Below are 110,978 nucleotides of genomic sequence, written 5' to 3' on the forward strand. Positions count from 1 at the left end.
ATTTAGTGATGTGCGGGTTTTGGCGCTTGGGACTGGGCTTTATTTGATCGCCGGAAATATCTTCCTAGCCTATGTCGGCGCAAATCCGATTGACCTTGTTGAGGGTGTCGGGGTCGCCTTTGAGACATTCTTTCAACTGGTCAAAGTGCTTTTGCCATGGTGGGCGTTGCTAATTATCATCGCGCCGATCACCTTGATCGGCCCCATACGGCGTCGTCTCTGGCAGCAAAGAGCGTCGGTGCTGTTGTCCATCATGATGTGTTCGCTCTTCACCTTCATGTTCGCTCTGGTGAAGAACCGGATGTCGCTTGTCGAGCCTTTCTGGGCCGATAACGCGCTGACGAAACTTGATGTTATGCTGCATTTCGGACATACGCCGCGCGATCTTCTGCTTTGGCTCTCGCCCGAGCATACCAGCCGTCTGCTTGGGCTCTATTTCAACACATGGGTATTTCTCGCAAGCTTCTTGCCGGTGCTGCTGGTGGCCTTTGACGGCGATAAGACGCGTCGGCGGACCTTTACCATTTTGTGGATGCTGTGCTGGGTCGGGCTTGGGAATGTCCTTGCCTTAATGGTTATGTCTTACGGGCCGATCTTCACGGATCTGTTCCCCGGTGGCCCGGCCGATGCGCATCGCGGGGCGTTGGCGCTGGTGCAGCGCGATGATGCGAGCAGCCTGCTTGCGACGAAGATGTCCTTGTGGCGTGCCTATACTGGCGAAAGTGAAATGCTAGGCTCGGGAATTTCGGCCTTTCCATCGGTCCATGTCGGCATGGCGACGGTCATCGGGCTTTACATTGCCCGGCTTGGCCGTGATCTTTCGCAACGGCTGACGCTCAAGCCGATGCTCGCAGCTGTGCTTCTTTGGGGCGCGCGGGCATTCAGTGTGTTGTACGTCACTTTCTATGCCGTGCTGTCGGTCTATCTTGGCTGGCATTACGCGGTGGACGGCTATGTGTCGATTATTGTGATCTCGGGGCTGTATATGTACCTCACCGCGCGCGCCAAGGTTCCTGCGCGCAGGGGGTGGTTTGGTCTGCCAGTTAAACCCGTGTGACGAGGGCAGCATAGGGTCCGTCGCAGCGAGTTGCGCTTGACTTCCGGGCGCTCTCGCGGTGTATCGGCGCGACGGAAAAGCCCATGACGCCGAGGAAAACTAGACATGAACGCCTTTCGCAGCCAGACCTGTGCCGATCTGAGCGCCGCCAATGCCGGTGAAACCGTGCGACTTGCCGGGTGGGTTCACCGGGTGCGCGACCACGGGGGCGTGTTGTTTATCGACCTGCGCGACCATTACGGCATGACGCAGGTGCTGTGCGATGGTGACTCGCCCGCGTTCAAAGCGCTGGAAAAAGTGCGCTCGGAATGGGTGATCCGCATCGACGGCACGGTCAAGCTGCGCGATGAAAGCCTGATTAACACCAAAATCCCGACCGGCGAGATCGAGGTTTACGTGCGCGACATCGAAGTGCTGGGCGAATCTGACGAACTGCCGCTGCCCGTCTTTGGCGAGCAGGACTATCCCGAGGAAACCCGTCTGGCCTATCGCTTTCTCGATCTGCGCCGCGAGAACCTGCATGACAGCATGGTCTTGCGCTCCAACGTGGTGCGCTCAATGCGTCAGCGGATGTGGGATCAGGGTTTTAACGAATTCCAGACGCCGATCATCACCGCGAGTTCGCCCGAAGGCGCGCGCGATTTCCTCGTGCCCTCGCGCCTGCATCCGGGCAAATTCTACGCGCTCCCGCAAGCGCCCCAGCAGTTCAAACAGCTGATCATGGTCGCGGGGTTTGATAAATATTTCCAGATCGCACCGTGTTTCCGCGATGAAGACCCGCGCGCTGACCGCTCACCCACCGATTTCTACCAGCTCGACGTGGAAATGAGCTTTGTCGAGCAGGAAGACATTTTCGCCGTGATCCAGCCGGTGCTGGAGGGAGTGTTCGAAGAATTCGATCCCGAGCGGAAAGTCGATCCGAATTGGCCGCGCATCCCTTACGCGGAATCGCTGCTGAAATACGGCTCGGATAAGCCCGACCTGCGCAACCCGATTGAGATGCAGATCGTGTCTGACCATTTCGCAGGCTCGGGTTTTGCGATCTTCGCCAAGCTGCTGGAACAAGACGGCACCCAGATTCGCGCCATTCCCGCGCCCACGGGCGGCTCGCGTAAGTTCTGCGACCGGATGAACAAATTCGCGCAGGAACAGGGCCTGCCGGGCATGGGCTATATCTTTTGGCGCAAAGCCGAGGATGGATCGCTTGAAGGCGCTGGCCCTCTGGCAAAAAATATCGGCCCCGAGCGCACCGAAGCGATCCGTCAGCAACTGGGTCTGGGCGAGGGCGATGCGGCCTTCTTCTTGGGTGGCAACCCGTCCAGCTTTGAAGGCGTCGCGGGGCGTGCGCGCAACGTGATCGGCGAGGAACTCGGGCTGACCGACAAATCGGTGCATAAATTCGCCTGGATCGTCGATTTCCCGATGTATGAGGCCGATGACGAGGGCAAGATCGACTTCAGCCATAACCCGTTCTCGATGCCCCAAGGCGGGATTGAGGCGCTCAACGGCAACCCGCTCGACGTGCTGGGCTATCAGTATGACTTGGCCTGCAACGGCTACGAAATTCTCTCGGGCGCGATCCGCAACCACAAACTTGAGACGATGTATAAGGCGTTCGAGATCGCGGGCTATCCGGCCTCGGAAGTCGAGAAGCGCTTTGGCGGGATGGTTAAGGCGTTCAAATACGGCGCGCCGCCCCACGGCGGTTGCGCCGCTGGTATCGACCGGATCGTGATGATCCTCGCAGATACCGCTAATATCCGCGAAGTCATCATGTTCCCAATGAACCAACGCGCCGAAGACCTGATGATGGGCGCGCCGAGCGAGCCGATGAACGAACAGCTTCGCGAATTGCGCCTGCGGGTCTTGCCAAAAGAAGACTAATCCGCGCGTTCCCCGAACAAGAAAGGCCCCGCTCCAACTCGTGCGGGGCCTTTTTATATGCTTTCATCTAGCCGAAAATACTCCGGGGGGGCTGGCGCAGCCAGCGGGGGCCGCGCCCCCTCGACGCATTCAGTCAAAGACCCGGCTCAATCCTCAAGCTGTTCTTCGCGCTTCTTGTCCACAATCTCGCGCTCTTTCTTTTTGCGCGCATGGAATTTCTCGCCATAGCCGTCGATTTCGGACGCGTCGATCACCTCTTTGGCACGGGTGAAGATCTCGTCTTCTTCCTCGTCCATGTGGTGATTGTAGTCATGCTGCAACTTGTGAAATTTATTGAGCCAGCCGGGTGAGGCCATCTCCATCTCGTTCAGCTCATCCAGCAAGTCATCCAACTGGGCATGCTCTTCGACCGAATGACGCGCCGAATCCTGGCCCCAGGTTTTGCTCATCAGCTTGGAATAAAACGTCTCTTCTTCGGCGGCGGCGTGGGATTTGATGTCGTAATAGAACGCATCCCACGCTTTCTTGCGATCCTCACTCGCGCCTTCGGTCTTGGCGATTTGCGCCATCAGGTCACGGTGATGATCGTGGTCAGCTTTGATTGCGTCATAGATCGAGGTCATCGGGTTTCCTCCGTCATTCGATGTCAGTTCGATTGACGAGGCAACGCGATGATGCGAGCGATGGTTCCTAAAACCGGGGTTCCTACAAAACTGCGTGGCAAATTACACGCAGATCAGGAGAACACCGCGTTCAAGGCCGTTGCTGTGATCGAGGCTGCCAGCGCGAGGGCGCCAAGCGAAAATGCCGTCCAATGCGCGGCCTGCACGACGCGTTGGTTTTCAATCAGTTTAATCATCCGTTTGCTCATTACCGCTTTCCCTTGGCAGTGGGTCTGATGTCCTTTCTTGCGCGCAACTAAGGCAGAAATGGGAAAGCGGTGGTGCGATTGCGTGGCAATGCGCTCAGATCGGACGGGACGTCAGGCCGATCAAAACGCATCCCCCGAGGCAAGCCGCGCCGCGACCAGCCCGCTCACATGCGAAAAATCTTCATGGGACGGGCCACCGATGCGTGCCAAACGTGCCGCCGCATCGCCAAGCGCCCGATCATGAGCCGACAGCGCGACACCGGCCAGAAAATGCGCCGCATAGGGCATGACCTGACTTTTGCGACCCTCACGCAGAACCTCGGAAATATGTTGCAGATCGTCGCGCAGCGCGAGCGGGTCAGGTTCAACCACGCTATCGCTGAGCGCGCGCAACCCCTTCGGGCGCTCATCCATTGGCAAGGCATTCAGGATAGCCTGCTGAAACTGCGCGAGGCTTTCGACCGGTTTGTCTAAGAACCCATCCGCGCCCGCCGCAATCGCATCCGCGCGCAGCCCGCTATCGCCGGAAATCCCTAGAACAACCGGCACCGCAGGTACCATTTGGCGAATTTCTGCGATCAGCTCACCGCCAGAGCCATCGGGCAGGCCCATATCGACGATCACGACGCTGGGGCGATAGCATTGCAAATGACGGTGCGCCGAGGCCAAACAATCGGCGCGCCGAATACGCGCGCCTGATCGCAAACACAAAAGCCGCACCGCCTCAGATGCAAAGCGGCTGTCTTCGACAAGCAAAACCGTCAGCCCCATCAAGGGCCGCTCTGGTGTTGCGCTGCGCGGAACAAGGAATGTCGTAAGATCGTCTGCCATTTTATCACCCAATCAGATTCGCTGGTTCCCTTACAGTAAGCGGGTAAACTGCCTAACAGCGGGTTAACGACGGCGCGCCAAGCTTGCACACAGGCGCGCGCGCCTTTACCCCTAAGGCCGATCCGCTTGCCAGGGAGGCCCAAATGATCGGACGTTTGAACCATGTTGCCATTGCCGTGCCTGATCTCGAGGCCGCCTCGGCGCAATATCGTGACACGTTGGGGGCGCAGGTCGGCGCGCCTCAGGATGAGCCCGATCACGGCGTGACGGTGGTCTTTATCGAGCTGCCCAATACCAAGATCGAGCTGCTTTATCCGCTGGGGGAAAATTCGCCGATCCAAGGGTTTCTTGATAAAAACCCCGCCGGTGGCATCCATCACATCTGCTATGAGGTCGACGATATTCTGGCCGCGCGCGACAAGCTGAGCGCGCAGGGCGCACGCGTGCTGGGCACCGGCGAGCCCAAGATCGGCGCGCATGGTAAACCGGTGCTGTTCCTGCATCCCAAAGATTTCAACGGCTGCCTCGTCGAGCTGGAGCAGGTCTGATGAACCTTACGGGGGGAATCATCCTGTTCGCCGTGCTCTGGTTTTTGGTGTTTTTCGTCGTGTTGCCGATCCGGCTGAAGACGCAAGGCGATGTCGATCAGATCGTGCCGGGCACGCAGGCGGGCGCGCCTCATGAGGCGCATCTTGGGGCCAAGGTGAAAATCACCACGGCGGTCACGGTGGTGTTATGGGCGGTACTTGCGACGGTGTTGCTATCGGGCGTGATCACGCTTGAAGATATCGACTTTTTCAATCGCTTGCGCCGCTAAAGGGCGGCGGAAACGGTTGAGAAACTTACGCTTTACCCGCTTTTCGACCCGGTTGGGCGGCGAAAAAGGTTGAAAAATGTCAACCTCGCCGCCCGGTGACGGCATGAAACAAATGCGTAAACCCGGCAGCACCCAGCACTGGCACGAAGAGATTGAGGATCGGAATGGACAGCGGCACAGCCATCAGCGCGCCCGCCATCCAGACTGTCACTTTGTGGCGCTGATAAAGCGCGCGGGCCTCGTCGCGTTCCATCCGGCGCTGCGCGGCCATCTGGAAGTATTCACGCCCAAGCAGATAGCCGTTGAGAGCGAAAAACAAAAACGGCGCGAGCGGGATCACGAAGGGATAGATCACCAGCGCGATCAGGTTGGCCCCCACGATCACTCCGAAAAAGCGCAGCGTGTCTCCAAAGCTTTCGCTCAAGCTGAGTTTGCGCACGGGGGGGAGGGTTGGATAGTGCTCGTTCTCGACCAGTTCCGCCACATCTTCGAGGAAAAATCCGGTAAAGGCCGAGGCGACCGGCACCATCAGGAACATCGACGCAAACAGCATGATTCCGGCCGAGACAATCGAGAGCGCGGTGTCGATATGGCCGATTTCCCCGATGAAGGGCAGCGAGAAGCTATCGGGCACCAGCCAGCCGATCAGCCAAACCATTGCGACGTAAATAGCGATCAAAAGCCCCAAGGACAGGGCGACGCCGATGCCGACGATCTTCATCGCGCCGGGGCGCAGCAGGTCGCCCCAGGCTTTGACGTAACTTGCAATAATCATGCAGAAATCCAGCGAGTGATGGCGTCGATGTCGGGGCGCGGACGATCCGGTGGGGTCACGCCTTCCGTGCCAAGATGGATGAAACCCGCGACGAGTTCGCCCGGCGCCAAGCCCAACAGATCTTGGCCAAAAGCGCTGTCATGCGCGGCCCAGCCGCTAAGCCAATTGGCCCCCCAACCCGCAGCCAATGCCCCGTTCAACAGTGATAGACATACCGCGCCGGCTGACAAGAGTTGCTCAATTTCGGGCACTTTCTCGCTGGCTTTGGGCGAGAAAATCACCGCCACGCAAAGCTGGGTGTCAAAGAACTGCTTGCTCGCCTTGGCGACCTTGTCTTCGGGCAGGCCCTGGGCGGTGGCGCGCGCCTCGGCCTCGGTGCCCAGACGTTGCGCGGCATCGCGCGTGATCACGATGAACCGCCACGGCTCCAGCTTGCCGTGATCGGGCGTGCGCGCCCCGGCTTGTAGGATTTCGTGCAGTTGCGCAGCATCGGGGGCAGGGGCCACAAGCGTTTTGGCCGGTCGCGAGCGGCGCGACAGCAGGAAATCGAGCGCGGCTTGATCGCGCTTGGCGGGGGTCACTCTTTGCGTCTCGGTCATCGAAGTCTCCACTGATCTGGCTTGATATCGGACGGGGCGGGCAAAATTGCAACAGCGCCAGCGTGGCTTTCTTGTGCAGCGGTGCGCGATGGCTATGGTGTTGAGCCTATGAGTGATTTGTCCCACCTTGCCATTCCCGGCACCGAAATTGCGCTGCGGGTGACGCCGAAAGCGTCGCGCAATGAAATTCGCGTCGGCGAAGGGGGCTTGCGCGCCTATGTCACCGTGGTTCCCGAAGATGGTAAGGCCAATGCGGCCGTGCAAAAGCTGCTGGCCAAAGCGCTGGGCGTGGCCAAGACGCGCCTGACCTTGATTCGCGGACAAACCGCGCGCGACAAGGTGTTTCGACTTGATTAAGCGCGCCTAGTCTTTCGCGGGTTCGGGCGTTTCGCTGCTTTGACGCACGCGATACACCCCTTCGGGCAGGTTCAGGGCCGCCGCCAATTCGCGCAGTTGCGCATGCGAAAATGTGATGGTTTGCACCTGATCGGTTTGCTCGTCGAGCTGCTCGACCACGACGCAATCTTCAAAGGATGAGATGGTAACATCCTCTTGCAGATAGTCGCGCGGGTCCGTTCCCTCATCAACAAGGGTGATCACGGTGGCGTCGAATTCGTGTTCAATGGTAAACATGCCCCATGCTATCGCGCCGCGTGCCGGGCCGGAAGCGAAAAACACGCGCACGGTGTGTAGGGGATGGCGCCCACCGCTTAAGGTTCTAAACTGCGCCAAACGATTAAAGTCTTAGCGTGATGTGTTCCCCATGGTCTTGCCGTCCTTTGCTCGCCTGATCCCGTTGCTGCTTTTGGCGGTGCTGTCGGGCTGCGTGGCGAGCGGGCCGATCCCGCAAACCGCGCCCGAACCCCCGATTCCCGCGCAGGTGCAGGCCAAGGCAGAGCGCGCGGTGGATCAGCTTGTCACGGTGGCGCGCCGGATGGAGCCGGTGATCGAGGCCGAGTGTCGCGCGCGCTCGGACTTGCGCAATTGCGACTATCGGCTGGTGATTGATGATCGCCTTGATTCGCCCGCCAACGCCTTTCAGACCGAGGATCGCCGTGGTCGTCCGGTCATCGGCGTGACGCTGGCGATGATTGCCGAGGTGCGCAACCCTGATGAGCTGGCCTTTGTGTTGGGTCATGAGGCGGCCCATCATATCGCGGGCCATATCTCGGCGCGCCAGCGTGATGCGAATAAGGGCGCACAGCTTTTGGGGATGATGGTGCAATCGCAAGGGGCGGATGCGCGCACCGTCGCCAATGCGCGCAAGGCGGGCGCTGAGATGGGCAGCCGGTTGTTTGCCAAGGATTACGAGCTGGAGGCCGACAGGCTGGGCACGATCATAACGTGGGATGCGGGCTATGATCCGCTGAGAGGCGCGGCATTCTTTCGTCGTTTGCCAGATCCCGAAGAAACGGTTTTGGGCACGCACCCGGCCAATGCGCTGCGCCTTGATATTGTGAAAAAGACTGTGAAAGAGCTGCGCGCGGGAACAATCCATGGCGTTACGGGCTTGCGTCCTCAGGGCGGGGGATGACGGCGTTGATAAAGGGGAACGGATGCTGAGCTTATCCAATTTGCGTTGGCGGTTGCGGACCATGTTGCGCGAGATTTGGGTGCGCGTGACCGCCTTTGGGGTGCTCGGTATTTTGACGGCCCTCGGTTCGGCGTGGTTTGGTCACATGATCCCGGACGAGGTCGGTCTCAAGATGGGGGCGGATTCGGTCGAGCCGATCCTGACGATCATGGCCACCGCCATGCTGACGGCCACGACGTTTTCGCTGCAAATTATGATCACCGCCTTTGGGTCGGCCCAAACCAGTGCCACCCCGCGCGCGATCAAGCTGATGCAAACCGACCGGATCACGCAAAACGTGCTGGCCAGTTTTATCGGCTCGTTTGTGTTTGCATTGGTGGGGATTATCGCGCTGCAGACGCAGATTTACGGGGCCTCGGGGCGGTTTTTGCTGCTGGTGGTGACGATCGGTGTGGTCGCGATCGTGGTGGTCTCGCTGTTGCGCTGGGTGCAACATCTCAGCGAATTCGGGCGGCTTGGCGATGTGATTTCGCGCGTTGAGGACTCGGCTGCAAACGCGCTGGAGAACCGTTGCGCGGATCCGTATCTGGGTGCTCGGCCTTGGGAGGCGCCGCCCTCCGGTGTTTGGCCCGTGAAATCGCGGCGCACCGGAAATGTTCAGCATGTTGATATTTCGCAGTTGCAAGAGATTGCGCAAGCTCATGATTGCCGGATCTGGCTGTGTGCGCCGCCGGGCAATTTCGTGCATCCCGCGGCTGATCTGGTTGTGTGTGACGGGCTGCCTGTGGATGCACAGATGCGCGCCCAGATGGAGGACGCAATTCTTGATGGCTTTGCCGTTGATCATGCGCGCGACTTTGAACAGGACCCGCAATTTGGCCTGATCGCCTTGGCCGAGATCGCGTCGCGCGCGCTCTCGCCTGCCGTGAATGATCCGGGCACGGGTATTGATATTTTGGGCCGTCTGACGCGCGTGTTGGCCAGTTGGGATCCGGCATCCGAGTTTGAGCTGCGCCATGATCGCATTTATGCGCACAGTATTCCGCCAGAGCAGTTAATCGAAGATGCGTTTTCCGCGATTTCGCGCGATGGGGCGGGGCTGTTTGAGGTGGCGTTGCGCCTGCAAGTGGTGCTGGGGGCGCTGGCGCAGATGTCGCCTGAACAGTTCGCCAAACCCGCTGCCAGGCAGGCCCTTCGCGCTGCGCTGCAATCGGAAGAGGCATTGCCCTTGGCTGAAAACCGCGCGCGCATCACTGCCGCCGCCGCAACCTTGGCGAAAGAGGTCGGCGTGTCGCAGCCGATATAGGCTGGCGCACAGGTCAGCATTTCTCGCCTAGGTTGTCAGTTTGATCTGAATCATAGCTGAAACGAGTCGAAAAGGGCAAAACACCCCCCCAAATCTTGGGAGATGTGTCATGTCCAAAGCTCGAAATCTGAACCACCATGCCGCGATGATGAATAGAATGGCACAGGTGATGCGCATCGATCTGACTGCCGAGATGGCGCAGGGCCGGATGTCGGGCGAGGATTGGAAAGACGCGCTGGTGCGCTGCACCGGCTGCACCCAGCCGGAGGCCTGCACGCTATGGCTGTCCGAACATGATCCTGAAGATGAGGTTTCGGTGAACGAGCCTCCGAAATATTGCGAAAACCGTCTGATGATAAAGCGGCTGCGCGCTGAGGTTGCTGCCGAAAGGGCGTCGAAATCCATATCATAAGGAGAGATCCGATGACTATTGCAAGCGATCTTGATCTGCATTTCTGGATCACGCGCGGGATGGCGCGACGGATGGGGGTGAACCTTGGCAAAGCGGTGCAGGAGGGTCGTCTGACGCGAGCCGATGTTGCCACGATGATCACCGCCTGTCGCACCTGCGGGCGCAGCGAATTCTGTCTGGCCCTGCTGTCAGAGCGCGGATCTGCCCCTGATGCACTGCCCGCTGACTGCCCCAATAAGCCTGCGTTGGACTCGCTGCGCGTGGTGCACTGATTGCAGGCCGTTTTTGGGCGGGGTCTTGCGCAGGCGCAAACGGTCATGAAAGTTTCATTTCCTAAACTTGCGCCCTATGTGTAAAGAAAAGCTGAAAGTCAGTTTCAGGATTCCTTGCCATGCCGCGTGACGGACAGACCGCTCCCAATTGTTACGATGCCGAAGCGATCCCCGATGCCGCGCGCGTCGAGATTGAACGGTTGCTGAGCAGCGGGGATTTGTTTCGCTACACCTCGCAAGACGCCCCGGTCGCGATGCTTGAGGCTGAATTCGCTGAAATGATGGGTGTGAAATACGCTTTGGCGGTATCGTCGTGCAGTCAGGCTTTGTTCCTGTCACTCAAGGCGTTGGATCTGCCGCGCGGGGCGCGCGTGCTGGTGCCCGCTTTTACGTTTGCCGCCGTGCCTTCGGCGATTGTGCATGCCGATTGCGTGCCGGTTCTGGTCGAGGTGGGCAGCAATTACCGCATTGATCTGGACGATTTCCGCGCCAAGTTTGACGACAGTATCGACGCAGTGATGATCAGCCATATGCGCGGTCACACCTCGGATATGGATGTGATCATGGAGCTGGCCGAGGCGCGCCATATTCCGGTGATCGAGGATGCGGCGCATTCGCTTGGCACGCTTTGGCATGGCCGCAAGATCGGCACGATTGGCCAGATCGGCTGCCTGTCGTTTCAATCCTACAAGCTGGTGAATGCGGGCGAGGGCGGTATTTTGCTGACCGATGATCCCGAACTGGCGGCGCGTGCAGTGATCATGTCGGGTGCTTACGAACATAACTGGAAAAAGCACCCCGGTCTGCAAAACAGCTTTGTGCAGTGGCAAAACAAGCTGCCGCTGTACAATTGCCGGATGCAGAACCTGTCGGCGGCGGTGATCCGTCCGCAGCTGGCCGAGGTCGAGCGGCGTATCAATGACGGGCGCGCGAACCACGATTATGTCGCCGAGCAGCTCAATGGCAGCGACTGGCTGGATGTGCCGCCAGCGCTGGCCCCCGAAACCCGCGCACCGGATTCGTTGCAATTCAACCTTGTTGGGGAGTGGAGCGACGACGAGGCGCGCAAGCTGCAGGCCGAGGCCAAGACGCGCGGCGTGGGGGTGCAGGTCTTTGGGCTAAGCGAAGATAATGCGCGCGCCTTTTGGAATTGGCAGTTTCTGGGCGAACAGCCCGACTTGCCCCAAACCCGCGCGATGTTGATGCGGGCTTGCGACACGCGTCTGCCTGCGCGTCTGGCCCGCCCCGATCTTGATTATATTGCTGCGGCCATTCTTGAGGCGGTTGCGGCGGTCAAAGGTTAGCCCCCCCCGATCCCCGCTTAGTGCGCGGGCTTGATAAAGGTGTTGTTGCGTAGCTCGGCCATGGCCGTGCGCAATTCGGCGCGGGTGTTCATCACGATCGGCCCGTGCCAGGCCACCGGCTCGCGGATCGGCGCGCCCGAGATCAGCAGAAACCGCACGCCTTGTTCGCCCGCCTGCACCAGAATCTCATCGCCCGTGCCAAAGCGCACCAGGGTCCGATTGCCCGACATGTCGCGAATGTTCACCTCTTGACCGCCGACCTCTTTTTCCAACAACACGCCTTGGGGGGCGGAGGCCTCGGCAAACGCCGCCGCGCCTTCGAACACATAGGCGAAGGTCTGGCGATAGGTATCAACACGCAGGCGCTTTTTCACGCCCGGCGGGATGGTGATATCAAGATATTGCGGATCGGCGGCGATGCCATCGACCGGGCCACGCTGGCCCCAGAATTGTCCGGTGATGATGCGGGCAACCGTGCCGTCATCATCGGTCACCTCGGGGATGTCGCTGCCGGAAATATCCTGATAACGCGGCGCGGTCATCTTGAGATCCGAGGGCAGGTTGGCCCATAGCTGAAAGCCATGCATCTGTCCCGCCGCGTTCCCGCGCGGCATCTCCTGATGCAAAATCCCCGAGCCAGCGGTCATCCATTGCACCGAGCCCGCGCCCAGCGTGCCACGATTGCCAAGGCTGTCACCGTGATCGACCTCACCGGCCAGCACATAGGTGATCGTTTCGATGCCGCGATGGGGATGCCACGGGAAGCCGGCCTGATAGTCCGCCGGGTCATCGCCGCGGAAATCGTCAAACAGCAGGAACGGGTCGGCCTCGGTCGGGTCGGTGAAGCCAAATGCGCGGTGCAGATGCACACCGGCCCCCTCAACGAAGGGTTGCGATTGGCGGGTTTCCAAAACGGGTCTGATCGACATAAGCGCTCTCCCTGATCCGGGCGACCCGCAAGATGCAGGTCGCGAACACCGTATCAGATAGGGGCGCGTGACAGGGCCGCAATTCCGCGTCTTGGCACAGATCCTATGGACGGGCGCACAGACGAGGGCGCGCGTTCAGTCATCCGTATTCCAAACGAGGCGCGTTTCGCGCGGTCGCGTCACAACGAAGGTCGCGAAGGGGAGGCCCGTATACAGCCCCTGCTTTTGCACCAACGTGCCGACATGCGTGTTGCCATTTTTGTCGGTTGTCGTTTGAGTCAAGCTTGTGTCGCTGATATTCAGAAAGGGTTTAAAGCGATAGATCGTCTCGGTGATCACAGCCATGTCGCCCGCAGCCATAACGGGAAGACGATCCGCGACCGCGTCCAATCCCGCTTGGGTGTAAGGCTGTGCCAAGGTGATGTCATTGGCACCCGGTGTCGCATAGGACGCCGTTACCTTATCGGTCGTATCTTTGACCAGCGTGAATTTCCTATTCACGCCATCGCAATAGGCGCCCGGCTGATCGTCATCTTCAGCCTTGCATTTAAAAAGGGTGACGCGCAGCCAGGTTTGATTGTCGGTATCGGCATTCGTGAGATAATTGAACACCTTTTTCAGCCCGTTCACATATTTCGGCCCGATTTCTGTTTGCTGACGCGAAATCATATCAGCAATCATATAGGTAGAACGTGTGGCGTCGGAGCGGAGGTTGAAAGCCTGGTAGATTTGAAACGACGCCAGCATCCAGCCGAACAACAAGAGCGTACTGAAGATGCCTTCAACCACGACTGAACCGGTTTCGTCGCGACGAAACGTTCTGAACCCTTTACGTTTTGATCGAACGAATTTTTTGATGATATGACTCATGAGTCATCTCCTGAACGCGGTTCGTTAACATACGCGGTGGTGGTAACCAATGCGTACTGGTCCCCCCAAGGCCAGGCTGCGGTCATTGCTTTCGCGAAAGGAGTATCCGGAATGATCGGTTTTACGCGTAAGCAGACACGCATAATCATTATCTGGTCCCCCGTCCCGTATTCGATGTTCTTCGGCGGTAGAGGGTCAGTGCTGTCTTTGCTGATTTCACAATTGACAGCTTTGCCGTCCAGCGTCGAACTCCAGTCGGTTTGATCAACCGAGAAGGTTTCGACGGCAATGTTATTTCTGCAATCCTGTAGGAATGTGAGATTGCTACAGATCGAATTTTTCAGGGTTTCTTCGTCCGGTTTACCATCTAACCCAAGCTGCATCACGCGCGATGTCAACGCGACGCGTTGGTCAAGCAGCGTCTTCTTCATGAACATCACCGACATCTCGATCGTGCTGAGAAGAATGAAGAACAAAAAGACGATCCAGAGCAACGAGGGGATGGTGACCGCACCACTTTCGTCGTGGCGAAACCGCGCGAGCGCGCCAGAGCGGGCACGGTGTTTCTTGACTGGTGTGGAGCTGGTCATTGTCGGTGTCCGCATTGGATTTGGAAGGAGGGGCTGGGCCGGTTGCGCGGCCCAGTCAGGTGTTAGTTGGTCAAGCGCAGCGAACTGATTGCAGAGCTGATCGAGGCAAATGTATCGGTAAGATCGCTGGTGCCTGCCACATAGGCGTAAGTCGGGCCCGAGCTACAGCTTGCCAGCAGGTTTTTACTTCTGGTCGGGGCGCTCAATGCGATGGTGAAGATCTTGATCCCCTTGGCCTTTGCTGCTGTGCAGGCTTTGGCTAGGTTCGCATCTTGCAACGAACTGGTATCCTTAACCGCCATCTCATCAACGAGTTTTGAATACCAACTATATTCCGACCTACTACTGTTGAGTTTGTAGTTTGCAGGCGCGAGGAATTTTCTGGCGATCCATTTCAGGTTTCTTTTGCCTCCCCAGACAGTTTGCCATGTGAGGTGGTGAAGCGTGGTGTTGTTTTTTGAGCCGACAATGTCATTTTCTGACACCCATTTTTTCGTTTTGAACCTGTAGTATATATTGCTACGACCCTCATCTTCGCGTTGCTTGGAGCGCCAGTAGAGTTTCTCCCACGCGTCTCCGTATAACGAAATCGCGTTTGAGCTGCCGCTATAGGTTGAGAAGAAATCCGAGTAACCCGTGCGATACGCCATTTTTGTCGAATAGGTGCTGGTGTTTTCGCCATCCGTCATCAGGATCATCACCTTGAGCGAGGTATCTTTCACCGGGGTATCTGGTGTGGGATAATCAAACGGGCGGTTATCGACCGAGCTATCGATCAAATCATCTTTTGCCAGTTGTTCGGCGACAGGCTGAGCAGATGGATCAAGCAAGGCTAGGCCCCATTTTGCACCAATATCGATTGATGTATTTCCGCTCGCACCCAAGCTGTTGATTTTGTTTTTAAGTTCCGTTTTGTCGTTTTGGAACGCCATCACCGAAGAATAGCTTCTTTTCCAACAGTTCTGGGACGAACTGTAGGAACTTGTGGTTTCATTTGAAGACCGGCCGCTTCCAAACATGGTGCGCGGCAAAGTGTCGGTTGTGGAAATCGCGAGGTCATTGAAGTCGAGCGTTTCAACGTCGACACAGGTGTTTTGCGTGTGATCGTCTGACAGTTTGTATATTTTGGCTAAATCGTCGCCTATCGACACCTGCTGGTTATAGGGCACGATTGAAATTGAAAGCCGTCCCTCGGGGGCCGAGGGCGGTTGAACTTTTTCGAACAGATCATCGACAAAGCTGTCCGCCGCACTACGAAGGCTTTGAATTTTGCTTTTGTTGCTCGATGAATTGTTATCTCTCTGGCCCATCGAGCCCGAGACATCAAGCACCATCGACACTTCGACATTGCCGATGGACTCCACAGCCTGAGATTTGCTGTTGGACGGCACCGAGTCGATATGCGTGAGCGCGCCAAACATTGTGGGCATATGGTCGGTCACCTGCGCGGTCACGCGACGATATTCGCCATGCTCGCCCTCTTCCACGACCGGAACGACGTCAAGATAGGATAGCCCGGCCTTTTTCATGTAATCTTTGACCACCTCTGCGGGGGGCATGGATTGGTCGAGGTCGGCCGCAGCCAGCGTGGCGCGGTCAAGAGTGGCCTGGATCACGGTGCGACGCTCTTCCCCACGTTCAAGATCAATCGCGATCCCTGTAAAGATCATCATCGCGACAAGCAGGAACAAACTCATAACGATGAGCGAGCCATCCTCTTCACGATAGAACCGGCGCAGCCGAGACTTTCGTCCGGCCACTTCTTTCGCAAACACTTCAGACATACGCATCTTCATCATTTTTACTCCTTGCCCAATAATGGGCGCGTCGCCCGATCTCGTAAGACGGACGTATTCAAGGGACTAAACTGACTAACGCTTCGGGCGGAAATAAGGCGAGGATGAGGCAAAGGTGTAGCGATTGTCGCGAGTTACGGGGGAAACCGGCAGCGCGCGGCGTCATGGTTTCTCAAATACATACAATCGAGGCAAATTCTTTTACCTCTTGGAAAGGTTTCGTTGGGTAAGCTCCCGAAATGTGGCGCGAATTGACGCTCTGGTGCCCCCAATTTGCGAATCGGGGGCGGGTTTGATGAAACCCCCTCTCGACTCCGCGCACGCGTCGCCCAATATAGGGGGTATGAGCCTGCCACCCGGATTTCTCGACGAATTGCGCACGCGCACCTCGATCTCTCAGGTCGTGGGGCGTAAAGTCATTTGGGACATGCGCAAGTCCAATCAGGGCAAGGGCGACATGTGGGCGCCATGCCCGTTCCATCAGGAAAAATCCGCCAGCTTCCATGTCGATGATCGCAAGGGCTATTACTATTGCTTTGGCTGTCATGCGAAGGGCGACGCGCTGTCTTTCATTCGCGAGACCGAAAATGTCGGCTTTATGGAGGCGGTGGAGATTCTCGCGCGCGAGGCCGGAATGACGATGCCCGCGCGCGACCCCAAGGCGCAGGAAAAATCCGACCGCCGCGCACAACTCGCCGAGGTGATGGAGGCGACGGTGCAGCATTACCGGCTGATGCTGTCCACCGCCGCGGGGCAGGGCGCGCGCGATTATCTGGCGGGGCGCAAGCTGGACGAACATGCGCAAAATCGCTTTGAGATCGGCTTTGCCCCCGATCAACGCCAAGGTCTGTTTCAGGCGCTCACGGCCAAGGGGTTCACGCCTGATCTGATCGTTGAGGCCGGGGTTTGCGCCAAGCCAGATGATGGCGGCGCGCCCTATGACCGGTTTCGCGGGCGCATTATCTTTCCGATCCGCGACGGGCGGGGGCGCGCGATTAGCCTTGGCGGGCGTGCGATGGATCCTAATGCACGCGCGAAATATCTTAACGGCCCAGAAACACCTTTGTTCGATAAGGGACGCTCGCTGTATAACCACGGCCCCGCGCGTGAGGCGTGCGGCAAGGATGCGCCGCTCGTGGTGTGCGAGGGCTATATGGATGTGATCGCGATGGTCGAGGCGGGCTTTGGCGGTGCGGTGGCCCCCCTTGGCACCGCCGTGACCGAAGATCAGTTGCGCCTGATGTGGCGCATCCATGACGAGCCGATCATCGCGCTCGATGGCGACACGGCGGGGACGCGGGCGGCGCTGCGGGTGATCGATCTGGCGCTGCCGCTGCTGGAGGCGGGCAAGGCGCTGCGCTTTGCGGTGATGCCAGCGGGGCTGGATCCCGACGATCTGATCAAAGCGCAGGGTCGGGAGGCGATGGAAAAGCTGCTATCCGAGGCCAAGCCGATGGTCTCGCTGCTGTGGCAGCGTGAGATCGAGGGCAAGGTGTTTGACAGCCCCGAGCGGCGCGCGGCACTGGATAAATCACTGCGCGCAGCAATCAAGCGCATCGCCGACCCCTCGATCCGGTCCCATTACGGCGAGGAAATAAAACGCCTGCGCTGGGATTTGTTTGGCACTGGCCAGCGCGGTAGCGCGGGTGGAGGGCAGGGCGGTCAGCGGCGCTCTGATTTCAAGCCCGGCGCGCGCGGCAAGGGGCGCTTTACGCCCCCGGCCAATGCCCTGCCCGAGACGCGCGCCTCGTTGCTCGGGGCGACAGGGGATGATGTGTCAGAACATCTGCGCGCGGCGATGATCCTTGGCATCTGCGCCATCCATCCCGCCCTGATCGCCCCGTTCGAGGCCCAGCTTGAAGCGGTTGATCTGCGCGATCCTACGCATGACCGGTTGCGGCACCTCATCCTGGCCCATGCCGTGACCCCGCCCGAACAGATTGCCGAAAAACTGCGCGCGCAGGCGGGGGATGACCTTGAAAAGCTGCTTGCGCTGCCCCACTTGCGGTCTGCCCCCCCGATCGTCAAAGCCGACGATATCGAATTGGCGCGGATGTGTCTGGCCGAAGAACTGGCAAAACTGGCAACCGCGCGCGCGATGCGCGATGAGATCGCCGATGCTATGGAGGATTTGGAGGGTCTGGCCGATGAGGGCGTAACGTGGCGACTTGCACAAGCTGCAACGCTGCGCCATCAGGCTGAGAGATCGAAACTGGAGGATAACTCGGATACTGGCGAAGACCGCGCCGCCCTTTCGGCGCAGTTACAAGCCATGATTGACGGGCAAATCTGGCGCAAGAAACACTGAACGGTCAGGGGTTTGCACGCTTTGACCACATAAAACCGAATCATTGCTGTCACAGCGGCCATCAACTTTCCGTCCGGATGTCTCGCGCCCCTGTGATTCGCCTCAATGATTCGCTACATAGATGAAATATGATTCGCTTTCGTCATAGCTTGAGTGCACGCAAGCCTGACCGAGGAGCCCAAATGGCCGCCAAAGACACCGACGACACCAAATCCGACGCGCAAAGCGACGACGCCACCTCTTTCGACATGAGCCAAGCCGCCGTGAAACGGATGATTGCCGAGGCGCGCGAACGTGGTTTCATCACTTACGACCAACTCAACAAGGTGATGCCGCCCGAACACGTTTCGGGCGATCAGATTGAAGATGTGATGTCGATGCTCTCCGAAATGGGGATCAACGTGATTGAGGCCGACGAGGCCGAGGAAGAAGAAAACCAATCGGGCGGCAGCGGCGGTGAAGTTGCGACGACCGATGCAGGCTCGCGCGAAGTCGCGGTTTCCACCACCAGCAGCGAGGCGCTGGATCGCACCGATGATCCGGTGCGGATGTATCTGCGCGAGATGGGCTCGGTCGAGCTGCTGTCGCGTGAGGGTGAAATCGCGATTGCCAAGCGCATTGAGGCGGGTCGCAACACGATGATCGCGGGCCTGTGCGAAAGTCCGCTGACCTTTCAGGCTATCACGATCTGGCGCGATGAACTTCTGAATGAAGAAATTCTGCTGCGCGACGTGATCGACCTTGAAACTACCTTCGGCAATTCGCTTGACGAGGAAGAAGAGGAACCCGTCGCCGCCCCAGTGGTGGATGGCGCCGCTCCCGCGCAAGAGGAAAAATCGTCGGAGCAGGAACTGGACGCCGATGGCAACCCGATCCAGGCTGATGATGACGATGAGGATGAGGGCGCAAACCTGTCGCTTGCCGCGATGGAAGCCGCGCTGAAGCCGAGTGTTCTTGAGACGCTTGAAATCATCGCAAATCACTATGGCGAGCTGGCCGAGATGCAGGATCTGCGGATGTCGGCAACGCTGAATGAGGATGGCTCCTTCTCGGTGAACGCCGAGGCTGCGTATCAAAAGCTGCGCTCGGAAATCGTTGAGCTGGTGAACGCGATGCACCTGCACAACAACCGTATCGAGGCGCTGATCGACCAGCTTTACGGCATCAACCGCAAGATCATGTCGATTGACTCCGGCATGGTTAAGATTGCTGACCAGGCCCGCATCAACCGTCGCGAATTCATCGAAGAATATCGCGGCTACGAACTTGATCCGACTTGGGTCGAGCGGATGCAGGAAAAATCCGGTCGTGGCTGGCAGATGCTGTTCGAGCGCTCACCTGAAAAGGTAGAGGAGCTGCGCGCTGAAATGGCGCAGGTCGGGCAATATGTCGGCGTCGATATTTCCGAATTCCGCCGCATCGTGAACCAAGTGCAAAAGGGCGAGAAAGAGGCCCGTCAGGCCAAGAAGGAAATGGTCGAGGCCAACCTGCGCCTCGTGATTTCGATCGCCAAGAAATACACCAACCGCGGCCTGCAATTCCTTGATCTTATTCAAGAAGGTAACATCGGTCTGATGAAAGCCGTCGATAAGTTCGAATATCGCCGCGGCTATAAATTCTCCACCTATGCAACGTGGTGGATTCGTCAGGCGATCACGCGTTCTATCGCCGATCAGGCGCGCACGATCCGCATTCCGGTCCACATGATCGAGACGATCAACAAGCTGGTGCGCACCGGGCGTCAAATGCTGCATGAGATCGGGCGCGAACCCACCCCCGAAGAATTGGCCGAAAAGCTGCAAATGCCGCTTGAGAAGGTGCGCAAGGTGATGAAAATCGCCAAAGAGCCGATCTCTCTTGAAACGCCCATCGGCGACGAGGAAGACAGCCAGCTTGGCGATTTCATCGAGGATAAGAACGCCGTTCTGCCGCTGGATTCCGCAATTCAGGAGAACCTGAAAGAAACCACGACCCGCGTTCTGGCCAGCCTGACTCCGCGCGAGGAACGTGTCTTACGGATGCGCTTTGGCATCGGGATGAACACCGATCACACGCTCGAGGAGGTCGGTCAGCAGTTCAGCGTGACCCGTGAACGTATCCGCCAGATCGAGGCGAAAGCCCTGCGCAAGCTCAAGCATCCCAGTCGGAGCCGCAAACTGCGCTCGTTCTTGGATCAATAAGAATTGCGCCCCCGCGAGGGGGCGTTTTCAATTCTCGAGGGTGAAATGAAAGCTCTGATGATTGCCGTTTCGCTGGCATGCGCATCGTTCGCAGGCATGGCGCAAGCGGATGCAAAAAAGCAGTTTTACATCCCCGATAAACCGGCAGGGTTAATTTACCTCTTTACCTGCAAGGCTGCCTCGAAAGATGAGGTCGCCGCCAGCTGGGCGCAGGCTCGCATGGTTTTTGAAAGCAAATATCGCGCCACAGCCGCCAAGCTTGAGCTTGAAACCAAGGCGCAGCGGGCCACGGGGAAACTGCCAAGTCAAGAAGAGATGGCAGATCACGATGCGCGGTTTAAGGCGCATAAACACGATCTTGACGCTGATCTTGCGCGGTTCGGCTGCCACATGGACGGGCTGATGCACATGCCCTAAGCGGCGTGGCATGATCCGACTTTCGCAATGCCCATGCGGCTGCTACCCTTGCCAAAATCCAGACGGAGCCTGCAAATGACCCGCTTCTTTCTCGTTGCCCCCCTTCTTCTCGCTGCATGCCAGATGGACGGCATGTCCTCGCCCGGCGCGCCGCGCATGGATCAAGAGGGCACCTGTTTTCTCTATGTGATGGACGAGGGGAATGAGCGTTATACGCTAGTATCAGGCGTCGGTGATGGCACCTCTACACCCAAGGCGATGGTCAAGAAGGGGCTAACGGCGAGTGCGCTTGACGCCGCTTGGGCGCGCGAGCGCAAGACGATGGATATCAATCCCGAATGTCTCGCGACCGTTGCGACGGATCGCACACAGGCCCGCCCTGCGCCCAAGGCTGAAACCAAACCTAAGATCTAATGCACCGCGTTTTTGAGATCGCAACGCGTGGCCCGGGCCTGTATGAGTTCACCCGCGAGGTCTCCGCTTGGGTTGCGCAGTCCAATTGTGACGAGGCATTGCTGACCTTAATAGTGCGACACACCTCGGCAAGCTTGCTCATTCAGGAAAATGCCGACCCAGAAGTGCGCAGCGATTTAACGGAATTTTTCCATCGCCTCGTTCCGCCTACCAGCGATCCAGCGATGGCCTATCTGACCCACACCTACGAGGGGCCAGACGATATGCCAGCCCATATCAAGGCGGCGCTGTTGCCGGTGAACTTGCAGATTCCCGTCATTTCTGGTCGCTTAACGCTTGGAATATGGCAGGGAATTTACCTTTTCGAACATCGCACCGCACCCCATCGTCGCGAGGTAGTGGCGCTATTGCGCTGAGTCCGTCCGGCCACATCTTGCCGCCATATCTAGCGGGATCACATTTTTTCTACCCAAACCTTTGGGGCTGGGCTAAGGTCTTGTGGATAAGCGGGGCGTAAAGACCCTAGATAGAGGCGGGACAAGGAAAAAGGGGGATGCCATGCGCTGCCCATTTTGCGGAAATGCTGATACTCAGGTGAAGGACTCGCGTCCTGCTGAGGACTATGTTGCCATTCGTCGGCGCCGGTTTTGTCCGGCTTGCGGCGGCCGATTTACAACCTATGAACGTGTGCAACTACGCGATCTGGTGGTCATCAAGAGCTCTGGCAAGCGCGAAGATTTCGATCGCGACAAGCTGGAACGCTCGATCCGGATCGCGATGCAAAAACGTCCGGTTGATCCCGAGCGCATCGATCAGATGATCTCGGGGATCGTGCGCCGTCTGGAAAGCATGGGCGAAACCGATATCTCCTCCAAGGTCATCGGTGAGATCGTGATGGAAACGCTGGCTCGGATCGACACCGTCGCTTACGTACGTTTTGCCAGCGTTTACAAGAACTTCCAAGAAGCAGACGATTTCGATAAATTCGTCTCTGAGCTGCGCCCGCCGATTGGTGGTGACGGCGAGTGAGCGAGGCCGACAGTCGGTTCATGCGCCTCGCGCTTGGGCTTGCGGCGCGGGGCTTGGGCAATGTGTGGCCAAACCCGGCGGTGGGCTGTGTGATCGTGAAAGACGGTCGTATTGTCGGGCGCGGATGGACGCAGCCCGGCGGTCGCCCCCATGCCGAAATTCGCGCGCTGGCGCAGGCGGGCGCTGCGGCGCAAGGCGCCACCGTCTATGTCACGCTGGAACCCTGCGCCCATCACGGCAAGACCCCGCCCTGCGCCGAGGCCTTGGTCGCGGCGAACGTTGCCCGCGTCGTCACGGCGCTTGAAGATCCTGATCCGCGCGTCAAAGGGGCGGGTCACGCCAAGCTGCGCGCGGCGGGTATCGCCGTTAGCGAGGGTGTTCTTGAGGGGCAAGCCCGCGCCGCACAAGCCGGGTTTTTGACGCGGATCACCAAGGCGCGTCCTTGGATTGCGCTAAAACTGGCCACAAGTTTTGATGGTCGGATCGCGACGGCCAGCGGTGAAAGCCAGTGGATCACCAGCCCGCAAGCGCGCGCTCATGTGCATGCTCTGCGGGCGCAGTTTGATGCGGTCATGGTGGGCGGAGGCACGGCGCGTGCCGATGATCCGCTGCTGACCGTGCGCCATTTCCACCCCAAGCGCGCGCCGGTGCGTGTGGTCGCGAGCAAGGCGCTTGATCTGCCGCGCAAGGTGTTGGCGGGCTCAGTTGATCAAGCGCCTCTTTGGGTGTTGCACGGGCCGGATGCACCGGTTGAGGCGCGCGGTTTTTGGTGTGGAGTCGGGGCAGAGTTAATTGAGGTTCCCGTTGATAAACAAAACCTTGATCTCAAATCAGCGATGGAGGCTCTCGGGGCGCGCGGCCTTACGCGGGTGTTTTGTGAAGGCGGCGGGGCCTTTGGTGCGGCGTTGCTGCGTCAGGGGGTGGTGGACGAGTTGATCGGCTACACCGCCGGACTTGCGCTGGGATCAGAGGGGCGGGCGGGCTTAGGCGCGCTCGGTCTTGATCGCCTCGGCGATGCGCCACGTTTCGATCTTGTGGAAAGCCGCGCGATCGGTGGCGATCTGTATCACCGTTGGTTGCGCCACACCCAAGCGTAAGAGGCAAATACTCCTTGCAGTTTTGCGAGGCTCCGGTTGAACATTCCGGGGCGCGGCAATGATCCGGCTGCCAAGCGTTCGACCGCCACCTCAACCGAGCAGGGCAGACCACTGACCGGGTCGCGATAGCGCGGATAGGCGATCAGCGCGGCATAGGCCATTTGCACCAAGTCGGGGCGCGCCGTGCGGCGCGCAGGGACGTCCCCAAGATCGCGCGTTAGCCCCCAGCCTGCATAGAATGGTGCGCCCGTCGTGGTGACGACCTTGCCGCGCAGCAGTGCCTCAAAGCCCAAAAGCGACGTCATCGTCCAAACCTCATCCACCGCATCAATCAAGGCGACGGGATCGCATTTGTGCAAGACGACATCGGCATGTTTAAGCGCGTCTTCGTCACTCAGAAGGCCGGGACGGAGTCCTGCCTCAACATCGGGGTGAGGTTTGAAAAGGATAATCGCATTGGGGTTTTCTGCCCGTGCTTTCGCCAGCAACATCGCATTTGTGCAAATTGTGCCCGCTCCAAGGCGAATAGAGGCATCGTCTTCGACCTGTCCCGACACCAAAACCAGATGCCCTTCAGGGAGATCCGGGATATCGCCGCCAAGGTTGTATTTAGACAATCTCGTCTCGCGTAGCCGCGCGATCAGCCGCTCGGCGCGCGCCCGCCCGCCGGGGGGCGGTTCTCGCGCGATGAGGGCTTCAAGGTCGCTTGGCTGTGTTGGATCATAGTAAATCCCGCTGTGATCCCGGATCAGTGAAATCGGCGCGATAAGATCGGCACCCAGCCCGCGTGAGCGCAAGAAACCGTCTTCCAGCTTGACTGCGCCCTCAGCTTGCGCGTCGCTTAACCGCGAGGCCCAGCAGAGATAGGGGCGGAACGGATCTGCGGATGTGCCAAAGCGCACCGGGCCGTGACGTCCAAAGAACTGGCGCAAATGCGCGCGCTTCCACAAAGACATCTCGCCCATGTCATAGCCCGCGCGGTCTTCGCGCCAGGCGCGCACCTCGGCCTCAAGGTGGTCTACAGCCTCCTCAAAACTGCAGATACGTCCCTCGCAGGGGCTGAACCATGTTGGTGCAAGGATATGGGACACCGCGAAAATCTGCGCCCGCGTCAGTTTGCGCTCACGGCGTGCGATCGGGTTTTCATCCTGGGTTAGGCCCCAGCCGGCATAGAATGGCTGCCCGAAGACTCGCGGTTTATGCCCGGCCAAAATCGCCTCATAGCCCATCAAGGACGACACGGTGTAAACCGCGATTGCACCTTCAAGCAGCGCCCAAGGAGAAATGGGAGCGTCGCAAATCTGAGTATTGGCGTCGCCGCTTTCCCCGTCATAATGACCCGCTCTATGCCCGTCGCGTGTTTCGGGATGGGTCTTGATAAGGATCGGGGCACCCGGATTTTCGATCCGCGCCACGGCCAGCATTTCGCGAAACATCGCCTCGGAACCGCCCCCATGGATGATCGAGGCATCGCCGCGCGTCTGATCGATCACCAACACGTAGCCGGGGGGAGGGGGGGGCAGATCAGGGTCGAAATTGTTGTATTTTGACAAGTTTGACGCCTGAAGACGGGCAATTCCATCGCGTGCACGTTGTAAAATGGCATTGTCATCAAGGGGCGCAGTCGCAAGGAGGCGCTCAATCCGCGAGGGCGTGGCGCTGTCAAAATGCACGCCTTCGGGGTCAATCAACAGCCCAAGCGGTGGTTCGCCCGAGCGACCGGGATGGATTGAGCGCAAAAACGCATCTTCAAGTCGGACCAGCCCGGCGCCGTATTTCGCGGCAATCGCTTCTCCGCGCGCGGCATAGGGTGAGCGGCCCCAGACCATGACCTGATCGTCGGGCTTGGGGAAACCAATGCGCAGTTGATAGCCTGAAGCGCGCAAAATTGCGCGTAGGCGCTTTTGGCGCAACACGCCGCCGTTATAAAAGAACAGCCGCCGGGACAGGTGTCCGGCGGCTGCTGAATCGCGGGATGCGCCCATCAGTTCCCGGCGAGGCTATTGAGCGTTGAAGCCGTGCCCAGCGGAGCCGTCAATGCAGACAACGTTTTCTGCCACTGCACGAAGGGTGCCTCGGTGACATAGACCGTATCGCCGTCGCGGATCGCGAAATCGCGCGCCATGAACATGCCATTGGGCTCGGTCAGATTGAGCACATAGATCATGCGCTGATCGCCGACCAAATCGCTACGACCCAGAACTTTCATAGCAATATCTGCGGGTTCATTGCGCAGCACAAAGACGCCGGTCGGATCGGCAAGGTTGGATTGCAAGCCGCCGACGGTCGCGATCGCCTCAAGCGCCGAGAGCGTTTGCGTCTCGAACGGAACGCGGGCCTGACTGCCTGTCGCACCAAGGGCGGTGAAGGCGCGCTGGTCTTTTTCAACCAAGATCACGTCATTGGCGCGTAGCGCGATGTCCATTTTTGGATTGTCATAGAGGTCTTTAAGCCAGACGGACTCGGCGAGCTTTCCTCGCTTGACGGTAATCCGTGCCACCTCGGCGGGGATCGACACACCACCGGCGCGCGCTAGCATGGCTGACAACGTGCGCGTGGGCCGTTCAATCGCGTAAACGCCTTGGCCGTTGATCGAGCCCATCACCGAAACGGTCGCACCATCGCCAGCCGTGCGGGTGACGAGCACCTGCGGGTCGGGTGTTTGCGCGTCAAGTTTCGAAGTGATGATGCGGCGCAGCGCATCGGGCGTATTGCCCGAGGCCTTGATGCGACCAGCATAGGGCACAAAAATATAGCCCGCGCCATCGACCTGCACCTCTTGCAACTGCGTCGCGTTCGTCCCTTGACCCGCCAGCAGGCCATCATCGACGTTCTCCCAAATCGTCAGGCTAAGCGTGTCGCCCGGACGGATTGTGTCAGACCCGATCGGCCCGGCATTGATGAAGTTCGACGAGAATCCAAGGGCGGGTTGCACAGCCGTTTCGCGGGTCACGAAATCATTTACCTTAACGACAAAGGCATCGCCTTTGCGCATCACGGATCCGGCAAAAATTTCACGCTTGTTGGGGCCGGGACGCGGCAAACCACAAGATGCTGTAAAAAGCGTCGCGGAAAGGCCCGCCAAAACGGTCCTTCTGGTTGTATGTCCTGTCACTGCTCGAGCTCCTCTTTCGGGATGCTGCCTTGTTGTTTTGCAGCCATGCTACTCAAAAAACTGGGAAAAAACCAGATAAACTATTCAACCACGCGCAACTGTTGCCGAGCTGCCGCTTTGCCTTGTGACAGGGCGTCATAGGGGTCTTCGGCGGCGAGGATCATGTCCACAACCTGACGCAGCAACGCACGTCGTCCCCGCGCGGAATAAAAGCCACCGGGCACCTGACTGGTTTCAAGCAGGTAGTGGCGGTAATCGCGATAGGCGCGCGCATCGGGGCGGGTCGGGGCGCTAAAAAACGCCGCGATCGGTTGCGCCGAGGTAAATTCCGGCTTGTCAAACACGGCACGCCCGAAACATTTCACCGGCAGGCCGCGCCAAAGCGCCTGTTGCGCTGCGGTGGAATTCACCGTCACCGCCGAGCGCGCCTGCGAGAGCAGCCCCGCCAATTTGCCGCCGCGCACGAAATGCACCCGCTCGCCCAGGCCCAGCCGGTCTGCAGCAGCTAAAATAGCGGCGCGGATCGGGGCGCGGCCATCCTCTAACGGATGGGCCTTGAACACGAGGTGATGATGGCGCGGCGCGCCTTTGGCAAACCCCTCCATCACGGTCTCGATGAACTCGGTCTGCGAGCTGAACTGCGAATGCATCTGAAAACTGGCGTCATGTTCCAGTTGCAACAGGACCAGATGATAGGGAAAGCCGCCATATTTGACGCGCGCCGTCGCGATCTTGCGTTCCATCATGTGAACGGGCAGCAACATCAACCGATTGAGCCAAAGCCGGAATTCCGCAAAGACCGACAGGCTGCGATGGGGGCGGAATTTGCGATAGGGGCCGTTTCGCGCCATCACGAAGAAATGGTAGAGCGCGCCGTAGAAAATATGGTGGCGTGTGTCGCCCCAACGCGGCGGGGCATCGGGAAACTCGATCTCCATCTGCGCCAAAGCCGCGCGCATTTGCGCCACGCTCATCTCCATCAAGCGCGAATGACCGTTTGAACCGCCGCGTTCATAGCTGACCCAATAGGGGCGCAAATACCCCTCTTCAAAGACATGCACGGTCAGCCCCGCCGCGCGCGCCGCCGCGACCGCTTGGGCGTGGATCGGGCGCGTGTCACCATAAAGGACCAGATCAGTGATGCCCTTTTCTGCAATCAGCTTGGCGCATTGGGCTGCCCAGTCGTCAGGCGCACCCTGAAACCGGATCAACGAGTCAGGATCGAACCAGAAATTCTCGTCACCTTTGTTGAAGCTGACGCGCCAAACCGTAGCCCCGGCTGCGCGCAGCATCTTGCCCAACTGGTGAAAGAAAGGCCCGTGTGGCCCTTGCAGCAGCAGAAAGTGGCGGTCGGTCGCGGCGATCATCGTCAGTCGAGTCCTTAGCGGTCCGTAGGCAATCGCGCATTTGCGCGATGAAGTCACGCGTAATCCCCTGTTTTTCGCAGCGTGTTACGGCAATATTAGGGCATAAACGCGAAGATGCGGTTAATTGCTGCAGGGTCTATGCGTGTGCGCAACCTTGCAGCGGGGCCGTGCGCGGGCTAGGTGAAACCCGCAATCTGAGGGGAGAGACCGATGTTTACCGGGATCGTGACCGATATCGGCGAGGTTTTGGAGCTAGAGCAGCGCGGCGACTTGCGCGCGCGCATCGCCACGCAATATGACGTGGCGGGCATCGAGATCGGCGCGTCAATCGCGTGTGATGGCTGTTGCCTGACCGTGATCGCCACCGGCAGCGTGCCGCAGAACTGGTTCGACGTTGAGATTTCGGCTGAAAGTCAGGCGAAAACCAATATCGGCGGGGGCGGCAATGATCGCAGCGGCGGCTGGCAGGTTGGCAAGAAGGTCAACCTCGAACGCGCGCTGAAGGTCGGTGATGAACTCGGCGGGCATATCGTCTCGGGCCATGTCGATGGCGTGGCGCAGATCGAGGCGATGGTGGATGAGGGCGACAGCACGCGCTTTACCTTTCGCGCACCGCCCGGACTGGCAAAATATATCGCGCCCAAAGGGTCGGTTGCGCTTAATGGCACCTCGTTGACGGTGAATGAGGTTGATGGCGACACGTTTGGCGTCAATATCATTCCCCACACCAAACAGGTCACGAATTGGGGGCAGGCCAAGGCTGGCGACCGCATCAATCTCGAAATCGACACGCTCGCGCGCTACGTCGCGCGGCTGCAGGAGTGGCAGGCATGAACACGCCCAAACCAGTGGATAAATCCGGCACCCATGACGTTCCCGGCGCGGTAGAGGAGAGCCTGCGCGATGCGATCTCGCCGACCGAGGACATCATCGCCGAGGCTCGCGCGGGCCGCATGGTGATCCTGGTCGATCACGAGGATCGCGAGAATGAGGGCGACCTGTATATCCCGGCTGAGAAATGCACCCCAGAGGCGGTGAATTTCATGGCCACGTTCGGGCGCGGTTTGATCTGTTTGCCGCTGACCGCCGAGCGGGTCGATCAACTGGGACTGCCCCCGATGGTGCGCGCCAATTCGATGCGCCACGAGACCGCGTTTACCGTCACGATTGAGGCGCGCGAAGGCATCACCACCGGCATCTCGGCGCATGATCGCGCTCAGACTGTTGCTGTTGCGATTGACCCTGCAAAGGGCGCGCAGGATCTCGCGACACCGGGGCATGTGTTTCCGCTGCGCGCGCGCGAGGGCGGCGTGTTGGTGCGCGCTGGTCATACCGAGGCAGCGGTCGATGTCGCGCGTCTGGCGGGGCTGAAACCCGCCGGTGTGATCTGCGAGATCATGGGCGATGACGGCCATATGTCGCGCCTGCCTGAACTGATTGCGTTCGGCCAGAAACACGGCCTCAAAATTGGCACGATTTCCGACCTGATCGCGTATCGGCGTCGTCACGACAATCTGGTGCGCGAAGTGGCGCGTCAGCCCGTGACCTCCAGCCATGGCGGCGATTGGGAAATGCGTGTCTTTACCGATCAGGCCGAGGGCGTGGATCACATCGTTCTGGTCAAGGGCGACATCACCACGCCTGATCCGGTGCTCGTGCGCACCCATTCGCTGAATGTGCTCGATGATGTGCTGGGCATCGGCCCCGGCCCGTCTGACGAGGTGCGCCGCGCGATGGAGATCGTCGCGCGTGAGGGACGCGGGGCGGTCTGCCTGTTCCGCGACCCGTCTGCCAAGCTGCTGCGCGAGGAAGAGCAGGGGCCCCGCACGATCAAGCAGATCGGTCTTGGCTCGCAGATCCTGTCATCGATGGGGCTGCACGATCTGATTTTGCTGACCGATAACCCGCAAACAAAATATGTCGGCCTTGACGCTTACGGGCTGCGCATCGTGGGCACGCGCCCGATTACGGAGGGCTGAAATATGGCTTCTAGCGAAACCCATCACATCCTTGATTTGCCCGAGTTTGACGGCGCGCCGCGCCTGTTGATCGTCGTGGCGCCTTATTACAAGGACATCGCCGATAATCTGGTCGCAGGCGCGCGCGCCACGGCTGAAAAAGCGGGCGCGTATGTCGATCTGATCGAAGTGCCCGGCGCGCTGGAAATTCCTACCGCAATCGCAATGGCTGCGCGCATGGCCGATTATGACGGCTTCGTCGCGCTGGGCTGCGTAATCCGGGGCGAGACGACCCATTACGACACGGTCTGCAATGACAGCTCGCGCGGCTTGACGCTGCTCGGCCTTGAGGGGATTTGCGTTGGCAACGGGATCCTGACGGTCGAAAACTACGATCAGGCAGCCGTGCGTGCCGATCCCGAGGATCAGAATAAAGGCGGCGGTGCGGCGGCTGCGGCCTTGCATCTCATCTCATTGTCGCGCAAATGGGCGCGCCGGACGAAGGGCATCGGGTTCAAACCCGCTGAGTCCTTTCGCATCGCCGGCAAGCCAGACGGATCGAACCAAGCATGACTGAGCACAGCGCCCAAGACACCCCGAAACCGCGCAAACCCACGCTGGAAGAAAAGCGCCAGATGAAATCTGCGTCGCGGCTCTATGCCGTGCAGGCGCTGTTCCAGATGGAGGCCGCAGGGCAGGGCGCAGATCGCGTGCGCGCCGAGTTTGAAAACCACCGCTTTGGCGCGACCTATGAAGATCAGGGCGAGATGGCCGAGGGCGATACCAACCTGTTTCGCCGCCTGATTGACGATGCGGTGATGTGGCAGGGCAAGATCGACAAAGCGACGGATCTGGCTTTGGTGGCGAAATGGCCGATTGATCGCATTGATCCGGTGTTGCGCGCGTTGTTTCGCGCCGCCGGGGCGGAACTGGTGACCCCGGCCACGCCCCCCAAGGTCGTGATCACCGAATATGTCGATGTGGCGCGTGCTTTCTTTCCTGATGGGAAAGAGCCTAAATTCGTGAATGCGGTGCTTGATCACATGGCCCACGCCTTGCGCCCCGAGGCGTTCTAAGCCCGTTTTGCGACCACATGCCACGGGCTGTTTGTCGCCGATTCAGGGGGTTTAAACGAATCCCCTCTATCAATCGATCAAATCTGCGCTACTCTTAGGATAAGCTAAGGGGGTACTCATGCCTGAACTCGTTCGTCTTTATATCAAGAATGTCATCTTCGGCTTTTTCATTGCGCTCGCTTTCGTGGGCCTGTTGCTTTGGTTCAATGTTGGCAATCTGTGGCATCTGATTTCCACCTCGGACATCGGCTATATTGCGGTGGCGCTGTTGGTCGTGTTCAACACGGTGGTGTTCTCGGGCGTGCAATTCTCGATTGCAGTGATGCGTATGGGCTCTGATGATGAGGGATCATCGGGGGGCAAGCGCGACGCGATCCCCACGACGCAAGCGGCAGAGCGCTTGGCGATCCGTATTCCGGTCGAAGAGGGGCGCACACGGCGCCAGCTTGATCAGCAAATTAAGCGACCGCGCTAAAATCTCGCGCCCGCGTTAGACGTCACGCAAAAAGCCCCGCCGGTTTGGTCGGGGCTTTTTGCTGCGCTCAACACGCATAAGTGACGGAAACCGCAGCAACCGTGGAGACGAGAGTTCCCGGAGACCTGAAAAGTCAGGTGGGTGCCAGTTAACGAGGCCAGGGCCACGACAGAGCCAGCCCCCTCAGGAATGGTATAGGCCACTGGAAAAGGGTCTATCACGCATCGAGCAGTAACCGTCGATCTCACAGATAGGCGCGCGCGGGTGATCCGACAAGGGGCATCTCTCACGTCAGCAAAGTGCCGCCACTGCGACACCTTGGCACTTTAGCGCGATGGATGCGCCCCTTACTCTGGCGCAATTACACAGCGCAAACAGGATGATAGCATGACCGAGATTGAGACAGCGCAGGCCCGGCCTGCGCGCGCGGGCATTGGTGCGGTATTGGAACGGATCTGGCGCGTCGAAGCGCTGCGATACGAGGTTCTAGCGGCGTTTCTTTTGCTGCCCGTTCTGGTCGCAGGCCATGCGCGTGCGATTGATTATGTGCTTTATGTATTGTTGGTCGCGGCGCTTTTTGCCGCGGAAATGTTTCGCACGCTGTCTGAGGATTTGCTGCGCCTGATCCCGCCAGAAGGTTTGGCGCAGGCGGCTATCATCGCGCGCGGCACCAGCCTTGGGACGGTGATTCTGCGGGCCTGTGTTGTGGTTCTGCTGGGCTGGGTCTTGCTGTTTTAAGTGCGCACGCTGGTCGGGGGCTGGACAGATGTTCGCGTTTCGTTCATCCTGCTGGGATGATGATGCAAACGCCCCTTTCGGATCTCGCTCCCGGTCAGATTCTGGCGCGTGGCATGGCGCGCGCTTTGTCCGATCTGCGCTATGACAGCCTGCCCGAAATGAAGCTGCGCCCCCGCCTGCGCGCCGATCTGATGGCGCTGGGCCATAAGGGCGAGATTTGGATCATCGAGTGCAAATCAAGCCGCGCGGATTTTCGCGCCGACAAGAAATGGCAAGGCTATCTGGAGTGGTGTGATCGCTATTTCTGGGCGGTGGATAGCGATTTCCCGACCGATCTGCTGCCCGAGGAGACGGGGCTGTTCATCGCCGATGGCTATGGCGGCGAGATGATCCGCGAGGCCCCGTTTCACAAACTCGCCCCCGCCCGGCGACGCACGATCACGCTGGATTTTGCCCGCGCCAGCGCAAGGCGGTTGCAGCAGGTGTGCGATCCGGGGGGCGTCGGCCTTTAGCGCTTGCCGGGTTTGTTCTTCGTCTCACGTGCGGCTTGCGCGGCAGCTTGCAGTTCTTCGGCGATCTCATCGGCCTCGTCAGGGTCGAAATCGAGTGGCAATTCAATGCCATCGCCCTCGACATATAGCCGCACCATCCCCAAAGAGGTCGGCCCGATCTGGATATTGGCGGCGGTGTCGCTTTGTTTGTCGATGCCCATGCGATCTCTCCTCGTCTGCGGAACGGAAATCTCAGGTAACGCCGCGCGCGCAATCTCGCAAGCCCCGCAGGCATTTTCCTGAAAAACCGGGCTTGCAATCTCTGCGCGCTCGGTCTATCTCCCCGCCAATGCCGCCTTAGCTCAGTTGGTTAGAGCGCTGGATTGTGGATCCAGAGGTCCCCCGTTCAAGCCGGGGAGGCGGTACCATCCCCCCTCGATTTCTTGTTGCTCGACAGATCCGGCGCTTGGTTGCCTCGGCTTTGCATCGGCAAAACTGTGTCAATTTGGCATCAGATAAGGCGTTCAACCGCGCGGATGACCGAAATATGACGTTTGCAGGGAACGAAATATTCACATTCGGGTTCGACAATACGAGCATTGGAAATACATCGACATCAGGGGCAGCGCCTCTGAATTGCGAAGCGATAGGATGGGTTTTGACAGTAGCGCGCAAAATTGACATCGGCAGCGAATGCAAATGCTGCAAAGTACTGATTGCCGAAGATGAGGCGATCGTTGCTCTTGATCTGCAAATGATGATTGAGGATTTGGGCGCGCGCGTGCTTGGGCCCTGCGCCACAATGCGCGCCGCGATGACGCAAATCGCCCAAGATCTGCCCGATGCGGCAGTTCTAGATGTCATGCTTGCGGATGGCGAAGTGTATGAGCTGGCGGATCGCTTGCGCGATGCAGGCGTGGCGCTGGTGTTTCATTCGGGTCATGCCGATCCTGCGGAATTGCTTGAACGCTACCCCGAGGCCTCGGTTTGTCCCAAGCCTGCCTACCCGTCAGAGATCGAAGCCAAGCTGGAAGGCGTTTTGCACGCCCATTCCCAGACAGGCATGCAGGCGGGGTTGCCGGGCTAGCCCCTAGATTTCTTGGTTTTCCAGATGGTCACCAAAAGCGCGCATCGCCCGGCTGATGTGGTGGTCGCGATGGCGCAATGCGTAGAACGCGCGCGGTGGCAGCGTCACGCCCCAATCATGCAGCGCCCCTGTCGTAAGCGAGCGCGCGATGACATGCGCCGACAGAATCGTTAGCCCTGCACCCGCTTCAACCGCGCTCAACACCGCCTCGTTTGAGGGCAGCACCAGCGCCGCCTCGGCCACCTCGGATGGCACGCCAAGCCCGGCCATCGCGGCCTGCGCATGGGATCGCGTGCCTGATCCTGCCTCACGCAGCACCCAAGGCCGCGCCACAAGGCTCGATTGGCGCACGGGCTGCTCGGGGGCAGGGTGCGCGCAGACAAGACGCATCCGATCCGCCCCAACCTGACGGCGCACCAGTTGCGGCTCATCAATCTCTCCCTCGACAAAGGCCAGATCATAGCGCCCCGCGCGCAATTGCGCGGCGGCCTCCTCGCTATTGCCAATCGCCAGCGTGAAGGTGATCCCCGCAAAGCGGGAGCGAAACGTCGCCAGATGAGCGGGCAGCCAGTAGCCCGCGATGGTCTGGCTTGCGATCATGCGGATATGGCCGCGCGCAAGGCCCCGGGTTTCGGCCAACGCGGCCTCGGCCTCGGCAAGCTGGGCCAGCACCGCGCGCGCTTCGGGCAAAAAGGCGCGCCCTTCTTGGGTCAAGGCAATACCGCGCCCGACCCGATCAAACAGCTTTACCTCATGGCGGTTTTCCAGCGCCGCAATTGCCGCCGATGCCGTCGATTGCGTCATGTTCAAGACCTGCGCGGCGCGGGTCATATGCTCCATCTCGGCCACGGTGACGAAGACGCGCAATTGTTCAGGGGTCATCGGTGGGCTCACTCATCGTAAATTTCGATCATATTAACAAAAACCTTTTGTTTGAACAATGAGTGTATCGGCGCGATTTAAGCCCAAGCACGCAAGACCGCTGCCGATATAAGGACACCTGAGATGGCACTCGAACTTTCCATGCCCCAAATGCTGCGTCACCCCCATATCCAACTGCGCAACATCGCGCCCGGCGTGGTTTTAAGCGCGGGCGTTGGCGCGCTGGCGGTGTTGGGAGGGCACGCCGAGAACATGTTGTTTGGTGCGCAGTGGCTGGAGCCACTGGTTCTGGCGATCCTGTTTGGCGCGGTGCTGCGCACGCTTTGGAAACCGGGTGCGCAGTTCAGCGCGGGTATGCGCTTTTCTGCCAAGACGATATTGGAGGTCGCCATCGTGCTTTTGGGCGCGTCGGTGAGCGCGCAGACGTTGCTGGCGGTCGGGCCTGAGTTGCTGATCGGGATCGTCGCGGTGGTCGCTCTGGTTGTGCCCGGTTCGTATCTGCTGGGGCGCGCCCTTGGGTTGCCCGCGCGCATGTCGCTGCTGATCGCGTGCGGTAACGGGATTTGCGGCAACTCCGCGATTGCCGCCGTCGCGCCGGTGATTGAGGCCGATAGCGATGATGTCAGCGCCTCGATTGCCTTTACCGCCGTGCTGGGTGTGGCGGTTGTGCTGGGGCTGCCGTTTTTGGGAAAAGTGCTGACGTTGCCCGCCTTTCACTACGGTGTTCTTTCCGGGCTGACGGTCTATGCGGTGCCCCAAGTGCTGGCTGCTGCCGCGCCGATGGGCTCCGCGGCGATCCAGATCGGGACGCTGGTGAAACTGGTGCGCGTGCTGATGCTGGGGCCGATTACGGTGGTGCTGTCGCTGCTTGCAGCGGGACTGCCGGCCGAGGGGCGCCGGATGCGCGATACGTCGGATGTGGCACCGCCGTCTACACGGAAACACTTTATGCCGCCGCTGTTTATTCTCGGGTTTCTGGCGATGATCGCGCTGCGCTCGTTCGATGCGATCCCGCAAGTTGCACTCGCTCCGATGGAGCAAGCCGCGTCGATCTTTACCGTCATCGCGATGGCGGCACTGGGGCTGGGGGTCGATGCGCGCGCGGTGGCAGCGGCGGGGCCGCGTGTGATTGCGACGGTGACGCTGTCGCTGGTGCTGTTGGTCGTGCTGGGGCTGGGGTTGCTGATGCTGATCGGCGGCTAAAAGCAAAAAGAAAACCGCGCGCCGCAAATCGGGCGCGCGGTTTGTGTTTTAAGCGGTCTCCAAGACTTAGGCCTGCGCGGCCTCCCACATGCCCTGCGCTTGCACCTTCTCATAGGTCTCATCCAGCGCCTTGCGCGCGCGTTCGATCAACAGGTCAATCTCGGCGCGTGAAATCACCAGCGGCGGCGAGATAATCATCCGGTCCCCGACATGGCGCATCACCAAATTATTGGCAAAACAGCGCTCGCGGCAGATCAAGCCGACCGTGCCCTCCTTGGCGGCAAATTTTGCCCGGCTCGCCTTGTCCGGTGTCAGCGCGATCGAGGCCATCATGCCCACGATCTTGGCCTCGCCCACCATCGGATGCTTGGCCAGCGCCTCCCATTTCGCTTTCAGATAGGGGCCGGTATCGCTGCGCACGGTGTCGACGATCTTCTCGTCTTGCATGATGCGCAGGTTTTCCAACGCCACCGCCGCAGCGACCGGGTGGGCGGAATAGGTGTAGCCATGCGCGAATTCATCGCTATTGACCACGCGCGCGACCTCATCCGAGACCATCGAGCCGCCAATCGGAAGATAGCCCGAGGACAGGCCCTTGGCGATGGTCATGATATCGGGGCGCAGATCGAAGGTCTGGCTGCCAAACCAGTTTCCAGTGCGCCCAAAGCCGCAGATCACCTCATCGGCGATGAACAGGATGCCGTATTTATCAAGGATGCGGCGGATTTCGGGCCAGTAGCTATCGGGAGGCACGATCACGCCGCCCGCGCCTTGCACGGGTTCGGCGATAAAGGCTGCGACCTTGTCCTCACCGATTTCGAGGATCTTTTCCTCAAGCTCGCGGGCACGCATCAGCCCGAACTCTTCGGGGGTCATGTCGCCGCCCTCAGACCACCAGTCAGGCTGGTTGATATGGGCGATGCCGGGGATCGGCAGGCCACCCTGCTTGTGCATCCCCTTCATGCCGCCAAGGCTGGCCGCGCCCATCGTCGAGCCGTGATAGCCGTTCCAGCGCGAGATCACGACGCTCTTTTCCGGCTTGCCCTTGAGCGCCCAGTACACCCGCACCATGCGCAGGTTGGTGTCGTTGGAATCCGATCCCGAGCCGTTGAAAAACACATGGTTCAGGTCGCCCGGAACGATCTCGGCCAGCTTGGCGGCCAGATGGATCGCAGGCGGGTGGCTGGTTTGGAAGAAGGTGTTGTAAAACGACAGCTGGCGCATCTGACGCGCGGCCACTTCGGCCATTTCCTCGCGCCCGTAGCCGATATTGACGCACCACAGCCCGGCCATCCCGTCGAGGATTTCGATGCCATCGCTATCGGTCAGATACACGCCATGCGCGCGTGTAATAATGCGCGCACCCTTGGTGTTGAGCTCATCGCCATCGGTGAACGGATGCAAATGGTGGGCGGCGTCGAGCGCTTGCAACTCGGCGGTGGGCAGATGGTTTTCCGACATGGGAGCATCCTTTAATAAGGGAAAAGGGTGGGCAGGTCGCGGCGACTCTCGGCGCGACTGTCTGCATCCAGATAATATGATCAAATTTGCGAGGTCAAGAAACCTTCGATGTCTCAGTGGCGACATTGCCTTTGGTATCAAGTAAAACGGCGCGGATATTATCCATGCCCTGCGCGATATCCTGTGCGATCGCGAGTGCCGCCGCGTCACCATCGCCAGCACGCAACGCAGCAATCGTTTCCTGGTGTTTGTCGGGCAGATGCTGAGTGCCATAGCGGCCGCAAATCACCCGCAGCGAGGGCGAGGAGCGCAGCCAGAAACTGTCCACAGCGGGCAGTAAAATGTCCGATTGCGCCGCGCGATAGAGGGTCATGTGAAAGCGGTAATTTGATTGCAGATAGCGTTTCACATCGCCCCGCTCGATCGCCAGATCCAAGGCCGCGTCGATGGCGCAAAGATCCGAAATCAGCGCGGACGTGACGTTTTTTAAGGCCATGCGAGCCAGTTCCGGTTCCAGTGCCATGCGCGCGAACCGCAACTCATCAATCTGGGGCAGGGTGAGCACGGGAACCGAGACCCGCCGGTTGCCCTGAAAATGCAGCGCCCCTTGTGAGGTCAGCCGCCGGATCGCCTCGCGCACGGGGGTAGTGGAGCCGCCCAAAATCTCGGCCAAACCCTGAATTGTGACGGGTTGGCCGGGCGCAAGATCGCCGCAAAGAATCATATTGCGCAGCGCGTCATAGATGTTCAGATGCGCAGGTCGCTTGTCTGTTTCGATGCCTGTCACCTGCCACCCTCGCATTTGCCAACTGCCCGAAAACGCACCTGTTCCTTGAAAAATCGGGGCACCATCGGACAAGAATGGGCCTTGACGCGGAAAGATGCTTGATTTGATCAAATAATGCCGCAAGGCTGTCGTGTAAAGAACAACCAACAGGGAATGAAGATGCTTAAAACGCTCATACCAGCCGCCCTTCTTGCGATGTGTGGCACGATGGCTGCCGCCGAAGAGGTGCGCGTCTATAACTGGTCCGACTATATCGACGAGTCGCTGCTGAAGAAGTTCGAAGACGAGACCGGCATCAAACTGATCTACGACGTTTTTGACTCCAACGAGGTGCTGGAAACCAAGCTGCTGTCAGGCAATTCGGGTTATGACGTCGTTGTGCCCACCGGCTCGTTCATCGAACGTCAAATTCAGGCCGGCGTGTTCCAAAAGCTCGACTATTCCAAGCTGCCCAACTCGAAATACCTTTGGGACACGATCAAAGAGCGCACCGCGCAATATGACCCCGGTAACGAATATTCGGTCAACTACATGTGGGGCACAACGGGCCTTGGCATCAACATCGACAAGGTCAAAGAGGTCATGGGCGATGATGCGCCCGTTGACAGCCTGTCGCTGGTGTTTGACCCCAAGAACATGGAAAAGCTGCAGAAATGCGGCGTGATGATGCTGGATGCGCCGACCGAGATGATCCCGGCCGCGCTGCGCTATCTCGGTGAGGATCCGAACTCCAAAGACCCCAAGGTGATCGCCAAGGCAGAGCCAGTGCTCGCGGCTATCCGCCCCTATGTGCAGAAATTCAACAGCTCGGAATATATCAACGCTCTGGCCAATGGCGACATCTGCGTGGCCTTCGGCTGGTCGGGTGACATTCTGCAAGCGCGTGATCGCGCGGATGAGGCCGATAACGGCGTCCATATCGCGTATCACATCCCCAAAGAGGGTGCGCTGATGTGGTTTGACCAGATGGCGATCCCGGCCGATGCGCCCAATCCCGAGGGCGCGCTGAAGTTCCTCAACTTCATGATGGATCCGCAAAACGTGGCCGCCGCGTCGAACTATGTGAACTACGCCAACGGTAACAAGGAATCGCAGAAATATCTCGACAAGGCGGTTCTGGATGACCCCGCGATCTACCCGGATCAAGAGACGATGGACAATCTTTACACCGTCACGGCCTATCCGCCGAAAGTGCAGCGGATCGTGACGCGCCTGTGGACCAAGGTGAAATCGGGCACCTGAGCCACGCACTGACTTGCCGCGCCGGTTTCAGTCCGGCGCGGTTTCCGTTTCCCCCTTCTAACGCACCGAGGTCCGCATGGCGCAGGTAAAGCCGCAAATCGTTTTTGACCCCTGGAACGACCCCGAGGCCAAGCCGCTGATCGAATGTCGCTCTATCACCAAACGGTTTGGCGATTTCACTGCCATCGACAATATCAATCTCAATATCTACGAGAAGGAATTCTTCGCGCTGCTGGGGCCTTCGGGCTGTGGCAAGACCACTTTGATGCGGATGCTGGCAGGGTTTGAAACGCCGACCGAGGGAAAGATCACCATCGACGGGCAAGACGTGGCGCAGGTGCCGCCCAACAAGCGCGCAGTGAACATGATGTTTCAAAGTTACGCGCTGTTTCCCCATCTTTCGGTCTGGGAAAACATCGCCTTTGGCCTGAAACGCGAACATGCCCCCAAGGATCGCATCGAAGAGCGCGTTGCCGAAATGCTGCGTCTCACGCGGCTGGAGAAATTCGCGCGTCGCAAGCCGCACCAGATTTCGGGCGGGCAGCGACAGCGGGTGGCGCTCGCGCGAAGCCTTGCCAAGGCACCCAAACTGCTGCTGCTGGATGAGCCGCTGGGCGCGCTGGACAAAAAGCTGCGTCAGGACACCCAGTTCGAGCTGATGGATATTCAGGAACGCACGGGCACGACCTTTGTGATCGTTACCCATGATCAGGAAGAGGCGATGACCGTCGCCTCGCGCGTTGCGGTGATGGATGCGGGCGAGATCATGCAGATCGCCACGCCTGCGGATATCTATGAGCAGCCGAACTCGGTTTACGTTGCGGATTTCATTGGCGATGTGAATATCATCGAGGGCAATGCCTCCCCGATGGCCGGTGGTCCCGAAGGTGCGATCAACATCGCTTACGCCGAGGGGCAAGACCCGGTGCAGGCCGTCGCGACGACCCCGGTGGCCGAAGGGGAAAAGGTGTTTTACGCCATCCGCCCCGAGAAGATCACCGTCAGCCATCAACCCGATCCCGACCGCGCCAACCACGCTTTCGGCAAGATCATCGACATCGCCTATCTGGGCAATATCTCGACCTATCGGGTGCAATTGGCCAGCGGCAAGCTGATCTCGGCGACGATGACCAATTCGCGCAGACTAACGCGGCGCGCCTTCACTTGGGAGGATGAGGTCTGGCTCAGCTGGACGCGCACCGCCGGCGTTGTGTTGACGAAATAGGGGAAAGCACATGAACCTGCGCCGACTCGTTCTGATCTCCGTGCCCTATCTGTGGCTTGTGGCGCTGTTTCTGGTGCCCTTCCTGATCGTGGTCAAAATCTCGCTTTCGACCACGGCCATCGCGATTCCGCCCTACACGCCGACGCTGGATCTGGCGCAGGGCTGGGCGGGGTTCAAAGACTTTCTCAGCCAGCTCAGTTTTGACAATTTCACCTTTCTCACGCAGGACGATCTGTATTGGAAAGCCTATCTGTCGAGCCTGAAAATCGCGGCGCTCTCGACGCTGTTCACGCTGCTTGTCGCCTATCCGATTGCCTATGGCATGGCGCGCGTCCCCGATGAGTGGCGCCCGACGCTGCTGATGCTGATCATCTTGCCGTTCTGGACCTCGTTCCTGATCCGCGTCTACGCGTGGATGGGGATTTTGTCCGATGAGGGGCTGCTTAACCAGTTCCTGATGTGGCTGGGGGTGATTTCCTCGCCGCTGCACATCATGAACACCTCGAAGGCGGTCTATATCGGCATCGTTTATACCTATCTGCCCTTCATGGTCCTGCCGATCTATGCGGCGCTGGATAAGATGGATGAATCGCTCAATGAGGCGGCGGTCGATCTGGGGGCGTCGCGGCTGTCGTCGTTCTGGCTGGTGACGCTGCCGATGTCGCGCAATGGCGTGATTGCGGGGTGTTTTCTCGTCTTTATCCCGGCACTTGGCGAATATGTGATCCCGCAGCTTCTGGGCGGGTCGCAAACGCTGATGATCGGCAAGGTGTTGTGGGATGAGTTCTTTTCCAACCGCGACTGGCCCGTCGCCTCGGCGGTGGCAGTGGTGCTGCTGGTGATCCTGATCGTACCCATCGTGCTGTTCCAGCGTAACCAGCAAAAACAGCAGGAGGCCGAGTCATGAATAAACGCCTGAGTTGGTTCAACGTCACCTCGCTGTCGCTTGGTTTTGCGTTCCTTTATCTGCCGATGTTGATCCTGATTTTCTATAGTTTCAACGAGTCGAAACTGGTCACGGTCTGGGCCGGGTTTTCGACGAAATGGTATGTTGAGCTGATGCATGATCAGCCCTTCCTTGATGCGGCTTGGGTGACGCTGAAGGTCGCGGTCAGCTCGTCAACGCTGGCCACGGTGCTGGGCACGATGGCGGCGATCACGCTGGTGCGGATGGGCCGGTTTCCGGGGCGCACGCTGTTTTCGGGCATGATCTATGCGCCGCTTGTGATGCCCGATGTGATCACTGGTTTGTCGCTGTTATTGCTGTTCATCGCCATCGGTCTGGACCGCGGTATCTTCACGATCATGCTGGCGCATACCACGTTTTCGATGTGCTACGTTTCGGTCGTGGTGTCCTCGCGGCTGCTGACCTTTGATCGCTCGCTTGAAGAGGCGTCGATGGATCTGGGGGCCTCGGGCTTTACGACATTCCGGCTGGTGACTCTGCCGATCATCCTGCCTGCGGTCATCTCGGGCTGGCTGCTGGCCTTCACGCTGTCGCTGGATGATCTGGTGATTGCGTCATTCACCACGGGGCCGTCGTCGACCACGCTGCCAATCAAGATTTTCTCGGCTGTGCGGCTTGGCGTGTCGCCCGAGATCAACGCGCTGTCGACCCTGATGATCACGGTTGTCGCGGTGGGCGTGGTCAGCGCCTCGCTGGTGTCCAAACGCGCGATCCTCAAACAGCGCCGCGAGGAACAAGAGGGCGAACGGGTGTGAGCGCGCCGCACATCGCCGGGCGGATATATGAACCCGCAGCCTACGCCGCCAACTCGCTAGAGGGCTGTTATTGGGTGCAAACCGCGCCCGACACGGCCAGTTATCCGCATTTCGACGGTGAGGGCACGGTCGAGTTCGCCGTGATCGGCGCGGGCTTTACCGGCCTGTCAGCGGCGTTGCGGCTGGCCGAGGCGGGGGCTGATGTCGCCGTTCTGGATGCGCACCCACCGGGTTGGGGCGCGTCGGGGCGCAATGGCGGGTTTTGCTGTATCGGTGGGGCCAAGGCGAGCAGCGCGCAGATTGGCGCACGTTACGGCGCGGCGGAGGCCGCCAAGTTTCACGCCGCCGAACGGGCCGCGATTGAGTTGGTGTCCGAGCGCATCACGACGCTTGGCCTGTCTGTGGATCGCCACTCGCAAGGCGAATTGCAACTGGCTCACAGCCCCAAAATGTTTGCGCAGATGCGCGCTGAGGCCGCGAAACTCAGCGCGACCTACGGCACTCAGACCGATCTGATCGCACCCGGCGATCTGGCGAGGATGGGGCTGAACGCGCAGGGCACGCATGGAGGCTTGCGCCTTGATCTGGGCTTTGCGCTGAACCCGCGCAAATACGCGCTGGGCTTGGCGCAGGCGGTGCAGGCGCGCGGCGGGCGCATCCATAGCGATAGCGCGGTGCTCTCGATTGCGCGCGAGGGTGAGTATCATGTCCTGACCACCGCCCATGGCCGCTTGCGCGCCCGTCATCTGCTGATGGCGACCAACGGGTATTCCTCGGATACGGTGCCGCGCTGGATGCGGTCGCGCTATCTGCCGCTGCAATCCTCGGTGCTGGTGACGCGCCCGCTAAGCGACGATGAAATTGCCGCGCAGGGTTGGTCAAGCGATCTGATGGCCTATGACTCGCGCAATCTGCTGCATTATTTCCGCCTGATGCCGGATCGCCGGATGCTGTTCGGGATGCGCGGCGCGGTGCGCTGGACGGCCGCGAGCCATCACGCCCATCGCGCCGCCACGCGCGCCCACTTTGATGCGATGTTCCCCGCGTGGCGCGCTGTTGAAACACCGCATTTTTGGTCCGGTCTGGTATGTCTGGCGCGCGATCTGGTGCCGTTTGTGGGGGCACTGGGGCAGGGGGAAAACGCCTATGCCGCCTTTGCCTATCACGGCAATGGCGTGGCGATGGGGTCGTGGAGCGGCGATCAGATGGCGCGGCTTGCGATGGGCCAGCCGACCGATCTGCCGAACTTCTTTCAGCGCAGCCCGCAGCGCTTTGAGCTAGGCCCATTGCGCCGCCTTTCGCTGCCACTGGCGCTGCTGCAGTATCGCCTCAAGGACGCGCTCAGCTAACGCAGCGCCCCCGCGGCCTGTTGTCACCCATGCGTCTTGCAGCCTTGCCCGGCGCATGCTCGCCCCCTAGATCAAGGTCACGTCCTTCCTTCGCGATTGGTGATGCCCGTGACGACTGCAACCCTGACCTATCTGGCGCTTGCGCTTATCGTCTTTTTCGGCGCGCGTTGGCTGGTGCATCTGGCGCTGCTGCGCGGGTTGGCAGCACCGCGGTTGGCCCATGAGGTTACCCCAGCGGACGTGGGACTGACGTTGCAAGATACGCAGGAAATCCGCCTGCCCGGTCCCAATGGAAAATCGCTGTTTGCTTGGCTCGTTCTGCCCGACACACCCGGCCCTCATCCGGCGGTTCTGGTGATGCATGGCTGGGGGGCGAATGCGGCGATGATGTTGCAGATCGCGCCGCCGCTGCGCGCGGCGGGCTATGCGGTGCTGTTTGTCGATGCGCGCTGTCATGGCCAAAGCGAGAATGAGCGGTTTACCTCGATGCCGCGTTTTGCCGAGGATATCGGCGCAGGGCTGGCCTATCTGCGCACCCGCCCCGAAGTTGATCCCGATGATATCGCGCTATTGGGTCACTCTGTGGGGGCGGGGGCCGTGCTGCTGTATGCCGCCCATCACGATGATATCCGCGCGGTGATCAGCCTGTCGGCCTTTGCGCATCCGCGCGAGGTGATGCGTGCATGGCTGACGCAATATCACATCCCGTTTCCGGTGATCGGCAGCTATATTCTTCGCCACGTTGAACGCGTGATCGGCGCGCGCTTTGATGACATCGCGCCGATAAACACCATCACCCAAGTCAAATGCCCGGTGCTTTTGGTGCACGGGCGCGAGGATACCAGCGTGGCGTTCAATGATGCGCTGCGCCTGCAAGCCGCCCAGCCCGCAGCGCAGCTTTTGGCGGTGTCGGGCGATCACGATCTGCGCGAAACCCTGCGTCCGCATGGCGATGAGCTGGTGGCGTTTCTGGATCGTGCCTGCAAGCCCGCGATGCAGATGCGCGTGGGCTAAGGTTGCAAGATGGAAAACGGCGCGTGGCAGGGATGCCACGCGCCGCTTCGGGTTTCGATCACCTGTGCGGGTGAAGGGCCTTAGCCCGCCAGATCGAAGCGATCCGCCATCATCACCTTGTCCCAAGCGGCTACGAAATCGCGCACGAATTTCTCGGCGCTATCGTCTTGGGCATAGACCTCGGCATAAGAGCGCAGGATCGCGTTTGAGCCGAACACCAGATCAATCCGCGTCGCGGTCCATTTCACCGCGCCCGTCTTGCGGTCGCGGATCTCATAAGCGCCGTCCGCCACCGGATGCCAGCTATTGGCCATGTCGGTCAGGTTGACAAAGAAGTCACTCGTCAACTGGCCCTTGCGATCGGTGAAGACGCCATGATCGCTGCCGCCGTGATTGGTGCCAAGCGCGCGCATTCCGCCCACCAGCACCGTCATTTCCGGCGCGGTCAGCCCCATCAGTTGCGCACGATCCAGCATCATCTCTTCGGGGCTGACGATGTAATCTTTCTTGAGCCAGTTGCGAAACCCGTCGGCCAGCGGCTCCAGCACGTCGAAACTCTCGGCATCGGTCATCTCATCGGTGGAGTCGCCGCGCCCGGGCGCAAATGGCACGTCGATGTCAAAGCCTGCGGCCTTGATCGCCTGTTTCAGCCCGACATTCCCCGCCAGCACGATCACATCCGCCACCGAGGCTCCGGCCTGCGCCGCAATCGGCTCCAGCACGGAGAGAACCTTGGCGAGACGCGCGGGCTCGTTGCCCTCCCAGTCTTTTTGCGGTGCCAGACGGATGCGCGCGCCATTGGCACCGCCACGCATATCCGAGCCGCGATAGGTGCGCGCGCTGTCCCAAGCCGTCGAGACCATCTCGGCAATGCTGAGGCCACTTTGCGCGATTTTCGCCTTAACGGCGTCTACGTCCCAATCGGTGTTGCCTGCGGGAACCGGATCTTGCCAAATCAGGTCCTCGCTTGGCACCCAAGGCCCGATATAGCGCGCCTTCGGCCCCATATCGCGATGGGTCAACTTGAACCAGCCGCGCGCAAACGTGTCCTTGAAATACTCGGGATCGGCCATAAATTTATGGCAAATCTCGTTGTAGATCGGATCGACTTTCATCGCCATGTCGGCATCGGTCATCATCGGCATCCGGCGCTGTGTCGGATCGGTGGTGTCAACGGGCATATCGGCTTCGGCGATATCGACGGGCTTCCACTGATAGGCGCCGGCGGGGCTTTTGGTGACTTCCCATTCATGCCCGAACAGCATGTCGAAATAGCCCATGTCGAATTCCAGCGGGTTGGTTGTCCACGCGCCTTCCGGGCCGCCGGTGATGGCGTTGGTGGCTTTGCCCTCCATCGCGGGGTTGAACCAGCCAAGACCTTGCTGGGCCACATCGGCTGCCTCGGGTTCTGCCCCCAGCTTGGCTGCATCGCCATTGCCGTGACATTTGCCCACCGTATGCCCGCCTGCGGTCAGCGCGGCGGTTTCCTCGTCATTCATCGCCATGCGCTTAAATGTTTCGCGCACTTGGGCGGCGGTCTTCATCGGGTCGGGAGTGCCGTTCACGCCCTCGGGGTTGACGTAAATCAGCCCCATCTGCACCGCAGCCAGCGGGTTTTCCATCGTGTCGGGCTTGTCGACATCGCCATAACGCGCATCAGACGGCGCAAGCCATTCCTTCTCGGCCCCCCAATAGGTGTCGGTCTCGGGATGCCAGATATCCTTGCGCCCAAAGCCAAATCCAAAGGTTTTCAACCCCATGCTTTCATAGGCAACAGTGCCCGCCAGAACGATCAAATCTGCCCAGCTGACCTTGTTGCCGTATTTCTTCTTGAGCGGCCAAAGCAGGCGGCGCGCCTTATCCAGACTCGCATTGTCGGGCCACGAGTTGAGCGGGGCAAAGCGCTGGTTGCCTGAACCTGCGCCGCCACGCCCGTCGGCAAGGCGATACGAGCCCGCCGCATGCCACGCCAGACGGATCATCAAGCCGCCGTAATGGCCCCAATCGGCGGGCCACCAGTCCTGACTGTCGGTCAGCAGCGCGATCATGTCCGCCTTGAGCGCGTCGTAATCAAGCGTCTTGACGGTCTCGCTATAGTCGAAATCGCGCCCCATCGGGTCGGTCTTGGTGTCATGCTGGTGCAGAATGTCGAGGTTGAGCGCATTGGGCCACCAATCCATCACATTCGACCCCATCGCGGTATTGCCGCCATGCATCACTGGGCATTTGCCAGCCGTGTTCACATCATTTCCGTCCATGATCGCTCTCCCTTTGCGCGTGTCGTGGTCAGGGCGCCGAAATGCACCCTGACCGGGCGGATCGGGATTGCCTCTTGCAGTTCCAACCCAACCCGAATTTCTGCTTTCACCCTAGCAGGCTTTGTTATAATAAAAATTTTGATTTCCTAATGTATGAGATAAGGTTGGCTTATGATTCCAGTGACGCTGAAACATCTGCGCTATTTTGAGGCCCTCGCGCGTCATGCCCATTTCGGGCGCGCTGCCGAGTCTTGCGCGATTTCGCAGCCAGCACTTTCGTTTCAGATCAAAGAGCTGGAGGAGATCCTCGGCGCGCCTTTGGTGGAACGCGGGGCGCGCCAGATCCGGTTGACGGGTCTGGGCGAGGCTTTGGCAAAGCGCGCGCGTCTCATCTTGCGCTCGGTCGATGAACTGGGCGATCTGGCGCGCGCGGCGCATGGGCCACTTAGCGGGCGGTTGCGGATCGGGGTGATTCCCACCATCGCGCCCTATCTTTTGCCCGATCTGATCCGCCAGTTGGGCGCGCAGTATCCTGATCTCGACATCCGCCCGCGTGAGGCCATCACCCAGACCCTCATCGCTAGCCTCAACGAAGGGCGCATGGATATCGCTGTCGTCGCCCTGCCGGTTTCCGAGGCGAGCTTGCACGAAGAGCCCTTATTTGATGAGGAATTCGCGCTGGTGCGCCCGCGCGCAGATGCCGATAAACCCGTGCCCAGCCGTGAGGGCCTGTTGGAAATGCGGTTGCTGCTGTTGGAAGAAGGCCACTGTTTTCGCGACCAAGCGCTGTCGTTTTGCAAGACCTCACGCCTTGGCGCGCAAGACCTGATGGAGGGCAGTTCGCTTAGCACGCTTGTGCAGATGGTCGGCGCGGGAATTGGCATTACCCTGATCCCGGAAATGGCCGTGCGCACCGAGATGCGCGCCGCAGACGTCTCGGTCGCGCGTCTGCCCGCGCCACGCCCCAAACGCACCATCGGCCTTGTCTGGCGCAAATCCAGCCCGATGGCCCCCCAATACGCCGAAATCGCGCACCACTTGCGCCAGCAATTTGATGCGCTCAAAGTCGGTTGGCGCGCGGACTGACCTTGATGCAACCCCTACGGCTGAGGCGTGACGCCTCTGTCCCCCTCGGCCCCGAAAGGGCGGGACAGTGCGCCTGAAAAATGCCGGGAAAACCAGGGATGCGCTATGCCCGCCCCAAGCATTTCCCCTCGGGGCGGGTGAATGTCACGCGGGCGCATAGTTGCTTGGGAATAACGCGCGCAGCGAGGCTTCATCTCCGGGCGTTTTAAAGGTCTCGCCCTTACCGATCTGCTGGGCTGTCTCAACGGCAGGACGTGCGTTGATTGCCTTGAACCAGCGCGCGACTTCGGGAAACCGTTCCAGACCTTCGCCGCCCAGCACACGCTCGCCACGAATGGCCCAGCCCCATGCGGAAATATCGGCGATGGAATAGCTGTCACCCACGATGAATTCGCGGCCCTTCAGGTGGTCATTTAGCACCTGATAGTGACGCTCGGCTTCGCGCATGTAGCGGTTCTTGGCATAGGGCAGGTCTTCGGGCGCGCTATGGTGGAAATGTACGCATTGGCCAGAAAACGGCCCCAGACCCGAGGCAATGAACATCAACCAAGATAGCAGCGCGCCACGGTCTTCGGGCGCGACGCCCAGCTTGCCCGTCTTGTCCGAAAGATAAAGCAGGATCGCCGTGCTGTCGAACACGGTGGTGCCATTATCATCAATGGCAGGCACTTTGCCATTGGGGTTGATGGCGCGAAATTCCGGCCTGTGTTGCTGGCCCTGTGCGGTGTCGATGGGCACCAATTCATAGGGCAGCCCGGTTTCCGCCAAGAACAAGGCAATTTTCAGCGGGTTTGGCGTCGGGTGATAGTAAAATTTCAACATGTGATATCCCAAGAGCTTGCGAAAAGCGGGGCTTATTCAGTCGCGGTTGCGATCTTGTCCTGGGTTTTCGTGTCGAAATCCGAGGCATCGTGGCGCTCGTGCAGTTGCTCGTTCAGCGGACCGCGGGTGCGGTTCACGATGCGGCCCCGTTGGACGGCCGGGCGGGCAAGGATCTCTTCGGCCCAGCGACGCAGGTTGGTGTAGCTTTCCACGTCAAGGAACTCGCCCGCATCATAGGCTTCGCCCAAGACCAGATTGCCATACCAAGGCCACGTCAGCATATCTGCGATGGTGTATTCATTGCCGCCCAGATAGCGGTGCTCGGACAGTTCGCGGTCCAGCACATCCATCTGGCGTTTTACTTCCATCGTGAAACGGTTGATCGGATATTCGAACTTTTCAGGCGCATAGGCGTAGAAGTGACCGAAGCCCCCGCCCAGATAGGGCGCAGAGCCTTGCAGCCAGAACACCCAGTTCAGGGTCTCGGTGCGCTGTGCGGGATCGGTTGGCAAAAACGCCCCGAACTTCTCGGCCAGATACAGCAGGATCGCGCCGCTTTCGAACACGCGCATGCCGGTGTCGCGATCCAGAAGCGCCGGGATCTTGGAATTCGGATTGAGCGCCACAAAACCCGATGAAAACTGATCACCCTCACCAATCCGGATCAGATGGGCGTCATATTCCGCGCCCGTTTTACCAAGCGCCAGAAGCTCTTCGAGCATGATCGTGACCTTTTGGCCATTGGGTGTGCCCATCGAATAAAGCTGCAACGGGTGCTTGCCGACGGGCAGTTCCGCATCAAAGGTTGCGCCTGCGATCGGACGGTTGGTTTTGGCCCAATCACCGCCGTTTTCGTCGTCCCATGTCCAGACCTTCGGGGGGGTATAATCGGCCATAGCGTGTTTTCCTTTTCAACTGGATCAAGCGCCAGACCTTGCGCTTCCGGGGGGGGCTTAACGCAGGTCAGGCGGGTCTAGGTGGCGATGTTTTATGCTCGCAAAGGCGGTGCGAATACTTACGGGCTTCGTCGTGACCGCCTTCCAAGCTGTCAGGGGGGCGCATGGCGGCCCGTGTTTCGGTGCTCTTATCACTTCATACGTATTCTTGAGTGGTTGCTCAAGTATTTTCACACCAATCACGGGTTCGTGATGCAAGGGGCGATTGGGGCACCGTGCGGCCTGTATGATCCACTGCCAGTCTATATGCTTTCCAAAGGCCCGCAGACAGAGTAGGCATCTCAATCTTTCAGGGTTTGGGGCAAATCATGGCGCAAAATGCCACCATTTATAAAGTCGAACTTTCGGTTTCCGACATGGATCGGCACTATTATGAGACCCATAAGCTGACCGTGGCCAAGCATCCCTCGGAGACGGATGAACGGCTGATGGTGCGCATCCTCGCGTTTGCGCTCAATGCCCATGAGCATCTGGAAATGACCAAGGGGCTTTCGACCGATGACGAGCCAGACATCTGGCAAAAAAGCCTAAGCGGAGAGCTTGAAGTGTGGGTGGCGCTCGGTCTTCCGAGCGAGAAGGTGATGCGTCAATCCTGTGGCAAGGCTGATCAGGTGATCGTCTATACATATGGTGGCCGAACGGCCGAGATGTGGTGGGACAAGATCCAAAACAGCACCACCCGTTTTGACAATCTTCAGGTGATAAATCTCTCCGAGCGTGACACTGGCGCATTGGCCAAACTGGCCAGCCGTGCGATGAAGCTGCAGGTGAATATTCAGGATGGCGACGTGATGGTCAGTGTTGATGAGCAAATCGTTAATATCACCCCCGTAACGTGGAAGCGCGCGGTGTAGGCCATGCCTCGCCGTTGCGGTCTTTGGCGCGTAGCCCAACGGGATTAATTTGTGCTAAGCATGTCCTGAATGGTTTTTCAGTAACGATGTGGGGTAGCCAAGTGAAGTTGAGTAACGTGTTGACAAAGTCTTGCGCGGTTTTTGTTTTTTCCTGCTCCGTTGCTTGGGCGCAAAGCCCTGTTGAGATGCAAGATGCGAACGCCAATTACACCATGCAGCTTGGTGGCGATATCGCTTGGAGAGTTGAAAGCGACCGAACGGAACAGCAATCGTCTGTGATCGCAGCGACCCCCGAAGGATATGACCCTTTCACGATCGTGTCCGCGATGACCTATCTGAAGAAGAACCCATTGGCGATAATGGGACCGAGTATTGCAAAAAAGACGATCGACGGTTTCTTGGAAGGGGTGTGTGAAAATTACAAATGCGCCGATATTTCGACGCGTTCCTATGAAGATATCGGCGATCGCAAGGCTTGGGTCGCAATTACCAAGCTGAACCTGCAACAGTACGAAAAGCTCGGCGTGCCGGAAGCGGTGATGATCGCGACCGTCTCTCCCGAAGGCTATATGCAACTGTTTTCGCTGCATACCGCCGAGGGCAAGGCCGCCGACCTGAAGCCGCTGTTGATTGACGCGATCAAAACGATCAAATCGACCAACCCTTAAAGTCAGGTCTCATCGCCAACAGATCACGGTTGCCGCTAACCCGATGCCGAGGCGCGTGCCGTTCGAAAGTTGTTATGAGCCAGCGCGATCAGAAACATGGCCGTCAGCAAAAGCACGATTGTCGGGGCAGGGGCGCTATCAAGCCAGAAGCTTGCATAGATCCCCGACAGCCCCGCCACCAGTGCCGCGATGATCGACACCACCAGCATGCGCGCGAAGGTGCGCGTGAGCAAAAAGGCAATCGCGCCCGGTGCGATCAGGAAGGCCACCGCCAGAATGATCCCGACAGAAGACAGCATCGCCACGACCGTCGCTGACAAAATCGCCAGCAGCCCGTAATGCAGCCAGCCGACGTTCAAGCCGATCATCTGTGCCTGCACCGGATCAAAGGCATGCGCGAGGACGTCTCGCCATTTCAGCGCAAGGATCAGCGCCACGCCCCCCGCAATCAATCCCGCCGTCCACAAATCGGCTGTGCCCACGCCAAGCATGTTGCCAAACAGGATGTGATCGAGATGCACCTCGGTTTCGATCTGGGTGTAAATCACGACGCCAAGCCCGAACATGCCCGAAAACACGACGCCCATCACGGTGTCCTGCTTGACGCGCGAGTGGTCCTTGATGAACCCGGTCGCCATTGCGCAGGTCAGTCCGGCCAGAAACGCCCCGATGATCAGCGGAATCCCCGCAAGATAGGCCAGCACGACGCCCGGCAGCACCGCGTGGCTGGTGGCATCGCCCATCAGCGACCAGCCCTTGAGCACGAGAAAGCTTGATAGCATCGCGGCCGCTGGGGCGATCAAGGCGGTGATCAGCAATGCGTTCTGCATGAACGGAAATTGCAGCGGCAGAAAAAGCGTTTCAATCATGCGATCTCCTCCATTGCGTGGCGGGTGCGGCGACGCGCGGCCAAGACGCCATGGGTCGGGGCAAAGACGAAGGCCAGCAAGAACAGCGCGGTTTGCAGACACACAATGACCCCGCCCGTCGCGCCATCGAGAAAGTAGCTGAGATAGGCGCCAAACCCCGAGGTCAGCGTGCCGATGGCCACCGACAGCGCGATCAGCCTTGGAAAGCGGTCGGTCAAAAGATACGCAGTCGCGCCCGGTGTCACGACCAGCGCGATCACCAGAAACGCGCCCACGGTTTGCATTGCGGCAACCGTGCAGGCGGCGAGCAGCGTAAAGAATACCACACGTAGCAATCCGGGGTTGAGGCCAATGGTGCGGGCGTGGGCCTCGTCAAAGAACACCGCCAGAAGGTCGCGCCATTTCGCCAGCAATATCACCAGCGACACACCCCCGATGATCACCAGCTGCAGCGTATCGGCAGGCGTGATCGCAAGGATATTGCCCATCACAATCGTCTGGATCGAGACCGCCATGGGGTTGAGAGAAACCATGAACAGGCCCAGTCCGAAAAACGAGGTAAAGATCAGACCGATCACCGCATCTTCCTTAAGCCCCGAGCGTTGGCGCAAGAACAACATCGCCAGCGCCGCAAGCCCGCCCGATAGGAACGCCCCAAGCGCAAATGGCAGACCCAGCATATAAGCCCCCGCCACGCCGGGCACGATGGAATGGCTTAACGCATCGCCAATCAGCGACCAGCCCTTGAGCATCAAATAGGCTGACAGAAACGCGCAAACCGCCCCGACCAGCGCCGAGACCCAGATTGCATTGGTCATGTAGCCGTAAGAGAAGGGCTCTAGCAGCACGCTCATTTGCGCCCCTCCAGCGTGCGGGCACGCTCGTCATAGATCACCAGCGGGCGTTCGTCATCGGTGAAGACCTCTAGCTTGCGCGGGTCGGCATCATCGTGCAGTCGCTCGCCCTCCAGCATGAAGTGGCGCAGCACGCCGCCGAAGGTCTCGCGCAGATTTTCCGGGGTGAAGACGTCTTCGGTGGGGCCATGCGCCAGCACAGTGCCCTTGACCAGCACCACGCGGTCGCAAAATTCAGGCACCGACCCCAGATTGTGGGTGGCGACCAGCATCACGCGGCCTTCGGCGCGCAAATCGCCCAAGAGCGCGATGATCTGTTCTTCGGTCTTTACATCGACGCCGGTGAAGGGCTCGTCCAGCAAAATGACGCGCGCATCCTGTGCCAGCGCGCGCGCCAGAAAGACGCGCTTTCTTTGACCGCCCGACAGCTCGCCAATCTGGCGTTTGCGAAACTCGGACATGTTCACGCGGGCCAAGGCATTGCTAACCGCCTGACGATCTGCGGCACGCGGGCGGCGCAAAAAGCCCATATGCCCGTAGCGCCCCATCATCACCACATCCTCAACCAGAACAGGAAAGGTCCAGTCAACCTCTTCGGCTTGGGGCACATAGGCCACGGCCTGCGCCTTCATCGCTGCGCGTACCGGCTGGCCAAGGATTTCGACCGTTCCCTTAGAGGCCGGAATAAACCCCATGAGCGCCTTGAACAGCGTCGATTTGCCCGCTCCGTTGACGCCCACCAGCGCGGTAATCGTGCCGGTGGGAATCGCGAATGAGGCATCGCGCAGCGCGGTATGGCCATTGCGATAGGTAACGGTCAGGCCCTGCGCGACAATGCCTTTGCTCATTGAGACAACCCTTCCACGATGGTTTGTGACGTCACGCGCAGAAGATCGAGATAGGCGGGAACCGGCCCATCTGCCGCGCTGAGACTATCAACATAGAGCACCCCGCCATAGGCCGCACCGGTTTCGCGCGCAACTTGTTTGGCGGGCTTGTCCGACACTGTGGATTCCGAAAACACCACGGGAATATGATGCGCGCGCACCGTGTCGATCACCTTGCGCACCTGTTGCGGCGTGCCCTGCGCATCGGCGTTGATCGACCAGAGATAGACCTCTTGCAGCCCGAAATCGCGCGCCAGATAGGAGAATGCGCCTTCCGATGTCACCAGCCAGCGCCGATCTTCGGGCAGGGCGCGCGCTTGATCGCGCAGCGGGCCGATCACATCCGCGATTTGCTGCTTATAGGCGTCGGCGTTCGCGGTGTAGATCGCAGCATTATCCGGGTCCGCCGCACTCAGGGCATCACGGATGTTGTCCACATAGATCAGCGCCGAACTGAGCGCCATCCAGCCATGCGGGTTGGGCTTGCCGTCATACTCACCCCCCGCAATCGGCAGCGGCTCGACCCCTTCAGAGACCACCGCTGCAGGCACATCGCGCAGATTGGACAGGAACTGTTCGAACCAGCGTTCAAGGTTCAGCCCGTTCCACAAGATCAGGTCGGCGTCCTGCGCTCGCACCAGATCGCGCGGCGTGGGCTGGTAGCCGTGGATCTCGGCACCGGGCTTGATGATGCTTACGACCTCGGCGGTATCACCCGCAACGTTCTGCGCCATATCCGCAATCACGGTGAAGGTCGTGACAACCTTCAGCCGGTCGTTCTGCGCCATCGCCTGTGATCCCCACAGCGCAATCGCGGTCGCCAAGCCAATCGTAAAACGTTTCATCATCACGCGAATCTCCTGTTTACGTGACAACATGCAAATGCGAACGAGTTGCAACTGTCAACTCAATTGCGACTCATTCGCAAGAAATATCTTGAAATGCGCGCGCCGCACGGGCAGAACCGACGCATGAATGACACCCGAGAGCATATCGAAAAGCTGACAGACGCGCTGCGTAGGGCAGGGATTCGCGTCACCCGACAACGCGCTGCGATCCTTGAGGTTCTCGCAGACGCGCAAGATCATCCCGACGCGCCAGAGCTGCACAGCCGCGCCAATGCCATCGCGCCGGGGATTTCGCTTTCGACGGTCTATCGCACGCTGTCCACGCTGGAAACTCAGGGCGTTATCCAGCGCCATCAGTTCGATGGAGCCTCGGCCCGCTTTGAACCCGCAGAGACCGATCACCACGATCACATGATTGACGTCGAAACTGGCAAGGTGATCGAGTTTTGCAATGACAGGATCGAAAAGTTGCAGGCCGAGATCGCCGCAGAACTGGGCTATGAAATCGTCCATCACCGGATGGAGCTGTATGTGCGAAAGACCGGGCAGGGTTGAGCCCTTTTGTGGCTTACGATTTAGGCTCCGCGCGGTTTGCGCAGTTTATTTGCGCGTCGTTACCGCCCCTTGCGGCGCTTGACGCCGCCCCGTTGCCCTGGACGGCCCGCGGTTGAGCGACCGCTGGCTTTTACGGCAGCTTCGCTGGCGGCCTCGACCGCAGATTGGCGCGCCAGCGGATCGTCGTGAATGGCCAGATCCACCGCCTCCAGGCGCTTGACCTCATCACGCAAACGGGCGGCTTCTTCGAATTCGAGGTTCTCGGCGGCCTTGCGCATTTTCAACCTTAGATCCTGCAAATGGGCCTCAAGATTGGCGCCGACTTTCACATTATCAACTTTTGCGGTGACGCGCGACATATCCGTGTCGCCCTGATAAAGGCCCGCCAGAACATCTTCGACATTCTTCTTCACGGTTGCAGGCGTAATGCCATGTTCAAGGTTGTAGGCGACCTGCTTGGCGCGGCGGCGATCGGTTTCGTCAATCGCGCGCTGCATACTGCCGGTGATCTTGTCGGCATACATAATCACGCGCCCCTCAGAGTTACGTGCCGCCCGCCCGATCGTCTGGATCAGTGAGGTTTCCGAGCGCAGGAACCCCTCTTTATCGGCATCCAAAATCGCCACCAAACCGCATTCGGGAATGTCCAGCCCTTCGCGCAGAAGGTTGATCCCGATCAGCACGTCGAACGCCCCAAGGCGCAAGTCGCGCAAAATCTCGATACGTTCGATTGTGTCAATATCGGAGTGCATATAGCGCACCCGCACCCCCTGTTCATGTAGATATTCTGTAAGATCTTCGGCCATGCGCTTGGTCAAAGTCGTAACTAAAGTGCGAAACCCCTTGGCGGAAACCTTGCGGATTTCGTCGAGCACATCGTCGACCTGCGTCTCAACGGGACGTATCTCGATCATCGGGTCGATCAGTCCGGTCGGGCGGATCACCTGCTCGGTAAACACGCCGCCCGTTTGCTCTAGCTCCCATTTCGAGGGCGTGGCCGAAACAAACACCGATTGCGAGCGCATTGCGTCCCATTCCTCAAACTTCAGCGGGCGGTTATCCATGCAGGAGGGCAGACGGAAACCGTGCTCGGCCAGCGTGAATTTGCGCCGATAGTCGCCGCGATACATGCCTCCGATCTGAGGCACGCTGACATGGGATTCGTCTGCAAAAACAATGGCATTGTCGGGGATGAACTCGAACAGAGTGGGGGGCGGTTCGCCCGGCGCGCGCCCCGTCAGATAGCGCGAATAGTTCTCGATCCCGTTGCACACGCCGGTTGCCTCTAACATCTCGATGTCAAAATTCGTGCGCTGTTCAAGGCGCTGTGCCTCAAGCAATTTGCCTTCGTCATTGAGCTGTTTGAGGCGCTGCGTCAGTTCGATCCGGATGCTTTTGGTCGCCTGCTGCAAAGTCGGGCGCGGCGTCACATAGTGGCTGTTGGCATAGATGCGAATTTGCTCAAAACTGTTGGTTTTCTGTCCGGTTAACGGATCAAACTCTGTAATGGATTCAAGTTCTTCCCCGAAGAAACTAAAGCGCCATGCGCGATCCTCAAGGTGGGCGGGCCACAGATCGACCGTGTCGCCTTTGACGCGAAATGCCCCGCGCTGAAACGCGGCATCCAGGCGCTTGTATTGCTGGGTCACAAGCTCGGCCAAAAACTGGCGCTGCTCGATCAGATCGCCGACCTTCATGTCCTGCGTCATCGCGGAATAGGTCTCGACCGAGCCGATCCCGTAAATGCAGCTTACCGAGGCCACGATAATCACGTCATCGCGTTCCAGCAGCGCGCGGGTGGCCGAGTGGCGCATCCGGTCGATCTGCTCGTTAATCTGGCTTTCTTTCTCGATATAGGTGTCCGAGCGCGCGACATAGGCTTCGGGCTGATAGTAGTCATAAAACGACACGAAATACTCGACTGAGTTTTCGGGAAAGAAGCTTTTGAATTCGCCGTATAATTGCGCCGCCAACGTCTTGTTGGGGGCCAGAATGATGGCGGGACGCTGGGTCTGCTCGATTACCTTTGCCATTGTAAAGGTCTTGCCCGTGCCCGTCGCGCCCAGCAGCACCTGATCGCGCTCGCCTTCTTCCACGCCCTTGGAAAGTTCGGCAATCGCCGTGGGTTGGTCGCCTGCAGCTGCATATTCCGTGTGCAATATGAACCGCTTGCCGCCCTCGAGCTTGGGGCGCGTCAGCACATCGGGGCGCTGTGTTGGCTGGTCGGTGGCATTATGGGGCATTCCGGCATCCTTTGGCTGCCTCTAAAGTTGTCCTCTTTTCGTTCGCATTCAAGGGGTTGGCGAAGGTGTTAACGTGCGGTTAAAGGAATAGCTATAATTGTAATTTTAAAGCAATGGCTTAGCGGGATTTTTTCCTTGCGAATCCGGGGCTGCGTTCGCATTATGTTCAGGCAAGCAGCATAGATCTGCCGGCCGACGCACCACCCCACCCCTCGCTCCCCTAGTCGGCCGGTAGGCACTCTTTCTTATCGCGATGCCACGCTGTGGCATGATTTGCCCTGCCATCCGGGGCTTGCGATTCCGGTTTAATGTACTAAGACAAAGGGAAAGCATCGCACAGGAGTTCGCCCATGCGCGCACGCATCTATCAGCCAGCCCGCAACGCCATGCAGTCGGGTATCGGCAAGACCAAAAAATGGGTTCTTGATTACGTGCCCGCCGACGCGCGTGAGATTGATCCGTTGATGGGGTGGACCTCGTCCGATGATACGCAGGCGCAAGTGCGGTTGCGCTTTGAAACGCGCGAGGCGGCGGAAGATTACGCCAAGGAAAATGGGATCGACTATGTCGTGACCGAGCCGCATGGCCGCGCCGCCAACATCCGCGCGCGCGGATATGGCGAGAATTTCGCCTCTGATCGCCGCGCGAACTGGACGCATTGATCGCCAGCATTAAACCCGGCATGCGCCGGACAAGATCGCCAAACCATATCAGATATCGAGGGCGGCCCAGTGGTCGCCCGTTTCATTGAAAGTCCCCACATGACCGTCACCCATCTCGTAACCCATTCCGGTGGCTTTCATGCCGATGAGCTTTTGTCCTCGGTCGTACTGACGCGCCTTTTCCCTGACGCACAGCTTGTGCGCACCCGTGACAAGGGCTGGCTTACGCCGGATGACAGCCGCATCATCTACGATGTGGGCGGGCAGTTCGATGCGGCTTTGCAGATATTCGATCACCATCAACGCCCCAATCCGCTGCGCGAAGATGGTCAGCCCTATAGCTCGTTTGGCCTGATCTGGGCGCAGTATGGCCGCGATTACCTGCACGCCATGGCAGTGCCTGAGAATGATATCGACGCGATCCACGCCTCTTTCGATCGCGGTTTCGTGCTGCCGATTGATTTGCTCGACAATGGCACGGTGAATGCCTCTGAGGCGGGGCCGCTCTTTGCGGGGCTGACGCTGCCGGTGCTGTTGGAAAGCCTCAAGCCGGTGTTTGATGATCGTGAGGAGGGCGCGGATGACCGTGCTTTTGCCGCCGCGCTGACGGTGGCGCGCGCTTTCGTCGAAGCCCAGATCAAGCGCAAAGCTGCCAAGTTCCGTGCAGAATCGATGGTCATGGCGGCCATTGCTGCAGCAGGGGAAGGGCACGTTTTGGAATTGCCAATGGGTATGCCGTTTCGCTCTGGCGTAGAGCAGGCGGGCGCGGATCACTTGCTTTTCGTGATTCATCCGCGCGGCACCGATTGGGCGCTGGGTACGATCCGCACGGGCGCAGACACGTTTGACACTCGCGCCGACCTGCCAGTCGCATGGGCCGGATTGACCGACGCAGCGCTTGAGGCCGCCAGCGGCGTCCAAGGTGCAAAGTTCTGCCATAATGGCCGCTTCATCGCAGTGGCCAGCAGCCGCGACGCGATTGTGCAAATGGCGGACTTGGCGGTTCAAGAGGCCTTGGCGCAATAAAATTCGGGGCAAAAACCGGTTAGTTTGCCGTTCTGCGGCGAATTGGCTGTATACATTTGCGCCCGAAGCCTTTATTGAACCTGATCTTGCGCGGCTTCGGCGGTGCATCTGACGCGCCCTTGCCGCAATTCCACGGACCTCACCTATCATGATTTCTCCCCTTTCCGAAGCGCTCGCCGAGCGTGGCTATGACAAATTGACCCCCGTCCAAGAGGCGGTGACAGACCCGGCTCTGACGCAGTCCGACCTGCTTGTTTCGGCGCAGACCGGATCGGGGAAAACCGTGGGCTTCGGCCTTGCGATTGCGCCTACGCTGATGGGCGATGAGATGCGGATGGGCCCTGCGGCACTGCCGCTGGCGCTGGTCGTGGCACCGACGCGCGAGCTGGCCTTTCAGGTCATGCGCGAGCTGAGCTGGCTTTATGCCAAGACCGGTGCGCGGGTGACCTCCTGTGTCGGCGGTATGGATATGCGCGACGAACGCCGTGCGCTGGAACGTGGCGCGCATATCGTCGTGGGAACGCCGGGTCGTCTAAGCGATCACATCCGGCGCGGCTCTCTTGATCTGAGCGATGCACGCGCTGTGGTGCTCGATGAGGCCGATGAAATGCTGGATCTGGGCTTTCGCGAGGATCTGGAATTCATCCTCGCCGATGCGCCGGAAGAACGTCGCACGCTGCTGTTTTCCGCGACCGTTTCGCCGCCGATTGCCAAGCTGGCTGAAAAATTCCAGCGCAACGCCAAGCGGATCAACACGCTGGGCGGTGCCAGTCAGCACGCCGATATTGCCTATCAGGCGATCCGTGTTGGCCCGACCGATAGCGAACATGCGATCATCAACCTGCTACGCTATCACGACGGCGAAAGCGCGATTGTGTTCGCCAATACCCGCGCTGCCGTGAACCATCTGACCGCGCGTCTGGGCAACCGGGGCCTGGCCGTGGTGACGCTTTCGGGCGAGCTAAGCCAGACCGAGCGCACCCATGCTTTGCAGGCGATGCGTGACGGGCGTGCGCGGGTTTGTGTGGCCACCGATGTCGCTGCGCGCGGGATCGATCTGCCCAACCTGAACCTCGTGATCCATGCCGATTTGCCGGTCAATACCGAAGGCTTGCTGCACCGGTCTGGCCGCACGGGCCGCGCCGGGCGCAAAGGGATTTCGGCGCTGATCGTGCCGCCGCGCGCGACCAAAAAGGCCGAGCGTCTGCTGCAATTCGCCAAGATCAAGGCCGAGTGGACCACCGCGCCGCGCGCCGAAGATATCTTGCGCCGCGATGAGGACAATCTGCTCGCCGATCCGGCTTGGGATGCGGTGCCCTCTGCCGATCAGGCCGATTTCGCCGAGCGTTTGCTGGCTCAGCATTCGCCGATCGAGATCGCCGCGGCCTGTCTGCGTCTCTATCGTGCGCAGAAATGCGCCCCCGAAGAGCTGATGGCACCCGACGCCAAGGCTCCGGCGCGCGATCGCAAGCCCTTTGGCCCGAGCACTTGGTATGCCCTTTCGGTCGGTCATGATGACCGCGCCGAGGCGCGCTGGCTGCTGCCGCTTTTGTGCCGCGCTGGCAATATCGAAAAAGATGGCATCGGCGCGATCCGGGTTCAGAAAACCGAGACTTTCGTCGAGCTGTCGCAAGCCTATGTGGCGGGCTTCAACGCGGCTCTTGGAGGCAATGGCGAGCTGGAAGAAGGCGTGAAGGCGCGCCAATTGGATGCGCCGCCGAAACTGGCCCCCGCAGGTAAGGGTGGCCCGTCCAAAGGGCAGCGCTCTTTTGACGACGGGGATCGCCCGCGCAAGCCGCGCACCGGCCCCAAGCCCAAATTCAACGCACCCCGTGATGGTGATAGTGCGGGCAAACCCGCGCGTGAAAAGCGCGCCACCTGGCAGCCTGATACCGCGCCCGAGCCAAAGTTTGACAAGGCTGCGGGGGGTGATCCGGCGGACAAAGGTAAATTCGGCAAGCCCAAATCAGGCAAAGGGAAGCCCTTCGGTAAGCCGGCAGGAAAGCCCTCTGGCAAGCCGAAGGCGAAGTATAGCGCCAAGCCCAAGGGGAAACCCGCAGGCCCGCGCAAACCCTATCGCGGATCTGATAAATAGCATAAATGTCAAAGCATTAATGCGGGTTTCCCTGTTCTGAGCGAGGCCGCTCGGACAGGGGCCGCTGGCGGTAGGGGCAAATGGCTATGAGCGCAGGATTGATCCGGATGAAGCGCCGATCTGTCGCGTAACGCCACGCGTTACCCCGTCACCACCCCATCCGAGACCACGATCTGACGCTGGCAGGCGGCGGCGATTTTGTCGTCATGCGTTGAGATCAGAAACGTCGTGCCTTCCTCGCGGTTGATCTGCCCGATCAGCTCCATCACCTGCAAGGCCGAGGCGCGATCAAGATTGCCCGTCGGCTCATCCGCCAGCACCAGTTCGGGGCTGTTCATCAGCGCGCGCGCCACCGCGACGCGTTGCTTTTGCCCGCCCGAGAGTTTGGCCGTGGGGAAATGGATGCGCTCGGCCAGCCCCATGCGCACCAACAGATCGGCACCGCGCGCCCGCGCCGCTGGCGTTTCACGCCCATCGCGCACGGCAGTGGGAAAGATCACATTTTCCAGCGCCGTGAAGTCGGGCAGCAGATTGTGGAATTGAAAAACAAAGCCGATATGGCGATTTCGAAACTCGGTTAACTCGCGATCCTCTGCCGCGATCAGGTCATGGTCCAGCATCTGATAGCGCCCCGATGTCGGCTTCATCAAAGTGCCAAGGATCGTCAGCAAGGTGCTTTTGCCCGATCCCGAAGGACCAAGCAACGCCGCCATCTCTCCGGTGTTCAGCGTCAGATCAAGGCCGCGCAGCACACGCGTTGCGGCCTCGCCCGTGCCAAAGGTTTTCACCAGATCGTTGACCTCAAGAAGCGCGCTCATTGGCCGATCGCCGTAACCGGATCGACCTTGGCCGCCGAGCGCGCCGGTAAGATCGAGGCTAAAATCGCGCCGATCACAGTCAGGGTAATCGCCAGCCCATACGAGCCTTGCGTGATATCAAGCGGCAGGGTGCCGGGGCGAAACGCCTCGCGCGATGGAAAGGGTAGCAGTGCGAGATAGCCAAGTCCGGCCCCCATGATGCCCCCCAACAACCCCACCAGCGCGCCTTGTGTGACAAAGACAAAGACCACAAAGCCGCGTGGCGCCCCCATCGCGCGCATGATCCCGATTTCGGGGCGGCGGCGATAGGTCGACAGCAGCAGCGCCGAGGCCACGCCGATCACGATGGTCAGCAGCGCGAACCCTTTGAGGAAATAGCCGGTCTGGGATTGCGCATCCAGCGCCTCCATCAGTTGTGCCGCGCCATCGGTCCATGACACTGCATCAAGGCCCGTCAGCGCGCGGATGCGCAGCGCCGTGGCATCGGCAGCGTTCAGGTCAAACAGCTTGATCTCGATGCGCGTCACCCCTTGGGGCATCGCAAACAAAGTGCGCGCGCTTGAGAGGCTGACAAAGGCGCGCGCCTTGTCCATGCTGCCATTGCCGGTCTCGAAAATGCCGCTCAGCGTCAGCACCATCGTGATCCCGTTTGAACTTTGCAGCCGCACGCTTTGCCCCAGTGACAGTGACAGATCATCCGCCAATTCACGCCCCAAAACGATCAGCCCCGAACCCAGCCGCGCCGAGCCTTCGACCATGTAGCCATCCAGATCGAGGATCGCGGATTCGCGCCCCGGCTCGATCCCGCTTACGCTGACCTGACTGACCTGCGCGCCCCGCGTCAGAAAGCCCGCGCCGGTGATCTGAGGCGAGACCGCCTTGACGCCCGGAACGCCCGCGATCAGCGGCAGCCAGGTCGCTGCCTCGGCCAGCGTGGCGGTGCGCGTTTGCCCCGGTTCGGCGACGAATAAAACCTGCCCCTGCGGCGCGATCAGCAAGGCGGGATCGGCATCCTCGGCCTCAATCGTGATGTGGGAAATATCGCCCACGGTGCGCGCCAGGATGAATTCGGCCAAGCCCCCGATGAGGGCCGACATGAAGATAAAAATGAACACGCCCACCGCGACACCCGTCACCAGTAGCGCGGTTTGTGCGAGGTTGGCCGTCAGGTAGCGGGCCGCAATTTTCAGCGCGTAAAGCATCAGGGCTGCTCCGCAGTCACGGCTTGGCCATCTTTCAGACCTTGCGCATCGACGATCACCTCATCGCCTGCAGCCAGCCCTTTTGTCACGATCAAGCGCGCGGCGGGCCATTCCACGGTCTCGATTGGGCGCAGATGAGCGGTGCCATCCGTGACCACGAAGACGGAACTGCCCGTGGTCCCCGTCACAATTGCGCTGCGCGGAACGGTCAGCGCCGCGTCGCGCTGATCCACGATAATATTGGTCGCAACCGTCAGCCCAAGCGGGGCGGTGACGGGCGTATCAAAGGCGACCTTCACGGCCAAACCGCCGGTCGTGACATCCACGCGCGGCGCAACATAGCTGACATGGCCCGCGCGGGTCGCGGTTTCGCCCACCAGTTGCAACACGGCGGGCTGGTCCAGCGCGATCTGGCGGGCATAAGCCTCATCGACATCGGTTTCGACCACCGGATCGTTCAGATCGGCAAGGCTCAGAACAAGCGTTGCGGGATCAACGATTTGACCGGGATCGACATTCAGCACGACAACACTGCCTGCGATCGGGGCGCTGATCGTGTGGTTTTGCAAAACGATCTGCGCCTGATCGAGCAGAGCGGTCATGCGCGCGACCTCGTTTTCAGCCGATTGCAGCGCGCGGGCCTCATTTTCCAGCACGCTGCGCGCAACATTGCCGCCAAGCGCGAGCGAGCGTTCATACGACACGCGCGCCTGTTCTTTTGCGACAAGCGCTGCGTCCAGCCCTGCCATCGCCTGACGGATCACCGCGTTCTGGGTTTTGGCGTCGATCTGCGCCAAGATCTGACCCGGCTTGACCACATCGCCTTCCTCCACGAGGAGCGAGTCGATCTTGCCCCCGACAAGCGGGCGAATATCGACCGAGTGAACCGGCGCGATCCGACCGTTGACGGCAAGCACGCGCGTCACAGGCGCAAGCGTGGCGGTCTCGACGACAACGCTTGTGGTTTTGTTGGCCCAAGGTTGCAGATACCCCGCCACGCCAAGCCCGATGACCAGCGCGCCAATCCCCGCCCAAAGCCAACGCCGCTTGCGCATGGCGACAGGGTGCGGCGCGGGGGCGTCCGGGCGCAGCGCAGGCACCGCGGGTTCAGAGGGCGTCGTCAGCGAGGGCGCCCGATCGTGCGTGCTCGCATGCTTTGTCTGCTTGTCCAAGGTCACGACACTCCGCTAAATTCTTTGTGCGACAATACGATCAGCGCGCCCGAACTGGTTGCATAGGATAGGGCCGCGCGCGTTGATATGGATCAGGATCAAAGCGCAAAGAGTGATCGAAATCAATTGAGCATCGCGTCACAGGGCGTAAGGTTGCGCGGGGAGGAAGACACGAATCGTTGCGGAAAGGCAGGGTACGTATGGTTGAAACACACGACCATCTCCCAGCAAACGCGTTACCAGAGGGCCGGGTGCATGCCGTGCGCGGGGCCGTGGTGGATGTCGTCTTTGACGGCACGGACCTGCCCGCGATCAACTCTGCGCTGGTGGTGCAATGGGACCGCCCGACGCCGCTGATCCTTGAGGTGCACAGCCATCTTGATTTGCACACGCTGCGCGCCGTGGCGTTTCAATCGACTGCTGGTTTGGCGCGCGATGTGGCGGTGCGCGCGACGGGACGCGCGGTTGAGGTGCCCGTTGGCGAGGCAGTTCTGGGCCGCCTGATTGATTGCATCGGCGAGCCGCAGGATAACGGCCCGGCCTTGCCCGCAGATACGCCGCGCAGCCCGATCCATGCCCGCCCGCCACTGCTTAAGACGCAGACCGGCAGCACCGATATCTTTGAGACCGGCATCAAGGTGATCGACCTGCTCACGCCGATGGCGCAGGGCGGCAAGGCTGCGATGTTTGGCGGGGCAGGGGTTGGCAAGACCGTTCTCGTGATGGAGCTGATCCGCGCCATGGTCGAAAAATACGAAGGTATTTCGGTCTTTGCGGGCATTGGCGAGCGCTCTCGCGAGGGCCATGAAATGCTGACCGAGATGAACGGTTCGGGCGTGCTGGAACGCACCGTTCTGGTCTATGGCCAGATGAACGAACCCCCCGGTGCGCGCTGGCGTGCGCCGCTGACCGCCTTGGCCGTGTCGGAGTATTTTCGCGATCAAAACCACCGCAACGTGTTGTTGTTGATGGATAACGTGTTTCGCTTTGTGCAGGCGGGGGCCGAGGTGTCCAGCCTGCTGGGCCGCCTGCCGTCGCGGGTGGGCTATCAGCCGACGCTCGCCAGCGAAGTGGCGGGCTTGCAGGAACGCATCGCGTCCGTGGCGGGCTCTGCGGTCACAGCGATTCAGGCGGTTTATGTGCCTGCCGATGATTTTACCGACCCGGCTGTCACGACGATTTCCAGCCATATGGATTGCGTGATCGTGCTGTCGCGCGCGCAGGCCGCCGAGGGGTTTTATCCCGCGATTGATCCGCTGGGATCATCCTCGATGCTGCTGGACCCGCTGGTGGTGGGGCAGGCGCATTACGACATCGCAGAAGAGGTGCGCCGCACCCTCGCGCGGTTCCGCGAGCTTAGCGATATCATCTCGCTTCTGGGGGTTGAGGAACTGGGCGCTGCTGACCGCCAGATCGTGACGCGCGCGCGCCGTTTGCAGCGTTTCCTGACGCAGCCTTTCATGGTGACCGAGGCGTTCACCGGCACGCCGGGGGCCAGCGTTGCCCTGACCGATACGCTGGCAGGCTGTCGCGCCATTCTGGAGGGGGAAGCCGACGATTGGTCGGAAAGCTCGCTTTACATGGTGGGCACGCTTGAGGATGCGCGGCGCAAAGAGGCTGCGGCGCAAACCCCGGCACCTGCGCCAGCCGAGGCCACATCATGAGGCTGCGCATTGTCACCCCGCTATCCGTCGTCGTGGACCAAGACATCGACAGCCTGCGCGCCGAGGATGCCAGCGGCAGTTTCGGCATTCTGCAAGGCCACGCCCCGTTTCTGACCGCGCTGGCGATTTCGATTGCCAGTTGGCGCAAGGGTGAGGTTGAGGGGTTCTGCGCCTTGCGCGGCGGGGTGCTGACCGTCTCGGGCGGGGACAGCATCGCCATCGCCACACGAGAGGCCGTCATTGGCACCGATCTCGCGACGTTGGATCGCGAGGTTCTGGCCCGCTTTCGCGCCGATATTGACGTCGAGCGCACCGAACATGTCGAGGGGATGCGGCTGCAACTCAACGCCCTGCGCCACATGATCAGCCACTTGCAGCCCCGCCCCGATAGCGGAGAGTTCCGATGACCCCGCCCGATCAAAAAGACCCCAAGCCAAATGACACTGAGCCAAACGACCCCGAGCCGAACGATACTGAGCCGAACGATACTGAGAACGACCCGCTGGTCATTGAGACACGTCGGCGTCGCGACCGCCGCGACCGCTGGCTGCGCGAGGGTGATATGTCGGTGGGCCGCCGTCTGGCGCAGATCGGCGTGCTTGGCTGGATCTTTGTGCTGCCCACGCTTGCGGGGCTGTTCTTTGGGCGCTGGCTTGATGCGCGCTATGGCACCGGAATCTTCTGGAGCGCGCCATGCATGGTTCTCGGGCTGTGCGTCGGCTTCTACTCGGCTTGGAAATGGATGAATTCGAAATGAGCGATCTGACTGCGATGCCCCTGCCGATCTTGCTCGCCTTGTGTTTTCTGGGCGGGTTGGGGCTTGGCTATGCCTATTTCGCTGCGATGCGCGCAACGGCGGATATGATCGTGCGCGGTGGCAGTCCGCTGCTGGCACTGGCGCTGACGCTGGGCCGGCTGGCGCTGTTGGGGGCGGGATTTTATCTTGCCGTGTTGGCGGGCGGGCTGGCGTTACTGGCGGCGCTCGCGGGGGTGCTGGTGGCTAAATCGCTGATGGTGCGCCAAGCGAAAAGGGCCACGCCATGAACTCGCCGCTTGAATCCGCCGCCCTGTTTTATATCGGCCCCGTCGCGATCACGCAGGCGATTGTGATGACATGGGTGATCATGGCCGTGCTGGTCATCGGCGCGTATCTGCTAACGCGCAGGCTATCGCTGCACCCGAGCAAGCGGCAGGTCGCGCTGGAGTTGCTGGTGGACACGCTTGATACGCAGATTCGCGAAACGACCGGGGCCGCGCCCGCGCCCTATCGCGGCTTTATCGGCACGCTGTTTGTGTTCATCCTCGTGGCGAACTGGTCCTCGTTGATACCGGGCGTCGAGCCCCCCACCGCCAAGCTGGAAACCGATGCCGCGCTGGCGGCGCTGGTGTTTTTCTCGGTGATCTGGTTTGGCGTGCGTGGGGCTGGCGTGGGCGGATATCTTCGCTCGTTCGCGATGCCCAATCCGGTGATGATCCCGCTCAATATGCTGGAAAGCGTGACGCGGGTGTTTTCAATGTTCGTGCGCCTGTTTGGCAATGTCATGAGCGGCGTGTTCGTCATCGGTATTGTCGCCTCGCTGGCGGGGCTGTTGGTGCCGATCCCGCTGATGGCGCTCGATCTGCTGACGGGGCTGGTGCAGGCCTATATCTTTGCCGTGCTGGCGATGGTGTTCATTGCCGCCACGGTCGAGGAAGGCGCACATGGCCCCGCAGACCCCGACCCCGAAACCTCCCTTCAGAAAAAGGATAGCTGATGGATTATCTTTCTATTGCCAGTATCGTCTGCGCGGCCTTTGCCGTGTCGTTTGGCGCGATTGGTCCAGCATTGGCCGAGGGCCGTGCCGTGGCGGCTGCGATGGATGCGATCGCGCGCCAGCCCGAGGCGGCCAACACGATCTCGCGCACGCTGTTTGTCGGGCTTGCGATGATTGAAACAACGGCGATTTACTGCCTTGTGATCTCGTTGTTGCTGCTCTTTGCCAACCCGCTGCTGGCGTGATCCGATGAATTTCGACTTTTGGGGTTTGGGGCTTCAGGCGCTCAATGCGGTGATCTTGATCTGGCTGCTCTCGCGGGTGTTCTGGCGCCCGGTTGCAGCGGCGATCACGCGACGCCAAGCGGCGGCGCAAACGCTGCTGGGGGATGCCAAAGCCACGCAGGACAAGGCGGATGCCGCGCTGGCAGAGCTGACGGCGGCGCGTGCCGGGATCGCGGCAGAGCGTGACAAGGTTCTGGCCGAGGCCAAGGATGCCGCCCTTGCCATCAAGGCCGACGCCCAAAGCGAGGCGCATGCCCAAGCCGAGACGATCATGGCAGCGGCGCGCAGTGATATGGCACGCGAGGCAGACACCGCGCGCGAGACAATGAACGCGCAGGCCGGTGAATTGGCGGTCGATATTGCGCGCAAGCTGCTGGGCGAGTTGCCGGGTGAGGCTGTGCAAGCGGCGTTTTTGCAAAAGCTGACCGATGCGATTGGCGATTTGCCAGCACAAGACCGCGCTGCGCTGGTTGCGGCGAAGCGCGTTGACCTGATGTGTCCCGCCGATCCAAGCGCCGATGCCAAGACCGAAATCACCAGCGCCGTGCAGCAGGCATTGGGCGAGGCGGTGGTTTTGAATTTCGTCACGGATCCCGCGCTGATCGCGGGCTACGAGCTGCGCAGTGATCATTTCGTGCTGCACAATAGCTGGCAAGCGGATCTGGCGGCGATCCTTAAGGAGATGCGCCATGCCGACTGACGCACCCAACTGGATAGACGCCGCGCGCACCAAGGTCGCGCGTGCCAAGCTTGGTCCGCACGCCGAGCATCAAGGCGTTGTCGAAGAAATCGGCGACGGTGTGGCACTGGTCTCGGGGCTGCGCGATGTGCGCCTTGATGAGGTGCTGCATTTTGGCGGCGGTCAGGTCGGGTTCGCGCGGGTCCTTGATGCGGATCGGATCGGCTGCGTCTTGCTGGATGGCACGAGTGATGTCGAGGCCGGCGATACTGTGCGCGGCACGGGCGAGGTGGTCAACGTGCCGGTGGGTGAGGCGCTGCTGGGCCGCATCGTCGACCCGCTGGGCCGCCCGCTGGATGGCAAAGACCCGATCGCGGCGCAGGATCGCTGGCCGATCGAGCGCCCCGCACCCTCGATCATCGAGCGCGATCTGGTCACCGAACCGGTGCAGACGGGCATCGTGGTGGTGGATACGCTATTTGCGCTGGGGCGTGGGCAACGCGAGCTGATCGTGGGCGATCACTCTACCGGCAAGACCACGCTGGGGATCGACGCGCTGATCGCACAGCGCGACAGCGACATGATCTGTGTTTATGTCGCGGTGGGGCAGAAAACCTCTAGCGTGCGCCGCGCCATCGACGCCTTGCGGGCGCAGGGCAATTTCGCGCGCTGCATCGTGATGGTCGCGGGATCGTCCGACGCGCCGGGGCTGCAATGGATCGCGCCCTATGCGGGCATGACGATGGCGGAATATTTCCGCGACAAGGGCCAGCACGCGCTGATCGTGATTGACGACCTGTCCAAACATGCCGCCACCCATCGTGAAATCGCGCTGCTCACGCGCCAATCTCCGGGGCGCGAGGCCTATCCGGGCGATGTGTTTTATATCCATGCGCGGTTGCTGGAGCGGGCTGCGAAACTCTCGCCTGAACGGGGCGGCGGATCGCTGACCGCGCTGCCGATTGCGGAAACCGATCAGGGCAACCTGTCTGCCTATATCCCGACCAACCTGATCTCGATCACCGACGGGCAGATTGTGCTGGATCAGGCGCTGTTTCATCAGGGCCAGAAACCCGCCGTGGATGTCGGCCTTAGCGTCAGCCGGGTCGGGGGCAAGACGCAGGCCCCGGTGCTGCGCAAGGCGGCGGGCACGCTACGCCTTGATTATGCGCAGTTCTTGGAGCTTGAGGTCTTTACCCGCTTTGGCGGCATGCCCGATGGCCGGGTGCGCCAGCAACTTACCCGAGGCGGGCGCATCCGCGAGGCCCTGCGCCAGCCCCAGCACCTGCCGTTCCGCCTTGTCGACGAGGTGGCGCTGATGCTGGCGGTGCAAACGGGGCTGCTTGATGCGCTGCCCGCACCGCTTGTAGCCGCGTTTCGCTCGGGGCTGCCCGCCGCGCTGGATCACGATGCGGCCCAAGCCGTGCAGGCGATTGCGGGCGGCAGCACGCTGGATGACGCGACAAAAACCGCTTTGAGCGGCGCGATGGCGCGTCTCATTGCCTCGCTGACCCCCGCCGAGCCCACCCCATGACCGAGCGCCTGGCCGAAGTCAGCGCGCGGATCGCCGGGGTGCGCCAACTGGGCGCGGTGGTGAACGCGATGAAGGGCATCGCCGCAGCGCGCGCGCGCAGTGCCCGCACGCAGATGGAGGCGGTGGACAGCTACGCTGCAACGATTTGCACCGCGATGGCGCGTATCCTTCCTGCGGAACCCGCAGGCCCCGCCGCACTGGCGCAGGGGGAGGGGCGATTGGGGCTGCTGGTGTTTTTGGCCGAGCAGGGCTTTGCCGGAGCGTTCAGCGAGCGGGTGCTGGAAAGCATTCACGACGCGCTGGGCACGTCTGACCTGTTGGTGGTCGGAACGCGCGGGCTTTCGATTGCCCATTCCCGCGAGATTACCCCCTATTGGAGCGCGCCGATGCCCTCGCATTCGCCCGGCATTCCCAAGCTGGCCGACACGATCACGCAGGCGATCTACCGTGCGCTGGACGCAAGGCAGTTCGATCGCCTTGATGTCGTTTACGCCCGCTGGGAAGGCGGGCGCACGCAGATCATTCGCCGCCCGCTATTCCCGATCGACCTCACAGATATACACGCCCCGACCGCCACGCCGCCGCTGACGCAACTGCCCGCCCCGACGCTGCTGGCCAGTCTGGGCGCAGAATATGTGCATGCCCGCATCTGCAAAGCGGCGCTGCATGCCTTTGCTGCCGAAAACGAGGCGCGCATGGAATCGATGACCTCGGCGGCTAGCCAGATCGCGCGCGAACTTGATGTGTTCGAGGCCACCCTGCGCCGCGTGCGCCAAGAGGCCATCACCGCCGAAATCATCGAACTGGGCACCGGCGCCAGCACCGCGCGCGAGGGTGGCTGAGCGGGGTGTTAGGCCTGATCGGGGGATCGCGCGGTGAAATAGCTCCGCAGCCCTGTCATCGACAGCACGTGTATTCCGATCAGCGCCAGCGCCATCAACAGCTCGACCTTAACGCCAAGGCCTTGCAGCGGGGCGAAATGGGTCGCAGCCGTGATGGAGATCAGGGTCAGCGCGCTCGTCAGCAGGGGCGCAGAGATGCGCGGCAGGGGGCTGATCCGGTGCAACCGCCATAGAGACAGCGCCAGCCCCATGGCCTCGGCTGCCGTCGAAAGCCAGATCACGAACACGAACGATCCGGTCTCGCGCAGAACCAGATAACTCAGCGGCAAGATGAGCACGCGCGGCAGGTTTCCCCACATCCCATTGCTGCTTTGGCCGACCGACAGCGCGACCACCGTCGGCCCGGTCTTGGCCACGCGCACGGATTGCAACACTGCAAAGGGAATGAGCAGCGCGCTGAGGCTGGCGTATTTAGCACCCAGAAGCAGGTGGATCACCGGCGTGCCCAGCAAAAAGACCCCTAACATCAGAACCGACCCGGTCAGCAAAGCAGCTTCGAACGCGGCTTTGCTCAGATGACGTTGGACATCAGGCTGACCGGCTGCGCGTGCGGCGGCCAGCTTGGGCAAAAAGAAATGCTGGATCGTCTTTGCCCCGATCAAGGTTGGCGTCAGCGTCAGCGTGACCCCCATCGCGAAAAGCGCCAGCGCTTCCATCCCGGCCAAGCGCCCGACAATCACCTTATCGCCCTGAAACACAAGAAACATCATCGCCGCATTGACCAATAGCGGCGCGCCAAACACCATGGATTGACGCATCTCGATCCGGTCCAGCCGCAACCGATAGCGCCGCTCGGCCATAAGATGCGAGGTGATCAGCCCAAGGGCCGTGTAAATCAGCATCGCCCAAAGCGCGACGCGCCAATCGCCAAAGAACCGTGCCAAGGGCCATAGCGCCAGTAGCGCGCCGAAAGCGGGCAGGGTGCCCGTTAGCAGTACCGGCAAATACCGCCCGTCGCGCTGGGCGCGGTGAATGTCGAAATGTTGCAGCGCATTGAGCAACGGGATCAGCGCCAGCCAGCGATAGGCCGAGGTGGCTTGCGGTATGCCCATGAAATCGGCGATCGGCCCCGCCAGCACCAGCAGCGCTACCGCCGAAAGCATGCCGCGCAGCACCTGAAACCCCTGCAAAGCGGCTTGATAGCGCGGATCATCGCCGCGCGGCGATTGCACGATTTGCTGATGCAGCTCCAGCGTCGAGGCCATTTCCAGCACCGCCATCACCATCGCAAACGTCGCAGCGACTCCGTAATCGGCCACCGGGATCAACCGGGCCAACAACAGGTTGCGCGCCAGGAGCAAAGCCGAGGTCGCGGCATTCCCGCTCAGGATAAACAGTGCGGTGCGCAGCATGAATGGATCGGGCCTCGCGGCGTCTGCGCGCGGCATCGAATGACGCGACGGCAAGGGACGGGTTTGCTTTGGGGCAAGTTTCGGCGCTTGTCGGGTTTTGGTCAAGCGGGGGCTGTGGCTGTTGTGACATGCTCGCAACGCTGTGGGGCGCATTGGGCTTGTCAGCTTGGCTGTCTTGCTGTTGAACTCTTTGCAAAACAAGAATGGCCGAGCATGACCAGCGCAAAAAACACTCCCTTTACTGGCCCCAGTGCCGCGCTTTTGCGTGTTGCAAAAGGCGATCTATGCGCGGGCTGCGGGCTGTGTGCGGGGCTGGCTCCGGGGCGGATCACGATGGAGATGACCCCGCCCGGCTTTCCCCGTCCGGTGCAAACTGCTGATCTGAGCGGGCCGCAAGAGGCTGGCATCACGGCCAGTTGCCCCGGTTTGGGCCAAACCAGCGCGCGCGCAGGCGAGGGGCGTGACCCGCTTTGGGGGCCGTATCGACAGATGGTCACCGGCTGGGCGCGCGATGAAAACCTGCGGTTCGCGGGGGCCTCGGGGGGCGCGTTGTCGGCGCTGGCAGCGCATCTTTTGACCTCGGCGCGGGTCGATGGAGTGATCCAGATCGAGGCCGATCCCGCCAATCCAACAGGCAACCGCACGCGTATTAGCGAAACGCCCGAACAAGTGGCACAGGCGGCAGGCTCGCGCTATGCGCCCTCCAGTCCGCTTACGGATTTGGCTGATTATCTGGCGTCGGGACGGCGCTATGCCTTCATCGGGAAACCCTGCGATTGCGCGGCTTTGCGTGCGCTCAGCCTGCGCGATCCGGCTGTGGCGCGCGCCTTTCCGGTGATCCTGTCATTCTTTTGTGCGGGCGTTCCCAGTGCGACGGGCGCGCAGGAATTGCTGGACAAAATGGGCGTTCCGGCGGATCAGCTTGCGGCATTTCGCTATCGCGGCAATGGCTGGCCGGGGCGCGCAACGGCGACCTTGCAGGATGGCAGCACGCGCGATCTAGACTATCACGCGGCTTGGGGCGGGGTGCTGGCGCATCACGTTCAGCATCGCTGCAAGATCTGCGCCGATGGCACGGGCGTCGCCGCCGATCTGGTTTGCGCCGATGCGTGGCAGGCCGATGCCAAGGGCTACCCGCTTTTTGACGAGGCCCCCGGCGTCAGTCTGATCGTGGCGCGCACGCGTCTTGGGGCCGAGATTTTGGCGCAGGCCGAAGCGGCAGGCGCGGTGCAAACGCAGCCCTTCGATGTGGCCGATCTTGCCGCGATCCAGCCCGGTCAACGCGAACGCCGCCGCGCGCTATTTGCGCGTCTTGCCGCGCTGCGTCTGATGGCGCGCCCGGTGCCGGTTTATGTCGGGATGGACCTGCGCGCCTGTGCGCGACAAAACCCGATTGCGCGGAATTTGCGTAACTTCGCAGGCACAATCCGACGCGCATTTACGAGGCCGAAATGAGCCGCGCGCTGCGTGTCTGCCTGATCTTTCACTCGACGCGTTCAGACAATTTGGGCGTCGGGGCGTTGACGGTGTCCGAGATCGCGCTGCTGCGCAAACTGGGGCGGCAGATCGGGCGCGAGATCGCGATCACGGTGCTGGACTGGAAGGATGCGCGCGCGCCTTACGTCTCGGGCGATGATCTGACATTGATCGAGGTCGATGGCGCTTTCCTCAAATCGCCCAAGGGCTTGTTCGCCACTGTTAAAGCGTCTGATCTCGTGATTGATGTTGGCGGCGGCGACAGTTTTGCCGATATTTATGGCGCGAAACGGCTGATCCGGATGTTCTGGATGAAATTCGCGGCGCATCTCGCGGGCACGCCTTTGGTCGTCGCCCCGCAAACGATCGGGCCGTTTTCAAAACGCTGGTCGAAATGGCTGGCGCGGATATCGCTGAACCGCTCGGCGCTGGTGGCGGCGCGTGATGAGCGCTCGGGCGAGGCGTTGCGCGCACTTGGCTATCGTGGCGAGGTGGTGGCGGCCTCTGATCTGGCGCTGCGACTGCCTTATCAACCCCCTGAAATGGCGCAGGGCGGTGCGCCGCGCGTTGGGATTAACGTCTCGGGGTTGTTGATGGCGGGGGGCTATCAGGGCGGCAATGATTTCGGCATGAGCCTTGATTATCCGGCGCTGATCGCGCGGCTGATCGCGTGGTTTCAAGGGCAGGGGGCCGAGGTCCATCTGGTGCCCCATGTCATTGTGCCAAGCGGGCCGATGGTGATCGAGGACGACCTGCGCGCTTGCGAGGCGCTGGCAAAGACGCATGGCGTGATCTGCGCACCTGCGTTTGACAGCCCCGGCGCTGCGAAATCCTACATCGCGGGGCTCGATTTCTTTACCGGCGCGCGGATGCATGCCTGTATCGCGGCGTTTTCCAGCGGTGTTCCGGTGGTGCCGATGGCCTATAGCCGCAAGTTTGCGGGGCTGTTTGGCACGCTGGGTTATACCCGCACCGTTGACTGCACCAACACCAACGAGGACGGTGTTTTCGCAGCCGTAACCGAAGGCTACCTGATGCGCGACACGCTGGCGGGCGAGATGAAAGAGTCGCTGGCCAAGGGGTTGGAGCGGCTCGGGGCCTATGACGCGGCGCTGCTCGCCCAGTTGGAGAGCATCCGTGGCTGAAGCTGCTGTCATCATTCCCCATTACAACGATGTGGTCCGCCTGATCCGCTGCCTTGAGGTTCTTGCCCCCCAGATTGACGCGCGCTGCGAAGTGATCGTGGTTGATAACAATTCTACCGTCGATCTGTCTCCGGTGCGCGCGGCCTTTCCCGATCTGCACATCGTCACCGAGGCCAAGAAAGGCGCCGCCGAGGCGCGCAACCGCGGCGTGGCTGAAACCACGGCCGAGCGGCTGTTTTTCATCGACAGCGATTGTGTGGCCGCTCCTGATTGGATCGCGACGGCGTTTGCCGTGATGGAGCGCGGCGATCTGGTGGGCGGGCATGTCGCGGTGTTTGACGAAACCCCGCCGCCGCGATCCGGGGCAGAGGCGTTCGAGACGGTTTTTGCCTTTGATTTCCGCCGCTACATTGAGGAAAAGGGCTTTTCCGGCACCGGCAATCTGCTGACGCGGCGCGATGTGTATCAGGGCACGGGGCCGTTCATCGCCGGGCTGTCCGAAGATCTCGATTGGTGCCGCCGCGCGACCGCCAAGGGCTATAAGCTGGTCTACGCCGAGGGGCTGCGCGTGGGACACCCGTCGCGTCAGGACTGGGCGGCGCTTGCGCGCAAATGGCGGCGGCTAAGCGAAGAGGGGTTCGGCGTGAACGGATCGGCCCCGCTGGAGCGTCTGACATGGGCGGGCAAGGCGCTGTTGATGCCGCTCTCGATCCTTGCCCATATCCCCAAAGTGCTGCGCCACCCCGATCTGCGCGATAACCGCGAGCGGGCGCGCGCATTGCTAACGCTGGCGCGCTTGCGGCTGGCGCGGATGGGCTGGATGCTGCGTCAGGCTGTTTTCGGGCATCTGTGAAACAGTGCCGATTAGCCACATATCGCCGCGCTGCCGCCCTGAATTTGCCGTGTTTACCTTGTTTAACTCACTCTTGAGGGCCTACCCTCATCGACACAAGCAGTAAGCAGAGCCGCGCTGAACGTGGCCGCGACAGGCGAAATGATATGCGACATGAGATGCACAGTTTTGGGCTGATTGCGCGCGTTTTCCAGCGGGGCGCTTTGGGCTGCGTGATGGCGATGGCGCTGACGGCCCCTGCGCAGGCGCGCGATTGGTCGGTTGATGGCGCAGCGGCGCTCAGCAACGTTATCGGCCAACTTGCACCGGGCGATGTCGTCGCGCTGGAACCGGGCGACTACCCAGCGCTGAGCCTGTCAAAGCTTGCAGGCGACGAGGATAAGCCGATCACCTTTCGCTCAAGCGACGCCGCGCATCCTGCCCGCATCGAACGGATGGACCTGCGCGAGGTCAGTCATCTGGTCTTCGACGATCTGCTGTTTGACTACGATTATGCCCCCGATGATAAAGCAAATCTACGCCCGTTTCAGGTGTTCACCGCGCGCGATGTGACCATTAAGAACTCGGTGTTTGATGGTGATCTGGCGCCTCCGACGGCGGGCTCGCCCGAACATAACCCACTGCCCACGGCGTTTGGTCTGGCCCTGCGGGCATCCGCGGATCTACACATCGAGAATAACGAATTTCGACGCTTTTTCCGGGGCTTGGTCGTAAGCGACTGCGTCGATATCTCGGTCACCGGCAATGATATTCACGACATGCGCATGGACGGGATGAACTTCGCGCAGGTTGAACGCGTGACCATCACGGGCAATCATATCCATGATTTCCTGCGCGCCGCCCTACTGGCCGATCATGCCGATATGATCCAGTTCTGGACTGCGGGAACCACCCGTCCCAGCCGCGATATCCTGATTGCGGATAACATTTTCAACTCTGGCATGGGGCTGTTTACGCAGTCCATCTTGATGCGAAACGAGCTGGTGGATCGCGGCAAAGCGGGCGACGAGATGTTTTACCGCAACGTGACGATCCGCGACAACGTGATCGTCAACGCGCATTTGCACGGCATCACGCTGGGGCAAACCGATCACGTCGAGATTACCAATAACACGCTGATCCATAACGCATTTTCGCAAGGCGTCGAGGTCGACCCCAAGCTATGGATTCCCCAGATCCGGGTGGCGCGCGATGCGCGTAATGTGGTGATTGAAAAGAACGTCGTGGGCGAAATCGCCGGGCCGGTCGGGCAGACCGACTGGAGCGTGAAAGACAATCTGCTGATCCAAGATATCTCACCCAGCCGCCCTAATTTCTACGACACGCTGTTCGTCGCCGCGCGCACTGGCCTGCCCGATGATCTGCGCAATTTCGACTATCTTCCCGGCGGCGCGCTGGCAGGGGCTGGTATCGGTGCGCCGCAGTTGGACGGGTTGGCGCGAAAGGCCACCCTGCAACCGGTCATGCGCATCGGGGCAACGCCGGAAGGCGGCAAAGAACTACTGTTTGATGCAGCCAAAACCGTGCTGCCAGCGGGCGTTGACCCGGCCAAAGTCACCTATGATTGGCAGATCGGCAAAGCCGACAAGATCGCGGGTTCCAGGGTGCCATTCACCTTTGAGCGCCCCGGCAATTATCGCATCACCCTAACGGCCATGTTGCCAGATGGGCAAAGCCGCTCGGCACAGGGCCAGATCGTTGTGCGCGACAGTCGGGTGCTGACGTTTGACCCTGAAATCGGGCGGATCGTGTCGCATGTTGGCGCGGAACCCAAGGTGCTTTCCACCATCGCCGTGTCTCCGGGTGCGCTGGAATTTGGCGCAGGTGGCGGCGCAATCGACGTGCCCGCCAAGATGATCACGCCGTTTTTTGGCTCCAACACGTTCAAGCTGTCGATGCGGCTGCGCGCGATGGGTGATTACAAGTCGGCGGGCGAGGTCGTGCGGATCCATCAATCGCTGATCATCAGGGCGACGGGGCGGGGTACCTTCACCGTCGAATTCTGGCCTGCCAACGGCCATCGCCTGTTTTTGCGCACCAAGCGGATCCCGCTATTTGACGGGAAATGGCATGACGTGAGCTTTGAGTATGACGCCGCGAAAAGTCATTTCGAGGTCCACGGTGATGGCGCGCTGATCGGGCAGGGCTCGGTTTCGGGCGAAACCCGCCCAATCGAATATTGGGGTTTGTCACTGGGTAACCCGTTTGGTGAACGCGATAGCTTCCACGGTGAAGTGGAGACGCTGGGGCTGGACGCCACCGGTCCTGCGGTCGTGGGGACGCTGTGATGAATCGGGCCGGTGTTGCGGGGCGCGGAGGGCTGCGCTCGGCACGTGTCGGGCCGCAAAAGGCGAGCACGGAAACGCTCCCCGATGCAGCTTTGGCCGAGGCGAAATTGCCATGGCCCGTTCTGATTTTTCTGTTGACGATACTGTTTCCGTTTAAGGTCTATGTCGGCCCGCTTGCACTGACAGGCCCACGTCTGTTTCTCATGGTGATGGCGGTTCCGTTGTTCATTAAGCTTTTCAGCGGGCGTTATGGCCGCCTTCTGGCCGTCGATTGGCTATTCTTGTTGCACGCGATCTGGCTGTCGGTGGCGCTTGCGGTGAACAACCCTGACCGTGTGATCCAGCAAGCGGGGTCGGTCGGGATCGAGTTCTTCGGTGGCTATCTGATGGGGCGGGCCTATATCCGGTCCCGTGAGGATTTTGCCGCTCTCGGACGCGTTCTAATCTGGTCAGTTCTACTGATGACGCCGTTCTCTCTGTATGAAACGAAAACCGGCACGAGCCTTATTCCAACATTGATTAACAAGATCCCCGGTGTGGGAACGATCACGTTCAACTATCAGGATCCGCGAATGGGGCTTGAGCGCGTGCAGGGCCCCTTTGCGCATCCCATCCATTTCGGTCTTTATTGCTCGGTGGTTTTTTCCTTTGCATTCGTGGCCTTCGAAGGCATCAAATCACTGTCCCGGCGGATCGTAGCCAGCGGCTTCATCCTGTTGAACGGGTTCCTTGCTCTCTCTTCGGGGGCCTTGCTTTCGCTTCTCTTGCAGATCGCGCTGATCGGTTGGTATCTGGGGCTGCGTCGGTTCGAGAGGCGTTGGTGGATATTATTAGGCCTGTTTGTGTTCGCCTATGTCATTGTTGACCTGCTGTCGAACCGGTCGCCGGTCATGGTTTTCCTGAGCTACGCAACTTTTTCAGCCCATACTGCCTATTGGCGCACGATCATTTTCGATTGGGGGCTGAAAAATGTTTGGGCCAACCCGATCTTTGGGATCGGGCTGAACGACTGGGTGCGGCCTTGGTATATGTATTCGGGCAGCATGGATAATTTCTGGCTCGTGATGGCCGTGCGCTACGGCATCCCGGGATTCTTCTTCGTGACCGCCGGTTATGTCTGGGGACTGTTCAAGGTGATGTTTCGCGATTTTAGCGGCGATGCGCGAATGCAGCGCTTTCGTCGCTCTTGGGTGTTCACCTTCGCGGGCATGACTTTCACGCTTTGCACTGTCTATGTCTGGGAATCGATCTACGCCTTCACCTTCTTCCTGTTCGGTGCCGGAATGTGGATGTTAACCGAGGTCGCAAAGGAGAGGGCGACAGAGGAGGGCGGCGAAAATGAACACCGCGCGGTTCCGCAAAACGCCTATACCCGTTTTGCCCAGTCCCATCGCCGCGAGGCCCGCTAACGCCCGATCCGTTCGCGTGCCTCGGGTGACAGAGCGGCCAGAACGGCGGCGGGGGGGGCTAGGCCGAAATAGCCGCGCAATAGTGCGCGTGCTTCGGCGCCGTGGCCTTGCAGGATCAGTTGTACCGCCTTGGCGAGCGACCAGAACATTCCGCCGATCAGGCCGGGGCGGAAATGGCGGCGCAGGAACATCGCGCGAGCGCGGTGTTTGAAATATTGCGAGAATGGTGACGCGACAGAGCCCAGACGTTGCGAGCCAATGGCCGAGCCGGCTTTGTGCAAAACCACGGCGTCGGGGCAATAGGCGATGCGCAAGGTGCCTCGGCGCAGCGCCCAATCGACTTCTTCATAATAGAGGAAATAATCCTCGGCCAGCGGGCCTGCCGCCTCGTAAAAGGCGCGCGTGGCGATCAGGCTGGCACCGGTCACGAACTCGATCCGGGCGGCGTTCGGGGCAGGGGTGTCGCGATCTGCGAATTGGTTGATGTTATGCGTGATCCCGGTGCGCTGGTCGATTGTGCCGCCGTCAATCTGGATCATCTCGGGCTTGTCGGCATAGACCACGCGATGCGCGATCATCCCGATTTGCGCATCATCCGCGCCATAGCTCGCCAGTTGGCGCGCAGTGTCGGGCGGTGCGATACAGTCGGGGTTGAGCAGCCAGAAGCGGTCAATTTCAGGAACGCGCGCCAGCCGTTCCAGCCCCAGATTGATGCCCGCCGCAAATCCGCCATTCACGCCTGCCTTGATCAGCGCGATCCCCGGCGCGCCTGCCTGCGCGGGGGGGAGCAAAGCAGGGCCAACCGTCTCGCGCACAACCGTATTGGTGTGATCGCGTGAGGCGTTATCGACCACCACCACATGCAGCACCACGCCCCGTGCCGCCTGCAGCGCGCGCAGGCAGTCTGCGATCACGTCGGCCGCGTTGTAAGTCACGATCACCACGCCCAGATGCGGGGTGGATGTTGGGGCGGGGCTCGCTGCCATAGGTCGGTGTTTTCCGTGCTGAATTTCGATCAGGGAATCAGAATGGCGCGGCGATGACCAGAGCGATCAGGCGCAAGCCCGCAAAACCTGCGCCTGTGTGGCGTTTAGACCCCGCGCGACAAGGCCGCGACCCCCGTGCGTGCCACATCGGACAGGCCCAAGGGGCGCATCAGCTCGGCAAAGGCGTCGATTTTCTCGGACGTGCCGGTGATCTCGAACACAAAGCTCTCCAGCGTGCTATCCACGACATTGGCGCGGAAAATATCGGCCAGACGCAGCGCCTCGACGCGCTTGTCGCCGGTGCCAGACACTTTCAACAACGCAAGTTCACGCTCGACCGGGCTGCCCTCGACCGTCAGATCCTTGACTTCGTGCACGGGCACGATGCGGCCCAGTTGCGCCTTGATCTGTTCAATTACCGACTCCGTGCCCGTGGTGACGACGGTGATGCGGCTTTTGTGACCTGCGTGATCAACCTCGGCGACGGTCAGGCTGTCGATGTTATAGCCGCGCCCCGAGAACAACCCGATCACGCGCGCCAGAACGCCCGCCTCGTTGTCCACGATCACCGCCAGTGTGTGCGAGCGTTCTAGCTGGCTGTGGCTGTCGCGCAGATCATAAGCCGAATGGCTCGATGCGCCTTTTTTGATTTTCAGAGCGGCCATTGCCTCTCTCCTCTTATCTAAATTCCAACTGCTTCAAATCTTGCGCGGGGAGGGGGCGTGACCCCCGGTCCGCCTTAGACCAGCCCCGCGCCTTCCTTGAAGGCCTCGGCATCGGCGGCCAGAAGCATCTCATTGTGGGGCTTGCCCGAGGGGATCATCGGGAAGCAATTTTCATGTTTCTCGACGCGGCAGTCAAACAGCACCGGACCGTCGTAATCCAGCATTTCCTGAATTGCTGCGTCCAGCTTGGCGGGATCATCGCAGCGGATACCCTTCCAGCCGAAGCTTTCGGCAAGTTTCACGAAATCGGGCAGGCTTTCGGACCACGAATGGCTGTAGCGCTCGCCATGCAGCAGCTCTTGCCACTGCCGGACCATGCCCAACCGTTCGTTATTCAGGATGAACTGTTTGACGGGCGCGCGGAACTGGGTTGCGGTGCCAAGTTCCTGCATATTCATCAGCCAGCTTGCCTCGCCCGCGACGTTGATCACCAGCGCGTCGGGGTGCGCCACTTGCACGCCGATCGAGGCCGGAAACCCATAGCCCATCGTGCCCAAGCCACCGGAGGTCATCCAGCGGTTCGGGTCTTCAAAGCCAAGGAACTGCGCTGCCCACATCTGGTGCTGACCCACTTCGGTCGTGATGTAGCGATCACGCCCCTTCGTCAGCGCCTCAAGGCGTTCCAGCGCGTATTGCGGTTTGATGGTTTTCTCGGAATTGGTGTAATCGAGGCATTTGACGGCGCGCCATTCCTCAATCTGCTTCCACCATTTCGCCAAACCAGCCGTGTTGACCTTGCGCCCGCGCGATTTCCACACCTTGAGCACATCTTCCAGCACATGGCCGATATCGCCCAGGATCGGCAGATCGACGGGGATGATCTTGTTGATCGACGAGGCGTCGATATCGACATGCACTTTGGTGGAACGCGGGCTGAAATCGGGGATGCGGCCGGTGATGCGGTCATCGAAACGCGCGCCCAGATTGATCATCAGATCGCAGCCATGCATCGCCAGATTGGCCTCATACAGACCGTGCATCCCGAGCATCCCAAGCCACGGCTTGCCCGAGGCCGGATAAGCGCCAAGCCCCATCAGGGTCGATGTGATCGGAAAGCCAGTCGCATCGACCAGCTCGCGCATCAACTGGCACGCAGCGGGGCCGGAATTGATCACGCCGCCGCCGGTGTAAAAGACCGGGCGCTCGGCCTGCTCGATCAGCTCGACCATTTTGGTAATCGCGTCCAGATCGCCCTTCACCTTGGGTTGGTAATGATCGACCTGCGCCTGTTTCGGGGCGGTGTAATCGCCCATCGCGAACTGCACGTCCTTGGGAATGTCCACCAGCACCGGACCGGGACGCCCCGAGGTCGCGACATGGAACGCCTGATGGATGGTTTCCGACAGTTTGGCAGAATCCTTCACCAGCCAGTTATGTTTGGTGCAAGGGCGGGTGATGCCCACGGTGTCGGCTTCTTGAAAGGCATCGGTGCCCACCATGAAAGTCGGCACCTGACCTGAAAACACCACAAGCGGGATCGAATCCATCAGCGCATCGGTCAAACCGGTCACCGCATTGGTCGCACCGGGACCAGAGGTCACCAGAACAACGCCGGGCTTGCCGGTCGAGCGGGCGTACCCTTCGGCCATATGCACTGCCGCCTGTTCGTGACGCACTAGGATATGGCGAATGTCATTTTGCTGGAAAATTTCGTCATAGATGGGCAGGACCGCGCCGCCCGGATAGCCAAATACCGTGTCGACGCCCTGATCCTTGAGCGCCTGCACCACCATTTTCGCGCCGGTCATCTGCCGTGCCATATCTCTTCTCCATCCTCGCCTGGGGCGCGCTGCCCCCGCTTTGCGCGTCTCGCGATCAATCTGCCAATAAAAAGCCCCCGGCTTTGGCGGGGGCGCATGGGAACCTTCATGGTCAAACCGTTACCGGCCCATGCGCGTGACTCCTACGACAGATACTAGAATCGCCAGCATAGCGCTTCCTCTCAATTGCGAACGAGCGGAGATTATGACCGGGGGCTGGGGGCGTCAATGCCCAAAACCTGCATAAAATGTCGCATGAGGGTGTATTTCTTGTGAAATATTGCGCGCGCACTGGATCGGCTCGCAACTTTGTACAAAAGTCGGCTTTCATCGGCGTCATAGCGTGGTGCTTGCCGTTGCGTCATCACGCGAGCTTGATGGGCGACCTTGTCTATTTGGTCAGGTGAGCAAACCAAATAGCCTTGGAAAAGCTTGACCTTCGAGGTGTGAGCGGTCAATCAAAAGCTAAGGTGCGAGACATCGAGCCGAATAAAAAGAGGGAGGGAGTATGATGGGCGGATTGCTAGCCCTGTCACGCTGGATCGACATCATCAATGAGAGGGTGGGAAAGTCGGCAGCCTGGCTTATTCTGGTCTCGGTGCTTGTCAGCGCGACAAATGCCATTGTGCGCAAAATGTTCGACATGTCGTCGAATTCATGGCTCGAATTGCAGTGGTATCTGTTTGGTGCCGCCTTTCTGGGGGCCGCGGCTTACACGCTGAAACAAAACGAACATATCCGCATCGACATCGTGTATGGCGCCTTCCCTCGCAAGGTGCAGCACTGGATCGACCTGTTCGGGCATATCTTCTTCCTGATGCCATTCGTGATCTTGATGCTGGTCAAGCTGACGCCGTTTGTGATGCTGTCGGTGCGCTCGGGCGAGATGTCGACCAATGCGGGCGGTCTGATCTTGTGGCCCGCCAAGATGTTGCTGCTGATCGGCTTCTGGCAACTCTTCGCGCAAGGCATCTCTGAAATTATCAAGAAAATCGCGGTGATGCGCGGGTTGATGGAAGACCCCCATGCGCTGACCGGCCATCACGGGATGGATCCGATCACCGAAGAGGAGGCGCTCTAAATGCTCGAACTTATCGCGCAGAACATGGCGCCGATCATGTTCGTTTCGCTTATCGTATTCCTGCTGCTGGGCTATCCGGCAGCGTTTGCGCTGGCGGCGAACGGGCTGTTGTTTTTCGTCATCGGGGTCGAATTGTCGGGCTATTCCGGCGGGTCGATCAACCTTGACTGGCCGCTGCTAAACGCGCTGCCACAACGCTTCTACGGGGTCTTATCAAACGAGACACTCTTAGCGATTCCATTCTTTACCTTTATGGGCATCGTGCTGGAGAAATCCGGCATGGCCGAGGATTTGCTCGACACGATCGGGCAGCTCTTTGGTCCGGTACGCGGCGGTCTGGCCTATGCGGTGATCATCGTGGGCGCGCTTCTTGCGGCGACCACGGGGGTTGTGGCGGCATCGGTGATCGCGATGGGGCTGATCTCGCTGCCGATCATGTTGCGCTATGGCTATGACCGAAAGGTCGCCACGGGCGTTATCGCGGCCTCGGGCACGCTGGCGCAGATCATCCCGCCCTCGCTGGTGCTGATCGTGCTGGCCGACCAGTTGGGTCGTTCGGTGGGCGATATGTACAGGGGCGCTATGATCCCGGGCATGGTGCTGACCGGCATGTATCTAAGCTACGTTCTGGTGATGTCGATCATCAAGCCGAACTCGATGCCCGCGCTGCCCAAAGAGGCGCGCACGCTGGGGTCGGGGGTAATGTCTCTGCTGGTGGCGCTGGTCTTTACCGGTGTCGTTTTCTACTTCGCGATGGGCTATTTCGAGAAGTCCGGTTCCAGCGTCAACAACTCGGAAATCTTGGCCGCTGCTGTCGCCGTGATCTTGGTTTACGTGGTGGCGGTGCTGGATAAGTTTCTCAAGATCAACCTGATGAGCCGTCTTGCGCAGCAGGTGATCATCGTGCTGATCCCGCCTTTGGCGCTGATCTTCCTCGTTCTGGGCACGATCTTCCTCGGCGTGGCGACCCCGACCGAAGGCGGCGCAATGGGCGCGGTCGGTGCGCTGGTGCTGTCGGCGATCAAGGGACGGCTCAGCTATCCGGTGGTGCGTGACGCACTGGCGGCGACGACGCGGCTGTCGGCCTTCGTGCTGTTCATTCTGCTGGGTGCGCGGGTGTTCTCGCTGACCTTCTACGGTGTGAACGGGCAGATCTGGGTCGAGCATCTGCTGACCTCGCTTCCGGGCGGCCAGCTTGGCTTCCTGATCGTGGTGTCGCTGTTGGTCTTCTTCCTGGCCTTCTTCCTCGACTTCTTCGAGCTGGCCTTCATCATCGTGCCGCTTCTGGCCCCTGCGGCCGAAAAGCTGGGGATCGACCTGATCTGGTTCGGGGTGATCCTGGGGGTGAACATGCAGACCTCGTTCATGCACCCACCCTTTGGATTTGCGCTGTTCTATCTGCGATCTGTTGCGGCCAAGGTGCCCTATATCGATAAGGTCACAGGCTTTAAGATGGAGCCGGTGAAGACCTCGCAGATCTATTGGGGCGCTATTCCCTTTGTGTTCATCCAGATCGCGATGATCGCCATCGTGATCGCCTTCCCGGGCATGGTGATGCATTACAAGGGCAAGCCAATTGACCCGTCTACGATCAACATGACGTTGCCTGAGATGCCGGGGCTGGGGGGCTTGGGTGGCTTGGGCGGCTTGCCGGGACTTCCCGCACCGGGCAGCTCAAGTGGCGGCAATGCGGGAGGCGGATTGCCACCCTTACCCGCACCGGGCAGCAACTAGCTTTCAGCAGTAAACACGGCAAACGGCGGTCTTTCGGGGCCGCCGTTTCGCTTTATCGGGAACCAAATCGGTGGTTTGTGCGTCTTCCTGCAGGACGCCGCTGTGGCGCTTGATATGGGAAAGGGAATTGCTATGCGTATTCTTGCTCTGGCAGCCGCCGGAGGGCTGCTTGTCTCCTTGGCGGCCTGCGGCAATACAGCCACCGAGCGCGCCGCGACAGGCGGAGTAGGCGGCTTGGTCGTGGCCGGGCCGGTTGGCGCGGTGGCAGGAGCGACTGTCGGTGCTGCGACGACGAAATAGCGCTGCATAGACCGGCTGACGCCAAGATCACCCAAGACACAAAAAGGCCCCGGACGATGCCGGGGCCTTTTGCCGTAGATTGCAGTCAGATCACATCTTCAGATTGCCCGCCGCTTGCTGGCGCATCATGAAGTAGTCGTAGTTGAACTCGGACAACTGCCACCAGCCGTAAGCGTCGTTCCGGAAGGCGAACTGGCTGTCATAGACCTTTTTGAACTCGGGGTTCGTCGCGTTGATCTCGTCATAGACTTCACCGGCAGCCTTGAAGCAGGCATCCATGATCTCTTGCGAGAACGGACGCAGTTGCGCGCCTTGCGCCATCAGCTTTTTCAGCGCGGTCGGGTTCTTTTGGTCATAGGAGGCCAGCATGTCGCAATTGGCGGCCTGCGAGGCAGCTTGCAGCGCGATCTGATACGCCTCGGGGAGGCCGTCAAAGGCTTTTTTGTTGAACATCGCTTGCAGCGCTGCGCCACCTTCCCACCAGCCGGGATAGTAGTAATAGGGCGCGACTTTATAAAAGCCGAGCTTTTCATCATCATAGGGGCCGACCCATTCGGTCGCGTCGATCGTGCCTTTTTCCAGCGAGGGATAGATGTCGCCGCCCGCGATTTGCTGGGGCACAACGCCCAGCTTTTCCATCACCTTGCCGCCAAAACCACCGATGCGCATTTTTATGCCCTTGAGGTCTTCGACGGTATTGATTTCCTTGCGGAACCAGCCCCCCATTTGTGCGCCGGTATTGCCGCACGGGTAGACCGTGACGCCGTATTTCGCGTAAAATTCGTTCATCATTTCATTACCGCCGCCATAGTAGAACCAGGCGTTCTGCATGCGCGCGTTCAGACCAAAGGGAACGGCGGTCGCAAAGGCGAAGGTCGGGTCTTTGCCCCAGTAGTAGTAAGATGCGGTGTGGCAGGCCTCGACCGTGCCGTTGGAGACGGCGTCAAGCGCTTGCAGGCCGGGAACGATTTCGCCCGCCGCAAAGACCTGGATGTTGAACTTGCCACCGGTGGCGCCCTTGACGAAATCCGCCATGGTTTCCGCCGCGCCGTAAATCGTGTCGAGCGATTTCGGGAATGACGAGGTCAAGCGCCATGTAACTTGCGGGCTTTCTTGCGCGATGGCCGGTGCGGCAAGGGCCGAGCCAGCAGCTGCGGCGGCTCCGCCAAGCGCGCCTTTGCGCAGGAATGAACGACGATCCATAGGGGTTCCTCCCGTTGAGTGTTGTTTTCTTTTTATGTTCCGCACGCTTTCTCCACCCCTCGGGGTCCCCCGAAACGCGCGAATGCGGTCACCTTACTTGACCGATTTGGGCTGTAAACCGTTAAGTCCCCTCAAATTCAGGAAATCGGGCAAAGCCGCGTGAGCTTCGCGTGAAGGAGGGCCGCGGGCCGAATGCACAGCGCGAGCGCATGAAAAAGCCCCGGCGCTTTGGGGCGCCGGGGCAAAGGGTAGAGTGCAGAAAACGCCGCTGGGCTTATAGCTGGCCAGCGATGTTTTGGCGCATCATGAAGGTGTCGTAATTGTATTCCGCGACCTGCTCCCAGCCGAACCAATCCTTACGGAAATCCTTGATCGAACCCCAGATTTTCGCAAACTCGGGGTTGCTGGCTTCCATTTCCGCATAGACCTCATTGGCTGCTTCAAAACAGGCCTGCATGATCTCGGGCGAGAAGGGACGCAGTTGCGCGCCCTGTGCCATCAGGGTTTTCAGCGCGGCAGGGTTCTTCATGTCATATTTCTGCAGCATGTCCGCATCGGTAGCCTGACAGGCCGTATGCAAAAGCGCCTGATATTGCGGGGGCAGGCTTTCCATCTTCTCTTTCGAGAAGAAGAAGTGAACCGTCGGGCCACCTTCCCACCAGCCGGGATAGTAGTAATAGGGCGCGACTTTGTAAAAGCCGAGCTTTTCGTCGTCATAGGGGCCGACCCATTCGGTGGCGTCAATCGTGCCTTTTTCAAGCGAGGGGTAAATATCGCCACCCGCGATTTGCTGGGGAACCAGACCCAGCTTTTCCATCACCTTGCCGGCAAAGCCGCCGACCCGCATCTTGAGCCCCTTGAGATCGTCAACGGTGTTGATCTCTTTGCGGAACCAGCCGCCCATCTGCGCGCCCGTATTGCCGCCCGGTAGGCCGTAAAGCCCTTGCTTGGCAAGGAATTCGTTATACAGCTCGATGCCGCCACCATGGTAGTGCCACGCGTTCATGCCGCGCGCATTAAGCGAGAAGGGCACAGCCGCGCCAAGCGCCCAAGTCGGGTCTTTGCCCCAGAAATAATAGCCCACGGTGTGGCAGACCTCGACGGTGCCGTTCGTCACCGCATCAGCGACCTGCAGACCGGGCACGATTTCGCCCCCGGCAAAGACCTGAATCTTGAACTTCCCGTCGCTGGCCTCTTCGACCATTTTCGACATGACCTCGGCGCCGCCATAGATCGTGTCGAGCGATTTCGGAAAAGACGAGGCCAAGCGCCACGTGATTTGCGGGCTTTCTTGCGCAATGGCGGGCGCGGCAAGGGTCGAGCCGGCAGCCGCAGCGGCCCCACCAAGTGCGCCTTTGCGCAGGAATGAACGACGATCCATAAAGTTTCCTCCCGTTGAGTGTCATTCTTGTGATGTGGTGTGTCCTGACGCCCCTGCGGGCCTTGCCTGGACGATACCTGCGATCACTTTACGCAAGCGGTTGGGGCTGTAAACCTTGAAATTCCAATAGTTGCGAGGGACGCGCGAAGAATGTTTTACGATCCGCGCTGCGCAGAACGCGGGTCGCTTTCGGGGCTATTTTTTGTGCGATTTCAATGGATATATCCCCGCTTCAGGTGATCGCGGTAAAGGGATCGTGATGAGGTGGCGCTTCCGCTGCGCCGCGCAAATACGCGCCAAAAGTGAGCGGCGTTTTCGCAGATCAGCTGCTGCGGGTGTCGGGGAGCTGGATGCGCGCGACCTGATCGGCAATAGGATCCACCGACAGCGGATGCGTCTCGCCCGAGTGATCCTCGGGGTTGCCGATATCCATCCATTCGCCGCCTTTGAAAATCTCGAGCGCGGCAAAATTCGCCTTATAGCCCATCTTGCGCGAGCCCGGCACCCAATAGCCCAGATAGACGTAGGGCAGCCCGATACGGCGCGCGATCTCGATGTGATCAAGGATCAGATAGGTGCCAAGGCTGTCTTTGATCCGGTCGGGTTCGTAAAACGAATAGACCATCGACAGCCCGTCATCGAGCACATCCGTCAGACAGGTCGCAATCAGCGCGCGCACCGACCCCGGCGTGGCGGCACTTTCGCGATATTCGATAACGCGCGACTTGACCGGGGTTTCCTCGATCATCGCGGCAAATTCGAATACATCCATATCCGCCATCCCGCCATCGGCATGGCGCAAATCAAGATATCGGCGGAACAATGCGTATTGTTCCTCGGTGGCCCAAGGGCTGGTCGCGGTGCGCCGCAGATCGGCGTTGCGCTTGAGAATCCGGCGTTGCGAGCGTGACTGTGTGAAATCCGCCACCCGGATTCGCGCCGACAAACAGGCCGTGCAATCGGCGCAAGAGGGGCGATACAGCACGTTTTGCGACCGACGAAACCCTTGGCGTGATAAGGAATTGTTAAGCTTTTCAGCGCCTTCCCCCTGCAAAGCCGTGAACAGTTTTCTCTCGGCCCGCCCGTCAAGATACGGGCAGGGCTGCGGCGCGGTCACATAGAACTGCGGTGCAAGCGGGAGAGAATGGCGCATTAGGGGGCCGTCTAAATTCGGATGGGGTTGGTACAGGCTAACAAAGCCGTGCGCGCGGGCCAAGTGTTTCTGCGCAAATCGTTGATCTCTTGGCACAGAAAACGCCCCGGTTGCTGTGACCGGGGCGTTTCAGGGCGATCATTTCGCGTCGGCGTTACGCTTTGGCGCTGTCGTCGTCACTGTCGCTTTGCGCGGCAGCTTTGGCGCGATCTTCCATGTATTGGTCGAACTCGGCCTTATCGCGCGATTCCCGCAGGCGGCGCAAAAACTCTTCGAATTCGGACTGTTCGCGCTCTAGCCGTTCAAGGGTGTCGGTCTTGTAGGCGTCAAACGCGGCGTTGCCAGTGGTGCGCGAGACATGCATCCGCCCGCCAAAGCCACAGCCGTGGCTGCGCGTCATCTGATTCCCGCCCTTGCGCCAACGACGCCCGAAGCGACCGGTGACCAGGATAAAGGCCAGAAGCGCCAGCCCCAGCGGGCCAGCAAAGATGAACCCCGCAACCATCAGCGCAATCCATGCGCCCGGTCCGTTGCCGTCCATCCAGTCGATGGCGCGGGTAAACCAGTTGCCCCGATTAACAGGGGCGGGGGAATTGGTAGCATAGGCTGCCATGGGGAACCTCCGTTGGGTTGATGTGAATGCCTTTTACATCATCCAAGATCGGTATTCTGGTCGCGCCTTGCAAGGGTTAATGTGAATGTTTTTTACATTCCGCGCCAAACCCGTTGATTTGCTTTTTTTTATTCGGTGAAATTGGCCTGATCTGCACCGCTGATACGCTTTAAATCCTGCGGAGAGATGCTGAAAACATGGCGCGGCGTGCCCGCTGCGGCCCAAATCACATCAAATTCCATCAGCTTGGGGTCCAGAAACGTGGTGACCGGGTTGAGATGCCCCAAAGGCGCCACCCCGCCAATCGCAAAGCCCGTCTCCGCGCGGATCAGATCGGCATCGGCCTTGCCCAAGGGCTGGCCGGCCACCACGCTGGCCTTGCTCGCGCTCACCCGATTGCCGCCTGCGGTGATAAACAGCACGATATGGCCGGTGTTTTCGCCGCGGAAGATAATCGATTTGGCGATTTGATCCAGCGCGCAGCCCGCCGATTGCGCCGCCAACGCGGCCGTGCGCGCCTCACCCACGTCGCGAATGTCATGCGCGACCCCCGCCGCCTCCAGCGCGGCGCGCACCCGTTTCAAGGATTTGCTCATGGCTCTTGCCCCGAGTTATGTCGACCGCGGTGCTCGTGAAGGGCGATGGATGCCTCCGGCGGGAGTATTTAGGGCTAGATGAAAGCGCAGTCCACCCCCCATTGACCGCCGCCCAATGGTTTGCGAGGGCCGCATAGGTGTAGCTGCCCGCTGACTGTAAGGCCGCGCCGAATGCGACCAATGCTGCGTCTTGGCTTGGGGCCCACGAGATGATCAACGTCAATCGGTTCCGCTGACGCGATGCGAGCTATCGACGGCGCGCGCGTGTTACCGCGTCTTCACTTCCTCGCGCGTTTAAGCGCCAACCTCCCGTGGCGCCCTAGCTTGTCCACCAAACGTCATGGGAGGATTTTATATGACCGAATTCACTCAATCCGGGCCCGCAGTCCGGGCCGATAGCAGAGCTGGCAAATTTCGTTGGGCTGTCGTGGCTTTGCTCTTTGCAATCACGATCATCAACTATATCGACCGCTCGGCGATCTCATATGCGATCACGCCGATGGCCAAAGAGCTATCGCTTAGCGATGCACAACGCGGCGTGATCTTGGGCGCCTTTGGCTTTGGCTATGCCTTCACCACCTTTTTGGGCGGCATCCTTGTGGACCGGTTCGGCGCGCGGATCGTATTGGCCATCTCGGTCGCGTTCTGGGCGGTGTCGATCTGGCTAAGCGGGGCGGCCTCGAGCTTCTTTCTGGTGCTGGGCGCGCGCGCGATGCTTGGACTGGCAGAGGGGCCGATGTTCCCCGGCATGACCGGCGCAATTGGCAGTTGGTTGGCGGGCGCGGAACGTGCGAAAGCCTTGGGTGTTTCGCTGGCTGCTGTGCCGTTTTCATTGGCCATCGGTGCCCCGATCGTGACCGAGCTGATGGGCGCATTCGGTTGGCGCGCGATGTTTTATATCCTTGCCGGCGTGTCGCTCGCATGGTTGCCGATCTGGCTCTGGCTGTTTCGCAACCACCCCGAGGACAGCCCCAATGTTTCGGATGGCGAACTGGCACATATTCGCACGACGGTCAGTCATGATGACGCCCCCAAAACAGATATTCAGCGCCCGAAAACGACATGGAAACGACTGTTTACCAACCCGACTCTGCTGGTGAATTACTGGGCGTTTTTCGTATTCGGATACTTCCTGTTCTTCTTCATGACGTGGTTGCCGGGGTATCTGGAGAAAGATTTCGGGCTGTCCGTTTCGGCTGTCGGCTGGTTTTCCGTGGTGCCTTGGGCGGCGGCGGCCGTGGTGTTGCTGGGATTGGGGTATCTTTCGGACAAACTTTTGGCGCGCACCCGTTCGTTGCGCCTGTCGCGCTCGGCGATGATCGCGGTAACGCAGGCGATTGCAGCACTTGTCGTCATCCCCGTAGCATTCACCTCTAATCTGACGGTGGCGTTGACGCTGATCACCATCGCCTTGGCGGCCTCAATGGGCGCAAATGCAGCTTACTACGCAGTCAATATCGACGTTGCACCGGATCGCTCGGCCACGGCGCTTGGAATCATGGATCTGGGATTTGCAATCTCGGGCTTTCTGGCCCCCACGATTACGGGCTGGGTCGTGGGCACAAGCGGAAGCTTCGTTGAAGCCTTTTTGTTGATGGCGGGGCTAGGGATATCCTCGGTAGTTTTGACCGCGCTGTTTCATCGTCCCGACCGGGATGCTGTGCGCGTATAACCCGGACGAGAGGTTTGCGGATGTCCTGACCTGTCTCAGGAATAGGGCGTTCGCAAACCTCAAGCACTAGAATTTCCAAGCAGACAAGCCCGCCGCCACGGCACGCGCGACATCATGCAAGGCGCGTGATTCGCGACGCGCGATGCGGTCGACAAAATCGACCTCGCCCCCGGTTTGGCAAAAAACAGCCGATCGCCTGATAGTTGTTTCGCTAGGAACCGGTTCAATCAACTTCCGTGCTATGCTGCGACACGCAGGGCCTAAAGCGATTATTCCGACGCGCACGATTTGAGTGCTATTTGACGGATTTCACTTGGGTTTCAGGGTCCACCCACTGACACGAAGGTGCCTTATGACGACGCAAATCACATTAACCGAACTCAAGGCCAAAATTCGCGATATCGACACCCCCGACGAGGAAATCGCCGCCTATTTACTGGCCGCGCCCGAAGCCTCTGATGCCTTTGCGCCGCAGGTGCGGATCAACCCTGACTTGGTAGATGATGAAGGCACCGAAGCCGATGTCGCGATGCGGTTTTTTAACGCAATGTCCAAGCGGCGGCGGCAAAAGAAATACCTCCGGAAAATCGAAAACGGCTGGACCGGGCTGCGCGTCGTGTCCGAGGGCGATAGCTGGTTTCAGTATCCGTTCCTGCTGCATGATGTGATTGATCAGCTGTTTGACGACTACGCGATTTACAGCCTCGGGGCGGCGGGGGATCTGGTTCAAGACATGCTGGATCAAGACGAGATCCTGCAAGCGGTGCGCCAGCATAACCCGCATGTGTTTCTGATCAGCGGTGGCGGCAATGATCTGCTGGGCGACGGGATGCTGCAAACCGCATTGCACCCGTTCAAGACTGGCAAGCTGGCCAAGGATTATCCCAACTCCACGTTCACCAAACGGCTCAAGGATATCATCGGCGTCTACCGCTCGATCTTTACGACGCTGCTGGCTGAGTTCCCCAACCTGAAAATCCTGTGTCACGGCTATGATTACGCGCAACCCGCGAACGCGCGCTGGCTGGGTAAGCCGATGGAGGCGCTGGGGATCAAGGACAAGACGCTACAGGCGCAAATCGTGGCAGAGCTGGTAGAGCGTTTCAACACGGCCCTAGTCGATCTCGCCGCGGAATTCCCCGGATCTGTCGTTCGCGTGAGTTGCCTGAATTGCGTGGGCAGCAACTGGCACGATGAATTGCACCCCAACAACACCGGCTATGGCGCGGCGGCCGGGAAGTTCCGCGCTATTATTGACTCGATGTTTGGGGCGAACGCTCCGTTTGAGGTCACAGCCCCGCTGTCGCCGGGCAAAGAGGCCAAGATCGACGCGCATGACCTCAACCCCGAGGCGTTTCGCGAATTGGTCGATCATCGGGGCCGCGAATTGCTCGACACGCCTTTGCCACCCACCGAAGACGAAGCCCGCCGCAAGGAAATCGAGCAGGATATTTCGCAGCATTTCGAAAAGATATCTGGCGGGGCCGATTTCCTGCCTGCCAGCTTTCTCTATCGCGGCGCGGATGCGGCCGCTGCGGTCTGTCGCATCAACCTGCCCGGCGGCTCGGGCACCGGCTTTATGATCGCGACGCGCAACTTCATCATGACCAACAACCACGTCATCGGCGACGAAGACGAAGCCCGCGAAGCCGTTGCCGAGTTCAACTTCGAGGAGGGCGGTGCCAGCCTAATGGTCAACCTTGATCCGGATCGGTTTTTCGTAACCTCCACGGAGTTGGATTTCACCATCGTTGGCTGTGACGACCCCGCGCTGGAGATCTTTGACCCGATCCCGCTGCTGCGCAACCCATCCACCGTGACGCGCGGCGAAAAGGTCAATATCGTGCAGCACCCGCGCGGGCGTCCCAAGGAAGTCGCGCTGCACAATAACGACGTGTTGCGCGTCAAGGATAAGGTGATCTGGTATGAAACCGACACCGAACCGGGATCATCGGGCAGCCCGGTGTTCAACAACACGTGGGATCTGGTGGCCTTGCATCACGCGGGTTGGGTTGAAGGGGGCGTAACCACGAACGAAGGCGTGCGCATCGCGGCCATCGTATCCCATCTGGTGGCCCGCCAGCACATCGAAGCCACCGCCTCCTTCAAGTTGATGGAGCTGCTTTCAACGGTCCCCGACAGCTCTCCGCATCTTGGGTTCTTTGACATTGCGGGCATCACCGGCTCCAGCGTGCAGGAAGTGGAAGTGCCCGAATATAAGGGCTCGCTTGAATTCGCCGATATCGGTTTCTGGAATATCGAGCATTTCAATGACGCCATTTCCGACACCCGCGTTGACAAGGTGGCCTGCGTGCTGGGCCATCTGTCGCTGGACGCCATGGGCTTGGTCGAGGTGCAAAAAGACGCGATGGAGCGTCTGATTGCGTCGCTTCAGGCCCTTGGGCATAGCTACGACTACAAATATCTGGACGTCAAAGGCAGGCAGGATCTGGCCGTTCTGTATGACAGCAAGACCACGGAAGTGAACATTTCCGCCAAGATCCTGAACCGCCACAAAACGGCTTGGGCCGCGACAACGGAGTCAGGGCGCACGGCCTTTCCGCGCCGCCCATTGATCGCAACGGTCAAAGTGGCCCCCAATACGGAGGGGGGCGATCCGGTGGAATTCATCATGATCCTGCTGCACCTCAAGGCGTTCGGCGACCCGCAAAGCAAGGCCCGCCGTCGCCTTGCCGCCGAGATCCTGACCGAGGTGATCGCCGACATCCGCAAGACCGAAAAGCTGCCCGTGGTTCTGGGCGGTGATCTGAATGAGACGCTGAATACCGACGTGCTTGGCCCGCTCACCGATGCGCCCGATCTGTTCACGCTGACCACAGATGATGCCGCCGACAATGCGCTGTCCTATGTCGGGGCGAGATATCGCTCGCTGATTGATCACATCGTGGTCAGCAACGATGTCCACATGGCCCCGATCAGCGGCGACGACGCAGCCATCGTGCGGCTCGACAAATCGGTGGCGGATTTCACCCGCGACGTGTCTGACCATGTGCCGCTGGTGATCCGCATGGTCAGCCGCGACGCGCCGATACAGATCGGCAGTGCGGGCAAGAAATGAGGTCTGAGAACCGCTCGCAATGAAAACCTTGGCGGCAGTCGCCAAGGTTCGTTGTGTTCTGGTCGGCGGCCCTCCACGTCTGGCCGGGCACGAAGGGCGCAAGGCGCCTTCTTTGCGATGCTGCGAACGGCGCGAATGAGCCTCCCCCTTTGAAGTGGTCCGCCCTTATCGTCAGGAAAGCGGAGGACCAAGATCGGCGATCAAGAGACCCAAGCCCGAAGAGGTTGTCGTGAAGTTACGACACGTTGAGGTGCTGATGGGGCAGGGCATGTCCCGGATTGACGCGCCAGTATGGCCGATATGGTTAGCCCAGGGTTGCGGCTTTGCTGAGAAAGGCAGGCTGGTAGACTGAATAGCCCCTAGATTCGTAGACGCCTTCGGGGCTCAGTTTCCGCTGCTGTTCGAACTCGACGGGCGACAGCATCCTGTTTCTCGCATGCTTGCGCTTCGGGTTGTAGAACATCTCGATGTAATCGAACACGTCCTGCCCCTGCAAATGATCCCCCGGATCATTTGCTCCGCTGCGCGGACCAGCTTGAACTCGTGACAGGTTCCGCGAGGGCTCATCGAATGGGCCCGCTTGCTCGGCGGGGTCTTAAACAATAAAATGGCGATCCCTGAAGGACTCGAACCCTCAACCTGCTGATTAGAAGTCAGCTGCTCTATCCAGTTGAGCTAAGGGACCGCAGGCTGCCTAAATGCGACAGATTGCGCGGGCGTGCAAGTTTAGATCGCGCGGGTCAGGTAGACGGAATTGGGATCTTCGCGATAGCTGCCAAAGGGTGGGCATTCCTGAAAGCCTGCGCGCAGATACAGGATGCGGGCGGGTTCGAACGAGGGTTGTGTGCCGGTTTCAAGGCTGATGCGGGTGAGCCCGTCACTGCGGGCCTGCGTGATCAGATGGTCAAGCATCTGGCGCGCAAGGCCACGTCCGCGCAGTTCGGCCAGCACATGCATCGACTTGATTTCGGCGTGTTCGGGGGTGAGGCGTTTATAGGCGCCCATGCCGATCACCGCCGTCCCCTCGCGCATCACAAAGAACGCGACTTCCGGGATGGCCAGCGCCTCGGGGGGCATCATGTGGATCGATTCAGGGGGCGTATCGACATGCATCGCGTGATGGTGACGGGCGTGCAGATCGGCCAGATCCGGCTGCAAGGGCGACTCGCGGGTGATCGTGATCATAAAAGCTCTCTCGTTCTCTAAGGCACTTAGGCCACCTGACCTGCGGCCCAACCCGAGGCCCAAGCCCATTGGAAATTATACCCGCCAAGCCAGCCGGTAACATCGACAACTTCGCCGATGAAATACAGCCCCTCAACGGCGCGCGCCTGCAGGGTTTTGGCATCCAGCTCGGTGGTGTCAACGCCGCCCAGCGTGACCTCGGCGGTGCGATACCCCTCAGACCCGACAGGGCGCACCTGCCAGCGATGCACCCGCTCGGCGATCTTGGCCAGCGCGGTGTTGGGCTGATCGGCCAAGCGCCCCGTCAGCCCGGTATCGGTCACGACATACTGCGCCAGCTTGTCGGGCATGTGGCGCGCCAGCGCATTGTGCAACGCCTGCTTGCCTGCACTGGCGCGCTGATCGGCCAGATCGGCGGCGATATCGCGCCCCGGCATCAGATCGACCTCGATCGTGTCACCCTCGCGCCAATAGCTGGAGATCTGTAAGATCGCAGGCCCAGACAGCCCGCGATGGGTGAACAAAAGCGCCTCGTCAAAACCGATCTTGCCATGCCCGACGCGTGCCTCCAGCGCGATGCCCGACAGCGGCGCGGAGCGGGCCAGATCTTGCTCGGCGAAGGTCAACGGCACGAGGGCAGGGCGGGTCTCGATCAGGCCCAGCCCGAAATCGCGCGCGATCTGATAACCGATCCCGGTCGCGCCCATCTTGGGAATCGACTTGCCGCCCGTCGCCACGATCACCGAGTGCGCAAGGATCGGCCCCGCGCTGGTGGCAACGCTGAACCCGTCTGCGGTGCGGCTCACCCCCTCGACGCTCACTTGTAAACGCAACGCGCCCCCCGCCGCGCGCAGATCGCGCACCAGCAGATCGACCACCTGAGTCGCTTTGCCATCGCAAAACAACTGACCCAGATGTTTTTCGTGCCACGCAATCCCCGCCGCGTCGATGCGGGCGATGAAATCATCGGGCGTGTAGCGCGACAGCGCCGACAGCGCAAAGCGCGGATTGGCCGACAAAAACCGCGCCATCGCATTTTGCCGCGTGAGCGCGCGATTGGTGAAATTGCATCGCCCGCCGCCCGAAATGCGAATCTTCTCGCCCGGAGCACGCGCATGATCGAGCACGATAACGCGCCGACCCCGCCGCCCGGCTTCGATCCCAGCCATAAGCCCAGCGGCACCTGCACCCAGAATGACGACATCAGTGGTTTCCATGCCTGTCCCTTGCCCGAGCCCGCGATCACACGCAATCGGAAATTTGCGCGATTTTTCCCTTGCAGCGCCGCGCCGCCTTAGCTAGAAACCGCGCCAAGTTGGGATGTAGCCAAGTGGTAAGGCAACTGTTTTTGGTACAGTGTACCGTAGGTTCGAATCCTACCATCCCAGCCAACTTCCTTTAGAACGGCCAGACCCTTTCCTGACATCGCGCTGCTAGGAACGATGTCCTAGCGTGCCAATGTCCGCGCAGAGGCAACCGGGCTTGGCAGCCAGATTTCCCCGGAGCCAAGGCGCGACACGAATCAGGTCGGTCTTCCAAGTCTCCGGGGTGCGCGCTGAGGCGGTGCAGGATTGGACGCGACGGTCGAGGTCGCGCTAAGGTCAAAACACATTATGCGCCATTGCCGGGGCAGGGGGCGCTTGGCTTAGGCTTTCAGCGCTGCCAAAGCCGTTTGCAGATCAATCGCCCCGTCATACAGCGCGCGCCCGGAAATCGCGCCTGCGATCACGCCGGTGTCGCGCAGGGTGATCAGGTCGGGCAGCGAAGACACCCCGCCGCTTGCAATGACCGGGATGGAGACGGCACGCGCCAAAGCCTCGGTGGCGGCGATATTGGGGCCGCCCATCGCGCCATCGCGCAGGATGTCGGTGTAGATAATCGCGGCCACGCCTGCGTCTTCAAAGCTGCGCGCGAGATCGGTGACCATCACGTCGGTTTCCTCGGCCCAGCCTTTGGTGGCGACTTTGCCGTTGCGCGCGTCGATGCCCACCGCGACCTGACCGGGGAAAGCGCGCGCGGCTTCGCGCACGAGGTCGGGGTTCTCGACGGCAACGGTGCCAAGGATCACGCGCGAGAGGCCACGTTCCAGCCAGCGCTCGATCGTGGCCATGTCGCGGATACCGCCGCCCAGCTGTGCGGGCACTTTGATCCGCGCGAGGATCGCCTCGACGGCAGAGGCGTTGACCGGTTCCCCGGCGAAAGCGCCGTTCAGATCGACCAGATGCACCCACTCGCAGCCCGCTGCCTCGAATTGCGCGGCTTGCGCGGCAGGGTCGTCACCGAACACGGTCGCCTTGTCCATCTCGCCATGCAACAGGCGCACGCAGTGCCCGTCTTTGAGGTCGATTGCGGGATACAGGATCATCACGGCTCTCCATCGTTTTGCGCCTCATGCCACGGCGCGGGGCCACGGGGCAAGAGGCGCTCAAAGACCTTGCACAGATTGACGCGGACGTCACGTCAGGCTTGCCCGGAATCGGGCGCCGTGCCCTGATAGCCGCGAGATCGGTAAAAGGGAGGAAATTTACCATGAAGACAGTGATGCTGGCAGCCGCAGCACTCGCGCTCAGTGCGGGGGCGGTTTTCGCCGACCCGATTGAGGGTATGTGGAAAACCCAGCCTGATGCGGGCAAATTCGCCTATGTCACGATCAAACCCTGTGGGGCTGCGTTTTGTGGCAACATCACCAAAAGCTTTGATGCCAAGGGGCAAGAGGTCAAGACCGGTAACGAGGGCAAACAGATCGTCATCGACATGGCGCCCAAGGGCGGCGGCAAATACGAGGGCAAGGTCTGGCGTCCGTCCAACAACAAAATCTATCTTGGCAAGATCACCCTTCAGGGCAACGCAATGGCGCTGGCGGGCTGTGTTGCGGGCGGGCTGTTTTGCAAATCGCAGGATTGGCAGCGCGTGAAGTGATTAGCTGAGGCTAAGATCGGCATAGGCGAAACCGTCACGCAGCACGGTTTCGCCGACCTCTACGTTCAGCGGCGCATCAAAGATCGGACCGGCTGAGACGGCGGTGTGGAATTCGCCGTTTTCGCCGCACTGATCGACGCCTTCGGGCAGGTCGGCCAGCAGCTGCGCATCAAATTTGCGGCCCGCGAAGGATGGGTCAAGTTTGGCCGGGTCCACGGTGACCAAATGGGCCTCAAACCCCAGCGCGATAATCTCGCGCGCCAGTTCATCGGTCGCGCGCCCCCAAAGCGGGAACAGCGCGGTAACGCCAAGCGGGGCCAGTTGCGCGATGCGGTAGTCGCGCACGTCCTGCAAGAACAGATCGCCAAACACCATCGTCTCGACACCCAGCGCGCGGACCTGATCCATCGCGCTTGCCATACGCGCCTCGTAATCCTCGTTCGCGCAGGGCCAGGGCAGCGGCACTTCGATCAGCGGCAAGCCCGTGGCCGCCGCCTGCGCACGCAAAATAGCGTTACGCGTGCCGTGCATCGCAACGCGGTCGAACGCCTCATTCGTGGTGCAGAGCAGCGCAACGACATCGGCCAGACCTTCGCTGCGGCACATATGCAGCGCCATCGCGCAATCCTTGCCCGAGGACCAGGACAGGACCGCCTTCGGCGCGCTCACGGTTTCCAGCTAAGAAAGTTTGCGATCAGCCGCAGGCCCGTGGCTTGCGATTTCTCGGGGTGGAACTGCGTGCCCACGACATTGCCGCGTCCGACGATTGCGGTGATCGGCCCGCCATAATCAACATGGGCCAGCAGATCGCTGCGCTCGGCCACTTTGAAGTGATAGCTATGCACGAAATAGGCGTGATCACCGGTTGCGATCCCTGCCAGCACCGGATGAGGGTTGTCGATCACCAGATCGTTCCAGCCCATATGCGGCACTTTCATCGCCGGATCATCGGGGGTGATTTTGACGACCTCGCCGGGGATCCAGCCAAACCCCTCGGTTTCCTCGAATTCCAACCCGCGCGTCGCCAGCATCTGCATACCGATGCAAATCCCAAGGAAGGGGCGGGATTTCGCCGTCACCGCCTCGTCAATCGCCTCGGCCAAGCCGCTAAAGCGGTGCAGAGCGGCGCGGCACGACGGAAACGCCCCATCGCCGGGCAGCACGATGCGATCGGCGCGCGCCACCACGTCGGGCTCGGATGTCACGACGATTGTGCCGTGGCCGGTTTCATCGGCCATGCGGTGAAATGCTTTTTCCGCCGAATGCAGATTGCCGCTGTCGTAATCAACCAGCGCCGTCAGCATCAGAGCGCCCCTTTGGTCGAGGGCAGGCTGTCTGCCATGCGCGGGTCGGCCTCAACAGCCATACGCAGCGCGCGCGCAACCGATTTGAACGCGGCTTCGGCGATGTGATGCGCATTCAGCCCATGCACCCGGTCGATATGCAGCGTAATCCCGCCATGGGTGGAGAGCGCCTGAAAGAACTCGCGCACCAGTTCGGTGTCAAACGTGCCGATCTTGGCGGTGGGCATGTCGCAGTTCCACACCAGAAACGGGCGCGCCGACAGATCCAGCGCAGTGCTGATCTGCGCATCATCCATCGCCAGCGCGAAGTGGCCATAGCGGCGAATCCCACGCTTGTCGCCAAGCGCCTTGGTCAAGGCCTGACCCAGCGCGATGCCCACATCCTCGACCGTGTGGTGATCGTCGATATGCAGATCGCCCTTGGCGCGGATGGTCATGTCGATCAGCGAATGGCGCGAGAGCTGGTCGAGCATGTGGTCGAAAAACCCGACGCCGGTCTGGTTGTCATAGGTTCCCCGACCGTCAAGATTGATCTCGACAGAGATATCGGTTTCGGCGGTGGTGCGGCTGATCGTGGCCTTGCGCATCGGGCGGCTCCTTGTTGCTGTCTGCCTTATAGGCCGCTGAAAAGAGGTTGTTAAGCGTTTGTCCCTTAAGATCCGTTTTGCGCCTCTTTCTTAGCGCGATCTTAAACGGAACCTGCTTTTCCCTACCAAACATTTGCCAGTGGAGACATCGATGAAGGTTTTGATCCTTGAGGAAAGGTCATTGGAGATGGCGCTCGCGACGCAGCGCCTGCAATTTCTGGGCCATGAGGTGTCCCATACCGACAAACTGCCCCCTGCGATGGCTGAAATGCGGGTAAATACGCCCGATCTGCTGCTTGCCAACCTGTTTCCCAACGCCGGGCACGGGGATGTGGAAAGCGCGATTTCAGTGGCGTTGGCTGGGCAGTTTCGCAACCCTGATCTGGTGACGGTGCTGCTCTCGGATAGCACGCTGTTTTCGCAAGGTGAGTTGTTCTCGATGCTGTCTTCCCTGCGCTGCGTGCTGCGCCGCCCTGCCGATGTCGAAGACCTGATGGAAATCGTGACCTATTTCCTCGACCACGGCCCGGTGGATTGCGCACCCAGCCCCGATACACCCGATATTTGCGCCAAATGTCTGCTCAGCGATCATTGCAGCCGGTCTTCGGGGCCAAAAACTTGCGTGGCGCCGCCCTCGGCGGCTGCCGGATGATCGGTTGGTAAGGACGGAAATGACAAAGACCTCCCCGAAGGGAGGTCTTTTGTTTTTGGAGCGGGCGAGGCGATTCGAACGCCCGACCCTAACCTTGGCAAGGTTATGCTCTACCCCTGAGCTACGCCCGCATCCTTGGGTATGTCTGAACTGGAGCGGGCGAGGCGATTCGAACGCCCGACCCTAACCTTGGCAAGGTTATGCTCTACCCCTGAGCTACGCCCGCATACCGGTTCAGTGGTCGCGGATTTAGGGGATCGCGCGCGCCGCTGCAAGAGGAAATTCATCGACCGCGCTAATTTTCGGAATTTACGCAGGCGGGCAGGGTGCGTTTGGTGGGGATTTATGCGCGCCCCGTTTCCCTTAGCTTGCGGGGCGCTCGGCCCAGCCGGCAAAGACCTTCTCCAACGCCACGACCGCATAATACAAAACGATCCCGAGAAACGCGAGCGCGATGAGCACCGCAAACATCAACGGGTAATCGCCATTGGTCGCACCTGATTGAAACAGCGACCCCAACCCTTTGCCATGCGGAGAGATAATCTCAACCAGGTTGGTGCCGATAAAGGCCAGCGTGACCGAGACTTTCAGCGCGCCGAAAAACTCGGGCAGGGTCTTGGGCAGCGCGATCTTGCGGAAAATCGTCAGTTTTGACGCCCCAAGCGCGCCAAGAATATCGCGGTATTCCGGCTCTAGCGTGGACAGGCCAATCCCGACCGACACCGCGATTGGAAAGAACGAAATCAGGAACGCCATCAGCACGGTATTGAAATCATGCTGGCCGATAAACAGCAGCGCCAAGACCGGCACCAAGGTCGCCTTGGGGATCGCGTTGAACCCCACCAGCAGCGGATACAGCGCATCGCGCGCGGTTCTCGAAAACCCCATGACCATGCCCAGCGACGTGCCAAACACCACCGCCAGCGCCAGCCCCGCCACCGTGCGCCACAAGGTCTGCCAGCTGTCGATCAAAAACAGCTTCCAATATTTCTCATAGGCCGCAGGCAGATCCGAGGGCGAGGCCATCACGTAATTGGGCCAGTTATTCGCCCAGACGATGAACTCCCAAAACGCCAGAAACGCGATGATCGACAAAAGCGGCGTGGCGATTTTCTTCCAATCCATCAATGCGCCCCCCCGTCACGGCCCTGCGCAATACGGATCTGATCGCGCAGATCATGCAGCATATTGACGGCCGTGGGTTCATAAAGAATGTCGATCGTCCGGTCGCTGGGCAGATCGACATCGAGAACATATTGCGTGCGCGCCGGACGCCCCGACAGCACGACCACCTGATCGCCCAGAAACACGCTTTCGCGCAGGTCGTGGGTGATCAAAACGGCGGTAAACGGTTCGGCGGCGCGCAGATCGCGCATCGTTTGCCACAGGTCTTCGCGCGTGAAATTGTCAAGCGCGCCAAAGGGTTCGTCCATAATCAGCACTTCGGGCTTATGCACGATAGAGCGGCACAGGCTGGCGCGCTGGCGCATCCCGCCGGACAGTTCCGAGGGACGCTTGGTCTCGAACCCCTTCAGCCCGACCATGTCCAGCAGATGCTCTGCCCGCGCGATCTTGTCGGCGCGCGCCATGCCAGGGGCGACGATTTCCAGCGGCAGAATCACGTTTTCAAGGATGCTGCGCCATTCCAGAAGCACCGGATTTTGAAACGCCATGCCCACGGTCTTACGCGGCCCGGTGATCTTTTCACCATGCAGAAAGACCTCGCCCTGATCGGGCTTCATCAGCCCCGCAACCAGCCGCGTCAGCGTGGATTTTCCGCACCCCGAAGGGCCGACCACCGCGCAGAACTCGCCCTCGGGCACTGACAGGTTGAGGTCGTCCAACACCGGAAGGGGGCCGTGTTTGGTTTGATAGGCGTGCGTGACGCCGCGAATGTCGATAAGCGTATCCATGAACCTGCCAAACAAAAAAGTGGGGACGAGCGACGGGAGGAGCCGCCCGCCCCCGGGAGGATCAGTCGATCTTGAGGCTGCCATCTTTGGGCAGATAGGTGCTGTCGAAGTAAAGCGCCGCATCAGGGGTGTGCGTGAAGTCATAGACCAGTTTGGTCTGCTCAATCGCTTTGTCCATGCGGGCCGGATCAATGCTGCCCATGCCATTTTCCTTGACGAAATCGGTCAGGACGTTGGCATCAATCGCCATCTGCAACCGCTCGGTTTCCAGCGCCTTATCGGCCGCCGGATTACGTTTGATCAGCGCATCCACCGCCTTGCCCGGATCGGCAATCGCCGCTTTCCAGCCTTGGGCCGTGGCTTCGATAAAACCCGTGATTTCATCGGGATGGGCCTTGGCGTAATCGGTGTTCACGATGATCGCATTGCCATAAAGCGCCACGCCATAATCGGCCATCAGCAGCACCGATTGTTGATCGAGCGGCACGCCAAGGCGCTTGAGGTTCAGCGTTGAAGAGAAAGAGAACCCCGCGATCGCATCGACCTTGCCCTGTGCCAGCATCGGCTCGCGCACCGGAAAACCAACGGGATCAACGGTGATCTTGTCCATATCCAAACCAGTCTCGGCGGCGAAGATCGGAAATTGCGCCCAAGCGCCATCGGGCGGCGGCGCGCCCAGCACCTTGCCCTCAAGATCCTTGGGGGTGTTCACGCCCAGATCCTTGCGCCCGACCACCGCAAAGGGCGGCTTGTCATAAACCATCATCACCGCCGTCACCGGCGCGCCGGGGTTCTGGTCGAGGAACTTCATCAGCGAGTTGATATCGGCAAATCCCACCGGATAGGCCCCCGTCGCGACCTTTGGAATCGCATCAAGCGAGCCTTTGCCCTCGGAGATTTCCACATCAAGACCCGCATCGGTGTAAAACCCGTCATCCACGGCTAGAAAATACGGGGCGGACGGGCCTTCGAATTTCCAATCCAGCGCAAAGGGAAACTTGGTGTCCGCCTGCGCGAGTGTCGCGCTAAAGCCGATAAGCGTTGCGGCGATCAGGGGGGGGTTAGGGTGAAACATCGCGATCCTCATTGTCATCATCCGGGCCGATTGGGCCGTTTGAAATAATCGTGCGCACAATGGGGCGGGGCGAAAGGCAATAGACGAAGCGTCCCGGTGCCAAGGTGTCAATCACGGCGGTGTGATGAAACTCTGGGCGAAAAACTGAACGATTGCCAGTTTTTCTTGCACAATCTGAGGTCAAAGGGCGATGCGGAGCTGCAAAAAACCCTCTGTGTCTAAACCTAACGGCGTCGCCACCAGCCCGCTTTGGCCCAGTGCGGCGAGGTGGTTGATGGCATCCGGGGCCGTGCGGCATATCACATTGGTGCCCGTCATCGCAGCAAAGCGCCAAACCTGTTGCGCCGCGATCTGCAACGGCTCTGATCTGCATGCCTCGTTCATCAGCAGGTCGCGGATTTTCACGCTCTCGCCGGGCAGGGGGATGGGACGCGCGATCACGCCGAGACGCGCACATTGCGCAAGCCGATAGCTACTGCTTAGCAGCACAAATTTCTGCGTAGCTGCAACGGGTTGGCCTTGGTAACACAGCGCACTCACACGCCCCGGCCCGGCGTGGTGCAGATTTCCCTCGCTGTCGTAAAGCGGCGGGCGCGAGATATCGAACTCGTATGTCACCCCAAACATGACGTCGAAATTGTAACTCGGATAGGTTCTGTCGCGCAGCCAATGGTCTTGTGAGCCCGGTGAAATTTGATGAAAACTCCGCGCCGAATATTCCAGCCATTTGCGCAGTTCGGCGCCCGAAATCTCGATCGCGGCCAGCGTGTTGTTGAACAGATAGAGGTCGTCAATATGGTTGATCCGCAGCGGTCCGGGCGCGATGGCGACATAGTTCCCCGGCCCGCGCCGCCCGCCCGCCTTGAACGCGGACGCAGCGCATAAAAGCGGCAGTTCGGATTCGGGCAACCCGGCCAAAGCGCGCGTGGCATAGCGCATCTGCGCATGTGCGACCAAGGTCATGCAGGGATCGGCCCCGAGCAGCGCGAAATAACTATGCAGCGGGCTTTCCAGCGTGCCGATTTCGCGCCGGATATGGGCCAACGTGCTGTGATGGGCACGCTCGCAGGCGGCGATCACGGCGGGGGCCTCAAGCGCGCGTGGCTTGCGCAATTCGGCCCGGTGGCGCGCGATGCGCCACCGCCCGCCCTCCGGTTTCGCAAGCGTCAGATCAAGCACGCCGAGATGGTCGCCAAAGGCCCCGGCATTAAGCGCGGGCTTGCCACTCAGCGTAGCGCGGATCGGATCGACACCCTCTGCGATAGGGGTTTTTGGATCAGGAAAGCACTGGTGGTCATGCCCGGCCAAAATCACGTCGATCCCGTCGATGGCGGCAATATCAACGGCGGCGTTCTCGGGCTTGCCGCAATGGGATGCAACAGGGGGCAGTGGGGCGACCCCGGTATGGGCCAGCGCGATCACCAAGTCGGGTTTGGCGGCCAAAATCGGCGCCATGAGGGCACGCGCGCACGCGACGCTGTCGCCAAAGCGAAAGCCATCCGCCCCCTCGCTTTGCACGAACGAGGCGGTTTGCTTTGGCAAAAAGCCGATCACGGCGATGCGCAGATGATGACAGGCCCCATCGCTATCAAACATCTCGCGGTCCAGCATCACCCAAGGCGGCAGGACCAGCGCAGGGTGGGCGCGCTGCGCAGCATCCGAAAGCTCTAGATTGGCGCTGACAATCGGGAAGTCGGCGGCATGCACGGATTGGTTGAGTTGCTCAAGGCCGAAATCAAACTCGTGATTGCCCAAATTTCCCGCGTCATAGCCCACCGTATTCATCGCCGCGATCATCGGGTTGATGGCTTGGCGATCTGCGCCCGCGGCCTCTCCCCAAAGCTGGGTCAGGGGCGTGCCTTGCATAAAGTCGCCATTGTCAAACAGCAGGCAATTGGGCGCTTGTCTTCGCGCCTGCGCAATCTCGCCCGCAAGAACTGCAAGCCCTGCGCCATCACTGGAGCGATCGGTGAAATAGTCATAGGCGCGCACATGACCGTGCAGATCCGTGGTCTCAAGAACACGCAGCGCGAGTGTCACCGTCTTCGCGCAGGCGTCATCCTGCGGCGCATGAAATGGCAGCCCTTCCATCACTATCCCTTTGCCGCTGTGGTGCGACTATATGCGACCGCTCGTTGACCGAGCTGGCCTATTCCCCTTGAATGCAACCTAAGGTAGAGCGTGAAAAATCGCTAGTCAGTAAATTCCCCGTGACCCGTTTTCCAAAAACATTATGCCGTTTTGCAACATCTCTGTGACTGGCCAAGCCCGTGCCGATATGGGATGAGCGTTGCAAACGGAGTCCGGTCATGCCTTTTGAGCGCGCACAAATTCCATCTGAGCAAGTCGATCTTCCCGCCTTTACCGGTGATACTGCGCTGGATCGCTGTGGCGAGTTGCGCCGTGATCCGCAGGCTTTGGGCGTGTTGCGCGCGAAATCGGACACGCGCATCTTGCCGATCTGGCGGGGGCGGCCATTGCTCACGCCCGAGGGGTTGGGCCTGCTGGCCTCTGATCATGTGCTGTTCGACACCCTCACTGGCCCCGAGATTTTTCTGGGTCGGTTAACGGGCGAAGTGGCGGGTGCTTTTTTCGCCCGCGATGTTTCGGCCCACGAGCTTGCCGGCCCATTGCCCGAGGGGGCTGCATTTTTCGACGCCAGCGAGCAGCATCACCCAAGCCTGCCCGACAGCTACCGCTTTGCCGAGCTGCGCGGCGCGATGGCGCGGCTGGATCCGCTGGAGGGCGAACTCGCCGCCACCGCGCGGTCGATGTTTGAATGGCACCGCACACATGGGTTTTGCGCCGTCTGCGGTGCGCCCAGCCAGATCGAGGATGCAGGCTGGCAGCGGCGCTGTTCCCGTTGCGGCGCGGCGCATTTCCCGCGCACCGATCCGGTTGTCATTATGATGATAACACGGGGAAATCGTCTGTTGCTGGGGCGCTCTCCGGGGTGGCCTGCGGGGATGTATTCCATACTTGCGGGCTTTATGGAGCCGGGGGAAACGGTGCAAAAGGCCGTGCGCCGCGAGGTATTTGAGGAAACTGGCGTGCAGGTCGGGGCGGTGCGTTTTGTCGCCTCGCAGCCCTGGCCTTATCCGTCTTCGCTGATGCTGGGCTGTCACGGCACGGCGCTAAGCGAAGAGATCACCGTCGATCCCACCGAGATTGAGGACGCGATCTGGATCACCCGCGAGCGGCTGCTGGAGGTCGTCGCAGGACGTGACGCGATGATTTCTCCGCCACGTATTGGCGCGATTGCGGGCTGGATGATGCGTCAGTGGCTTGCGGATCGTCTGGTTTAAGGCCAGTTTGCCCGCGATTCTTCGGGATCAGGTGTAATGGAGTGAGCCTATGAAGTTTTCCACCCGCAAAGATATCGCGGCCCCGGCCGATTTTATTTTCGACCGGCTGGCAGATTTCGGCTCGTTCGAACGGATCGCGATGCGCCGTGGAATTTCGCTCAAGCGTCTTGATACGCTTGTCGTTCCCGGCGCGGGGATGTCATGGGAAATCGGCTTTCGCTTTCGTGGGCGGGAGCGCCAGATGATCACCGATCTGGAGATTTTCGAGCGCCCCGAGACGCTAACCTATGCGGGTAAATCCAGCAGCTTTGAGGCGCGTTTGGAAATGCTCGTGACCGAACTGTCCAAGACCCGCTCGCGCATTCTGACCGCGCTGGAAATCAAGCCGCGCACCTTGGGCGCGCGCCTGATGGTGCAATCGGCCAAGCTGGGCAAAGGTAATCTGGACCGGCGATTCGATGATCGTATCGGCCATTTCGCCCAGGATATCGAACGTCAGGCCGAAAAAGCCGCGCGCGTCTAAGCCGCCGCGCGTTAGCCTTTGCGGCGCGGATCGGCGGGGTAAACGCCCAGAATTTCCAGATAATCGGTGAAGTAATCCAGCTCTTCCAGCGCCCGTGCAAGGGCGGGATCGTCGGGATGGCCTTCGACATCGGCATAAAACTGCGTGGCGGTGAAATTGCCCCCCACCATGTAGCTTTCCAGCTTGGTCATGTTCACGCCATTGGTCGCAAATCCGCCCATCGCTTTATAAAGTGCAGCAGGGATGTTGCGCACGCGAAACACGAAAGTGGTCATCATCAGATCCCCGCGCGGGGTCAGATCGGCGGCTTTGCCCATGATCAGGAAACGCGTGGTGTTATGGGCGTTATCCTCAATGTGGCGGGCGAGAATGTTCAGACCATAGGTTTCGGCGGCCATGTCTGACGCCAGAACCCCGACCTCACGCGTCTGCGCCTGCGCCAGTTCGGCGGCAGCTCCTGCGCTATCGGCTGCCGACTCGCCGCGAATGTTGTAGCGCGACAGGAAACTTGCCGCTTGCGGGATCAACACCGGATGCGCGCGCACCTTTTCAAGTTCTTCGATCTGCACGCCGGGCAGGGCCATCAAGCTGATATGAACGCGCACAAACGCCTCATCCAAGATGCGCAAACCGCTTTCGGGCAGCAGGCGGTGAATATCGGCCACGCGCCCGTAAGTGGTGTTTTCCACCGGCAGCATCGCCAGATTCGCCGCGCCGGTTTTGACCGCGTCGATCACATCTTCAAAGCTGCGGCACGGCACCGGTTCGAGTTCGGGGCGCGCGTCGCGACAGGCTTGGTGCGAATAGGCCCCCAACTCGCCCTGAAAGGCGATGCGCGCGCTCGCAGGGGTGCCCGAGGGCGTGGCGTGTTTATCTGACATCGGGCGGTTCCTTTCACGCGCAGGCCACAGCGCAGTTCGGGCCTGATCCGTGCCTAGCCCGCCTAGCCTGTGAAGAAAAGAGGGCATGGCCAAGCCCGTTCTTCCCGACGATGCAAGGGGCCTCACGCTGGGGAAACGGGGCGAAATCACGCGAAAACCGATCACGGCAAGTAAAGTTCGCTTGATTTGCCACACCTCAAGCGGGTAGATGCAAGAGACGAATACGACATATCCAGGGGCGGAAAATGTTCAACACGATGACCCTCACCAAACTGGCTGGCGCACTTTTGGGCGCGCTGCTGTTTTTTCTGCTGATGTCTTGGGCGTCAAGCGCGCTTTATCACACTGGCGAGGCCGAGGATCATTCCGGCGGCGAACATGAAGTCGCCGCTGCCGGCCCGACGATGTCCGCCGCGCCCGGCGATTTGCTGGCAACCGAGGGGGATGCGGACGAAGCCGAAACCGAGGCCGTGGAAATGATCGCGCTGGGCGATGGCGATGCGGGCAAGGGCGCAAAGGTTTTCAAGAAATGCGCCGCCTGTCACAAGGTTGACGGCAAGAACGGCGTTGGCCCCCACCTTGATGGCGTGATCAATCGCGCGGTCGCTTCGGTGGCTGATTTCAACTATTCCGACGCGATGAAATCGCATGG

At 60.2% G+C, this 110,978-nt stretch carries 111 protein-coding genes, 5 tRNA genes, 1 other RNA gene and 1 pseudogene (1 of these 118 running past the window's edge); 65 read left to right on the forward strand and 53 right to left on the reverse strand.

Annotated elements, in window-relative coordinates; all coding sequences use genetic code 11:
* Both DT23_RS13790 and aspS read left to right on the forward strand, forming a co-directional pair.
* Window positions 1-1,057: phosphatase PAP2 family protein (locus DT23_RS13790; protein WP_038132145.1), on the forward strand; the 1,057-nt coding region annotated here is incomplete at its 5' end.
* A gap of 105 nt (window positions 1,058-1,162) precedes the next feature.
* Window positions 1,163-2,941, forward strand: a complete 1,779-nt coding sequence (gene aspS, locus DT23_RS13795; protein ID WP_038132147.1) for an aspartate--tRNA ligase — start codon at window positions 1,163-1,165, stop codon at window positions 2,939-2,941.
* Between the two features lie 146 nt (window positions 2,942-3,087).
* Here aspS and DT23_RS13800 read toward each other — a convergent pair whose 3' ends face one another.
* The 3 genes from DT23_RS13800 to DT23_RS13805 all read right to left on the reverse strand — a co-directional run bounded on the left by DT23_RS13800 (window position 3,088) and on the right by DT23_RS13805 (window position 4,643).
* On the reverse strand, window positions 3,088-3,564 hold the full coding sequence (locus tag DT23_RS13800) for a hemerythrin domain-containing protein (protein ID WP_038132149.1): 477 nt from the start codon (window positions 3,562-3,564) through the stop codon (window positions 3,088-3,090).
* A 113-nt stretch (window positions 3,565-3,677) separates the two neighbouring features.
* Window positions 3,678-3,812, reverse strand: a complete 135-nt coding sequence (locus tag DT23_RS20210; protein WP_276202222.1) for a hypothetical protein — start codon at window positions 3,810-3,812, stop codon at window positions 3,678-3,680.
* A 120-nt stretch (window positions 3,813-3,932) separates the two neighbouring features.
* The gene (locus tag DT23_RS13805) at window positions 3,933-4,643 is read right to left on the reverse strand and encodes a response regulator (RefSeq protein WP_038132151.1); all 711 of its coding nucleotides are present in this window, start codon (window positions 4,641-4,643) and stop codon (window positions 3,933-3,935) included.
* Between the two features lie 143 nt (window positions 4,644-4,786).
* Here DT23_RS13805 and mce point away from each other — a divergent pair, with 143 nt between their 5' ends.
* Together mce and DT23_RS13815 are read left to right on the forward strand one after the other, a co-directional pair.
* Entirely contained in the window at window positions 4,787-5,191 is a 405-nt protein-coding gene (mce, locus tag DT23_RS13810) for a methylmalonyl-CoA epimerase (protein WP_038132153.1), read from the forward strand.
* On the forward strand, window positions 5,191-5,460 hold the full coding sequence (locus DT23_RS13815; RefSeq protein ID WP_038132156.1) for a DUF1467 family protein: 270 nt from the start codon (window positions 5,191-5,193) through the stop codon (window positions 5,458-5,460). Before mce ends, DT23_RS13815 begins: the two co-directional genes overlap by 1 nt.
* A gap of 79 nt (window positions 5,461-5,539) precedes the next feature.
* On the opposite strand, the gene DT23_RS13820 is transcribed toward DT23_RS13815, so the two are convergent.
* A complete protein-coding gene (locus tag DT23_RS13820; protein WP_038132157.1) occupies window positions 5,540-6,235 on the reverse strand; it encodes an EI24 domain-containing protein in 696 nt (231 codons plus the stop codon).
* Window positions 6,232-6,834 (reverse strand): nitroreductase family protein, encoded by a 603-nt coding sequence (locus tag DT23_RS13825; protein WP_051697302.1) that lies wholly within the window; start codon window positions 6,832-6,834, stop codon window positions 6,232-6,234. The genes DT23_RS13820 and DT23_RS13825 overlap by 4 nt, the downstream gene beginning before the upstream one ends.
* Before the next feature lie 108 nt (window positions 6,835-6,942).
* On the opposite strand from DT23_RS13825, the gene DT23_RS13830 reads away from it, so the two are divergent.
* On the forward strand, window positions 6,943-7,191 hold the full coding sequence (locus tag DT23_RS13830; RefSeq protein WP_038132158.1) for a DUF167 domain-containing protein: 249 nt from the start codon (window positions 6,943-6,945) through the stop codon (window positions 7,189-7,191).
* A 6-nt stretch (window positions 7,192-7,197) separates the two neighbouring features.
* Here DT23_RS13830 and DT23_RS13835 read toward each other — a convergent pair whose 3' ends face one another.
* A complete protein-coding gene (locus tag DT23_RS13835) occupies window positions 7,198-7,467 on the reverse strand; it encodes a hypothetical protein (protein WP_038132160.1) in 270 nt (89 codons plus the stop codon).
* A gap of 130 nt (window positions 7,468-7,597) precedes the next feature.
* On the opposite strand from DT23_RS13835, the gene DT23_RS13840 reads away from it, so the two are divergent.
* From DT23_RS13840 to DT23_RS13860, 5 genes are all read left to right on the forward strand, one after another.
* Complete coding sequence (locus tag DT23_RS13840; protein WP_051697303.1) at window positions 7,598-8,368, forward strand: M48 family metallopeptidase; 771 nt, start codon at window positions 7,598-7,600, stop codon at window positions 8,366-8,368.
* Window positions 8,369-8,390: 22 nt separating this feature from the next.
* Window positions 8,391-9,674, forward strand: a complete 1,284-nt coding sequence (locus tag DT23_RS13845; RefSeq protein ID WP_051697304.1) for a DUF2254 domain-containing protein — start codon at window positions 8,391-8,393, stop codon at window positions 9,672-9,674.
* Between the two features lie 109 nt (window positions 9,675-9,783).
* Window positions 9,784-10,086, forward strand: a complete 303-nt coding sequence (locus tag DT23_RS18690) for a DUF6455 family protein (protein ID WP_051697305.1) — start codon at window positions 9,784-9,786, stop codon at window positions 10,084-10,086.
* A gap of 11 nt (window positions 10,087-10,097) precedes the next feature.
* A complete protein-coding gene (locus tag DT23_RS13855; protein ID WP_038132162.1) occupies window positions 10,098-10,358 on the forward strand; it encodes a DUF6455 family protein in 261 nt (86 codons plus the stop codon).
* A 119-nt stretch (window positions 10,359-10,477) separates the two neighbouring features.
* The gene (locus DT23_RS13860) at window positions 10,478-11,662 is read left to right on the forward strand and encodes a DegT/DnrJ/EryC1/StrS family aminotransferase (RefSeq protein ID WP_038132164.1); all 1,185 of its coding nucleotides are present in this window, start codon (window positions 10,478-10,480) and stop codon (window positions 11,660-11,662) included.
* 17 nt (window positions 11,663-11,679) lie between these two features.
* Here DT23_RS13860 and DT23_RS13865 read toward each other — a convergent pair whose 3' ends face one another.
* From DT23_RS13865 to DT23_RS13880, 4 genes are all read right to left on the reverse strand, one after another.
* Window positions 11,680-12,591 (reverse strand): pirin family protein, encoded by a 912-nt coding sequence (locus tag DT23_RS13865; RefSeq protein ID WP_038132165.1) that lies wholly within the window; start codon window positions 12,589-12,591, stop codon window positions 11,680-11,682.
* Window positions 12,592-12,726: 135 nt separating this feature from the next.
* Window positions 12,727-13,461, reverse strand: a complete 735-nt coding sequence (locus tag DT23_RS13870) for a TadE/TadG family type IV pilus assembly protein (protein WP_038132166.1) — start codon at window positions 13,459-13,461, stop codon at window positions 12,727-12,729.
* Entirely contained in the window at window positions 13,458-14,051 is a 594-nt protein-coding gene (locus DT23_RS13875; RefSeq protein ID WP_038132167.1) for a TadE/TadG family type IV pilus assembly protein, read from the reverse strand. The genes DT23_RS13870 and DT23_RS13875 overlap by 4 nt, the downstream gene beginning before the upstream one ends.
* 62 nt (window positions 14,052-14,113) lie before the next feature.
* A complete protein-coding gene (locus DT23_RS13880) occupies window positions 14,114-15,850 on the reverse strand; it encodes a TadE/TadG family type IV pilus assembly protein (protein ID WP_038132169.1) in 1,737 nt (578 codons plus the stop codon).
* A gap of 340 nt (window positions 15,851-16,190) precedes the next feature.
* Here DT23_RS13880 and dnaG point away from each other — a divergent pair, with 340 nt between their 5' ends.
* From dnaG to ribD, 7 genes are all read left to right on the forward strand, one after another.
* Complete coding sequence (gene dnaG / locus DT23_RS13885; protein WP_038132170.1) at window positions 16,191-18,155, forward strand: DNA primase; 1,965 nt, start codon at window positions 16,191-16,193, stop codon at window positions 18,153-18,155.
* A 182-nt stretch (window positions 18,156-18,337) separates the two neighbouring features.
* On the forward strand, window positions 18,338-20,335 hold the full coding sequence (rpoD, locus tag DT23_RS13890) for an RNA polymerase sigma factor RpoD (RefSeq protein ID WP_038132171.1): 1,998 nt from the start codon (window positions 18,338-18,340) through the stop codon (window positions 20,333-20,335).
* A gap of 45 nt (window positions 20,336-20,380) precedes the next feature.
* Complete coding sequence (locus DT23_RS13895) at window positions 20,381-20,752, forward strand: hypothetical protein (RefSeq protein ID WP_038132173.1); 372 nt, start codon at window positions 20,381-20,383, stop codon at window positions 20,750-20,752.
* Between the two features lie 75 nt (window positions 20,753-20,827).
* Window positions 20,828-21,166, forward strand: a complete 339-nt coding sequence (locus DT23_RS13900) for a hypothetical protein (RefSeq protein WP_038132175.1) — start codon at window positions 20,828-20,830, stop codon at window positions 21,164-21,166.
* Window positions 21,166-21,582, forward strand: coding sequence for a secondary thiamine-phosphate synthase enzyme YjbQ (locus DT23_RS13905; RefSeq protein WP_038132177.1), 417 nt, complete (start codon window positions 21,166-21,168; stop codon window positions 21,580-21,582). The genes DT23_RS13900 and DT23_RS13905 overlap by 1 nt, the downstream gene beginning before the upstream one ends.
* 142 nt (window positions 21,583-21,724) lie before the next feature.
* Window positions 21,725-22,195, forward strand: coding sequence for a transcriptional regulator NrdR (gene nrdR / locus DT23_RS13910; RefSeq protein ID WP_038132180.1), 471 nt, complete (start codon window positions 21,725-21,727; stop codon window positions 22,193-22,195).
* Window positions 22,192-23,292, forward strand: a complete 1,101-nt coding sequence (gene ribD, locus DT23_RS13915) for a bifunctional diaminohydroxyphosphoribosylaminopyrimidine deaminase/5-amino-6-(5-phosphoribosylamino)uracil reductase RibD (RefSeq protein WP_081847190.1) — start codon at window positions 22,192-22,194, stop codon at window positions 23,290-23,292. Before nrdR ends, ribD begins: the two co-directional genes overlap by 4 nt.
* Here the strand turns inward: ribD and DT23_RS13920 are convergent.
* The 3 genes from DT23_RS13920 to DT23_RS13930 form a co-directional block, all read right to left on the reverse strand.
* A complete protein-coding gene (locus DT23_RS13920) occupies window positions 23,262-25,277 on the reverse strand; it encodes a capsular polysaccharide biosynthesis protein (protein ID WP_038132182.1) in 2,016 nt (671 codons plus the stop codon). The genes ribD and DT23_RS13920 overlap by 31 nt on opposite strands.
* Window positions 25,277-26,287: a polysaccharide biosynthesis/export family protein gene (locus DT23_RS13925; RefSeq protein ID WP_081847202.1), complete on the reverse strand. Its 1,011-nt coding sequence runs from the start codon at window positions 26,285-26,287 to the stop codon at window positions 25,277-25,279. The genes DT23_RS13920 and DT23_RS13925 overlap by 1 nt, the downstream gene beginning before the upstream one ends.
* 200 nt (window positions 26,288-26,487) lie before the next feature.
* Window positions 26,488-27,774 (reverse strand): capsule biosynthesis protein, encoded by a 1,287-nt coding sequence (locus DT23_RS13930; RefSeq protein WP_038132185.1) that lies wholly within the window; start codon window positions 27,772-27,774, stop codon window positions 26,488-26,490.
* 210 nt (window positions 27,775-27,984) lie between these two features.
* Between DT23_RS13930 and DT23_RS13935 the strand changes: the two genes are divergently transcribed.
* The 5 genes from DT23_RS13935 (at window position 27,985) to DT23_RS13955 (ending at window position 31,283) form a co-directional block, all read left to right on the forward strand.
* Window positions 27,985-28,608, forward strand: a complete 624-nt coding sequence (locus tag DT23_RS13935; protein WP_038132187.1) for a riboflavin synthase — start codon at window positions 27,985-27,987, stop codon at window positions 28,606-28,608.
* Window positions 28,605-29,753: a 3,4-dihydroxy-2-butanone-4-phosphate synthase gene (ribB, locus tag DT23_RS13940; RefSeq protein ID WP_038132189.1), complete on the forward strand. Its 1,149-nt coding sequence runs from the start codon at window positions 28,605-28,607 to the stop codon at window positions 29,751-29,753. The genes DT23_RS13935 and ribB overlap by 4 nt, the downstream gene beginning before the upstream one ends.
* A gap of 3 nt (window positions 29,754-29,756) precedes the next feature.
* Window positions 29,757-30,305 (forward strand): 6,7-dimethyl-8-ribityllumazine synthase, encoded by a 549-nt coding sequence (locus DT23_RS13945; protein WP_038132191.1) that lies wholly within the window; start codon window positions 29,757-29,759, stop codon window positions 30,303-30,305.
* A complete protein-coding gene (gene nusB / locus DT23_RS13950) occupies window positions 30,302-30,808 on the forward strand; it encodes a transcription antitermination factor NusB (RefSeq protein ID WP_051697306.1) in 507 nt (168 codons plus the stop codon). The genes DT23_RS13945 and nusB overlap by 4 nt, the downstream gene beginning before the upstream one ends.
* 118 nt (window positions 30,809-30,926) lie before the next feature.
* On the forward strand, window positions 30,927-31,283 hold the full coding sequence (locus DT23_RS13955; protein WP_038132193.1) for a hypothetical protein: 357 nt from the start codon (window positions 30,927-30,929) through the stop codon (window positions 31,281-31,283).
* 83 nt (window positions 31,284-31,366) lie between these two features.
* Here the strand turns inward: DT23_RS13955 and ssrS are convergent.
* Window positions 31,367-31,521: non-coding RNA, 6S RNA (ssrS, locus tag DT23_RS18820), on the reverse strand.
* A gap of 149 nt (window positions 31,522-31,670) precedes the next feature.
* On the opposite strand from ssrS, the gene DT23_RS13960 reads away from it, so the two are divergent.
* Together DT23_RS13960 and DT23_RS13965 are read left to right on the forward strand one after the other, a co-directional pair.
* Window positions 31,671-32,021, forward strand: a complete 351-nt coding sequence (locus DT23_RS13960) for a diacylglycerol kinase (protein WP_038132195.1) — start codon at window positions 31,671-31,673, stop codon at window positions 32,019-32,021.
* A gap of 59 nt (window positions 32,022-32,080) precedes the next feature.
* Window positions 32,081-32,533, forward strand: a complete 453-nt coding sequence (locus DT23_RS13965) for an MmcB family DNA repair protein (protein WP_063139695.1) — start codon at window positions 32,081-32,083, stop codon at window positions 32,531-32,533.
* On the opposite strand, the gene DT23_RS13970 is transcribed toward DT23_RS13965, so the two are convergent.
* Window positions 32,530-32,733, reverse strand: a complete 204-nt coding sequence (locus tag DT23_RS13970) for a DUF6324 family protein (protein WP_038132198.1) — start codon at window positions 32,731-32,733, stop codon at window positions 32,530-32,532. The genes DT23_RS13965 and DT23_RS13970 overlap by 4 nt on opposite strands.
* 130 nt (window positions 32,734-32,863) lie before the next feature.
* Here DT23_RS13970 and DT23_RS13975 point away from each other — a divergent pair.
* Both DT23_RS13975 and DT23_RS13980 read left to right on the forward strand, forming a co-directional pair.
* Window positions 32,864-32,940: transfer RNA gene (locus DT23_RS13975), tRNA-His, on the forward strand.
* A gap of 230 nt (window positions 32,941-33,170) precedes the next feature.
* On the forward strand, window positions 33,171-33,599 hold the full coding sequence (locus DT23_RS13980) for a response regulator (RefSeq protein WP_240473627.1): 429 nt from the start codon (window positions 33,171-33,173) through the stop codon (window positions 33,597-33,599).
* A gap of 3 nt (window positions 33,600-33,602) precedes the next feature.
* Here DT23_RS13980 and DT23_RS13985 read toward each other — a convergent pair whose 3' ends face one another.
* Window positions 33,603-34,481, reverse strand: a complete 879-nt coding sequence (locus DT23_RS13985; protein WP_038132199.1) for a LysR family transcriptional regulator — start codon at window positions 34,479-34,481, stop codon at window positions 33,603-33,605.
* Window positions 34,482-34,604: 123 nt separating this feature from the next.
* On the opposite strand from DT23_RS13985, the gene DT23_RS13990 reads away from it, so the two are divergent.
* Window positions 34,605-35,684, forward strand: a complete 1,080-nt coding sequence (locus DT23_RS13990) for a YeiH family protein (RefSeq protein ID WP_051697307.1) — start codon at window positions 34,605-34,607, stop codon at window positions 35,682-35,684.
* A gap of 66 nt (window positions 35,685-35,750) precedes the next feature.
* Here the strand turns inward: DT23_RS13990 and DT23_RS13995 are convergent, their stop codons facing one another.
* Complete coding sequence (locus DT23_RS13995) at window positions 35,751-37,145, reverse strand: aspartate aminotransferase family protein (RefSeq protein ID WP_038132202.1); 1,395 nt, start codon at window positions 37,143-37,145, stop codon at window positions 35,751-35,753.
* A 94-nt stretch (window positions 37,146-37,239) separates the two neighbouring features.
* A complete protein-coding gene (locus DT23_RS14000) occupies window positions 37,240-37,932 on the reverse strand; it encodes a GntR family transcriptional regulator (RefSeq protein WP_338064226.1) in 693 nt (230 codons plus the stop codon).
* 159 nt (window positions 37,933-38,091) lie between these two features.
* Between DT23_RS14000 and DT23_RS14005 the strand changes: the two genes are divergently transcribed.
* The 6 genes from DT23_RS14005 to DT23_RS14030 all read left to right on the forward strand — a co-directional run bounded on the left by DT23_RS14005 (window position 38,092) and on the right by DT23_RS14030 (window position 44,484).
* Window positions 38,092-39,174, forward strand: coding sequence for a polyamine ABC transporter substrate-binding protein (locus DT23_RS14005; RefSeq protein WP_038132345.1), 1,083 nt, complete (start codon window positions 38,092-38,094; stop codon window positions 39,172-39,174).
* 76 nt (window positions 39,175-39,250) lie between these two features.
* Entirely contained in the window at window positions 39,251-40,399 is a 1,149-nt protein-coding gene (locus DT23_RS14010; RefSeq protein WP_038132204.1) for an ABC transporter ATP-binding protein, read from the forward strand.
* Window positions 40,400-40,415: 16 nt separating this feature from the next.
* Window positions 40,416-41,306, forward strand: a complete 891-nt coding sequence (locus DT23_RS14015) for an ABC transporter permease subunit (protein WP_038132347.1) — start codon at window positions 40,416-40,418, stop codon at window positions 41,304-41,306.
* Window positions 41,303-42,121 carry an ABC transporter permease gene (locus DT23_RS14020; RefSeq protein WP_038132208.1) on the forward strand — a complete coding sequence of 273 codons (819 nt, stop codon included), beginning with the start codon at window positions 41,303-41,305 and terminating at the stop codon, window positions 42,119-42,121. The genes DT23_RS14015 and DT23_RS14020 overlap by 4 nt, the downstream gene beginning before the upstream one ends.
* Entirely contained in the window at window positions 42,118-43,470 is a 1,353-nt protein-coding gene (locus DT23_RS14025; protein WP_038132209.1) for an NAD(P)/FAD-dependent oxidoreductase, read from the forward strand. The genes DT23_RS14020 and DT23_RS14025 overlap by 4 nt, the downstream gene beginning before the upstream one ends.
* A 108-nt stretch (window positions 43,471-43,578) precedes the next feature.
* Window positions 43,579-44,484, forward strand: coding sequence for an alpha/beta hydrolase family protein (locus tag DT23_RS14030; protein WP_205618245.1), 906 nt, complete (start codon window positions 43,579-43,581; stop codon window positions 44,482-44,484).
* Window positions 44,485-44,564: 80 nt separating this feature from the next.
* Here the strand turns inward: DT23_RS14030 and katG are convergent, their stop codons facing one another.
* Window positions 44,565-46,742, reverse strand: coding sequence for a catalase/peroxidase HPI (gene katG, locus DT23_RS14035; protein WP_038132210.1), 2,178 nt, complete (start codon window positions 46,740-46,742; stop codon window positions 44,565-44,567).
* A gap of 171 nt (window positions 46,743-46,913) precedes the next feature.
* On the opposite strand from katG, the gene DT23_RS14040 reads away from it, so the two are divergent.
* Complete coding sequence (locus DT23_RS14040) at window positions 46,914-47,828, forward strand: hydrogen peroxide-inducible genes activator (protein WP_038132212.1); 915 nt, start codon at window positions 46,914-46,916, stop codon at window positions 47,826-47,828.
* A gap of 144 nt (window positions 47,829-47,972) precedes the next feature.
* Here DT23_RS14040 and DT23_RS14045 read toward each other — a convergent pair whose 3' ends face one another.
* Both DT23_RS14045 and yghU read right to left on the reverse strand, forming a co-directional pair.
* The gene (locus DT23_RS14045; RefSeq protein ID WP_038132213.1) at window positions 47,973-48,650 is read right to left on the reverse strand and encodes a glutathione S-transferase family protein; all 678 of its coding nucleotides are present in this window, start codon (window positions 48,648-48,650) and stop codon (window positions 47,973-47,975) included.
* 32 nt (window positions 48,651-48,682) lie between these two features.
* Window positions 48,683-49,546: a glutathione-dependent disulfide-bond oxidoreductase gene (gene yghU / locus DT23_RS14050; protein WP_038132214.1), complete on the reverse strand. Its 864-nt coding sequence runs from the start codon at window positions 49,544-49,546 to the stop codon at window positions 48,683-48,685.
* A gap of 368 nt (window positions 49,547-49,914) precedes the next feature.
* On the opposite strand from yghU, the gene DT23_RS14055 reads away from it, so the two are divergent.
* Together DT23_RS14055 and DT23_RS14060 are read left to right on the forward strand one after the other, a co-directional pair.
* Window positions 49,915-50,460, forward strand: coding sequence for a YaeQ family protein (locus DT23_RS14055; RefSeq protein WP_038132216.1), 546 nt, complete (start codon window positions 49,915-49,917; stop codon window positions 50,458-50,460).
* The gene (locus DT23_RS14060) at window positions 50,442-51,128 is read left to right on the forward strand and encodes a hypothetical protein (RefSeq protein WP_162177256.1); all 687 of its coding nucleotides are present in this window, start codon (window positions 50,442-50,444) and stop codon (window positions 51,126-51,128) included. Before DT23_RS14055 ends, DT23_RS14060 begins: the two co-directional genes overlap by 19 nt.
* Before the next feature lie 35 nt (window positions 51,129-51,163).
* On the opposite strand, the gene DT23_RS14065 is transcribed toward DT23_RS14060, so the two are convergent.
* From DT23_RS14065 to DT23_RS14080, 4 genes are read right to left on the reverse strand one after another with little or no spacing between them, the layout of a single operon-like run.
* A complete protein-coding gene (locus tag DT23_RS14065; RefSeq protein WP_038132220.1) occupies window positions 51,164-51,997 on the reverse strand; it encodes a metal ABC transporter permease in 834 nt (277 codons plus the stop codon).
* Window positions 51,994-52,851 (reverse strand): metal ABC transporter permease, encoded by an 858-nt coding sequence (locus tag DT23_RS14070; RefSeq protein ID WP_038132221.1) that lies wholly within the window; start codon window positions 52,849-52,851, stop codon window positions 51,994-51,996. The genes DT23_RS14065 and DT23_RS14070 overlap by 4 nt, the downstream gene beginning before the upstream one ends.
* Entirely contained in the window at window positions 52,848-53,699 is an 852-nt protein-coding gene (locus tag DT23_RS14075; protein ID WP_038132222.1) for a manganese/iron ABC transporter ATP-binding protein, read from the reverse strand. The genes DT23_RS14070 and DT23_RS14075 overlap by 4 nt, the downstream gene beginning before the upstream one ends.
* Window positions 53,696-54,583: a metal ABC transporter substrate-binding protein gene (locus tag DT23_RS14080; RefSeq protein ID WP_038132350.1), complete on the reverse strand. Its 888-nt coding sequence runs from the start codon at window positions 54,581-54,583 to the stop codon at window positions 53,696-53,698. The genes DT23_RS14075 and DT23_RS14080 overlap by 4 nt, the downstream gene beginning before the upstream one ends.
* 126 nt (window positions 54,584-54,709) lie before the next feature.
* Here DT23_RS14080 and DT23_RS14085 point away from each other — a divergent pair, with 126 nt between their 5' ends.
* On the forward strand, window positions 54,710-55,141 hold the full coding sequence (locus tag DT23_RS14085) for a Fur family transcriptional regulator (protein ID WP_051697309.1): 432 nt from the start codon (window positions 54,710-54,712) through the stop codon (window positions 55,139-55,141).
* Window positions 55,142-55,200: 59 nt separating this feature from the next.
* Here the strand turns inward: DT23_RS14085 and uvrB are convergent, their stop codons facing one another.
* Entirely contained in the window at window positions 55,201-57,384 is a 2,184-nt protein-coding gene (gene uvrB, locus DT23_RS14090; protein WP_038132223.1) for an excinuclease ABC subunit UvrB, read from the reverse strand.
* Between the two features lie 350 nt (window positions 57,385-57,734).
* On the opposite strand from uvrB, the gene DT23_RS14095 reads away from it, so the two are divergent.
* The 3 genes from DT23_RS14095 (at window position 57,735) to DT23_RS14105 (ending at window position 61,167) form a co-directional block, all read left to right on the forward strand.
* Window positions 57,735-58,046, forward strand: coding sequence for an ETC complex I subunit (locus tag DT23_RS14095; protein WP_038132225.1), 312 nt, complete (start codon window positions 57,735-57,737; stop codon window positions 58,044-58,046).
* Between the two features lie 99 nt (window positions 58,047-58,145).
* On the forward strand, window positions 58,146-59,072 hold the full coding sequence (locus DT23_RS14100; protein ID WP_038132227.1) for an MYG1 family protein: 927 nt from the start codon (window positions 58,146-58,148) through the stop codon (window positions 59,070-59,072).
* A gap of 148 nt (window positions 59,073-59,220) precedes the next feature.
* On the forward strand, window positions 59,221-61,167 hold the full coding sequence (locus DT23_RS14105; protein WP_038132228.1) for a DEAD/DEAH box helicase: 1,947 nt from the start codon (window positions 59,221-59,223) through the stop codon (window positions 61,165-61,167).
* Between the two features lie 140 nt (window positions 61,168-61,307).
* Here DT23_RS14105 and DT23_RS14110 read toward each other — a convergent pair whose 3' ends face one another.
* Genes DT23_RS14110 through DT23_RS14120 form a run of 3 tightly spaced genes read right to left on the reverse strand, consistent with a single transcriptional unit; the run spans window position 61,308 to window position 64,359 of the window.
* Complete coding sequence (locus tag DT23_RS14110) at window positions 61,308-61,985, reverse strand: ABC transporter ATP-binding protein (RefSeq protein WP_038132229.1); 678 nt, start codon at window positions 61,983-61,985, stop codon at window positions 61,308-61,310.
* Window positions 61,982-63,187: an ABC transporter permease gene (locus DT23_RS14115; RefSeq protein WP_038132230.1), complete on the reverse strand. Its 1,206-nt coding sequence runs from the start codon at window positions 63,185-63,187 to the stop codon at window positions 61,982-61,984. The genes DT23_RS14110 and DT23_RS14115 overlap by 4 nt, the downstream gene beginning before the upstream one ends.
* Complete coding sequence (locus DT23_RS14120; RefSeq protein ID WP_240473628.1) at window positions 63,187-64,359, reverse strand: efflux RND transporter periplasmic adaptor subunit; 1,173 nt, start codon at window positions 64,357-64,359, stop codon at window positions 63,187-63,189. Before DT23_RS14120 ends, DT23_RS14115 begins: the two co-directional genes overlap by 1 nt.
* Before the next feature lie 200 nt (window positions 64,360-64,559).
* On the opposite strand from DT23_RS14120, the gene atpD reads away from it, so the two are divergent.
* From atpD to DT23_RS14165, 9 genes are read left to right on the forward strand one after another with little or no spacing between them, the layout of a single operon-like run.
* Window positions 64,560-66,023 (forward strand): F0F1 ATP synthase subunit beta, encoded by a 1,464-nt coding sequence (gene atpD, locus DT23_RS14125; RefSeq protein WP_038132232.1) that lies wholly within the window; start codon window positions 64,560-64,562, stop codon window positions 66,021-66,023.
* Complete coding sequence (locus DT23_RS14130) at window positions 66,020-66,430, forward strand: F0F1 ATP synthase subunit epsilon (protein ID WP_038132233.1); 411 nt, start codon at window positions 66,020-66,022, stop codon at window positions 66,428-66,430. The genes atpD and DT23_RS14130 overlap by 4 nt, the downstream gene beginning before the upstream one ends.
* A complete protein-coding gene (locus tag DT23_RS14135; RefSeq protein ID WP_081847207.1) occupies window positions 66,427-66,780 on the forward strand; it encodes an AtpZ/AtpI family protein in 354 nt (117 codons plus the stop codon). Before DT23_RS14130 ends, DT23_RS14135 begins: the two co-directional genes overlap by 4 nt.
* Window positions 66,777-67,067, forward strand: a complete 291-nt coding sequence (locus tag DT23_RS14140; RefSeq protein ID WP_038132235.1) for an N-ATPase subunit AtpR — start codon at window positions 66,777-66,779, stop codon at window positions 67,065-67,067. Before DT23_RS14135 ends, DT23_RS14140 begins: the two co-directional genes overlap by 4 nt.
* Window positions 67,064-67,777 (forward strand): F0F1 ATP synthase subunit A, encoded by a 714-nt coding sequence (locus tag DT23_RS14145; protein ID WP_038132237.1) that lies wholly within the window; start codon window positions 67,064-67,066, stop codon window positions 67,775-67,777. The genes DT23_RS14140 and DT23_RS14145 overlap by 4 nt, the downstream gene beginning before the upstream one ends.
* On the forward strand, window positions 67,777-68,022 hold the full coding sequence (locus tag DT23_RS14150; RefSeq protein WP_038132238.1) for a F0F1 ATP synthase subunit C: 246 nt from the start codon (window positions 67,777-67,779) through the stop codon (window positions 68,020-68,022). The genes DT23_RS14145 and DT23_RS14150 overlap by 1 nt, the downstream gene beginning before the upstream one ends.
* A 4-nt stretch (window positions 68,023-68,026) precedes the next feature.
* On the forward strand, window positions 68,027-68,761 hold the full coding sequence (locus tag DT23_RS14155) for a F0F1 ATP synthase subunit B family protein (protein ID WP_038132239.1): 735 nt from the start codon (window positions 68,027-68,029) through the stop codon (window positions 68,759-68,761).
* A complete protein-coding gene (locus DT23_RS14160) occupies window positions 68,751-70,274 on the forward strand; it encodes a F0F1 ATP synthase subunit alpha (protein ID WP_038132241.1) in 1,524 nt (507 codons plus the stop codon). The genes DT23_RS14155 and DT23_RS14160 overlap by 11 nt, the downstream gene beginning before the upstream one ends.
* A complete protein-coding gene (locus DT23_RS14165) occupies window positions 70,271-71,116 on the forward strand; it encodes a F0F1 ATP synthase subunit gamma (RefSeq protein ID WP_038132242.1) in 846 nt (281 codons plus the stop codon). The genes DT23_RS14160 and DT23_RS14165 overlap by 4 nt, the downstream gene beginning before the upstream one ends.
* 8 nt (window positions 71,117-71,124) lie before the next feature.
* Here the strand turns inward: DT23_RS14165 and DT23_RS14170 are convergent, their stop codons facing one another.
* A complete protein-coding gene (locus DT23_RS14170; protein ID WP_051697310.1) occupies window positions 71,125-72,528 on the reverse strand; it encodes an oligosaccharide flippase family protein in 1,404 nt (467 codons plus the stop codon).
* Window positions 72,529-72,741: 213 nt separating this feature from the next.
* Between DT23_RS14170 and DT23_RS14175 the strand changes: the two genes are divergently transcribed.
* From DT23_RS14175 to DT23_RS14195, 5 genes are all read left to right on the forward strand, one after another.
* Window positions 72,742-73,983, forward strand: a complete 1,242-nt coding sequence (locus tag DT23_RS14175; RefSeq protein WP_051697323.1) for a Coenzyme F420 hydrogenase/dehydrogenase, beta subunit C-terminal domain — start codon at window positions 72,742-72,744, stop codon at window positions 73,981-73,983.
* Window positions 73,980-75,149, forward strand: a complete 1,170-nt coding sequence (locus tag DT23_RS14180) for a polysaccharide pyruvyl transferase family protein (RefSeq protein WP_051697311.1) — start codon at window positions 73,980-73,982, stop codon at window positions 75,147-75,149. Before DT23_RS14175 ends, DT23_RS14180 begins: the two co-directional genes overlap by 4 nt.
* Window positions 75,142-76,002 carry a glycosyltransferase family 2 protein gene (locus tag DT23_RS14185; protein WP_038132243.1) on the forward strand — a complete coding sequence of 287 codons (861 nt, stop codon included), beginning with the start codon at window positions 75,142-75,144 and terminating at the stop codon, window positions 76,000-76,002. The genes DT23_RS14180 and DT23_RS14185 overlap by 8 nt, the downstream gene beginning before the upstream one ends.
* Window positions 76,003-76,148: 146 nt before the next feature.
* Complete coding sequence (locus DT23_RS14190) at window positions 76,149-78,290, forward strand: right-handed parallel beta-helix repeat-containing protein (protein WP_038132245.1); 2,142 nt, start codon at window positions 76,149-76,151, stop codon at window positions 78,288-78,290.
* Window positions 78,290-79,699, forward strand: a complete 1,410-nt coding sequence (locus DT23_RS14195) for an O-antigen ligase family protein (protein ID WP_051697313.1) — start codon at window positions 78,290-78,292, stop codon at window positions 79,697-79,699. Before DT23_RS14190 ends, DT23_RS14195 begins: the two co-directional genes overlap by 1 nt.
* On the opposite strand, the gene DT23_RS14200 is transcribed toward DT23_RS14195, so the two are convergent.
* From DT23_RS14200 to DT23_RS14210, 3 genes are all read right to left on the reverse strand, one after another.
* The gene (locus tag DT23_RS14200) at window positions 79,696-80,685 is read right to left on the reverse strand and encodes a glycosyltransferase family 2 protein (protein ID WP_038132246.1); all 990 of its coding nucleotides are present in this window, start codon (window positions 80,683-80,685) and stop codon (window positions 79,696-79,698) included. The two genes, DT23_RS14195 and DT23_RS14200, sit on opposite strands and share 4 nt — an antisense overlap.
* A 104-nt stretch (window positions 80,686-80,789) precedes the next feature.
* Window positions 80,790-81,350: an acetolactate synthase small subunit gene (gene ilvN / locus DT23_RS14205; RefSeq protein ID WP_038132248.1), complete on the reverse strand. Its 561-nt coding sequence runs from the start codon at window positions 81,348-81,350 to the stop codon at window positions 80,790-80,792.
* Window positions 81,351-81,424: 74 nt separating this feature from the next.
* Entirely contained in the window at window positions 81,425-83,170 is a 1,746-nt protein-coding gene (locus DT23_RS14210) for an acetolactate synthase 3 large subunit (RefSeq protein WP_038132249.1), read from the reverse strand.
* Between the two features lie 511 nt (window positions 83,171-83,681).
* Between DT23_RS14210 and DT23_RS14215 the strand changes: the two genes are divergently transcribed.
* From DT23_RS14215 to DT23_RS19825, 3 genes are all read left to right on the forward strand, one after another.
* Entirely contained in the window at window positions 83,682-84,251 is a 570-nt protein-coding gene (locus tag DT23_RS14215) for a TRAP transporter small permease subunit (protein WP_038132360.1), read from the forward strand.
* Entirely contained in the window at window positions 84,252-85,985 is a 1,734-nt protein-coding gene (locus tag DT23_RS14220; protein WP_038132251.1) for a TRAP transporter large permease, read from the forward strand.
* A 132-nt stretch (window positions 85,986-86,117) separates the two neighbouring features.
* A complete protein-coding gene (locus DT23_RS19825; protein ID WP_156023968.1) occupies window positions 86,118-86,285 on the forward strand; it encodes a hypothetical protein in 168 nt (55 codons plus the stop codon).
* 90 nt (window positions 86,286-86,375) lie between these two features.
* On the opposite strand, the gene DT23_RS14230 is transcribed toward DT23_RS19825, so the two are convergent.
* From DT23_RS14230 to DT23_RS14250, 5 genes are all read right to left on the reverse strand, one after another.
* The gene (locus tag DT23_RS14230) at window positions 86,376-87,488 is read right to left on the reverse strand and encodes a TRAP transporter substrate-binding protein (RefSeq protein WP_038132254.1); all 1,113 of its coding nucleotides are present in this window, start codon (window positions 87,486-87,488) and stop codon (window positions 86,376-86,378) included.
* Window positions 87,489-87,762: 274 nt separating this feature from the next.
* Window positions 87,763-88,869 carry a TRAP transporter substrate-binding protein gene (locus DT23_RS14235; protein ID WP_038132255.1) on the reverse strand — a complete coding sequence of 369 codons (1,107 nt, stop codon included), beginning with the start codon at window positions 88,867-88,869 and terminating at the stop codon, window positions 87,763-87,765.
* A gap of 322 nt (window positions 88,870-89,191) precedes the next feature.
* Complete coding sequence (locus DT23_RS14240) at window positions 89,192-90,022, reverse strand: arginyltransferase (RefSeq protein ID WP_038132256.1); 831 nt, start codon at window positions 90,020-90,022, stop codon at window positions 89,192-89,194.
* A gap of 154 nt (window positions 90,023-90,176) precedes the next feature.
* Window positions 90,177-90,635, reverse strand: coding sequence for a DUF2852 domain-containing protein (locus DT23_RS14245; protein ID WP_038132258.1), 459 nt, complete (start codon window positions 90,633-90,635; stop codon window positions 90,177-90,179).
* 128 nt (window positions 90,636-90,763) lie between these two features.
* Window positions 90,764-91,231 carry a YbaK/EbsC family protein gene (locus DT23_RS14250; RefSeq protein ID WP_038132259.1) on the reverse strand — a complete coding sequence of 156 codons (468 nt, stop codon included), beginning with the start codon at window positions 91,229-91,231 and terminating at the stop codon, window positions 90,764-90,766.
* A gap of 355 nt (window positions 91,232-91,586) precedes the next feature.
* Between DT23_RS14250 and DT23_RS14255 the strand changes: the two genes are divergently transcribed.
* Window positions 91,587-92,903, forward strand: a complete 1,317-nt coding sequence (locus DT23_RS14255) for an MFS transporter (RefSeq protein ID WP_051697314.1) — start codon at window positions 91,587-91,589, stop codon at window positions 92,901-92,903.
* Between the two features lie 352 nt (window positions 92,904-93,255).
* Window positions 93,256-95,982, forward strand: coding sequence for a trypsin-like peptidase domain-containing protein (locus DT23_RS18695; protein ID WP_051697315.1), 2,727 nt, complete (start codon window positions 93,256-93,258; stop codon window positions 95,980-95,982).
* Window positions 95,983-96,352: 370 nt separating this feature from the next.
* Here DT23_RS18695 and DT23_RS19590 read toward each other — a convergent pair.
* The 4 genes and pseudogenes from DT23_RS19590 to DT23_RS14285 all read right to left on the reverse strand — a co-directional run.
* Window positions 96,353-96,469 (reverse strand): annotated as a pseudogene (locus DT23_RS19590) (IS3 family transposase); the annotation flags it as partial.
* Between the two features lie 121 nt (window positions 96,470-96,590).
* Window positions 96,591-96,667: transfer RNA gene (locus DT23_RS14275), tRNA-Arg, on the reverse strand.
* Between the two features lie 41 nt (window positions 96,668-96,708).
* Window positions 96,709-97,167 carry a GNAT family N-acetyltransferase gene (locus DT23_RS14280; protein WP_038132262.1) on the reverse strand — a complete coding sequence of 153 codons (459 nt, stop codon included), beginning with the start codon at window positions 97,165-97,167 and terminating at the stop codon, window positions 96,709-96,711.
* A gap of 26 nt (window positions 97,168-97,193) precedes the next feature.
* Entirely contained in the window at window positions 97,194-98,384 is a 1,191-nt protein-coding gene (locus tag DT23_RS14285) for a BaiN/RdsA family NAD(P)/FAD-dependent oxidoreductase (RefSeq protein WP_038132263.1), read from the reverse strand.
* Window positions 98,385-98,483: 99 nt separating this feature from the next.
* Between DT23_RS14285 and DT23_RS14290 the strand changes: the two genes are divergently transcribed.
* Window positions 98,484-98,558: transfer RNA gene (locus DT23_RS14290), tRNA-Gln, on the forward strand.
* A 254-nt stretch (window positions 98,559-98,812) separates the two neighbouring features.
* Here the strand turns inward: DT23_RS14290 and hisA are convergent.
* A complete protein-coding gene (gene hisA, locus DT23_RS14295; protein WP_038132264.1) occupies window positions 98,813-99,532 on the reverse strand; it encodes a 1-(5-phosphoribosyl)-5-[(5-phosphoribosylamino)methylideneamino]imidazole-4-carboxamide isomerase in 720 nt (239 codons plus the stop codon).
* 164 nt (window positions 99,533-99,696) lie between these two features.
* On the opposite strand from hisA, the gene DT23_RS14300 reads away from it, so the two are divergent.
* Window positions 99,697-100,086 carry a DUF2147 domain-containing protein gene (locus DT23_RS14300; protein WP_038132266.1) on the forward strand — a complete coding sequence of 130 codons (390 nt, stop codon included), beginning with the start codon at window positions 99,697-99,699 and terminating at the stop codon, window positions 100,084-100,086.
* On the opposite strand, the gene DT23_RS14305 is transcribed toward DT23_RS14300, so the two are convergent.
* Genes DT23_RS14305 through hisB form a run of 3 tightly spaced genes read right to left on the reverse strand, consistent with a single transcriptional unit; the run spans window position 100,087 to window position 101,977 of the window.
* Window positions 100,087-100,755: a Dph6-related ATP pyrophosphatase gene (locus DT23_RS14305; protein ID WP_038132267.1), complete on the reverse strand. Its 669-nt coding sequence runs from the start codon at window positions 100,753-100,755 to the stop codon at window positions 100,087-100,089.
* On the reverse strand, window positions 100,752-101,390 hold the full coding sequence (gene hisH, locus DT23_RS14310; RefSeq protein ID WP_038132268.1) for an imidazole glycerol phosphate synthase subunit HisH: 639 nt from the start codon (window positions 101,388-101,390) through the stop codon (window positions 100,752-100,754). The genes DT23_RS14305 and hisH overlap by 4 nt, the downstream gene beginning before the upstream one ends.
* Window positions 101,390-101,977 carry an imidazoleglycerol-phosphate dehydratase HisB gene (gene hisB, locus DT23_RS14315; protein WP_038132270.1) on the reverse strand — a complete coding sequence of 196 codons (588 nt, stop codon included), beginning with the start codon at window positions 101,975-101,977 and terminating at the stop codon, window positions 101,390-101,392. Before hisB ends, hisH begins: the two co-directional genes overlap by 1 nt.
* Before the next feature lie 151 nt (window positions 101,978-102,128).
* Here hisB and DT23_RS14320 point away from each other — a divergent pair, with 151 nt between their 5' ends.
* Entirely contained in the window at window positions 102,129-102,629 is a 501-nt protein-coding gene (locus DT23_RS14320) for a hypothetical protein (protein WP_038132271.1), read from the forward strand.
* Between the two features lie 56 nt (window positions 102,630-102,685).
* Here the strand turns inward: DT23_RS14320 and DT23_RS14325 are convergent.
* The 6 genes from DT23_RS14325 to DT23_RS14350 form a co-directional block, all read right to left on the reverse strand.
* Window positions 102,686-102,760, reverse strand: a tRNA-Gly gene (locus DT23_RS14325).
* Between the two features lie 20 nt (window positions 102,761-102,780).
* Window positions 102,781-102,855 (reverse strand) — tRNA-Gly (locus DT23_RS14330).
* A gap of 137 nt (window positions 102,856-102,992) precedes the next feature.
* Complete coding sequence (locus DT23_RS14335) at window positions 102,993-103,754, reverse strand: ABC transporter permease (protein ID WP_038132273.1); 762 nt, start codon at window positions 103,752-103,754, stop codon at window positions 102,993-102,995.
* Window positions 103,754-104,542, reverse strand: a complete 789-nt coding sequence (locus DT23_RS14340; RefSeq protein ID WP_038132274.1) for an ABC transporter ATP-binding protein — start codon at window positions 104,540-104,542, stop codon at window positions 103,754-103,756. Before DT23_RS14340 ends, DT23_RS14335 begins: the two co-directional genes overlap by 1 nt.
* A 61-nt stretch (window positions 104,543-104,603) precedes the next feature.
* A complete protein-coding gene (locus DT23_RS14345) occupies window positions 104,604-105,617 on the reverse strand; it encodes an ABC transporter substrate-binding protein (RefSeq protein ID WP_038132276.1) in 1,014 nt (337 codons plus the stop codon).
* Window positions 105,618-105,797: 180 nt separating this feature from the next.
* A complete protein-coding gene (locus DT23_RS14350; protein ID WP_051697316.1) occupies window positions 105,798-107,708 on the reverse strand; it encodes a 5'-nucleotidase C-terminal domain-containing protein in 1,911 nt (636 codons plus the stop codon).
* Between the two features lie 218 nt (window positions 107,709-107,926).
* Between DT23_RS14350 and nudC the strand changes: the two genes are divergently transcribed.
* Together nudC and DT23_RS14360 are read left to right on the forward strand one after the other, a co-directional pair.
* Window positions 107,927-108,922, forward strand: a complete 996-nt coding sequence (nudC, locus tag DT23_RS14355) for an NAD(+) diphosphatase (RefSeq protein WP_038132278.1) — start codon at window positions 107,927-107,929, stop codon at window positions 108,920-108,922.
* Window positions 108,923-108,971: 49 nt separating this feature from the next.
* Window positions 108,972-109,445 (forward strand): hypothetical protein, encoded by a 474-nt coding sequence (locus DT23_RS14360; RefSeq protein WP_038132279.1) that lies wholly within the window; start codon window positions 108,972-108,974, stop codon window positions 109,443-109,445.
* A gap of 11 nt (window positions 109,446-109,456) precedes the next feature.
* Here DT23_RS14360 and DT23_RS14365 read toward each other — a convergent pair whose 3' ends face one another.
* On the reverse strand, window positions 109,457-110,326 hold the full coding sequence (locus tag DT23_RS14365) for a prephenate dehydratase (protein ID WP_051697317.1): 870 nt from the start codon (window positions 110,324-110,326) through the stop codon (window positions 109,457-109,459).
* 245 nt (window positions 110,327-110,571) lie between these two features.
* Between DT23_RS14365 and DT23_RS14370 the strand changes: the two genes are divergently transcribed.
* Window positions 110,572-110,978: the 5' portion of a c-type cytochrome gene (locus DT23_RS14370; protein WP_038132281.1), read on the forward strand. The gene runs 145 nt beyond the window's last position; the window shows 407 of its 552 coding nt (coding positions 1-407); it begins with the start codon at window positions 110,572-110,574; the stop codon falls past the right edge of the window.

This window comes from Thioclava indica (assembly GCF_000714545.1).
GTDB classification, from domain to species: Bacteria; Pseudomonadota; Alphaproteobacteria; order Rhodobacterales; family Rhodobacteraceae; genus Thioclava; species Thioclava indica.

Coding starts and splice junctions, on each gene's coding strand:
- aspS (WP_038132147.1), top strand. CDS start 1,163: ATGAACGCCTTTCGCAGCCAGACCTGTGCCGATCTGAGCGCCGCCAAT.
- DT23_RS13800 (WP_038132149.1), bottom strand. CDS start 3,564: ATGACCTCGATCTATGACGCAATCAAAGCTGACCACGATCATCACCGT.
- DT23_RS20210 (WP_276202222.1), bottom strand. CDS start 3,812: ATGAGCAAACGGATGATTAAACTGATTGAAAACCAACGCGTCGTGCAG.
- DT23_RS13805 (WP_038132151.1), bottom strand. CDS start 4,643: ATGGCAGACGATCTTACGACATTCCTTGTTCCGCGCAGCGCAACACCA.
- mce (WP_038132153.1), top strand. CDS start 4,787: ATGATCGGACGTTTGAACCATGTTGCCATTGCCGTGCCTGATCTCGAG.
- DT23_RS13815 (WP_038132156.1), top strand. CDS start 5,191: ATGAACCTTACGGGGGGAATCATCCTGTTCGCCGTGCTCTGGTTTTTG.
- DT23_RS13820 (WP_038132157.1), bottom strand. CDS start 6,235: ATGATTATTGCAAGTTACGTCAAAGCCTGGGGCGACCTGCTGCGCCCC.
- DT23_RS13825 (WP_051697302.1), bottom strand. CDS start 6,834: ATGACCGAGACGCAAAGAGTGACCCCCGCCAAGCGCGATCAAGCCGCG.
- DT23_RS13830 (WP_038132158.1), top strand. CDS start 6,943: ATGAGTGATTTGTCCCACCTTGCCATTCCCGGCACCGAAATTGCGCTG.
- DT23_RS13835 (WP_038132160.1), bottom strand. CDS start 7,467: ATGTTTACCATTGAACACGAATTCGACGCCACCGTGATCACCCTTGTT.
- DT23_RS13840 (WP_051697303.1), top strand. CDS start 7,598: ATGGTCTTGCCGTCCTTTGCTCGCCTGATCCCGTTGCTGCTTTTGGCG.
- DT23_RS13845 (WP_051697304.1), top strand. CDS start 8,391: ATGCTGAGCTTATCCAATTTGCGTTGGCGGTTGCGGACCATGTTGCGC.
- DT23_RS18690 (WP_051697305.1), top strand. CDS start 9,784: ATGTCCAAAGCTCGAAATCTGAACCACCATGCCGCGATGATGAATAGA.
- DT23_RS13855 (WP_038132162.1), top strand. CDS start 10,098: ATGACTATTGCAAGCGATCTTGATCTGCATTTCTGGATCACGCGCGGG.
- DT23_RS13860 (WP_038132164.1), top strand. CDS start 10,478: ATGCCGCGTGACGGACAGACCGCTCCCAATTGTTACGATGCCGAAGCG.
- DT23_RS13865 (WP_038132165.1), bottom strand. CDS start 12,591: ATGTCGATCAGACCCGTTTTGGAAACCCGCCAATCGCAACCCTTCGTT.
- DT23_RS13870 (WP_038132166.1), bottom strand. CDS start 13,461: ATGAGTCATATCATCAAAAAATTCGTTCGATCAAAACGTAAAGGGTTC.
- DT23_RS13875 (WP_038132167.1), bottom strand. CDS start 14,051: ATGACCAGCTCCACACCAGTCAAGAAACACCGTGCCCGCTCTGGCGCG.
- DT23_RS13880 (WP_038132169.1), bottom strand. CDS start 15,850: ATGATGAAGATGCGTATGTCTGAAGTGTTTGCGAAAGAAGTGGCCGGA.
- dnaG (WP_038132170.1), top strand. CDS start 16,191: ATGAGCCTGCCACCCGGATTTCTCGACGAATTGCGCACGCGCACCTCG.
- rpoD (WP_038132171.1), top strand. CDS start 18,338: ATGGCCGCCAAAGACACCGACGACACCAAATCCGACGCGCAAAGCGAC.
- DT23_RS13895 (WP_038132173.1), top strand. CDS start 20,381: ATGAAAGCTCTGATGATTGCCGTTTCGCTGGCATGCGCATCGTTCGCA.
- DT23_RS13900 (WP_038132175.1), top strand. CDS start 20,828: ATGACCCGCTTCTTTCTCGTTGCCCCCCTTCTTCTCGCTGCATGCCAG.
- DT23_RS13905 (WP_038132177.1), top strand. CDS start 21,166: ATGCACCGCGTTTTTGAGATCGCAACGCGTGGCCCGGGCCTGTATGAG.
- nrdR (WP_038132180.1), top strand. CDS start 21,725: ATGCGCTGCCCATTTTGCGGAAATGCTGATACTCAGGTGAAGGACTCG.
- DT23_RS13920 (WP_038132182.1), bottom strand. CDS start 25,277: ATGGGCGCATCCCGCGATTCAGCAGCCGCCGGACACCTGTCCCGGCGG.
- DT23_RS13925 (WP_081847202.1), bottom strand. CDS start 26,287: ATGCGCAAAGGCGATGCCTTTGTCGTTAAGGTAAATGATTTCGTGACC.
- DT23_RS13930 (WP_038132185.1), bottom strand. CDS start 27,774: ATGATCGCCGCGACCGACCGCCACTTTCTGCTGCTGCAAGGGCCACAC.
- DT23_RS13935 (WP_038132187.1), top strand. CDS start 27,985: ATGTTTACCGGGATCGTGACCGATATCGGCGAGGTTTTGGAGCTAGAG.
- ribB (WP_038132189.1), top strand. CDS start 28,605: ATGAACACGCCCAAACCAGTGGATAAATCCGGCACCCATGACGTTCCC.
- DT23_RS13945 (WP_038132191.1), top strand. CDS start 29,757: ATGGCTTCTAGCGAAACCCATCACATCCTTGATTTGCCCGAGTTTGAC.
- nusB (WP_051697306.1), top strand. CDS start 30,302: ATGACTGAGCACAGCGCCCAAGACACCCCGAAACCGCGCAAACCCACG.
- DT23_RS13955 (WP_038132193.1), top strand. CDS start 30,927: ATGCCTGAACTCGTTCGTCTTTATATCAAGAATGTCATCTTCGGCTTT.
- DT23_RS13960 (WP_038132195.1), top strand. CDS start 31,671: ATGACCGAGATTGAGACAGCGCAGGCCCGGCCTGCGCGCGCGGGCATT.
- DT23_RS13965 (WP_063139695.1), top strand. CDS start 32,081: ATGATGCAAACGCCCCTTTCGGATCTCGCTCCCGGTCAGATTCTGGCG.
- DT23_RS13970 (WP_038132198.1), bottom strand. CDS start 32,733: ATGGGCATCGACAAACAAAGCGACACCGCCGCCAATATCCAGATCGGG.
- DT23_RS13985 (WP_038132199.1), bottom strand. CDS start 34,481: ATGACCCCTGAACAATTGCGCGTCTTCGTCACCGTGGCCGAGATGGAG.
- DT23_RS13990 (WP_051697307.1), top strand. CDS start 34,605: ATGGCACTCGAACTTTCCATGCCCCAAATGCTGCGTCACCCCCATATC.
- DT23_RS13995 (WP_038132202.1), bottom strand. CDS start 37,145: ATGTCGGAAAACCATCTGCCCACCGCCGAGTTGCAAGCGCTCGACGCC.
- DT23_RS14005 (WP_038132345.1), top strand. CDS start 38,092: ATGCTTAAAACGCTCATACCAGCCGCCCTTCTTGCGATGTGTGGCACG.
- DT23_RS14010 (WP_038132204.1), top strand. CDS start 39,251: ATGGCGCAGGTAAAGCCGCAAATCGTTTTTGACCCCTGGAACGACCCC.
- DT23_RS14020 (WP_038132208.1), top strand. CDS start 41,303: ATGAATAAACGCCTGAGTTGGTTCAACGTCACCTCGCTGTCGCTTGGT.
- katG (WP_038132210.1), bottom strand. CDS start 46,742: ATGGACGGAAATGATGTGAACACGGCTGGCAAATGCCCAGTGATGCAT.
- DT23_RS14040 (WP_038132212.1), top strand. CDS start 46,914: ATGATTCCAGTGACGCTGAAACATCTGCGCTATTTTGAGGCCCTCGCG.
- DT23_RS14045 (WP_038132213.1), bottom strand. CDS start 48,650: ATGTTGAAATTTTACTATCACCCGACGCCAAACCCGCTGAAAATTGCC.
- yghU (WP_038132214.1), bottom strand. CDS start 49,546: ATGGCCGATTATACCCCCCCGAAGGTCTGGACATGGGACGACGAAAAC.
- DT23_RS14055 (WP_038132216.1), top strand. CDS start 49,915: ATGGCGCAAAATGCCACCATTTATAAAGTCGAACTTTCGGTTTCCGAC.
- DT23_RS14065 (WP_038132220.1), bottom strand. CDS start 51,997: ATGATTGAAACGCTTTTTCTGCCGCTGCAATTTCCGTTCATGCAGAAC.
- DT23_RS14070 (WP_038132221.1), bottom strand. CDS start 52,851: ATGAGCGTGCTGCTAGAGCCCTTCTCTTACGGCTACATGACCAATGCA.
- DT23_RS14075 (WP_038132222.1), bottom strand. CDS start 53,699: ATGAGCAAAGGCATTGTCGCGCAGGGCCTGACCGTTACCTATCGCAAT.
- DT23_RS14080 (WP_038132350.1), bottom strand. CDS start 54,583: ATGAAACGTTTTACGATTGGCTTGGCGACCGCGATTGCGCTGTGGGGA.
- DT23_RS14085 (WP_051697309.1), top strand. CDS start 54,710: ATGAATGACACCCGAGAGCATATCGAAAAGCTGACAGACGCGCTGCGT.
- uvrB (WP_038132223.1), bottom strand. CDS start 57,384: ATGCCCCATAATGCCACCGACCAGCCAACACAGCGCCCCGATGTGCTG.
- DT23_RS14095 (WP_038132225.1), top strand. CDS start 57,735: ATGCGCGCACGCATCTATCAGCCAGCCCGCAACGCCATGCAGTCGGGT.
- DT23_RS14100 (WP_038132227.1), top strand. CDS start 58,146: ATGACCGTCACCCATCTCGTAACCCATTCCGGTGGCTTTCATGCCGAT.
- DT23_RS14105 (WP_038132228.1), top strand. CDS start 59,221: ATGATTTCTCCCCTTTCCGAAGCGCTCGCCGAGCGTGGCTATGACAAA.
- DT23_RS14110 (WP_038132229.1), bottom strand. CDS start 61,985: ATGAGCGCGCTTCTTGAGGTCAACGATCTGGTGAAAACCTTTGGCACG.
- DT23_RS14115 (WP_038132230.1), bottom strand. CDS start 63,187: ATGCTTTACGCGCTGAAAATTGCGGCCCGCTACCTGACGGCCAACCTC.
- atpD (WP_038132232.1), top strand. CDS start 64,560: ATGGTTGAAACACACGACCATCTCCCAGCAAACGCGTTACCAGAGGGC.
- DT23_RS14130 (WP_038132233.1), top strand. CDS start 66,020: ATGAGGCTGCGCATTGTCACCCCGCTATCCGTCGTCGTGGACCAAGAC.
- DT23_RS14135 (WP_081847207.1), top strand. CDS start 66,427: ATGACCCCGCCCGATCAAAAAGACCCCAAGCCAAATGACACTGAGCCA.
- DT23_RS14140 (WP_038132235.1), top strand. CDS start 66,777: ATGAGCGATCTGACTGCGATGCCCCTGCCGATCTTGCTCGCCTTGTGT.
- DT23_RS14145 (WP_038132237.1), top strand. CDS start 67,064: ATGAACTCGCCGCTTGAATCCGCCGCCCTGTTTTATATCGGCCCCGTC.
- DT23_RS14150 (WP_038132238.1), top strand. CDS start 67,777: ATGGATTATCTTTCTATTGCCAGTATCGTCTGCGCGGCCTTTGCCGTG.
- DT23_RS14155 (WP_038132239.1), top strand. CDS start 68,027: ATGAATTTCGACTTTTGGGGTTTGGGGCTTCAGGCGCTCAATGCGGTG.
- DT23_RS14160 (WP_038132241.1), top strand. CDS start 68,751: ATGCCGACTGACGCACCCAACTGGATAGACGCCGCGCGCACCAAGGTC.
- DT23_RS14165 (WP_038132242.1), top strand. CDS start 70,271: ATGACCGAGCGCCTGGCCGAAGTCAGCGCGCGGATCGCCGGGGTGCGC.
- DT23_RS14170 (WP_051697310.1), bottom strand. CDS start 72,528: ATGCTGCGCACCGCACTGTTTATCCTGAGCGGGAATGCCGCGACCTCG.
- DT23_RS14175 (WP_051697323.1), top strand. CDS start 72,742: ATGACCAGCGCAAAAAACACTCCCTTTACTGGCCCCAGTGCCGCGCTT.
- DT23_RS14180 (WP_051697311.1), top strand. CDS start 73,980: ATGAGCCGCGCGCTGCGTGTCTGCCTGATCTTTCACTCGACGCGTTCA.
- DT23_RS14190 (WP_038132245.1), top strand. CDS start 76,149: ATGCGACATGAGATGCACAGTTTTGGGCTGATTGCGCGCGTTTTCCAG.
- DT23_RS14195 (WP_051697313.1), top strand. CDS start 78,290: ATGAATCGGGCCGGTGTTGCGGGGCGCGGAGGGCTGCGCTCGGCACGT.
- DT23_RS14200 (WP_038132246.1), bottom strand. CDS start 80,685: ATGGCAGCGAGCCCCGCCCCAACATCCACCCCGCATCTGGGCGTGGTG.
- ilvN (WP_038132248.1), bottom strand. CDS start 81,350: ATGGCCGCTCTGAAAATCAAAAAAGGCGCATCGAGCCATTCGGCTTAT.
- DT23_RS14210 (WP_038132249.1), bottom strand. CDS start 83,170: ATGGCACGGCAGATGACCGGCGCGAAAATGGTGGTGCAGGCGCTCAAG.
- DT23_RS14215 (WP_038132360.1), top strand. CDS start 83,682: ATGGGCGGATTGCTAGCCCTGTCACGCTGGATCGACATCATCAATGAG.
- DT23_RS14220 (WP_038132251.1), top strand. CDS start 84,252: ATGCTCGAACTTATCGCGCAGAACATGGCGCCGATCATGTTCGTTTCG.
- DT23_RS19825 (WP_156023968.1), top strand. CDS start 86,118: ATGCGTATTCTTGCTCTGGCAGCCGCCGGAGGGCTGCTTGTCTCCTTG.
- DT23_RS14230 (WP_038132254.1), bottom strand. CDS start 87,488: ATGGATCGTCGTTCATTCCTGCGCAAAGGCGCGCTTGGCGGAGCCGCC.
- DT23_RS14235 (WP_038132255.1), bottom strand. CDS start 88,869: ATGGATCGTCGTTCATTCCTGCGCAAAGGCGCACTTGGTGGGGCCGCT.
- DT23_RS14240 (WP_038132256.1), bottom strand. CDS start 90,022: ATGCGCCATTCTCTCCCGCTTGCACCGCAGTTCTATGTGACCGCGCCG.
- DT23_RS14245 (WP_038132258.1), bottom strand. CDS start 90,635: ATGGCAGCCTATGCTACCAATTCCCCCGCCCCTGTTAATCGGGGCAAC.
- DT23_RS14250 (WP_038132259.1), bottom strand. CDS start 91,231: ATGAGCAAATCCTTGAAACGGGTGCGCGCCGCGCTGGAGGCGGCGGGG.
- DT23_RS14255 (WP_051697314.1), top strand. CDS start 91,587: ATGACCGAATTCACTCAATCCGGGCCCGCAGTCCGGGCCGATAGCAGA.
- DT23_RS18695 (WP_051697315.1), top strand. CDS start 93,256: ATGACGACGCAAATCACATTAACCGAACTCAAGGCCAAAATTCGCGAT.
- DT23_RS14280 (WP_038132262.1), bottom strand. CDS start 97,167: ATGATCACGATCACCCGCGAGTCGCCCTTGCAGCCGGATCTGGCCGAT.
- DT23_RS14285 (WP_038132263.1), bottom strand. CDS start 98,384: ATGGAAACCACTGATGTCGTCATTCTGGGTGCAGGTGCCGCTGGGCTT.
- hisA (WP_038132264.1), bottom strand. CDS start 99,532: ATGATCCTGTATCCCGCAATCGACCTCAAAGACGGGCACTGCGTGCGC.
- DT23_RS14300 (WP_038132266.1), top strand. CDS start 99,697: ATGAAGACAGTGATGCTGGCAGCCGCAGCACTCGCGCTCAGTGCGGGG.
- hisH (WP_038132268.1), bottom strand. CDS start 101,390: ATGCTGACGGCGCTGGTTGATTACGACAGCGGCAATCTGCATTCGGCG.
- hisB (WP_038132270.1), bottom strand. CDS start 101,977: ATGCGCAAGGCCACGATCAGCCGCACCACCGCCGAAACCGATATCTCT.
- DT23_RS14320 (WP_038132271.1), top strand. CDS start 102,129: ATGAAGGTTTTGATCCTTGAGGAAAGGTCATTGGAGATGGCGCTCGCG.
- DT23_RS14335 (WP_038132273.1), bottom strand. CDS start 103,754: ATGGATTGGAAGAAAATCGCCACGCCGCTTTTGTCGATCATCGCGTTT.
- DT23_RS14340 (WP_038132274.1), bottom strand. CDS start 104,542: ATGGATACGCTTATCGACATTCGCGGCGTCACGCACGCCTATCAAACC.
- DT23_RS14345 (WP_038132276.1), bottom strand. CDS start 105,617: ATGTTTCACCCTAACCCCCCCCTGATCGCCGCAACGCTTATCGGCTTT.
- DT23_RS14350 (WP_051697316.1), bottom strand. CDS start 107,708: ATGGAAGGGCTGCCATTTCATGCGCCGCAGGATGACGCCTGCGCGAAG.
- nudC (WP_038132278.1), top strand. CDS start 107,927: ATGCCTTTTGAGCGCGCACAAATTCCATCTGAGCAAGTCGATCTTCCC.
- DT23_RS14360 (WP_038132279.1), top strand. CDS start 108,972: ATGAAGTTTTCCACCCGCAAAGATATCGCGGCCCCGGCCGATTTTATT.
- DT23_RS14365 (WP_051697317.1), bottom strand. CDS start 110,326: ATGTCAGATAAACACGCCACGCCCTCGGGCACCCCTGCGAGCGCGCGC.